The organism is Spiroplasma eriocheiris, assembly GCF_001029265.1.
GTDB lineage: Bacteria > Bacillota_I > Bacilli_A > Mycoplasmatales > Mycoplasmataceae > Spiroplasma > Spiroplasma eriocheiris.
In genome coordinates this window covers 519044-634386 of the sequence record NZ_CP011856.1, presented here as the reverse complement: position 1 = coordinate 634386, position 115343 = coordinate 519044, and the positions used below count along the sequence as shown (strand labels likewise).

The window sequence follows — 115343 nt, the reverse complement described above, 5'->3', positions numbered from 1 at the left end:
GCTTTTGTAACATTTACACTAAATTTAGGTGTTTCACCAATAATCTTAGTACTTTTTGCTTTTACTGAAAATTTCATAGCTGATAATTCAACTGGAGTTTTACCAACAACAATTTGGTTTAACCCTTCAATAGTATAATCTGTGTCAATAGTTAATCCTGACAATGCTGAAGTTCCTTTAACAGCATTAGTAATTGCTATTTGTAAAGCAGTAACATCCCCCGCAACACTCTTATCACCTGGAATTGTTTGAGTGGGAACTGTAATTGTTACTTTGGTTAAATCAACAGCAACCGCTGCTTTTGTAACATTTACACTAAATTTAGGTGTTTCACCAATAATCTTAGTACTTTTTGCTTTTACTGAAAATTTCATAGCTGATAATTCAACTGGAGTTTTACCAACAACAATTTGGTTTAACCCTTCAATAGTATAATCTGTGTCAATAGTTAATCCTGACAATGCTGAAGTTCCTTTAACAGCATTAGTAATTGCTATTTGTAAAGCAGTAACATCCCCCGCAACACTCTTATCACCTGGAATTGTTTGAGTGGGAACTGTAATTGTTACTTTGGTTAAATCAACAGCAACAGCTGCTTTTGTAACATTTACCTTAAATTTAGGTGTTCCGCCTGTTGCTTTAACACTTTTTGCTTTAACACTAAACTCAAATGATGATAATTCAACCGGAGTTTTACCAACAACAATTTGGTTTAACCCTTCAATAGTATAATCTGTGTCAATAGTTAATCCTGACAATGCTGAAGTTCCTTTAACAGCATTAGTAATTGCTATTTGTAAAGCAGTAACATCCCCCGCAACACTCTTATCACCTGGAATTGTTTGAGTGGGAACTGTAATTGTTACTTTGGTTAAATCAACAGCAACCGCTGCTTTTGTAACATTTACACTAAATTTAGGTGTTTCACCAATAATCTTAGTACTTTTTGCTTTTACTGAAAATTTCATAGCTGATAATTCAGTTGGAGTTTTACCAACAACAATTTGGTTTAACCCTTCAATAGTATAATCTGTGTCAATAGTTAATCCTGACAATGCTGAAGTTCCTTTAACAGCATTAGTAATTGCTGTTTGTAAAGCAGTAACATCCCCCGCAACACTCTTATCACCTGGAATTGTTTGAGCGGGAACTGTAATTGTTACTTTGGTTAAATCAACAACTACTTGGTCAGTTACTGTTAAGTTAACTTTTAAACTCCCTTTTAACTCTGAACCACTTAAGGCTTTAACGACAATAATAAGTTGATCACCTTTTTTAAACTCACTATTATGAGTAGTAAATTCAGCATTATTTTTATCTAACACATTAACTTGTAGCTTAGGTCCTGTTAATTTGCTTACTTTTGAAATTGATTTTAAAGTGTCAATTACTGCACTATTAATAGCTTTATAAGCAGCGGTGTTTTCGCCAGCAGCTTTATTAGATGTTTTAGCAATGGCGTTAGTTACTGCTAGGGCAATTTCTTTCTTATGGGCTTCACTATATGAAGATAAATTTTTTACATCTTCTTTTTTGTCTTCCTTGTTACATGCGACGACTGATGAAGCACCAGTGGCTGTCAATCCAATTGCGCCTAAAATCGCTAATAATTTCTTCACTATTTTCTTCCTCACTTTAGTTTAATTAATCAATTAGGAAAATATACAAAATAAACAACTATTTTTGTTTTGACAAATTACTATTTAATAATTGCCTATTTCATATGTCTTTTCCATATTTGTATTCTATTAAAAAAAAAAAAAAAAACAATTTATTTCTTTTGATTCAGAAAAATTATTACTTATTCTTGATAATTATTGACAAAATTACGACAATCTTAATTTTTTACAAAAAATATTGCTATTCAAGATTTATCTAGGATATTCATTAAAAATACTTTCATTTAGGTTATAATAGTTTAAGAGGTGTTTAAGTTAATGAATCTATATGGTTATATTGGCACAATCATTGCATGTATTTTAGCTTATCTAATTGGTTCTTTTAGTTGATCAATTTTTATTGGTAAGTTCTTTTTTAAAGTTGATGTCAGAGAATATCATTCCAAAAACGCCGGAGCGACTAATACTAGTCGGGTGTTAGGAAAAAAATGAGGATTTGTAATTATGTTTTTAGACATGCTAAAAATAACACTTGTCATGTTTATTACCTTGGGTATTAGTTGTATTACCATCGACGATGTTAATTTCGGCTCAACTAGTTATTATGTTCCAACATTTTTTGTTTTATTAGGTCATTGTTATCCAATTTATTATAAATTTAAAGGAGGAAAAACAGTTTCTTCGTTTTTAGGATTATTATGAATGACTAACCCTTATTATTTCTTAATTGCGGCGGTAGTCTGATGAGTAGTCTTTTTCATTTGAAGAAGAGTATCATTATCTTCAATTCTAAGTGCAATTATGGTCGGGGCGTTATGTTGAATTCCCCAACTAAGTGGTATCAATGTAATTAACTTTGATGGCCAGTTATTAAAGGATAGTAACTTAGTTTGGTTTAACCAATTTCACAATCTTAATTATGATAATTATTATGATAGTCTTGCCTTAATTAATATTATGGTTTTACTAGGAGTTATTTTATTAGTCTTTCGACACCATGAAAATATTAAACGATTATGAACAGGGCAAGAAAAAAAATATGATATCCATAAAAAAGCCGATATTAATAAACTAAAAAAACTAGAAATGGCCACAAAAAGTGACAAAATTAATCAACAAATTGAAACTAGTAAGTTAAAACAAGCGGAATTAACCAAAGAAATTAATGATTTAAAAAAATCAAAAAACAAACCGAAAAAAAATTAAAAAAATGTTAATTTTATTAACATTTTTTTAATTCTATAGCATTACTTTGCCCTTTTCATTGAGTTCATAACTTTTTTAATATCAGCTTCTGAAGGTTTTCTTCCCATTTGCATATACATAGCACGAATTTGTTTTTCTGTAATTGGGGGATTATCACGTAATTGTTTTTGAACAATTTTTTTTGTAATAATAAATCCTAATACCCCACCAATGATTAAACAACCAATCCCTATTATTAAGCCTGCTCATCATGGTATCATATGATTAATTTACCTCCTCTAGTCGTAATTTATGTCAATTTATCAATAAAACTAATAATTATTAATAAGAATATTAGTTATCTACAATATTTTAACATAATTAAGAATTTTATTGAAAAAATTTCATAACTTCTCCTAACTTTTTCAGCAAATTAATCCTGCCAGTTATTGTTCAAAAGATTATTTTTTTAATTAATTTGTTTTGCCTTTACACTAATGGTAATCAATGCTTCGCCAAAATAATTTTTAGTATTATTGGCATTAATATCAATTTTCATTGGGTGGTACTGCCCATCATATTGTAATTTATCGGTTGTTGTTAAGTAAATATTGGGGTCTTGTAATGCTGCTTTTAAATCAGGGTTTAAATTAGGAATGGCACTAATAATTGCACTAACTAAGGTTGATGAATTAGTATCACTAATTTCAGCTTTATTGTCTAAAAATTCGCCCCCATCTTGAGAAATATCAATAATACTTGTCGCAATTGACATTGTTACAACTGCTGTACCTTGGTAATTTGTGGTGTCACTAGCATCAATAATAATTTTTAAAGATTGATATTGACCATTATAAATTAAATGGTCATTAGTTTTTATCACCACATGGTTATCATTTAACACTTGCAAAAGATCAGGTTTTAAAGTAGCAATTGTTTTTAAAGCTAATAATAACTGATCTTGGGAAGTATTTACAACTTTAGCTTTGCTACTAGTATAATCACCCCCATCTTGGGAAATATTAATCCGGTGGTCAACATGCTGATGAGTTTTTACTCAATATTCATAGATTTGCCATCCCCCAATGCCGGTTCCCGCTAATAAAACTGTTCCAATAATAGATCAAATAATTATTTTCTTCTTACTTTTTTTGCCCGGCGTTGCTAGCGTGCTTTGGTATTGAATTGCTTTTTTCATGTTATTCCTTCTTTCTAATTTTAATAAGTTTGTTCAAATAAATAACCTTCTTGGTAACCAACCCATAAGTTACCATTAATAAGTGAAATTGTTGTTACGTTAATACTTTCAACTTGTGATTTTCAGTTATTCTGAGAACTATAAATTTTATTTTGGCAACGTAAATAAATGGCATCGTTATTAACTAAAATTTGACTAATTGATGATCCTACTTTAACAATGGGTTGGTTAATTTGTTTAAAGTTATAGAGATTACCATCGTTAGTTCAAATTAAAAAACTATCTTGATAATTAACGAGTAGTGCAGACGTAATCGTTTTTTGAAAATTATAAATTTGGTGATAGTCAAAGTTTGTCGGATTATATTGTAAAAGACTCCCTTGACTCATAAGAACATACCAATGATTATCATTTCCGGCTAAAAAGCCAACTCCCATCTCGCCATCAGTTGGGAACTTTGTTTGGGTATGCTTTGTTGTATTATAAATTCCAAAATTCGTAACAATGACATCATCATTATTAATAATGCCAGCATATAACATTCGCGAACAATATAAATTATTATCAAAAATATCTGTTGTTCAATCCGAAGATAAAAACTCTTGAACCTGGGAAATTGTAAAGCCAGGATTAATTATTACAACATGTAAAATATTATTTTGATCAAAATACATATTACCTAGAATATTATTAGTTGTATGATAATTAGCAAGCGGCTTTGTTCAATCATCAGAGCAATAGATTGTTCCTTGCAGGGTTCCCACATAAATTTTGTTGTTATTAACTAAAATTTTACTAATTGAATTTTTTAAATTGGCAAGTTTTGTTCAGCTTTGATCTTGTTGTTGATAAAGATCACCCGTGGCAGTTCCAACATAAGTAATTTTATTAAAATTAGTAATTGTTTCAACAGCACTGTTAAATTTTGCTCGTTGTTGTCCATTAAAATTAGCCCAAATGGTAACGCTTGTTTTTCCATAAAACTGGGCTGTATTACCCGCATTAATATTAATGGTAATTTTTTTACCAGTAAAATTAGTGGGATTATCGGAAGAAGAAATTTGAATGTGGGGATCTTTAATTGCGGTTAATAGGGTTTGCTTAATTCCAAAGTTTTTTAACTGCTCTAAACCCGCTACTAGTTGTTCTTGACTAGTATCTTGTAAAAAAATAACATTTTGGTATTGTGAATAATCACCACCATCATTGGTAATATCTGTTTTATTGGATTGCATTAAAATTTTAACATGAGCAGTTCCTTCATATTGTTTGGTATATTGGGCATTAATATTAATCTTAATTGGATGTGGTTTGTTATCAACTTGGAATGGGGAATCAGAAGTAACAATCACTTGGGGATCTTTAATGGCCGCTAAGATATCCTTGTTCACAATTGTTGGTCCCAACTGGTTTAAAGCAGCAATTAATGTGTTAGCATTTAAATCATTTCCAATCGTAACATGTTGATTAGTATAATCCTCATCCTTGGTAATATCAATTTTAGTAGACTTCATCATTATTGAAACAACAGCTTGGCCGGTATAATTTGGGATCGCAAGGACAATAATTTTAATATCAATTTTATGGGCAAGACCATCATGGTTAAGCACAGAGTCAGTTGTTACTTTAATTCCAGACTGGTCAAGCAAATAAAGTAAAGTAGGATTAAGACCAGAAACTTGTTTTAATGCTGCAATCAATTCATTTGGTTTGGTATCTGGTTCACTAACTGCTGGTTGAAAAGTTAAATCTTGGTTTAAATTAGAAATATCAATGATTCCGTTTTTTGCTTGTAATTTAACTAGTAATATTCCCATATAATTTTTTGTTGCATTGGCATCGACAGTAATATCAATTTCACTTGACTGATTATTAGGAAGCAACGATGAAGATGTTGAAACAAGAATATTTGGATCATTAACCGCAGTGGCTAAGTTTGGATCAACACCCTCAACATTTTGAATTAAGTAAATTAGATTATGATGGGTTAAATCACCAACTACAACCGGCGGGCTAGTTAAATAATTACCATTAATATTACTAATATTAATTTTTGTAGCGATAAAATAAGCACTAACTAGTAATGTGCCCTGAAATTGTTTTGTTTGATTAGCATCCAGGGTAAAATGAATTAAGTGCGAGCGCCCATCAGAAATTAATGTTGGTGGAGTAATGTCATTAATTTTTAACTGGTCCTCGCTAAGGACACTAACTAGGTTAGGATTTAAATTAGGAATTGTTTGCAGGGCATTAATAATATTCTGATTGGTTAAACTTGCAATTTTTAAGGGTGCTAAATTACTAAAGTTACCATCCAAATTAGTAATATCAAACTTTGCTGCACGAACTGCTAAGGTAACATTCGTAATCCCCTGGAATTGTTTGGTATGGGTGGCATTAGCCGTAATACTTATTAAATGATATCCCCCATCATATAACAAATGATCACTAGTTGTTAACACCGTGGCAGGATCATTAAGAGCAGTTAATAAATCGGGATTCAATTCACTAATTTGTTGCACTGCGGTTGTTAGTTGGTCCGAAGAAGTGTTATTAATAGTTACCCTTACATTGGGAAAATAACCCCCATCTTGGGAAATATCAATACGATTAGTAGCATTAGCTGTTGGACTATTAAGATATTGATATATTTGTCAACCTCCCAGACCGATTCCTGCTAAGATTACTAGTAAAACCACAATTAAAATAATAAATTTATGATGGTAATTTTTTAATAATTCTTGTAACTGACTATGATATTCATCTTCAATTTCTGGATAAAAAACATCTGGGTCACGAAGATCAACATTATTTTTAATGGTTGTAACCAGTTGATGTTGGGAAGGTGGAATAATGGTTGGTAAATGGTTTTCAGTAACAGTGAGAGCAAGGGACGGTTGAGCATTAGGAATATGGAAACTTTTGGAAAAGGTCTGGGCTGATAAATAAACAATTTTATTAATAACATTTGGCTTAATTTTATTGTTACAATATAAATTTTTTTTATTAAATAACCCATAATAAATATCTCGACAGCGAAATACTAAAAATGGTTGAATATCATTATCCATTGTTGAATCAAAATTAGTTTCAGTTTTAATTGGTAATAATTGTAGTTTTTTAATCAACAAGGGATTTTCTTTTTTAATTGTTTTTAATAAATTCTGTAAGCGCTTCTTACAATTATTACAAATAACGATATGAGGTTGTTGATCAGTATTATTCATTGTATATCCTCCTTTCTAGTTTATGTTGATTGCATATTTAATAAGATTTTTGCTACTCCTTCATATTGACTTGTATTAATAGTATTAATTGTAATATTTATTTCATGCGGTTTTTTATCAGCTACAAACTGACTGTCAGTAGTAACCATAATGTTTTTATCTTTAAGGACGGCTAATAAATTAGCATTTAAAGGAGTTAACTTATTTAATTGTTCCAGGGCGCTTATTAAAGTAGCCGTATTGGTATCATTCCCATTAACTGGTCCAAATTGAATAAAACTTCCCCCATCACTGGTAATATCAATTTTGCTAGATTTCATCATAATTCATACTCGAGCTTGTCCAGTGTATTGGGGAACTCCTTCGGCTTGAATATCAATCCCAATTTTATGGGCGATCCCATCATGGGGAAAATCAGATAAGGTTGAAACATTAATTCCTGGTTGGTTTAATAGACCTAATAAAATTGGATTAACATTTCCAACGCGTTGCAAGGCATCAATTAATTCATTTGCTTTGACATCTGGTTCGGTAACAACGGGCTGGGACGTTAAGTCTTGACTTAAAGTACCTAAATCAAGCACACTATTTTTAACTTTTACTTTAATTGTTAAAGTACCAACATAATCAACAGTTTTATTAGCATTAATGTTAATATTAAGGTCATAAGTTTTACCATCACGAGGAATTTTTGCTTGCGATGGGGTTAAAACAACATTTGTTTCTTGAACAACATTTTTTAACTCTTGGGGGGCATCAGGTAATAATAAAATTAACTGAATTAAACTTTGGCGTTCTAAATCGTTAACAGTATTTACGGGATCAGTTGTATAATCATCTTTTAATTTACCAATATCAAATTTTTGGTTAATTAAATTAATTTTGGCATTAATTTTTCCTAAGTAGTTAGTGGTATCATTAGCATTAATTGTAAAAGTTACTAAATGTTTTTCCCCATCTTCGGGAATTTGACCACTAATATTTTCAATTTTAATTTGGGGGTCTTGCAGTGCTGTTAATAAATCTTGATTAAGGTTAGAAATTCCTTCTAAAACTTTAATAATACTAATTTGGTTTAAAGTTGTTATTTTGGGCGGCGTTGTATTTGTAAAATCACCACTTAAAAAGGAAATATCAAATTTTTTTGCTTCAATATTCATAGTTACTTTCGTATGACCCTTAAACATTTTGGCGTTATCCGCATTAATATCAATTGTCATTAAATGAGGTTGATGATCATATTGCAGAACATCGTGAGTTGATAAAACTGTTGCTGAATCAGCAATTGCACTTAGTAAATCCGGACTCAACACCGAAATTTGTTGCACAGCAGTTTTTAACTGGCTATTTGTCGTATCATCAATAATAGCTTGATATTGACTATAAGTTCCCCCATCATTTGTAATATCAGTTTTGACAACACTCGTAGTATGAGGTTTATTTAAATAATTAAAAAGTTGTCATCCCCCAACCCCAATTCCGGTAAGAATTAAAATAATAATGAGAAACAAAAGCACTAATTTCCGGTTAATATTGCGCATTACATATATTAATCCCGCCGCTTGTCGAGCTTCCGCATTCGGATCAAAATTCCGAGCATTTAATGGCGGATCAACAACTTCTCCCACCACCCGCTGACGGTGTTCAACAAGGTCAGTTTGTGGGCGAGTTGTTAATGGTTGTTGACGAGCAGTTACTAACGGTAAGTTTGAAGTTGCAATTTGTTCTTTAATGGTATTTAAATTAGCACTTTGTTTAATAGTAGCTAAGGATAAATAAACCGTATGATTTTTAATGTTTGGTTTAAGCTGACTATTATTGAATAAATTTTTTTTATAAAATAACCCAAAATATTTTTTTTCACAATGAAAAATAACAAAGGGTTTAATTTCATAATCACTTTGCCCACTATTATCTTCCTCAATGTGCACATTTAAAAATTGTAATTGTTTTAATAGCATCGGTTTTTTTTGTTTAATTTTTTGAAATAATTCTTGTAAATTACTTTGACAATTTTTACACAGTTGATTTAAGTTATTATTCGATATCATTTCATTTGATCCCTTCTGGTAAATTAAATAAAATAAAAGTTAGAGAATAAAACAAAAAGTACCCAACAATTTACACTTGTTAGGTACTTTAAGTACTCTGTTAACTATTTATTTACACTTTTAGTATATCATAAAATAATTTTGATATATTTACCGGACGAATGGCATCCTTGCTATTTTTAAACATTTTTTTTGTTAAAAAATAAATAAAATCTGGGCTAAACCCAGATTCTAATCTTATTTTCCTAATTTTTTAATAATTTTATTACTAATATGTTCAACATTAAAGTTAAAGTATTCTAGCACAGAATGGAAGTTTCCAGATTGACCAAAAGTATCAATGCCAATATTAATTCCTGCGTTACCAGTATATCTTTCTCATCCAAAAGTTGTTCCTAATTCTAATGAAACTTTTAAAGCATTTTTTTCTAATAAGGATGTTTGATAATCTGTTGGTTGTTTAGCAAATAATTCTCAACAAGGCATTGAAATAACTTTGGCCGAAATGTTTTTTTCGGCTAATTTTTTTGCTACATTAATTGCTAAACTAACTTCGCTACCCGTAGCCAGGATATTGACATCATTATTATGATCAGCCCCAAAAACCTTGTAGGCTCCCTTGCGAACATCTTGGACAGTAGTTGTTTCTAACTCTGGTAAATCTTGACGAGTAATTAAAATTGCACTTGGTGTGTGTTTTTGTTGTAATGCTTCTAAATAACTTCCTAGGGTTTCTTTAAAATCACAAGGACGGAAAACATTTAAGTTTGGCTGACTGCGAAGCATTGCTAATTGTTCAATTGGTTGGTGGGTTGGTCCATCTTCACCAACCGCAATTGAATCATGGGATAACACATACACCACTGGAATTTCCATTAATGAACTTAACCGAATTGCTGGTTTCATATAATCGGCAAAGACAAAGAAACCACCAGCAAATGGTAAAATCCCTCCATGAGTATAGATTCCATTATTAATAGCTCCCATGGCAAATTCGCGAACCCCATAGGCAATGTTTCTTCCTAACCGATTATCAAATTGGTAATTACCATTAGCACCTTTTGCTTTAGTACTTCCAGTTAAATCTGCACTTCCCCCCATTCAATTTGGTAGTAATTCAGAAATGCGATCAACAATTTTACCACTGCTAACACGAGTTGCTTGGGATTTACTTGGAGCTAAATCTAAAAAGTCTTCTGCTTTAATTGCAAAATTACCGTGGATAGCACGTTCTAATTCTTTTCCGAGATCGGGATACTCTTGCAAGTATTTTTCATAAAGAGCAATTCAACGGTCATATTCTTTAATTCCCCGTTCTTTAACATTGGTTTCAAAGTCTTCATAAACTTCTCCCGGAACAAAAAAATCTTTTTCCGTTCATGCTAATACTTTTTTAACTGTTTCAATATCAGTTCCTAATGGTGAACCATGCACAGCGGGCGTTCCTTGTTTAGTTGCCCCAAAGCCAATCACCGTTTTAACTTCAATTAAAGTTGGCTTATCACTTGTTTTTGCTTGTTCAATGGCCTTATTAATTGCCACTGTGTCATTTCCATCTTTAACTAGTAGATAGTTTCACTGCGCTGCTTTAAAACGATCAGCAATATTCTCGCTTTGAGCAACACTAACCATATTATCTAATTGAACATCATTTGAATCAAATAAGACAATTAATTTATTTAATTTTCAATGACCAGCTAGGGAAATTGCTTCTTGGGCAACCCCTTCTTGTAAATCACCATCGCCACAAATCACATAAGTATAATGGTCAAATAAATTATAATTAGGTTTATTATAGCGCGCACTTAAGTGAGTTTCCGCCACTGCTTGACCAACCGCCATCGCAATCCCTTGCCCTAGTGGTCCAGTTGTAACATCAACCCCGGGGGTTAAGTATGATTCAGGGTGACCAGGAGTAATTGATCCTAACTGGCGGAAATTTTTTAAATCATCAATTGTAATATTAAATCCTGATAAATGTAATAATGAATATAGCAAGGCGCTCCCATGTCCAGCTGACAAAATAAAACGATCACGATTAATTCATTTATCAACTTCGGGGTTAACTCTTAAATGTTTAGTAAATAAAGTATAGGCCATTGGTGCAGCACCTAAAACAATCCCAGGATGACCCGAGTTTGCTTTGTTAACTGCTTCAATCCCTAACATTCTCACAGTATTAATTGATTTGTTCATCTATATTGTTCCTCCTCATCAAATATCTAGCGAACTTTATACTTATATTTTACATTTTTTTCATAATTTACAAGCAAAAATCAAGAAAATCTTAATTTTTCTTTACAATTTTAACTAACCATTAATTATTAATTTTGTAAAAATAACCCAAAAATATTAAAATAAATTACAAGAAAAACTCGTTTTTTTTTTTTTTTGTATAATTAAAAATGGAGGAATATATAATGGAAGAAAATTATGCGAATAACTTATCAATTAAACGGGAACCACTGCAACTAAATCCGCAACCAGCACAAAAATTATGGGTAGCTTTTAGTTTTTTAGTTATTATTTGTATCTTGGGAGGAATTTTCACATGTTTCATTGGCTTTGCATGGTGAATCCCAATAACAGTATCTGTTAAAAGAAAAATCAAAAGTAACCGCCCAACAAATGGTGAAGGAGTTGCAGTATTAATTTTATCAATTTTTACAGTCTTTATTATTTTTATGCCCTTTGGGATTATGAGTGGGGTATGGCTAATGAATAACGACCACTACCAACAAAGAGAAAACAATTGACAATTATCAAACTAAAAAAGATGATAAATTTTATCATCTTTTTTTAATAATTTAATTTTTTGATTTTGATGGTTTAATTTTTTTTAATTTCTCCGGAGTAACATCTTCGCCTTTTTCATTAACTACCTTAATGGTTTTTAATTCATTTAAAAAATTTTTACGAAATTCTTCTAAGTATTGTTGGCGAAGTTGATGTTGTAATTGTTTTTCATCGTCAGTTAAGGTCCCCTCTTTTTGCTTCTTAGCTAGTTCATTAATCTTTTTTAATAAATCATTAATGTTCATCAACTAATTTAATTCCTAATTCAGTTAATTGTTCTGTTGTTACCGTACTTGGTGAACTAGTCATCGGGTCAACCCCTGAAGCATTTTTAGGAAAGGCAATTACATCCCGAATTGATTCACTATTTGTTAATAACATTGCAATGCGATCTAATCCTAAGGCAATTCCCCCGTGAGGAGGAACCCCATAGTTAAATGCATTTAAAAACCAACCAAATTTTCCGGCAATTTCAGTCGGTGTTAATTGCAATGATTTAAACATGCGTTCTTGGACATTATTATCATGAATCCGAATACTCCCCCCCCCAATTTCATAACCATTTAAAACAATATCATAAGCATCAGCGCGGGCGGTTGCTTGTTCTTTATCAAAATTATTAATAAACTCTTTGGTTGGTGAAGTAAATGGATGATGCGCTGCCGTATAAGAGTTTGTTTCATCTGATCATTCATAAAGCGGTCAGTTAACAATTCATAAGAAGTTAAAATGATGTGGGTCCGCTAAATTATACCATTTTGCTAACATTACCCGGACGGCACCTAAAGCCTGACAAGTTGATAGATATTCACCACTAACTAAGAAAAATGTTCCTTGGGAATGGTTCGCCATTTTTAAGAGATCTTCTTGCTCAGTGCTACTTAAAAATTTGGCAAGGGAACCTTCTCATTCTGAATTTAAATTATAACGAACCCATGCTAAGCCCTTCGCTTTATTTTGCTGAGCAATTCTAGTTAATTCTTCAATTTCTTTTTTACTAACTTGATGCGGAATGAAAATTGCTTTAATGGTTCCCTTGTTTTGTAAGACATCTTGGAAAATTTTAAAAGTACTATTTTGAAAAACTTCATTCATAGAATGCAATTTTAAATCATAACGAGTGTCAGGCTTATCACTTCCATATACATCAATCGCCATGTCATATTCCATCCGAATAAATGGTGTTGTAATGTCACATTGAATGGTTTCATGCATTACTTTTTTTAGTAATCCTTCAATTAAAGTAATAATGTCTTCTTTTTCAATAAAACTCATTTCTAAATCTAACTGGGTAAATTCTGGTTGGCGATCACTTCGTAGATCTTCATCCCGAAAACATTTTGCAATTTGAAAATATTTATCAAAACCACTTAACATTAATAATTGTTTGAACAATTGGGGTGACTGGGGTAAGGCATAAAAATTATGTTTATTTTGACGAGAAGGTACTAAAAAATCACGAGCTCCTTCGGGAGTTGATTTATTTAAAATTGGGGTTTCTACATCAATAAACCCATGGTCTTGTAAATAATTACGAATAGTATGCACTAATTTATTGCGTAAGAAGATTTTTTGTTGCATGACTGGTCTTCGTAAATCTAAATAACGGTAAGTCATACGAACATCTTCTAAAGCATCTGTTTCATCCGCGATAATTAGTGGCGTGGTTTGGGCTTTTGAAAAAATTTCTAACTTATTTGCTTTTATTTCAATATCCCCGGTTGGTAGTTGCGGATTTTTGCTTTTACGCTCAACAACTGTTCCCCGCACAGCAATAACATATTCATTACGTAAACTATGGGCTAGTTCATAATCCGCGTGGGCGGGATCAAAAATAATTTGGCTTATCCCGCTGCGATCACGTAAATCAACAAAAATTAGTCCTCCCATCCGGCGGCTTTTTGCAACTCATCCTGATAAAATAACCTCCTGGTTGATATCTTTTAGTCGTAGTTCTCCACAAGTATGTGTTCTTTTCATGCTACTTTTCCTTTCCTAAGACATTAATAATTTTTTCAAACTTAACTTCTTGTTCTTTCCCCGTTTTTTGATTTTTAATCTTAACAACATTTTTTTTCAATTCTTCATCACCAATAATAATAGCATTATGCGCATTTAACCGTTCAATTGATTTAAATTGAGCTTTGACTCCCCGTTCTAAATAATCAGTGTCCACTTTAAAGCCACTTGTTCGCAACATTAACATCAATGAACTGGCAAAATAACGTGCGTGGTCTGATAAACAAATAATGTAAGCATCTAAATAATCTTCTTCACTAATTTTAAGATTATTATTTTTTAATGCTAATAATAATCGCTCTAATCCCATCGCAAAACCAACTGCTGGGTAATCTAAACTATTATCTAACTCATGAATTAAATTATCATAACGCCCGCCACCAATTAAAGTTAAGTCTTTTGCATGATCATCACTAAAATTAATTTCAAATACTAACGCTGTATAGTAATCTAACCCGCGCACTAATTTATGGTCTAATTCAAAACTAACTTCTAATTTAGTTAACACTTTTTGAATATTATCAAAATATTTTGCTTCTTGGTCAGTTAAATACTCGTAAATTTTTGGTGCTTTATCAAACTTAGCATTATCAATTTTGCAATCTAATACCCGTAAAGGATTCTTTTTAATTCGCATTTGACAGTCGGCACATAAATCCTGACCACTTAAAAATTCTTTTAAATCATTAATGTATTTTTCCTTGCTAGCACCTGTTGTTAAACAATTTAATTTTAAAGTTAAGTTATTCAACCCGACTGCTTTTAAAATATTATAAGCTAATAAAATTGTTTCAACATCTAATAAGTATGTTTTTGCCCCGACAACTTCCACTCCAAATTGATTAAATTGGCGAAGTCGTCCGTGTTGGGGGCGCTCATAACGAAACATACTACCAATATAAAATAATTTTAAGGGCATTTCATATTTACCATATAATTTGTTTTCAATAATACTACGAATTGTAGGAACTGTTCCTTCTGGACGTAACACAAATTCCCGTTCTTTTTTATCTAATAACTCAAACATTTCCTTGCTAACAATATCAGTTTCTTCTCCGACTGTGCGGGTAAATAAATCTTTCCCTTCAAAAATAGGTGTTCTAATTTCATGATAATTATACTGGGTCACAATACTTCGTAAAACTAATTCTAAAGCACTCAACTCTTTGGCTGATTCATAATATAAATCTTCAGTTCCCCGTGGTTTTTGAATTAACATTTTTTTCCTTCTTTCTTTTACATTTAAAAAACTAAAAGATGCGTTAGGAACGAATTATTAAACTCGCGGTGCCATCCTAATTCATAACTTTTAGTTTATGCGCTCTTGTTAATATTTTATTGTGGAAAATAAATTTGTCAAATAATAACAATTATTAATAGTTTGCACCAACCACTATCTCTCTAAAAATCAATTAGTTATTACCATTTATTTATTTTTATAAGTAAATTATACCGAAAAAATGTAAAATATTAAGAAAAATAACTTTAAATAATAATAATGTTTAAAAAAGAGTAAGTCCTTAACCCCCGGTTATTTTCTAATCAGAGTAAAATAAAAGTGACCAGACAGGTAACCATTATATAGACCAAAGGAGGCTGATAATTATGCCACGCCAACAAATAGATGAAAGAACACCATTAATTGAAAGTTCGCAAGTATTACCTTTAATTAATTGAAAAGAAATTAAAAAACATTCTAAAAATATTCTCGCGAGTTTTAAATATCCAACTTATAATATGTTTTGTGCATATGTAAAAACTCTCTTATGAATTTCTGCCACTGCTACTGCTAAAAAATTTCATTACCGAATAGTTCCTGAGAACACTCTTAAATTAAGAGGGGCAGAATTATTAAGTAATTTAATTAACCCCGCTGTGAATGATTATTTAATTCGGGATGAAAATCTCCAAGAAACAGCTAATGCCAACACTTCGGAAAAATTAATTTCCGATGCTAGTAAACAATGAATTAATTCAGTCATGACTGTATTATGATTAACAAATATTTTCTTTGATATGTGACAAACATATTATTGTTATGAAGATCCGGACCAATCAACTTATCAAATATTAACCGGTCCCTATTCAATATGATTTACAGCAGCAAGTGTTTGTGATGTTATAAGTTGTTCATTAGAATGATGGCGAGTTAAAGAAAGTAAAATGTTAAATAATACCTGAGCAAAATGATTAATTACACCAATTAAAACTCTTGCCAATTGAGGAGGACCTGGTTTTGCATCATGGGCTTGAGGAAAAGTAACCTATAAATTTTGAATGAAACCAGAAAAAGATTTAAATAATTTAATGGAATTACTATTCTCATCGATTCCCGCGGCAAGTGGAGCTTATCTAGCAGTAGCAAATGATATTATTTGACCAACTATAAAATTCTCAATTAATGCTTATTATTATAATGTAAGTCAACAACCCCAAAGTATTGAAAATTGTGCTATTAATAATTCAGATGATAATACTGATGGGTTAATTACAGTAACTGTTCATACAGAGCCCGAAACTAGTTACGAAGATAATGAAATAAATATTAATATTGAAAGCACTGATTCTCAATTAAATTCGGAAACATCCTCTTATTTATCTCAATTAATTTTTGAATCAATTATGGAATGTTCCGATTCTTCTGATGAGGAAAAAGCAAAAAGTTGTCCTAATATTCCTACGAGTGGGCAACACAAGATTAATAGTAGAAGAGAAGCAACCAAAAGGAAACTACATAAATTGGCAAAAGAAAAAGACAACTTGAAATCTAGATCTCTAGAATCATTATATATGTCAAGCAATTCTTTACCAGCATATCCAGCATATCGAACAAAATCTTTATCAGGAGGAGCCTCACTTGAAATTATTTATTTTTCGGATAATGAAGAATTAAAAAGATAAAACCAGCAATCATTATATTTAAATAATTTAATTAAATAAAAAATATTTAACAATCTTCATCAATGTTAAATATTTTTTTCTTATTTATCAGTTTTATAATACTTATTTCAAGAAGAAGTTGTTTCTTCTTGATTAATGGTTCCTAACGATGGACGTTTAGATTGTTCAAGATCTGCTTCGGGAGTTTCATCATCACTATTAGTTGTTAAGAAATCATTATCTGGTTTTTTCCGATTTTGTAATGATTCAATTTGCATTCTAATTCTTGACATTGATAATTTGCGATCTTTAAACTCAACAATTCATTGGATTGGTAAGGAACTAGTTTTAAATTTATCAGTTTCGCGAATTAACATTAATAACATGTTAATAAATTTTCCAAAGCCTTCTTCCCCTTTTCATTGTCCTAATTCTAATGCATTATAGGTTAAATCACCATCAACAATATCAAAGTTTGAATAATGGGCTTCCGTAATTTTTTCGGCTCATTCATCTTCGGAAATTAAATAAAAATTAGTTGATAAACTACAATTAAAAATGTGTAAATCATTTTTAAAAATTGAAAAGTTAAATTTGTCAACAACAATTGCACTAATACTAATTCTTAAATCTGATAAATCTGCTACAGTTTCCATTCAACGGAAAATCCCTTGAATATAACGTAAAATAAATTTTAATTTCCCTGATGAATAAATAATTGTTTTTCAACTTTCATAGTCAAATTGATATTCCGCATCATTCCGAACTTCTCGAATATTATCATCTGGTACCAAATCAATAAATTCTTGAACTGTTAAAGTAATCATATCTTTTTTCATATCTATAAGCCCCCCATTAGCCGCAATATTTCCATTTTTTGTCATCACATACTGGTCTGCAATATGAATATATTATATCATAAATTAGGCTACTCTCACAATGACTATTGGTTGTTAATTAGGAATATAAAAAATAAGCTATTTAATTAAAAATAACTTAATCGAAAATTTATTTATTTCATTTTTTTGAATGATTAACTAGTTTAGTAAAACCAATTTTATCAAAGATCTTATAAAAGAAATCCCACGCTGTTTTTCGTGAACTACGATATTTATAATTGAAGGTATTAGTAGTTGCTAATGCTAAATTATCTTTGTTATTATTATTTAACTCTTGTAAAAATTTTGTTTTACTAAAGCGCTCTGATGCTGGTGCTGGTTTAGTAGTTTTATTTTCTCTATCAGCAAGAACTAGTTTTGTTTTTAACGTAGGTTGGTCTTTTGCTGGGCGATCATCTGGTGTGGGAATTTCAGCTAAAAAACTTGGTCGTTTCGCCGGATCAACAATAATAGTACTACTATATGTACGTCGAGGCGCATAACGTGATGCGCTTGTTGTTGGACGCGGTTCTTTGGCAACCTTGCTAACTGGTTGCTCATCGTTAGTTTCAAAAGTCGGAGAACTTTCCGGTGGTTTTTTTACTGATTAGGAATCTTGCATTACATAAATTCCCTTTTGAGAATCATAAGTAATCGTTGGTTTTTCCATCTTAGCATTTAAATCATGAATATCAATAACATCTTGCTTATTAAGATTTTTACTCGGTGATTTTTTCAGTGCTAATTTTTCTAAATTTTTGTTGGCAAAGCGATCATAAGTAATCTTTTTCCCCGGATTTAAGCGTGGATTAATTTTTGTAACTTTTTGATTCTCATCTAATTTTCGTTTTGTTTCGGCAAAAATATTATCATATTTTGCTAACCTAAGATTATATATGCCACCTTTTGCGGCTTTTTCTCGTTTTTTGCGAGCTTCCAATGCATTCTGCTCACGGCGCAAATAATATTGCTCAATCATTTTATTGGCTGGTTTCACTTTGCCACCATTATTATGTCTTAATAATTTTTCAACAGTAAAAGAATTAACCCTTTTGTCTAATAATTTAACACGATTTTTAATTGTTGAATCTGTTTTAATGTTATCTTTAACACTAACTGCCATGTTTTTTCACCCCATTTAATTAAATCAAAAATCATAAATAATTAATATTGCTATTCATCATTTATAAACATCAAGGTCGCTGTTTTATCCTCTGGTTGGTAATCCAATTTGATAATTACTTATTGTAATTATAATTATACTATAATTTAATAAATTATTTTAAAAAAATAATTTTTGATTCTAAAAAATAAAATTAAAAGAAACCATTTGGTTTCTTTCTTAATAAAAATTATTTTAATAGTAACGTTTATTATTATAATATCAAGCAAAATCACACATTTTAAAGGCTTTTACATTTATATCATCTTTTTGGATAAGTCTTTCCAACATTCTTGCTTCATCATCAAACTCAACAACATAACTATATTTGACTTGGTCACTATCTTTTAAGTATTCATTTCCCAAGCCATCATAAGCCTCTCAATCAGCTTTATTTCAACTATCATCAGGAGCCATATTTGGTACATCTAAGCGATCTTTAGGATGGTTTTTATCTCAATTAGCAGCTCTTCCTGTCACCGAATTGGTATAACGAAGTGGTTCTTGATGATGATTTAAATCAGTGGAACGATCTTTTGAACCATAGTAATCTAATTGATAGCGAACCCCAACTAATTGTCCGTTTTTAATTACTCTTCCTAAAGTACTACCATCTATTCCTTTTCCTGCGGCAGTAATATTTCAATTTTTATTTAAAAAAATATTATCAAATCAATCATCGCCCATTGCTTGATCGATGTTATTAATTAGTTTTCCTAAATAGCCTCCTTTTGAAGAAATTGTATTATTAATAAATTCATGTAAAGCATCAGCATCTGAATTTGAATTAGTATCAAATGAACCATGGGCCCATGTTGATAATAAATCAAAGAAAGAATTTTTTTTATAAGAGGTATTATTTGATTCTAAACCATATTCTCGTAAAATTAGTTCCCCATATTTGCTAGTAGGGCTAACAAAACTAAGTTTTTTTTGATAACCATCTAACTGATTATCTGCATTATAAACTTTTTCAATATGGCTAACATTGGCCTCATTAGGGATAAAATCTTCACCGGTATCCTGATATATTCAATTTGCTAAACTTCCAAATCCGCGTAATAAGTCATAGATATCAAAATCAGAATATTTTAACATTTCAACAACAGTCCGCAATAAAGTTGTAGCTTCATCTGACATATTATTAATAATTTCTTTATAAAGCGGATCATTTAATAAACTATTCGTTTCTTCCAACATTGCATTAGTAATAATATTATTAAAACTTTTTTTATTAACAGGTTTCCCAGCTAATTCTTCTGCGGCTAATGCTTTTTTAAATCAAGAGTCTAAAATAGCATACCAACGTAAAAATAAATTATCATGTCCCGGGTGAGTAACATCTAAATACTGCTTTGAAGGGTTGGTAAAATATTTCATTACCTTAATTTTTGATAAGATATCATATAAACTAAATTCTCCGCTTGTTGTGCCATCTTTAAATTTTACTTTAGTTTCCATCAAAGTTTTTTCACTAAAAACTTTTAGTAATGGTGAATTCGGTTTTGGTTTTCCAGTTTTATATTCAAACCAATGACTTTTTGCTTGTAACGTCATAATTGCTAACGGAATTGCTAATAAAAATCCGAAAGCCTCTTCATTTTCAAAATCTGTATTTGCAAAAGGCATAATTTGGGTTAAAGCATACAAAGTAGGCATTTCAAAACCTCTACCAAAATTAGTTAACCCATTGATTGCTAAATTAAAATACTTGGTACCAAATAAATTGTATAATGCTGAAGATTGACGAGCAATTTTATTTCCAAATTTAATTGTTTCTTTATGATCTTTATCAACATAACTTAAGTATTGTTCATTAGGTTGTGAAGATAAAGAATTATAAATTAATAAATTTGAAATTCCTGGATTTGTTTTATCACTATAATAGTTATATCAACCCTGGCGAGCTTGAATGTAGTCATTAACTCCTTGTGAATATTGTGATAAAGTATTAGCTAACGCACCTGTATCATATTGTGCTCACGAAGTATTCGGATTTAATTCAAAATCTTCCATACTAATTTGGTGCTTATTTCATTTATCAAAGTTTTGAGTTTCCACCATAGAATTCATAATTGTGTATTTATTATTATTTTTATTAAAATCATAATAATGATCAACATCCGAGTTTGATTTAGCAGTTTGAGGATTAACTTCTAAATTATTTAATTTTTGATAACCCTCAATATAATCTCTAACTTTTACACTTTCACCACTTTTTGTTGCAAAAGTACCTGCCAAATTATTAGCCATGTTATTCAAAAAATATTGCAAAGTTGGATACGCATAAGTATTCATATTTTCATGGCGAGCAGCAATTAAAATTTTAGCAATACTACTTGTATATTTAACTTGGTTTCTAACAACCGGATCAATATTATTAATTTCAGTATCAAAATATTTACTATCAGTTATGGGTTTACTATGACAAGCAACTAAACTAACAGTTGAAGTTGCTATTAAACTTGTTGTTCCTAAAATAGAAAGTAATTTTTTCATTTTTAATATTCTCCCTTTTCTTTAAAAATAATTAATTATTAATGCACATCTTACCAACTAATAATGAAAATTAATTATTTTTAACCTGGCGATAACCATTAATAACAATTGGTTTTTTAAATAAAAAATTAGTTAGTAAAAAAGACCGAAACAAAGTTTTCTCAATAATTATTAAGTGTTTTAATTGGTTAATAATTTGACTATTATTTTTTCATTTATAAATAAACCACAATAAAATATTAATAATTACTTGGTTAATTACTAAAATTGTTAAAATTTCAGTAATCATTTTTTTTAATTGTAATTTTTGATTAAACTGCATAATTAAAAAAATACTACAGGACGCTAAAAAATATCAAACTAATCAATGCAAATAGTTAGTAATTCTTTTTAATAAGATGTTATGTTCAAATTTAAAAGTTAATAAAGTTAGCCCAAAAGTTAGGAACAATAAAGCAGCAATTAATATTAATCATCCGTAATGAATAAGATTATAAAATTTAAAAATAAAAGCGAAAATACTAAGAGAAAAGAATATTAAAAAAAATCGGGAAATTTCATATATGATCTTACTATTAGCATTTATAATTGTAAACATAATGAAAAAAAATAATAAACTAATATTTAAAAATCAAATTAAATGATGTTTTAGGTACGAAATTAAGTCCAGCACTAAAATATTAAAAATTGCAATAATAACAATACTAATTAATAAAAAAATAAAAACAACACTAATTTTATTCTGTTGGCAATGACTAGCATTATATTTAATTTTGGTAAATAAGAGCGCACTGTGAAAGAACAATAAACCTAAAAAAACAATCAAAAAAATGATGATCTCATAATATCAAAAATTAAAACATTATAAAAATTATTTTGTTCTCCGGTCCAATTAATATTAATCATAAAATTTCTCTCTAATCTTATCTATTAACATTTATCATTTTAATAAAAAAAAAAAAAAAAGCAACAATTATTAAAATAATGTTCCAAAATCGTTTAAAGATAAATAACTATCCTTAAAGAGAAAACTTTTAATTTCATAGTATAATATTTAGAAATAATAGATTATGTTATTATTTATAACAAAGCTTTATGGGAGAACATGAAATGCTATTAAAAGATTTAATGAAAATTAACCGGGGTGTTGTGATTAATCGCTTTGAGCATTTTGCTGTAAAATGTCCAAATTGTGATGGTAAAACCCCTCCAACTTCATATCAAATATGACCAAATCATCAGCGTGACTTTTGTCGAAAGATAGATCCAAACTTATTAATAACCCAACCAGGCGATTTATTAATCTATGCCAAATATCCCTTTACGAGTCTAATTATTAAAAAAGAAAGTGAAATTAATAAATTAGTTCCTTCTAATTATTATCTTCTTCGTAAGTTAAATCCCAATAAAAAAATTAGTATTAGTAATTTACAAAATATTTTAAAAGAAAAATTTATTAACCCCTATGTTAACACAGCAAATGATAATGAAGAATTAAAGAAACTAACAATTAAAATTTTAGACTTATCAGAACTTAATATTACAGATCCGGATTATCTTTCTCTTATTACTGGCCTACATTTTAGTCAAAAAGTTCGAAACATTTTCTGATGATTTTTTTCGACTATTATAATATTATTTATTATTCTAGGTTTGTCACCATTAATTAATTCCTTAAATAATAAACCTTTATTATATACTAATTTAGGAATTAGTATCTTCTTAGGATGTTTTGATGGGGTATTGCTAATTATTTTAATTACCTTCTTAGGGATTGAAAATCATTGGGGAGCAAAAACTAAGTTAAAATTAAAAACAGTTAAAGATCAACCCCACGAGCGGAAAATAAAAAAATTAATATATTATAAAGAATTATATGAACAAAATTTAATAACCCTCGATGAGTATAATTTAGTTAAACAAAAAATTTTAAAACTAAAAAAGAAATAACTTCTTGTAAGTTGTCATTCCTTAAGAATAACAAGGAATAACAACTTTTTTATTGCCAGTTTAATAAAATTAATACGAGGAGGTGCTCATTGTATGAGACAAAATATAATTGAAGTCAGCCATCTGACTAAAAAATTTAAAAAATTTATCGCGGTAAATGATATTTCTTTTACTGTAAAAGCTGGTACTATTCATGGTTTTATTGGACCCAATGGGAGCGGAAAAACCACAACAATTAAAAGTATTATTGGAGCAATTAATCCCACCAGCGGAAAAATTATTATTAATGGCTTTTTAAATACTGACCCCCAAGCAAAAAAATTAATTGGATATATCCCTGAATCAGCGCGGTTTCCCAAAGGCGTTTCACTGGGTACTTATTTAACTTCAATGTCATATTTAAATGGCAATAGTAAAATTACAACGAAAAAATTAATTGCAAAAATATTAACCGCACTAGATTTACAAAAATTTCAAAAAAAATCACCATTGCAGTTTTCGTCCGGAATGCAGAAAAAAGTTTTATTAGCACAAGCATTATTAAATGACCCCCAAATTTTAATTCTTGATGAACCAACTGCTAATTTAGACCCAACCGGCCGTTTAGAAGTTTATGAAGATTTAAAAAAACTACAGCAGTTGGGAAAAACAATTGTTATTTGTACCCATATTCTTTCCGAAATTCAACACTTAGTAGATGAAGTAACAATTTTGAACTTTAGTAAAATCGTTTTTTCAGGACCAACAAACGGTAGTGATCTTAATAAAATTTATACTGAAAATGTGTTAAAGAATACTACTAATCACCAACAGCATTCAGTAGTCGGAGGTATCTATGGAAATTAAATATTATCAACCTAGTAAACAAAAATTAACAGAGAAAAAATGCCGAATCCCCTTTTTCTTTTATACATATAACAAATTAATTAAGTCAATTTCAACAATTGTCTATTATAGTTTAGGAGCCACCGCTAGTATTGCAATTAGTTGTAGTATGATGTTAATGCCAAAATTAACAAACGAAGTTAATACCCTGGGTTTTAGTAACTTCTATGGGATTTGATTTATAGTAAGTACGGGATTAACCTTATTATTTAGTGCATTCAAAACTGTTCAGACATTTCGGGATGAAATTGATGATGGTACCATGTTAATCCTGGTTTCCAAGCCATATTCACGATGACGAATTTTTAGCGAAAAAATGCTAGCATTATATTTAATAACTTTTTATTTTATTATCACAATGACAATTTTACCGCTAATTTTTGGTTTTATTAATTATCAGCTTTATGATCTACCAACTAGTAAATTTGCTTTTTTAAAATGGTTAGCAATGTTTTTAACTACAATAATTATTGCTTTTATTCTAATCGCTATCTTCACTTTTGTAAGTTTCTTTTGATCAGCAAAATCAATCTTAGCAATCGTCGGCATCTTAGTGGCCCTTTTCATTCCGCTATCAATGATGGATATGATTTTACAATCAAGTACTACAGTTGCCACCCAGTTGGTCGCGAATCAAAATATGAACTTGCAATTTAATTATGCGATGTATGAAAAATATTATAAAAATAACACATATATGATGAATATTATTCAGCAAGGTGAACAACAAGGAAATTTTGATAGCTACTATCAAACTGAACTACCAAAATTGTTAGCTGTTTGTGGAACAATAGTTTACAAACCCAATAATGAAATTGATTTTGACAATTCATTATTAACATGTCAAGCTGATTTATCTCCGCTGTATAAAACATTACAAAATTCGCCAGCCCAACTAGATTTTGTAAAGCTAAGTTTTGCTTATGGAAATTCATTTACTTATAAAATTAAAGATACTAACCAAAAAAATAATAGTGCTAGTTTATTAGCAAGTATTATTAATTTGTTAAATAATTATCAACAAGCAATGTTCTTACAAAGTCCATTAAATCAAAATATTTTAAGTGATGAGCAACTAAATACGGCGATGAATCAGTATAACCTAGTTTTGACCATAAATAGTTACTTAAATCCGTTCAAACAATGATCATTATGATACCATGAATTTAGTGGTCTTACTGATAATTTAAATCAAATTCAAGGCTTTCCGAGTTTATTATATAAATTTACTTATCAAAAAAATAGCCATGGTATTTATCAAATTGTGTGAAATAAAACACGACCATTAATTAACTTTACTTTTTCCAATGTTGTTTGAATTTTTATCGGAATTAGCTTTACTTGAGGAAGTTATTTAGTTTTTAAAAAACGAGATATTAAATAAATTAACAATATATAATTTTAAAATTAATTCTATCTTAAATTAAAAATAGTAGATTATTAATGATAAAAAGAACTAGGTTTTCCTAGTTCTTTTAGTTACTTAAATTATTTTCTAATGAAGAAAATAACAAAATAGATTATATAATTTATTTTTATTAATTAGTTCATATTAGTGTTCACGACCTGCTGAATTTTCTAAATTATTAATGCGTTGTTGCATGGATGCAATTTTATGTTGTTGTTGTTTAATCTCTTTCAAACGCATTTCATTTTCTACTTTTTTAGTCATAATTTTATCCATTTCATTTTGATATGACTTAAATAATTCAGCTGTTTTACGTAAAATAAATTCACCAATTGTTTCATGTGGAGATTTTTCTTTTAAATCAATTTCCCCAAGTTTTTTTAATTGCTGTTCAGGTTGCAGTTTAATATACAAAGATAAGACCATATTTTGGTTATTATCTTTAAAATGATCGTCTAATTCTTTGACATATTCGGTTTTTAAATTCTTTGTTTCTTGATCGCGGGGTTCTAAATTAGATGAATTACATTTTTGTAAAAACTCGTCTAAGGTTTTGCTATTAAATTTTATGGAAATAACTTTACCAGTCTGATCTTTTTCTAACGTATATAATGTCGGGATATTAATTGTTGATTCACTACTAGGTATAATAATGTTTTCTAAGGGTGGTTCTTCAAAAGTAACTGGATCATTTTCATCTAAATCCTCAAAAAGTCAGTTGAATGATTCGCCATAATCTTCTTCATCAATAATCTCATCATCTAGTAAATTACTATTTAAATCATTTCCCATTCTGTTTCCTCCTTTCTTTCTAGGCAAATAAAGCAAAAAATACCATCAAATAATTAATTATTTAATGGTATTTTAAATACTCTATATACATTCTAATTTTTGCCTAACATATTTATCATATGCTAGACAATAATATTATACCAAGTTTAAGAATAGTTATTTGCAATTGATATTAACATTCTCAAATAGGAAAGATGTTTAAATAATTAAATTTATTAAAATTAAAAAAATTAGTTTAAATCTTTAGCAATTGTCAATAAATTAATGACCTCCTGAGCTTCGGGGATTGTTAATGTTTCATATTCTTTGTGCATTAATAAATTTTGCAAATAAGAGATATCTAAAAATAGATTTTCCTCTAAACTCTGATTACTCACAGGATGTTTTTCACTTTCTTGTAAATATAATAAAATAATAATCATTGTTGTTTTAAATAATTTATCATTATAACTACCAAAAGTTAATTTTTCATAAAAATTAACAATCCCATCTTTAATTCGGGGATCTTCACGCATTTTAACAATCGTCCCGGATAAAATTATTTCATTAATTAATGCTAACATTTTAAAACCTAACATTTCTTTTGTTAGTTCCACATTATTATTTGTTTCCATGGTTAACTCCTCTTATATTATTAATTGTAAATTAAAATTACCACAAAAGAAAATATTTTATTAAAAAAAAATAAAATTTTAATAATTATAAACTAATTAAATGTATTAAAATAAGTTTATCCTTACAAACTTTAATAAAGAAAACTTATTATAATTAAAGTTGATAAGAAATTATTCAACATATAATTAGATATTTTAAGAGTATATATAATACCTGATTTTATTTTTAACTAATTGTTAAAAATATAATAATCAGGTTTTTATTTAGAAAAACTATACTTATAAAGGAACGGGATTTTTATGAATTTAATAGAAATTAATAATTTTTTTAATCAAAAAATTAATACAATAAAAGAAATGCTTAGCTCACCAAATAAAGAACATAAAAAAGAAATTTGACTCTGACTTTTCAGTCAATTTGCTAATATTATCATCGCCTATACTTATAATCTTATTAATAAAGTACAAAGACTAATCAAAGAAGATCCTAAAATCAACCCTAAGCAATTAATCCATCATTATTTACAAATTATGGAAAAATTACAAGTTTGTTTAGCAACAACTATGGAACAGCCTATTAGCATATTAAGTAATAATAATTTAAAAAAAGACATTAAAGCAAAAAGGAATGAAACTTGAAATAAATTGGAAAAAACTATTAAGGTTATTAAAAGTAATCTTAAACAATATCAGAACCAAAATATAGAAAAAACACCAATAATTCAAACAAATAAATTAACTGATTTGCAAAAAGAAATCTTTAATCACTATCAAAATCTTTTTGTTATTTTTGAGAAATTTTATGAATTTAGTCTGCAACTTGATGAAATAATGATAAAAATTATTTCTAGTTCTGCTTCGTTGGAAGTAAAAAATGATTTACTTATTAGTATTCACCTGCAATTTAAAAATTATTTTAAAAATATAAATAATCTTCCTCCTTCCGAATATATAGTATCTAAGTTCATTAACACTATTTTCTGAAAACGTTATGCCAAAACATTGAGTTCTTTTAATTTTAATAACCAGTTTCAAAGAGCATATACAAATAAAGACACTATTAATAAAATATATTTATTTAAAACATATCGCGGCCATTTAATTGACCATGTTGATGATTTTATGAAAACGATCAATTGTAAGCATTTAAAATTTTTTGAAGATTGAACAAATATTTTTATTAATTATGTGAATTTTAATGCCGAAGCGTACTATAATCCTAATTTTTTAATTCCAATTCAAGCATTTATTAATTCAAATGATGAAAAACCAATGCTTTATTACTGGTTTGCAACAAATAATTTTCTTATTGGAATTAATCAAATTTGTGAATTATTAAAAAATAAATTAAACCATGAAATTACAGTTTCCGTTTATACTGATGATTTAATGCAAATTTTTCAAAATAATCAATTAATAACAAAAAATCCTCAAAGTTTTGATATCTTTCTAAAAAATGAAAAATTAAATGCGCTTTTAAAAACACAATTGCCAACCACATATCAAACTTTAAATGATTTAAAAGATATTTTATGTTACCATCCACACTTACGACCTTATGAGCAACTAAATTTTGCTTCTGTTTACAAATATTTAGAAATAAAAATTCTCAAAGAAGTGCTCGCAAATAGTAACATTGACACAAACTTGACTAACGAATTACAACAAGTCCTAGCGATTGATGAAGTGCAAGCAAGAATACAAAATAATAAACGGAATATAAATAGTAAGAAACAAGAAAACTTTAATAAGAAAATTAAACTAGAAAATACAATTGATCAGCCCCAACCTGGTCCATCGAACTCACGTAGTGATTAGCTTATTAATCTTTAATTTTAGTTATTTTTTTCTTCGCCTGTCATGTTTTAATTAAATGTTGCCCATATTTTTTTAAATAATAAAGTGGGTAACCTGCAAACATAATTCCCATTGTAATTAAACAGTTTCATAATTCTCACATATTTTTTGTAGTTTTTCCATAAAAATACATCGCAATAACAGCGCCCACAAATGTTATTAAGCACGCAATTAAGGACAAAACAGTTAAGAGAATAAAGACCGGAGTGGAATAAATGCGTTGATATGTGGGATCACGATAACGTAAATAAATAATAACTACCATGGTTAATGTTTTTAAAACGCTCACTGCTAAGATAAAATAGTTCGTAACTTGAAATAGTGATGATCATAAAATATAAATAATAGTTAAAACAGTTAACAGCAACATTGCTAAATATGGCATGTTAGTTTTAATTGTTGTTTTTTGAAAAAATTTAAACAAGTCCCCTTCTTCACTCATTTTAAAAATTAATCGCGAATGATAAACTAAAAAAGAATTTAGTGATCCAATAAAAATTAAGGTGGCTAATCCGGAAAATAGATAACCAAGAAAGTTTGGAATCTTTGGATTATTAATAATAGCATAGTATCAAACATTAGTAATATTATTATTGGGATCTAACCAATTAAATGGTTTATTAACAGTTAATAGTCCAATCGCTAAGATTACATATAAAATAATAATTGCAATTGTGGACCAAATTAAGGCGCGGGGAATATTTTTGCGCGGTTCAATAACTTCCCCGCTAATATAAGTAATCGCTTCCATCCCCGAATAGGCAAACATTGTCATCGCAGTTGCTGGTAGCAATAAAAAAGACGCTAAATAAATTTGGCTAAGATTTTGGTTAATAGTATCTTTTTGAAAACTATCGGTATTACCATAAATCATAGCAATAATAAGAAGTAACCCAATTGGCAATAATTTTAAAATAGTAAACACAATTTGTGATCAACCCGTACTTTTTTTAATAAAAAGTTGTATTAATAATAGTAATAATAAAATAATAATCCCAAATAATTTGGCATACCATTCATTTTGTAAACCAGTAATACTTACAATAATATTGCCAAATGCTAAACAAGCAGTTGCGACAGCGGTTGCACTAACAAACAATACCATAATTCAACCAAATCAGAACGAACATGCATTTCACTTGGCTCTTTTAATTCAATAATAAGAAGTGCCATTTTCTGGATAAGAAGTTGCTGCTTCTGAAAATAATAGCATTTCGGGAATAACCAATAATCCCCCTAAAATTCAGGCAATAATCATCAGAATTGGATTAAACTGTGCTTGAAACCCAACTTGCCCAAACGAAACTAATATCGAAGTTCCTAAAGTGGCGGAAATTGCTAACATTAAAATTTGTCAGAAATTATATTTCTTTTGTAATTTCATTTTTTAACTATTGCTCACTTTCTAAGAATTTTTTAATTTTTGCTAGGTAAATATCATGACCTTTTGAAATTGCTTCGATATGATCCAAAAACGGAAGTGCCACTAATTCACTAAGCTGCTGAGACTCATATTTTAATTTTTGGTTAATAAATTTTTGACTCATAAAAAACGGAACAAAAACATCTTGTTCACCATGGAATAATAAAAAGGGAATGTTTTTAATTCGCTGATGCTCTTTTAGTAAGTTATATTTTTTAATATCAATTCTTAATTGTTGCTTAAAGATTCTTCGTAAACCCCAACTAATTAATCACCAGGGTTTTTGGTAACGATAAGTCATCACATATCGAAATTGAACTAACAAGTTACTAAATCCACAGTCACTAATTATTCATTTTAGCTTTGGATTCTGATAACCATAATTAAGAGCATACCAACTAGCACAACTAGCTCCCATACTATTACCAATAACCCCAAATTCGTCAACCAAATAATTTTTCATTAGTCATTGGGTGACATCTTCAACATTTTGCGCATTAAAATAACCAATAGCACTATATTGACCATAACTTAGACCATGGGCAACACTATCAAAAGTCACAATATTATAACCTTGTTGATAAAAATAATAAACTTGTCGCAGAGCTAAATACTTATTTTCAGTTCACCCGTGCAAACCAATTACTCATTTGTTAGAAAATGGGTTTTCTAAAATTAACATACTAAGTTCATTACCATTATGATTAAGAATGGTTAAATCTTTGATTTGTTGCTCTTCTTGGGGTGAAAAATTAAAATTAGTTAATTTTTTGACTGCTAAATCAGCAAGGTAATGTTCAAAACTATTAAATTCAACCAGCTTATGATCGATTTGCAGTTTTCCTGTTCGTTGATAATCTTGGGTAAAGTTAAAAAATAACCGACAGTATTTTTTTGATCAGTAATAAACGAGTGGAAATAAAAATATTAAAATTATTAGGTGTCATCAGTGGTAGCAAAATTTGCGATATCCCTGTTTTAAAACTTTCGAAGAGGGATTTTTATTGACAATTAGCATTTGTTCTCCTTTACTAATTTAACTCCTAATTTTACTTTAGCATAGGTGCTTAAAAAGACAATATTAAAAAAACTAGTTTCTTAATTTTCCAATAGATTTCATGATATTTTTTGGTAAAACAAGTTTAATAAAAATAAATGAAAAGAAACTTTTTAATTAATCACTTAAATAATTTTAAATAAAAAATCAACTTTAACATAAAAAATAGTTATTGTAACTATTTTTTATGTTAAAATTAACTTAGTTTTTTAATTATTTAGAATCAGTTTTTATTTTGAATTATTTGAACGTGATTTTTCACTGTTGCTTTGACGGCTTGAGTTTCCAGTATTTGAAGAAGTATGACTTTGTGTACTACTTTTTTGGTTTTCTTTATTGTTGTTCATACTGTTGTTCATAATCAATCCCTTCTTTCTTTTATAGGCGGGTAAATTAATATATGACCTTAATTAAATACAAAAATGTAATCAATATAACATATCCATTACTAGTTTAAATATTTAATTAATCAGTTAAATTTGCGTTTCCATAGTTTTCTTCCAATCACATTTAACATTTACCTATCAATATATTAATCCTATTAAAATCAAAAAGCAATAATTTTAATCATTTTTTTTAAAAAAATTAAAAATATTTTATCAATTACATAAATTAATTATTAATTTAGTGCTAGAATAACAACAAATTAGATTATTTTTTAATTATTTAAAATAGAAAGACTTTTATAAAATGACTAGTAATTTTAATTATCTTCATGAACAGCAAGATGAACAATTAGAAAAATTAATAGAAACCTATGAATATAACTTAATTAATAATAATGCTGATTTTAATTATGGAAATCATGGTAGACAAATTTTAGAATATGTTACTGCTAAATACGTTAGTGAAACTAATAAATCAGTTAGTGGTAGAATCCCCAAATGCTGAGAAGAAAAATATAAAGATGAATTGCCAAAAAGTATACTAAATATTATTAATCTAATTAGAACTTGAGGTAACGAAACCTCTCACTCTAACTTTAGACAAACTTACAAATTGGGATGGGCAGAATATATAACTATTTTAAAACATTTATGGTACTCATTAAATTTTATTTTTAAAAAAGAAAATTTTGAATTTGATGAAAGTTTTTATTTGAAAACAAAAACAGATCTTAATTTAAAAAAAGATCAAATTATTAATCAAAAAATAAATATTAAAATCGCAAAATCATATAATGGTACTTTTACAGAATTTAAGGGGTATCTTAATAAAAACCATTACAAAATTTTACGCTGGAAGGATTATGCTCATAAGTGAGAAGATTTTATTAAAAAATATCAAAATTTTTATTTTGGTGCCAATAGTTATTTTGCCGTTATAACCTGGGGTCATCAAGAAAGTAGATTGAATAATGAACAATTATTTTTTAAAACCTCTGAAATTAAAGAGTTAACCAATGTTTATGATTTGATATCTATTGCTAGTAAAAGTAGAAAACTATTAGCTAGTCAATCAATCATAGCAAAATTACAAATTTTTCATGATAATAATGACATATATTTAACAATATTTATTGATGAATTTTCAACATTTGCTGGAACTTCAGTTACTGTAAACTTTAAAGTAAATAATATTATTTTTAAATAGAGTAATCTTAACAGAAATAATCAAACTATGTTAGTTTTAAATAAACTATAATAACTAAGTAATTAATATAAAAATAGTCATCTTTAAAAAAGATAACTATTTTTATGTTTGAGAACCATCAGAAATATTTTTATTCAATTGTTGAAATTAAAACTTTTTTTTTAATTTACTACTAAAAGTTAAATTTACTATTAATTTATTTTAAAATAAAAGTAAATTCGTCACTTTCTCCTTTTAAAAATGTTGAATTTAAACCAGTGATTACTTTAATTGTGTGCTGCCCTGGCGGTAAAGAAAGTTCATCCATTTTTAGATTAGGATCTCTATAATCAATATCATCAATAATATAATAATAATCAAAGCCATATATTAATTCGTCAAAAGAATAATCTTGATTAAATCTAAATTTATCAAAAATACCATAAATAGCACCTTGAAAAGCATAATAAACTGAACGTCAAAGAAAACTATCCCCACTTTTTAAAAAAAGTTCAAATGTTTCATTAACTCAATAAGTAATACTCAATCTAACATCAGGGATATTTTTTTTAAAACTAAATTTACCCATAAATACTTGTGAATTAGGAGCTCCTTCCAAAGTAATTAATGTTTTACCAACACTGGGATTACGAGCATATAGTGTTGCTAAATTATCATATTTTATTAATTTATCATTTATTGTTAATAGTAAATAGATTTCTAAGGAAGATAAATCTAAAATACTATTAATACTTTGATTATTTAAATGTTATTATTTAAAAAATTAGTTTTACTTGGATTAATTAATTTATTAGCAGTAACGCCACTAGCAACTGGACCTGCTAAAGATATCACTGCCAACAAGCTTAATAATTTTTTTATGATACTTCACCCACTTTTCTATATCTTTAAAAATTGGTAAATTAAGAGGTCGTTTTTATTAAATATTAAAATATAATTATTAATTTTTTATTTTAATTATTATTTAAAATATTGAGTTAATTTTATAAATCTGCCTTTTTACAATATCTTTTCGATCCCATTTAATATTTACCTAATTACATAATAATCCCTTCAATTTTAAATTCAATAAATTTCTTTATTTTTTGTTAAAAAATAAAAAATATTTTATTTATAAATAAAATATTTTATGCATGTTCTTTTTGAAACATTAGTTTTTCATATCCATCATTAATTTTTTTCATAATTTCTTCGCTATTGACACTTTTATTAACATCTGGATGATATTGCTTAGCTAACCGGCGATAAGCTTTCTTAATATCTTCTTCTGATGAATTTGAACTTATTCCAAATAATTTATATAAGTCTTCCAACTCCTCTTGCGACTCAACATTATAATCAAAATTATTATTAAATCCATCAAAAAAATTAGCAAAATTAGTTTCAAGAATTTTAATAAATTTTTGGTAAAGTTTTTGAATTTCGGCAATATACTCATCAAGAGTTTTTTGAAAAAAAATATTTAATTCATTAATAATATTTTTATCGTTTCATCGTAAATAAAATTTGATTCGACTTAAAATTTTGAAACTCCCCGGAACTAAAAATGTTGCGAGCATTTTTCTAGTTATCAAAATGTTAATTGCATTGTAAAAGTTTTATATCCTAACTCATCATTTAAATAATTTATCCATTCATTATAATCAACAATATGTTTATCATTTAACATGTTTGGAACATTTTCTAAAAGCAAATATTTAGGTAACCGATTAATTGATAATTCTTTTAATTCATTTAAAATTCTTTGAATTTCTCATAATAATCCTGACCTAGTATTGTCTCCTTTTTTCATTCCTTTTGCTCGCCCCATATTTGCAATTGATAAATCCTGACATGGAAAAGAGTAAGTTAATAGATCAAAATCAAAATTTAGATCATTTGCCTTTATATTTTTAATACTACCCAAATTTTTTGTTCGGTGATCAGCAACTACTAAACGCTTTAAAAAAATATATTTTTTTTATGAAAATTCTTAATAGGCTCTTTACCATCATTTGAATATACTCTTTTTTGCAAATAATCAAAAATATTTTCTAAATTATTCTTAGCTAAATACCGATCAACTTCATTTGCAGTTAAATTTCCATAATGAATGGCATCATATGAAATTAAGGCATGCACATCTCATTCGGAAATATTAACTATTTCATAATCAAAATTTACTTTTCGTTTCTTAATATTTGTTAATGCTTTGTGTTGAGCACCAATTCCGGCAAATGTTTCTAAAATTTTAAATTTCATCTATAAAATCTCCTCTAAATGTAAGTTTAGATATAAAAAAAAAAAAAAAATGCAATAGCATTTTTACGTTAATTTCTTTTTTTATAAAAATAAAAATTATAAAATTTTAAATTTAAAATTAACAGGGTTTGAACCTTCGCTATCCAAATACTGTGCTTTTCCTAAAAAAACAAAAACTTTTGCTAAAAATCCTTTATATCTATTTTCTAACTGAATATCATTAAAGAAAACATAGATATCTTCATAAGACTTTAATAAAAGATCATCTGGATCATTTGCAGTTGTTTTACGTTGAGACGCTCATAAAAACAGCTTAGTTTCATAATAAAATTTATTATAATAACCATATTCAGTATCAATTGAAGATTCAGAAGCCATGATAACTATCGGTTTATTAAGAGAACCATCTTTATTTTTATTCATTATAATTCCGTACACTGAATTTAAACTTGAACTTAAATTTGGATAAATATTATTTATTATTAAAATTTGTGGACGAGTTAAAATTGTTCCCCTAGGAATATCTATATAGTGTAATTTAAAATCATCTTTGAATAAAATATCTTCATACTCTAGTTTATAATTAATTAATAATTTTATTTCATATAATAAATATTGGTAGTTTTCTTTAATATATTTAATATATAATTTTCAGTTTTGACCAAATTGAGGTTCTATTTTTTTTACTACCGAAGAATTTAAAATTGATCCCACAAATAGCTTATCTAATAAATCAATATGAATGTAGTTTTTATTATTAATTAATGTTTTAAAATAATTTAGTATAGTATAAGAATTTAAATATATAAAACTTTGAAAAATATTTATATCTAAAGGCTCACTCGTTTTTAACAATGATTGTAAGTAACTTCTAATTTCTTGTAACTTTGGATCTTTAATTTGACTATTATCAATGCCTAAAATACTATCAACAAAAGAAAATTTTTTTTCATAAATATGGCCTGGTTCTAAATTAGAATTTATAAAAAACCTTGCATAACCATCTAAGCCATTTCTTAAGAATTGATTTTGTAATTCTTTTTCATATCAATTTCTTTGGCCAATATTTTTAATCATTTTAAAGATTTTCTCTTTAACAAATTTTTCAAATGTTATAGTACAACCAGGAGGTAATTCTTCTTGTTGTAAAATTGCTTGCTCTAAATTATCACTATTAATAAATAAATTAGCAATTCCACTCTTAATAATTTGGTCATTTTCATATTTCGGAATAAAATCTAACACCATTAGTCTCTTATTTTCCAATTTTCGAAGTCCTCGCCCTAATTGCTGTAAAAATAGTACACTCGAATTAGTTGGTCGCAAACGAATAATAGTATTAATTTCAGGAATATCAACACCTTCATTTAACATGTTTACCACACATAAAAAATTAATTGTCCCCGCCCGGAAGTTTTGCAAAATTTGATAACGATTAATAATAACATTAGGGTTAGCAGATACTAAAATATCTGATTTATAACCCACGGATTGTAAAAATTGATTTACTTGTTCACAGTGTTCAGTATTTACACAAAAAATAACACATTTGGTAGTATTAACATCATTAATATATTCTTTAATTTTTTGCAATAAAAGTTGATTACGATCAAACATTTTAATTCTTTTTCAAACATCATTAGTTTTGCTAATATCAACATTAATTAAATTTAAAAAATCATCATTAATACAATAGTAGTCAAATTCCGAAAGCATCCCATTATCAATAGCATCCCAAATTCTTAATTCATAAGCAATATCATCATCAAAATATTTTGCAACACTTACTCCATCAGCTCTTTCGGGAGTTGCTGTAATTCCAATTTTTTGCCCTTGAAAATAGTTAAAAACTTTTTGAAAAGTATTAGCTTCAATATGATGTGCCTCATCAAAAACAATATATTCAAATTCTGAGGGGTCAAATAAATCTAACTGCTTTTCTAAAGTCTGAATGGTTGCAAAAATATGGTTACTATTTTGAAGATCTTTATTCACTCCTGAAAAAATTTGGCCAAAGTTAAGATCACCAAGTACATTTTGAAAAGTTGTCTTTGCTTGTTCAATAATTTCTTTTTGGTGGGCAATAAATAATAAGCTTGGGTATTGGTTACCTTTAATTTGCTTTTTATAATCAAACGCCACCACCATCGTTTTTCCCGTTCCCGTCGCCATAACGATCAAATGCTTATCCTTATTCAAAATTTGACGACGATATTCCAACTTATTTAAAACTGAATCTTGATAAAAATTAGGACGATAAAAAGTTGATAGTTCTTTAATTTTTTGTCTTAAATCTTTATTATCATTAGTAAAAGAATCTTCACATTTTAGTTTTGCTCGGTTTAATCTAATTTTTTCAAATAAATAATCTCGCTCTGTAAGATTTGATAAATCAATTAATCTTTTATTTCAAATTTTGTCAAATGCCATTTTTATTTCATTAAATAATTTTTGATCTTTAAATTCAGAAATTTTAATGTTTCATTCTCCCCCAGTTATTAAACCAGTGATTGTCATATTAGAAGAACCTAAAATTGCTGTTGAAAAACCAGTTTTTCTTTTAAAGATATAGGATTTAATATGAATCCGTTCTTTAGTATTATCAACGTCTTCCACTTTCACTTTAAAATTAGAATATTTATCAACTAATTCACATAATTCTTCTAAATCAACATAATTTCCTGTTCCATCAAAAGTTGTGGTAATAATATTAACCGGTTTATTTCTTTTTTCTAAATCTAAAATAATATTTTCAATTTTCCTTAAAATTGGTTTAGAAATAAAAGGAACAATAATAAAAACTTCATCTGAAGTTACCATTTCCCGTTCAAAATCGGTCAATAATTTTGAAGAATATTCATTAGTATATAAAAAAGATTCAGATAATGGAATTAAAGGGCGGTTTTCATAAAAATTAAATTCACGTTCTCTTTGAATAGATAATAAAAGCTTGTTTGAACTTTTAGAATTAATAGGGATCTCTTTATTAGTTAATGGATAATTATCTAGTAACTTATTAATTTGACTTATTAAATCTATTTTTTCACTAATATTTTTAGTATCTCGTAATTTATTAATTAGTTTATTTTTTGATAAATAAGTTACTAAATAATTATCGATATCAAAAGAATTCCCTAATTCAGTTGGAATTTTATCATTTTTAAGATCTACATATTTATATGATAAAAATTCGTCTTCTTTAATATCCTCTAGTATTAAAAGCTCTTGGAGCCCTTTTTCTTGTTTCATTCTTACTCACCTATTAAACAGTATAACATAGAAAAAATATTTTTTTATTAACTAAATAAAGATCTAAATATTTTTAAAACTACTATTCAATTCTTAAATCATATATTTTCCCATCATCGGTTAAAATATAAAGCCAATTACCAAAAGTTTTGACATCAATAATACTATTTTTCTCAATAATTTTTAACACTTTAATTTCATTATTATCAATTTGATAGATATTCCCCTTATTATCCCCACCATAAATAAAGTTATTATTATCTAATGCAATATTAAAAATTACTCCTTTACGTAATCTATTTATTAAAGTTCAGGTATTATTTTGATAAAAATAAAATTTACTTGCCCCATCATCAGCACTATCTAAAATTGCTAAGATATTATTTTGGTTGACAATATTATAAACTTCACCATTCACATGGTAAAATTTTTGTCATTGTTTCAGAAGCGCATCATAAGTTTCCAGATCACCATTATTAAAACCAAAAATAATATTTTCATTAAGGTGATTAATACTTAGAATACTAGTATCGGCAAAATTATTAATTAAGTGGGCTGGTTCAACCCCAGCCTGACCAGTATAAACATTACCATTGCTAGCCCCCGCATATCATCTTCCTTCATAACAATAAACACTATAGATTTCTACTCCTTTCCCCGCCAGCAACTTTGTAACAGTTGGCTTGTTAAAATTACCAGTATAAACAAAGCCATTAACAGTACCAACATACCAATTATTACTATTTCAATCAACAAATAAACTTAAGATTAAATCAGATAATTCAATTGCTTTTAATATTTGATGTTGATAACCAATAATTAACTTACTATCACTGGCAACATACCAATTATTATGGGTATCAATTTGTAACCGATAACCCTGCTGAGTTGGAACGGTTGTTAATAATTCAAAATTAGTCCGCGCAGAAGGATGACAGGCAAAAAGGTTAGCACCAACTATTGTGCTAAAAACAAAACTAGTTAAAATTTTTAAAATTTTGTGCATAATAAAACTCCCTTTAGGTTATGTAATTATTTTTATTATAATAAAGAATGCTTTTAATAATTATTGTTAAAAATAAATCTTTTAAATGTTTAAAAAGTAAGGTAATTTTTCCTTTTAAGTTGGCATCCGGAGAAATTGATCGTTTACAAAAAATAACGTATAATTATTATAAGGAATGGTGGAAACATATGCGATGATTAATTAAGTTATTATCTTTAACGATTGTAGTTGGTGGTTTAACACCCCTAAGTGCTTGTAAAAATACTAATAGTTCACCAACTAATCACAAACCAACACCACCGCCAATTGATCCGGACGATAATAATAATGATCATAATAATGGTGAAGATGAAAACCCACATAATACGGTAATAATTCATTCGGAGATTAACGGTTATGAGCAAGAAAAAGAAGCCTTAACTAGTTTCCTAAAACAAGTTACTTTTAATAATGCTTTTGAACAAGACTGAAATCGTAGCTCAAAAACAACTGCTGTTAGAAGTTTACCGACCCTGTTATATAATTGAATCTTTTATAATTATGATGTCCAAAATATTAATGTTGGGGGTGAAACAGTTAATTTAACTTCTTTTATTGAGCAAATTAAACCAACCGTTAGCATTACTAGTAACGGAACTGACAAAGAATATAGTTTTACTAATCTAAATGATTGAAAATATAATAGTAAATATCATACTATTGATAATATTCGCTTACAATTTAAATTAGCTAACCACGAAGGTTATGTTTTTGACCGGACAATATCGGTGATGTTTTTAGAAGAAGACTGGGGTTATGTCGCTAATATGATTGATGTTGGTTATCGTAATAATTTAATCCAATATTTTAAAACTAACCCTAATTATTGACAAACATGAATAACCGAATGAAAAACCAATACGCCAACCACCCAACAAATTCAAGTAAAACTTTTTAGTATCTTAAAAAATTTTAGCCGTCCTTCGGTGATGAAAAATAATCCTTATTTTATTGATCCCCTACTGTACCATTATGGTGTTTATAAATATGGGCCTGATGATCACGACCAAGAAGAACCAACTGATGAAGATATTGCTGGGCAATTTGCTCGTTCATATAAAACAACTTATGAATTTTTTAATGACCCGTGAAACTTAGATGATTTCTTTCCAACCATTGAACAAGATTACCAAGCCATTTATTTTTCTTATGAAGCAAATTTTAGTTGTGAAATTAAAAGCTTTGCAAGCACAACTAGTTTATTTTTTAATATTCAATTTTCAGCAATTATCAATAAAAAATAATTATAATCTTGTATCTTCATCAGCAGAATCAAAACTATCTAAAGTAGTTAATTATTGATCTTTTGCTTCTTCTTCCTTAATTTGTTGCGCAATATTTTGTTGTTTTTCCTGATTTTTTTTCTTAACTTCTTCACATAATTCTTTTAATGCCGCCGTGGCAAGCTCTACTTTTTCAACTTCCTCTTTTGGAAGTTCTACACAAGGGGGATTGTCAAGTGGTGGCGGTTCTTCTGATGGGATGTCTAAATTAAAATTATAAAATCACCTAAAGTCTTCCTCACCAAAATGTTGGTCATCAAATTGCCTTGATAATTCATCATTTGAAATGTCAAAGGATGCGCTTCGAATATGATTTAGCACATTAGAATTTAATTTATTACGGTCATAAGCCATAACTTCCATATAGTTGTCCCTAATAAGAGTCGGCCTCATAATATCAGAATTTCATCCGGGAACAAAATTTAACATTTCAGGACATTGTTCTTTGAACTTCAACAGCATTCCATGATAACTCCCAGTTCAGCGATTAAAAAGGCAATCACTTAAATGTAATGTTAGTCTTCAAGTTAGTTTTTCATTTATCCGAAAATTATGGGTTGATCTGGGAACTAATCCATGTAATATTAGATTAGTTGTGCAAATATCTTTGGCGTCATTACAAAGTTTTAAAAAAGTTTCTCAATCCTCAGGCGCTAATTTTGATTTTACATATTCTTCATAAAAATTAGCCCTATTAATTTCCACCATTTCGCTAGTTATATCCCGAATTGAAGTGTCCTTTTTTCATAAAAGTTTTAATCATTCAAACATAATTACTTAACCTCCTGATTAATTAAAAAGTACCTAAAATAAGTAAATATTTTAGGTACTTTGCGCACTCTTTTAAGTTGCTAATTTAATTTTAACGAAAATATTAAAAATAACACACGAAAATAATTATTACTTTTAGAATATTAAAATGACTAATTTTTCATAAAGGTGGTAAATATGATAGAATAAAAGCAACAATAAAAGACTAATAAGGAGAATTTTATATGAATTTAAGTATGTATAAAAAAGCAGAAATGCATCCAATGATTGAAAAAACAATGGAGTTAATTTTACATATTGGATTACCAATTATTGTCACTGAAGTTGCCGGTTATTATTTAGAAAGGTTAGAATTAGCAAGTGGTTATATTTTAATAATTAAACTAGCATTAGTGATTGTCTCATTAATCCTTTCTGCTTTCTTAATTGTGCCGTTAATTTACTTAGCAGTAAACTATCGGCTATTTCGTTTCATTAAAAAATTTAAAACCCATACTTTATTCAATTATAATAATAAAATTGCTAATGAAGATTTTAATGAATTACTAAAAACCTTATCAATTGATAATTATCACCATATTGTCCAAAAAATTAAAGATGAGCGAAAATTTAAAGAGTTATTGCCAATCACTGATTTAGAAATTAAATACAACTGGTTTAATGGCAAAATCAAAAGCTTTGTGCTTGTGATTCCTGGTTATGGACGCATTAGTATGTATAACCAAGAAATTTATTTAGATCATAAAAACCATTTAATGTTATTACACATTAACCATTATATTAAAACTAACTTTTTATTAGATACTATTAAAACTAATGATTTTCATGGGACAAGTTTAATTACCTTTAGTTGTTTTACAGGGAAGTTAAACTCATGATATTATTTCACCGATGCCACTCGTCAAGAATACGGAGTAGTTGTTAACCAAGCCGAATTTTTAGGCGTACACTCGGATTTAAAAAAAGATCATTAATTAAGAAGAATGAAAAAAGGTTTAATTATGTTAACATAATTAAACCTTTTTAAAAACTAAAATTTGTAATTTTAAGCAACTAGTGAAAACTCACGAACACTATAATCAGTTTTTTCAGTAAATTTATTTAAACGTTTTTTGTAAGTAATGATAATGTTTTTAAAGTTATCAAAATCAAATTCTGATTTTAATTTATTAGCCACATCATCTCATGCAATACAGTGCACTTCATTACCATTATCTTCAACTCAGAATTCGAATAAGTCGTGTGACCCACCATCTTTTGAGTTAACTGTTTTAAAGTTAGTTCCTTTATCACCAAGAATTGGAAATTGAACATTTGAGATTATATCATCGTTTCTTCTTTGAAAGTTGTTATTACTTCTGTTGTTGTTGTACATCTTTTCCTCCTAAAAAATCATTCATAATGAGTATATTTAAAAAGTATTTTTTAAATCGTTCTGGAAATTTTAAGATTATTATGTAAAAATAATTGTAAAATTAAGCCTAATATCAAAATGAACTCTTTTTAGTATATCGTGGATTTTAATAAAAAGCAACTAATTTAAGAAAATTAGTAATTTTTATTGATAAATTATTAGGAAGAGACAATAGCATCATCTCTATCTTAAAAGGTTAATTTTCAATAATTGCTGTTGGATGATTACGATCTAAAATTTTAATTTCACAGTTTTCTTGCAAATTATTTATAATTAATGCTTGTAATTCTTGTAAAGCATTCATAAAATCTTTTTCCCGAGGAAATTCTAAAAATTCAAGGCATAATACCGCCGAAGTTGTTTGTTCGGTTAACATGGTACGGGTTGCTTCCCGTCAGTTTAGACAGCGACAAATTGCCCCTGCTTGATCCTTATAAACAATTTCCCCTTCATAAGGTGGTTCTTGTTATTCAGAACCTAAAGTAGTAAACTCCTCATTTCCGGTTGCTGTTGTCAATAACATATCCCCAACAATTTTAGCAATATCTTCACCCCCACAAGGCATTCCATATTTTAACGAAACCGAATTATAAATATCAACTAGCGGATTAATGGTTCTAATTGCATTATTATTTTTAACTCGTTTTAATAAAGCTTCAATGGAAGAACGAGCTCCCTTCTTAGTTTTAAATTGTTGATAGGCATCCCGTCAAGTTTTAATTACTGGGTTAGCCGTAAATTCTTCGGCACTAATATATTGTTGAGCGCTTTGTTGAGCAGCCTTTAACAACGCTTGGTACTGAGCGGTGTCATGAATATAATTATCAATGTTATGGGCAATTACTACCCCAATTTTAGCGGCTGGAAATATTGCTCAAAAATCATCTTTAATAATTATTTTCTTCATATATGATTCTCCTTTGGAATTTGTAAATATTTATTAATATAACTTTTAATTCTAGCTCTAAAAAGCTATCCTTATTATTTTACTAATAAAATATTACAAATTAAAGAAATCTTTCTTAAATTAACGATTATAATAAATTTTTTTTATTTTTTAGACCTTTTAAAAGTTTATAACTAATAAGAAAAAATCTAACATTCTAAAAATCACAAGCATATAATGAGAGTGAGGGTAAATAAATTATTTACTTTCACTTAATAATAGAAAAAACTATTAAAAAGCATATTTTAACTTAAAGGAGGTTTTTATCATGAAAATCTTATTATCATTAATTAGTTCTGCGGCAATTGTGGGGGGAACAAGTGGGGTTTTAGCTCCTATTAACCATCACAATATTGTCAATAAAAACTTAGGAGAAATTCCAGCATTTAACCAAACTGTTATTAATGCTGTTAAAAACGAAGTCACTGCCGATTTTATGATGTATCAACCAAAACCAGATGTTAGTCATGCTAAAATTGTTGTAATTACTCCCCAAAACTTTACATCTAATTTTGTAAAATCATTTGTTGATTTTGCTGGCACAACCCACACTGGAACATTATGACAAGTTCAAATGGTAATCCAAGTAACATATGTGATCCATGAAGAATCACCAGTAACAATTACTATTAATGGTGAATTTGCTTACTATGACGCAATTGCGCAACATGCCTACACTAATATTCCATGATCAAATTACATTTTATAATTTTAATAATAAATCCCTAAATACGCGAAAATAAAAAAATCTATCAAAATGATAGATTTTTTTATTGCAGAGGCCTAATCTTTTTTTAAGATTGTTTTAACTGTTCCGTTAATCCGGTCTTTAATTGTTAACTCATACATTGTGGTATTATTAAGCGTTGTTTTCTTAACATCAATAATTTTATGTTCAATCCCATTGTCAAAAATAAAATCACCAACTGCATAATGAGTAACCATCTGAGTAGCATTAGAATCCTCATCATTATTAAAATCAAAACGATTAACATTTAACCCTACACTAGTTTCTTCACGGTCATTGTCATCAAAGGTTAATTCGACAGTCGGACTATTGTCAAAGGCAACTGATGGTTTTTCTTCTAACTCTGCTTTAATTTTTTTCCGATCAAAAATTGAAGATAATGATAAGGTATTTTCTGGTTCTAAAAATTGGTTAGTTGGAAATGATTCAACATATTTTTCATCCCGTTTTGGCATAATATATTCCTGCGGTTGAACCAAACTAGTTGGCCGTTGGAGCGGCTGATCATTTTCAACAGGACGATGATTTACTGCGGGACTTACTTCTTTGTGCTGTAATTTTGTTTTTAGCTCATCTAATTGTTGAAGATTATTTTCTAATTCCAACTTATCATTTCCCGGTTCACTATGCGTGGTCGGGATCCGTTTTGGTGTTTTTAAACCAGTATATTTTTTTAATGCTTTAATATCGCTATGTAATTTAATTAAATAATCTTGGATCTGGTTCATATTATCTTTTAAAGCACTTAGGACCTGGTCATGTTCTGCGATAAGTTCATCATGTTTATTATCAGGAGTTGGCACTGATGTTATTTTTTCAACCAGCGTTCCTTGCGGCAATGGTTTTTGAGCGAGTACTCTGCTTAATAATAGAATAGCAAAGATTCCCCCACAACATGGCCCAATAATTAACATAAAAATTGTTCCAATTTGGTATTCCAAAATTGCTTGATTGGTATAAGGAGGTAAAACAATGCCGCCATTCACAGTTTCACTGATTTGTAAATGAAAAATTGCCTGGAAACCAGTTGCTAATAAGGCAAAGGGGTCCGAAAACTTTACTTCATAAATAATATTATGATGTCATTGTTGTAAAACATAATTGGGATCAGCGGTTAACGATAATAATTGACTTCCCCCAATTCCTAGTAAAATTAATGCAATAATAAAACTAGCAATTGTTAAAAAGAAAGTTGTTAATAAAAAGGCTTTACTAAGAAAGAACTTTTTCATTTTTAAACTAAAACTAATTCTCTCTGCGCTTCTGTTAAAAGCTGATGACCATCTTCGGTAACTAGAATATCATCTTCAATCCGCACCCCACCCAGGTCAGGAATGTAAATCCCTGGTTCCACGGTAATTACCATCCCTGGCTTTAAGGGAACATTACAAAATGGTGATACCCGTGGAAACTCATGAACTTCAATTCCTAACCCATGACCAGTTGAATGGGTAAAATATTCCCCATAACCTTTTTCTATAATATAATTACGACAAATATCATCAATTTCTTTGGTAGTTACCCCCGGCTTAATAGCGGCAATTCCTAATTTTTGGACTTGATAAACAACATCATAAATTTCTAACATTTTTGCACTAGGTTGTCCTAAGCCAATTGTTCTAGTGGTATCTGAACAATATCCTTGGTAAATACAACCAAAATCAATCGTTACTAATTCATTATTATTAATAACTTTGTCCGAAGCTTTCCCATGGGGGAGCGCCCCGCGAATTCCTGAAGCAACAATTGTTTCAAAACTAGGTTGTTCAGCACCCATTTCAATAAAGGTGTTTAAAATAATTTGTTCAACTTCCCGTTCAGTCATCCCAACCGTAATTTTTTTAATAACATTTGCAATGGCACTATCACCAATTGCACAAGCTTTTTTGATTAAGTTAACTTCCTCATTATCTTTAATTGCTCGTAATTCGGTAAAATCAACTGGTTTTAAAGTAACATCTCCTAACGCTTTATCAATCATTTGGTAGTGACTATAAACTAAAAAATCACTTTCAAAAGCAAGGCTTTTAACCTGGTGTTTTGTAAGGGCTTTACTTAGGGTTCCAAAAAAACCATTGGCATTATTGGTTGCCATTAGTTCAACTCGAGTCACATTTTTGGCGTGTTCTTTTCCCGCTGTGATGTAGCGACCATCTAAAAATAAAATTGACTCATCTTTAGTATATAATAAGTACCCTTCCGATGAAGCAAATTTAGAAAACCACAGACGGTTAACGGGAGAATGAAATAAAATTCCTTCAACATTGTGCTGCGTTAAATAGTTATTTAAAATTGCATTGCAATCTAATTTAATATTGATAAATTTTTGCATTGTTCCTACTCCTTTATTCTTATTTATATTACCTTAATTAAACCTTAATTATAAAATAAAGCAACCAGATAATTAAAGATTTCCGAAATTTTCTTTGATAACATCATCGGGATTGAGCGGATTTTTAGTTAATAAACCATGCTCATAAGCATAATGTTTGATATTTCTTAAGTCAAGATTAGGAAAGGTATTAATAATATTACTAAATAGCCCTCCTTGTTTAACAACCTCTTCATAAATAATAATTTGATGATATTGATGGGCAATAATTTCTTGCATCATCTTTTCATCAATTGGATTAATAAAACGGGCATTAACTAAATTAACTTTTGCTGCTAATTGTTTATTCATAATTAATTTTTTAAAATGCTCAACATTATTCCCATAAGTGATAATAATGTATTGCGCATTTGGAGAAGACAAGTAATATTCTCATTCCCCAATCTTAAACGAAGTCGGGGTAGTATTATAAGTAATCCCCATTTTAGGATAACGAATAAAAAACGGATCATAGTCATTAGCTAGTGCTAGCTGCAACATTTGGTTAAAATCTGCCCCATTAGCCGGTTGCGCAATAATGGCAAATCCCCCCATACTATTTAAAAAACTAATATCATACACCCCGTGGTGACTCACCCCATCCGCTAAACTTAAACTAGCCCGGTCAATTAAAAAGATTACCGGTAAGTGATTGCGAACAACATCATGTAAAATTTCATCATAAGCTCGTTGTAAAAAAGTTGAATACATACTAACAATAACTTTGTGATGGTCAAGCGCAAACCCACTGGCTAAAGTGACCCCGTGTTCTTCAGCAATCCCCACATCAATAAAATAATCTTTATTTTCATTCATAAACTCTTCTAAATATAAAGAAGATTGCATTGCGGCGGAAATTAAATAAAATTTTTGATCTTGAAAAACTTTTTGGAGATGTTGCGCCACATAATAGCTTCATTCGCTTTCTGGTTTGGTGGCTAAACTATAAGAATGACAACTTTCTGAACCAGTCGGATTTTCTTCTTGATAGCCCTTTCCTTTTTTGGTATTAACATGAACAAGGACACTGCCCTTTGCTTTTTTAGCATTTTTTAAAGCCCGGGTTAATTTACGAAAGTTATGACCATCAATTTTTCCAATATAGTCTAAATTAAAACCAGCAAATAGCCCCGGAATCGCAAACCGGTGAATTAGTTTTTCAACTAATAAATGACATAAATATAGTAAGGTAAAGGGTGGAATATAACGAGTCACTTTTGAAATTTTTGCCATCATTTTATAAAATCAACTAGCGCGAAATTTACTAATTGTGGTATGTAAAATACTAATGTTTTTTGAAATACTCATTTCGTTATCATTTAAAATGATAATAACTTTGTTAGCAATTGTCCCTAAATGGTTTAATGCTTCAAAAGTTAACCCATTGGTAAATGCAGCATCCCCAATAATACAAACAATATTTTGATACTGAGGATTATAACTATATGCAATTGCAGTTGAAAGTGCCGTTCCCGCATGGCCATTGGCCAGATAATCATATTTACTTTCCTGGGGCGATTGAAAAGCACTTAGCCCATGCGGTAAGCGAATTGTACTAAACTGTTCCTTTCGATCAGTTAAAATTTTATAAGGATATGTTTGGTGACCAGTATCAAATAAAATTAAATCATTATTATCAATATCAAAAGATTTTAATAAACTAATTGTTAATTCAACGGTTCCTAAGTTACTTGCTAAGTGGCCACCATTTTTCTTGACAGTTGTAATAATGGTGGTTCGTAAATCTTCAGCAAGTTCGGATAGTTCTTTGGCGCTCAAGGTTTTCAAATCATAATGATTATGATAATCTTTTAATTTCATTTCCTTCTTATCCTTTCTAATTAGTATTTTTGTAAAAAATAGTTATTATATTGAATAAAATAATTAAAATAAACCGGGGTAATATCAGCAATGGCATAATGACACTGGGAAGTTACTAATAATTTAACCTTATAAACTTCAACATTTTTAGTATCATTTAACATTTTTTTAATAACATTTAAATTAATTAGCATTACTAATAAATACCCATATTCATAATAAAGTTCCCCCTGGGGATGATCTAAAAAAGGTTGGTAAAAAACATTCGCAATTTCAGCATATAAAAGATGATATGGATAATATGGTTTTACCCGGTGGTGATGATGATCAATTGTGCCAAACAATTCTGTTTCATAATTAATATTTAAGCGGTGGAGAATAATCTGCTCTGCTAATTTATTAATTGCTTGTAAAATTTCTTTCCCCTGTTTTTGAACTTTCTGACGTTTAATATAATGCATATGATAGTAGATTAAAATTAGTTTAATCAGAATAATACTATCAAAATAATCTTTCTCAACTCGATTATTTAACCGCAATAAATAAACATAATTCTTAATGATAATATCTTTCCTATCAAAAGTTGTAAAATATTTAAAAACTGCACGATTTAAATTTAATTCTAATAGTTTTTTAATAATTTTACGATTGTTTCTTTTAACTCACCCTTGGTGTTCAAAAATTTGCCCCATTATTCGTCGTCAACTTTAAAATCTGTCGTTTTATTATCATTAACAATTTTAGTCACCTTATCTTTGATATCTTGGAGTTTAATTTCTGCTTGTTTTGTCAATTGAATTCCCGTTTCAAAGGCATTAATTGCCTGGTCGATTGGTAATTCATTTTTTTCTAATTCATTAACAATATTTTTTAATTCAGTTAGAATGTCTTCAAATGATTTTTTAGGTTCCATTATTTCCCCTCCTCTTTAATATTAGTAACTTGTGAATAAACAAGCCCATCACTTAACCTTGTTATTATTTTATCACCATTCTTAACTTGCGATGTTGATAATAAAATCTGTTGTTTGCTATCATAAGTCACACTATAACCCCGCGTTAAAGTTTTTAAAGGACTTAATAAATCTAATTTAGCAATTAAATTATTTTTATGGTGAGTTAAGGTTAGTAAATAATTTTGGATAATTGTTAATAGTTTCTGGTGATAATAACTAACTTGGTTAAGGTTATAATTAATAAAATTATCGGTGATTTGGTTAAACTTATGCCTTAAAACTTGGTAGTTATGAAATCGTTTTTCGTATAAAGCTTGGGGGGTTGTTAACCAGTAGTTATTTTTTAAATTATTTAAAGTAACTTGGTAATTATCAACTTTATTTTTAATTAAAGTAATTAAAGTTTTATATTGCTGGTGAAGATAAGTTAGTAATTCCTTTTGATCAGGAGTTGCTAACTCAGCAGCGGCCGTGGGGGTTGGTGCACGTAAATCTGCGACAAAATCCGCAATCGTAAAATCAATTTCATGGCCAACAGAAGAAATTATCGGAATTGGACATTGGTAAATTGCCTGGGCCACTTCGAATTCATTAAAAGCTCACAAGTCTTCGATACTTCCCCCACCACGACCAACAATTAAAGTATCTAATGGCACGGTAAAGTTTTGCGCCGCTATAATCTTTGCTTTAATATCATATTTAGCCTCTTTTCCTTGTACTAAACAAGGAAACAAATAAATATTAGTTTGGGGAAAGCGTCGATGAATAGTAGTAATAATATCGCGAATGGCGGCCCCAGTTGGGGCGGTAATAACCCCAATATTACGGGGAAATTTAGGGATTGGTTTTTTAATTGCTTGAGCAAACCATCCTTTTTGTTCTAAGGTTTGTTTTAATTGTTCATATTGTAAAAATAAATCACCAATGCCATCTAAACTAATATTCACAACTTGCAAACTATATGTTCCTTGCGGTTCGTATAGTTTGACTGTTCCTACCGCAATGATTTTTAACCCTTCTTTTAACTTAAATTTTAAATTTTTTGCATTAAAAGAAAACATAATTGCGCGCAGTTGGGACTTTTCATCCTTAATCGTAAAATAAATATGTCCCGAAGAATGATTAGTAATGTTGGAAATCTCGCCTTGCACAGAAATATTAACTAAATTATGATCTTGCTCAATAATACTTTTGATATAAGTATTAATTTCAGAAACTTTAAAAATATTACTTCCCATGATTCTCACCTTACATTTTCTCTTAATCATTATATAGTTTTTTTCTTTAAATTATTACTATTTTTATGATTTTAACATAATAAAAAAACCTGCCAGAGGTTTTATACTTGATCAAGAACTTTATTAAGATAACTATAATCTTCATCTTCACCATATTTTTTAACAATTTCCAGAGCTTCATTAATTACAATTGCCCGGGAAGTGTGTAATTTTTTAATTTCATACACGCTATACACTAAGACGGCTTTATGATAATTACTTAACCGGTCAAATACCCACCCTGGTTTTAAGTTTTGGTTAATATTCGCGATAATTTGTTCTAAATGATCAAGAATTTCAATAACTTTGTTAATTTCCGCTTCGGTGCGCACACTTTGGGAAAAATCAAATGCTTCCTGCTTTGTTTGACTAATTGAATTATTTAAAACAAAGTGTCGATATAATAAATTGATAATATCAATTCGAATTTCACGTTGAGTCATTACTAGCTCCTTCTATATAAAATGATACAAACTATATCAAAAATGACGATCATATTTTTTATTAACAGCATTGGCACGGGCGGTCAACTGGTGATGTAAATATAAGATACTCTCATCTGATATTTTATCATAAGTTTGCTCATCGATTTGTTCAATTTGCTGAATCACATCAAATCAAGAATGGTTAGTTAAATTTAAATATCGAATGTTATGATTATTTCCCCAATTATTAAAAGTTAATTCATAACGAGTATCAATAATTAAAAAGTTAATGGTGCAAACAGCCAAAAATTGTTTTGCGTTTAATAATTTTAAAACCCGGTTAATCATAAATTGTTGGGTAACAATTGGTGAGGTGATTGTTTTATTATTAAAATTTCAATATGGCTGGTGAATATCAACTGTTAACGGCGATGATAACTTTTTATACTTCAGAAAGTATAAATTTTTGCGGGTTAAAACAATCCGGTCAAAAAAATAAGTTAAATGGTATTTTTCATCATAAAACGCCACATTTTTAAAATACCATAAATAATTAACTTGTTGTAAATATTTTTTCATAACACGATCTAGTGGTGAATAGTTTTGCTTACAAAACTCTTCTTTTCATGTGAGCGGAGGTAATGATAATTTTGCCCGAATCTTAGTTAATTTTTTTGTTGTTTTCAAAGACCATCATTGCTCCTGTTCGTTTAAAATATTTTCTTATGGTAATTATATCAAAAAAGACCCCTAACTTAAATGACCGTAGTGCAGGAATTAACAAAGAAAAAAGGTTCTGTGAACCTATTATTTATTATTTTTACGAATAATTTTAAAAAGTGGTTTTTTCTTTTGAGAAAATTCAGCTTCCTCTTCATCTAATAAGCGTTGAAGTAAATCGTCATTATACTCACGGGTTAATTCTTCTTGGACCGGAAAATTTTGATCAACTACTCTAATATGGGTATTATTAACAATTAAAGGGTGATCAATATCACTGGCCGGAATAATATTAACATCGGTTGAATGTAAGTATAATAATTTACCTTCTAACTTAACATTTGATAATAACAAACATTCATTTTTTTTGACCAAAAATTCCCCTAGTTGATCTTCTGTATAAATTGGATATGCTAAATAATTATGATTATCTTCTTGGTTATTAAATAATAATTTGCTTTTACTTCCCCGATGAATTGAAATAATTTGACCATTTTTTAAAACATATAAGTAACCATTTTTAATTTCACTCTGTTCCAATGTCAGCCCCCCAAATTCACTTTAATTATACCTAATTTTTTAAAAAAGTATAAAAAAATATCATAATTTTTCTTGAAAATTCCTGAAAATTTATCTTAAATCTACTAAAATTTTGCACTAAAATTAAAAAAGCACTGCTTGGCAATAACTTTTTGTTATTTTTTAGCACGTGCTTCTTGGGTTAATTTTGCTTGTGTTCGTAAGGATGCGATTAATAAATCACGATTTTCCTTAATCTCTTCGCGGATTCGTAATAAATCCTGAAATTCTTTTTGTTTTTTAATAAAATCTTCAATATTAGCTTTCGTTGTTTTATTTTTTAATAATTGCTTATTTAATAAACGAATTTCAATGTGTTGTTTCTGATTTAATAACATTACATGGCGCCGTAAGATTGCTGTTGATTCATCCCGGTTTGCTAAAATTCGTTCTTGTAATTCCGCATCAGTTGTTTTAATTGCTTTTGATAAATTGATTGCCCGGTTAAAATCCGCGAGTTCTTGGGATAGTTGGCGGTTATAACCTTGTTCATATTGCATTTTAACATTCATTAAATACTGTGTCATCCGTTGTTCATAAGCTAAGCGTTGATCAAGATTTGGTTTTTTAGTTTCATCAAACTGATGATTATAATTAGCTTTTTTTATAACGGTCTTTCGCAATTTGCGCTTGTTCATGTTCTCATTCTTCATCCACTGAGGGTGACAAGATTTGATCATCACTAGTAATTTCTGCAAATTGTTTTTTCGAACGGTTATTTTTACCCGCCAATTGTTGACGTAAAGAATTTAACTGCTCTTGTTCCTCGGGAGTAAGTTTTTGGAATTTCCCTTTTGTTTCTAAACGTAAAATAACACGTTCTTCAATTGATAAATCATCGGTTTCGCTACGAATAATTTTAACCGGCGTTGGTTTGGGTGGAGCTGGTGCTTTGGGCAAGAATTCCCCAGGTGTCAACTCTGATTTCTTTTGCATAATTAACCGAACCAGAATTTCTTCATCATTTTTTTCAATTTCAATTTTTTCTTCTGGATTAATAACAAAATCAACCACAGATAATCCGTTTCGCTTAATTTGGGTAATTTGTTCAGAAAAAACTGGTCGTAATTCTCTTTTAATTTCCGTTGTTTCTTCTAACTCATGGCGGCGAATAATTGGTTTTTTAACTGGATCATTTGATAAAATAACATTAGAATTTAACTTGTTTTTAACACTGCTAGTATCAAGACTACTTCATGATGAGTATACATCACCTGGTTTCAAAATTTCATTATCATCAACCGGTGGTTTAATTAGGTTAACTGGTTTTTTATTTGCAATTGGTTTGGCAGTAGTTTTTTCAAGGGCAGTCGGTTTAACTGCTTTTGATGTTTTAAGTTTCGGTTGTGGTGTACTTGCTTTTTTTACCGTTGCTTTTTTGGGCGCGGCAGTTTTTGCTGTTGAAACTTTAGAAACAGGTGATTTAGTTTTTGGTGCTGATTTTGGTTTGGCAGCTTTTTGCACAACTGCCTTTGCAACTACTGGTTCAACAACTGGCGTTGCGGCAGGTGGTTCTGATTTTTCAGTTAGTTCCCGATAATCGCGGTTAATGAACTGACTTTTATTACGCGCCTTTTCCCAATGACTTTTATCATTTAAGCGAATCACCCCTGGTTTTTTAACACTACCCACTTCTTGTTGATATTGTTTTAATAATGCTTTATACTCTTCACTATCCTTGTCCATCTGTCCTAATAAAACTTTAATTGTTGCTGGTGTAATTTTCTTTTCTACTAATTCATCAGTGTTTCGATCTGGATTAATAATGTTTCCATAACTAACTCTTGATGTTACAATTGATTCTTCATTCATCTTGTCTTTTGCCATTTGTTTTACCCCTATCTTGAATATCTGCCTATTCTGTATGTCTCCATATAATTATATAAAATTTTCAAAACTTTTTAAATACTTTTTAATAAAAACTTGATTTTTAAGATATTTTATTTATAATATTATTTTATAAATTTTTAATTCATAATTGTGAAAATAAAAGGATGATAAATTATCCTGATTACCATTTTGATTTTGGACCTTTGCGATTGCGAACCCGAATTTTTTTTGTTTTCGGTGGTTTATTAACAACTACTGGTACTGGTGGAACTGGTGGGCGATTATACATTTGATGCTCGTCATATAAGGAACGCGCAATTTCACGCATTAAGACTGTTCCATAGTTATCATCATTATCATGTTCATCATCAATTTTTGCTAAATCAATTTGTGGTGTGGTTTTTAATTCATCATCAATCTTTACATCAGCATTTAACATTTTTTTGTTTACTTTTGGTAATTTCCCTGCTGTTTTCTTTAACTGTTCTAAATATTCAGCACGCTTAGCTAATTCTTGTAAGCGAAATTGTTGAATTTGGTGTAATTTTGCTTGCTGAGATAATTTGGAAGAATGCAGTTTTTTATCTTCTGATTTTTTTAACGCCAGTAATAACTCCCGTTGGGTTTGTTCATCCATTTGCTTTGCTCATAATTCTTTTTCTTTTGCTCATTCTAAAGCAACTCCGGGGCGTTTTGTAGGATCAATATCACTAGAAGTAATTACTTCGTCAAAATATTTACTAATTAATGTTTGTGTATCTTCGTCATGTGGATGTTTCATCCTAGTCAACTCCTTTGCTGACCAAGGCAATGTTAATAAAAGTTTATTTTAGTCTTGGTTTTTATTTTCATATTTTGCTACTAAAATTTGTGGCAATGGTTGGTCAACAGGTGGTTTTTTGTGTTTTCGACTTAATTTTTTTTGTAACTTTTGTTCTTTTTTAATATTTTTACTAATTAATTTTTCTTTATATTGTTTTTCTGCTAAAATTGATGCTCTGCGTCGTTCGATTGCTTTTAACTCATTAGGATGATAACCAGCCGTTGTATATTTAATGGCGGTTAAGTCAAACTCTAAATTTGGACGTTTAGATTCATCATAATAATTAATACCATAATCTTTTAATTTTTTATTGGATTGTAAAACTAATTTTTCCTCGGCAACGGTTTGTTTTTTATTTTGGAGTTTGGTATCAATTTTAGCGCTGGCCTTTTTTTCATTTTCCTCGCTAAGGTTAAAAAAATTTTCACCATATTTTAGTTTTTTAAGATTTGGTCGTTTCTTAGGATCAATATCAGAAATATAAATTTCTTCTTTTAAAACTTTTTTCCGTTTTGGTTTCGTTTTTTTAACAGGTTCTGCTTGACCTTCATTTGCAGGTGGCGTTGGTTTTACCACGACCGGTCGTAGGGACGGCTTTGGTTGCGGTGGTGTTTTTGGTTCAATAATCTTTGCCGACTGCGCTAGTGGATTAATCTGACTAGTAATATCATTTGGTAAAAAGAATTCTGTGGATAATAATTTAACAATTGGTTGGTCATCAGGAATATAATTTTTAATAACTTTATCCCCGACATTAACTTTACGACCTAAACCTCATTCTTGCACAGTATCTTTTAAACGTTTGCGGTGTTCCAAAATATGATCAGGATTTTTACGTGGTTTTGGCTTATTAGTTGCTTGTTTTTTGGCCACTGAGTCCATATATTTTTTTCATTCTTCAGCATTTGAGTTTCGTTTTGATAATAAATTTAATTGTGATTTACTTAAATTTAACTGGTCCCTAATTTCTTCAATTGATTTAGGTTTGGTATTTTGCACTTTTGTTAAATCATTTTCCGGGCGATAACCTTCCCGCGGGGCATTATTATATAAATTAGCTCTTGGCTCTTTATTATTGCGACGCTTTAGTAATTCTAATTGGGTTTTATTTAACCCTCATGTTCGTGAATTTTCTTTTACTTTTTCATTAAATAACTGTAACTTATTTTCTTCGTTAGGTTCAATAATTTCATCTGCTAAGATTAGATCGTCATTATTAGGTCCGCGTTGAACATCACGTTGACTTAGTAATTTTTTTTGTGTGGCATTTAGTCCTAATTCCGAAGGACTATTAATAACAACTGATTCTTCTTTTTCAACATTATTAATTGTTTTATTTTTTCAAAGCTCAGCTGGTGAAGTATTTCGCTTATCCAAGAGTGTTTTTTGGGTTGCGGATAGTCCTAAGATATCACTGTTAAAAGGATTATTTTTTGCTTTCGCAACAACTTTCTGCGCCGAATCTTGTTCTTCAACACGATAACCCTTAATTTCCCGGTTTGGAAATAATTCTTTGGGATCTGTTAATTTCCGTTTTTTTAATAATTCTAGTTGTGTACGGTTAAGTCCTAAATTATTAGGTCCTTTTTTCCCCTTTGTCTTTGAATTACTCATCTGTGCTGCCCCCATTGACCATTTTAATTCATTCTCTTAAATTATATCATTTTTTGATTGATTTTAGTATAAAAACTTGTATAATATACTGTTATTATTTATTAATTAATAGCCTTACTTAAATGATTAATATAAGTATACTCCTATTTTTAGCAAATTATCATCATTTATCAAGATAAAAATAAAAAAGTAAATTTACATTTACTTTAATCGTATTCTTCCTAATTATTCAATAACTTTTTGGGTTTTGTGGGACCTGCTTCATGCGGACCAGAGTTTCGTAAATTACTTAAATAATTTAGACCTGTGGCAAGAACGATAATTCCCACAAATAATGCACTTACTCCTAAAATTACTAGTGGGTAACCAACCACGCGGGGATCTAATTGTTCATATGGGAACGGGGTAAATACTGCCTGATTTTGTGGGGGGAATGATATTAACATTATGGCTCTTAACAAAACATAAAATAAATAAATTGCTAAGTGGATCGTGTTATATCAACTATATTTTTTAAAATAATCCTTACTATTAATTATTGGTGTAGTAAAAATAAAATAAAACCCAATAATTAATAACGGGGTTACCATGTGTTCAAAAACAGATTTGATAATCTTATACCAAGTATTAAAACCAACAACATTGGTTGAAACTAATAAAGTTACATTATATAAAATAAAAGCTAAAACATTTAAAGCAGTAATTCGCGTTAAATTATTTTTTCCTGTAATTCAACTTGGCATATTGTTAGTGTGAATATTAATTCAATTAAACAATCCATATGCAAATGTTGCTAACGAAATTCACACGGATAAGTAAATAGACTGGTTAATAATTGAAAAATCAAAATTAGTTGTATAATCACCATATTGCGGATTAGGTTGGATGGTCGAAAAAATTAAATCTAAGAAAACACATAGCAATGGAACAATTGTAAATCAAACATAGAAACCATATTTAAGATAACTTTTTTTCATTAGCATACTCCTAAACTTTTGTAATACCATTACTGATATTAATTTTATTTTAAATATTAGTGCACAATATTATCTTAATTTTCCGCGGAATAATTTTTGCATCGCTATTTTTTCATAGTCTTATCAATAACATTATCAACAGACTAAGTTAATTATACAAAAAAAAAAAAAAAAGAAATTCAATAAATTATTTTAAATTAAAATAACATCTTCGATAAGATGTTATTTTTGATTACTTAAATAAGTTTCTAAAATTAATTGGGCAGCTAAACTATCTTTTTTTTGCTTACGCTTAGCACGCGATAAATTAGCTTCTAGCATAATTTGGTGAGATTGGTGGGTTGTTAAGCGTTCATCTACTAAAATAATCGGAATTATCAAATCACCTAATTTTGTTTTTAAAATTTTAATAAATTCTTCAACCATTTCAGCGCGAGGACCAATGGTATTATTCATATTTTTAGGATAGCCAACAATCAAATGACTAAAGTTTTCTGTTGTAATTAAATTAACAACTTGAATAGCTGCTTGCAAAAAATCACCTTCAGGAAAACGAAGCACTCCCCGGGGAGTTGCAATAACTCCGCGCGAACTTGCTAATCCAATTGTTTTACTACCAACATCAAGGGCTAAATAATAATTATTCATCAAGATAAGTAAATAAGTTTTCCATAATGGTTAGCATCATCGTTTTATTTTTAAATCCAGATTGGGCGACACTAGGGTTACCCCCACCATTTCCTTCAATCAGTGGATTTAATTTTTTGACAATATTCCCCGCTTGGTATTGGGTTTGCAGATCTTTAGAAACTCCAACGACTAGTTTGTAATCATCCTGGTGATGAAAATCCACAAAAAATACTAGAAGGTTGTCATATTTTGCTTTATAGTTATCAACCAATGCTTTTAAAGTTGCTAAATCAATTTCAACATTAAAACGATGATAAAGCACATTAATATTATTTATTGTTGTAACTGATAAATCTTGATATTGGGTTAGGTGTTCTTGCATGCGGAAATTAGCATATTTTTTATTTCATTGTTTATATTGTTCTTTAAATACTAAAATTAAATCTTTTAGCTGTTTTAAGTGTTCTTTTGAAACGGCTAAATCATTAATTTGATTTCATAAGCTTTCTAAGTTTTCATCTGGTAAGTTTTCTTTGCCTTGATTATACTTATCAATTAATACCATTACCTCATTTTTTATTTTTAAAAATTCATCATTTAAATAAGCTGCAATTGTTTTATGACTAGTAATGGCATGAACACGATAAGTCCCAGCTCCTTTTGATTCAACCCCGGTTACCATTAAATCTTCCACTTCTTGGGAGTTAGCAACATGCGTTCCCCCACATAATTCACAAGAATAAGTTCCAAAACGAACAATCCGTACAATTTCATCATATTTTTCGGTAAAGAAGGCCAACGCATGATATTTATTAAGCGCTTCATCCATATTAGTATAAATAACCTCACAAGGAATTGCTGCTTTAATTGCTTGACTAACCGAAGCTTCAACTTTGCTAATTTCTTCACTGGTAATATTTTGATTATGGGTAATATCAATTCTTAACCGTTCTTCATCATTATAAGAACCAGTTTGCATGGCGTGGGTTCCTAATACTTCTCTTAACGCGGCATGCAATAAATGGGTTCCCGAGTGATTTTTACGGGTGTAAAAACGTTTGTCCTTATCAATTAAGGCATTCACTTCCGCCCCTAATTTAATTGTGCCATTAACAATAACATGGTGAATATTTTGTTTATTAGGACCTTGCTGTACATCAACAACTTGGATTGTCGCATTGGCACTAGTAATAATTCCGTGGTCTGCTGCTTGCCCTCCTTTTTCAGCATAAAATGGAGTACGATTTAAAATTAAATAACCTTCCTGATCACTTAACACTTTTACTTCTTGGTTATGAGCAAACATAAAGACAACTTTAGCATCTTTAACTTCTTCAACTTCATAGCCAACAAACTCACTAGCAACATCTAACTTAGTAAATAATTCATTTTGCAAATGCATTGCTTTAATATTTTTTCGATTAGTGCGTGATAAGTCTTTTGCCTGTTCTAACAGTTGGTAGAATCCAGCACTATCAACCTTAATATTATTATCTGCAGCTTCTTCTTCAATTAATTCAATTGGAAAACCATAACTTTCAAATAATTTAAAGGCATTTTCCTTGCTAATTTCCCCATATTTTTCCTTTAACTCATTAAATAACTTACTTCCTTGTTCTAAAGTATTTAAAAACTTAACTTCTTCATCTTTAATAGCTTGGGTAATAATTTCTTGTTTAGCAATTAAATAATCATAAAACGGAACCATGGCGTTAATAACTTCTATTACTAGTAAATATAAAAATGGTTGGTTAATCCCTAGTTTTTTACCATATAAACTAGCACGGCGGATTAAACGACGAATAACATAACCACGATCCTTGTTACTAGGAAAGACCCCATCAGCAATGGCAAAAGTTGCGGCACGAATATGATCAGCAATTACTTTAAAAGCGGTATTAATTTTTGTTTGTTCACTTGGTTCTTTTCAAAAATCACTAGGATCATATTGATATTTATTACTAATAATTTTTTCTGTGGCCTTAATGATTGGTAAAAATAAGTCAGTTTCAAAATTAGTTGGGGTTTCTTGAATAATAGAAGTAATTCGTTCTAAACCAGCACCAGTATCAATATTTTTACGGGGTAATTCACTATAAGTACCATCCCCATTATTATTAAATTGTGAAAAGACAATATTTCACACTTCTAAATAGCGATCATTTTCAATATCTTCTTTTAATAAGCGTAGCCCAACATGTTGGGGGTCATATTTTTCTCCGCGGTCATAAAAAATTTCAGTATTTGGTCCACAGGGCCCTTCACCAATTTCCCAAAAATTAGTATCTTTGCCTCCCTTAATAATTCTGTCATCACTTAAACCAATAATATCTTTTCAAATATGATAAGCTTCTTCATCTTCTTCATAAATTGTAATATACAATTTCGCAGGATCAAAACCAATTCATTGGGGAGAAGTTAAAAACTCTCAAGCAAATTCAATTGCTTCTTTTTTAAAATAATCGCCAATTGAAAAATTGCCCAACATTTCAAATAAGGTATGATGACGAGCAGTATGTCCAACATTTTCAATATCATTAGTACGAATTGATTTTTGGGAGTTAGTTAATCTTTTTGCCGGGGGAGTTTTGCGCCCATCAAAATAAGGTTTTAATGTGGCTACTCCTGAATTAATCCATAATAATGAGGGATCATCAACAGGAATTAAAGAAGCAGGTTTTAATTCATAGTGGTCTTTTGATTTAAAAAAATCCAACCATAATTGTCTAATTTCAGTTGAAGTAAGTTTTCGCATTAATGTTATCCTTCCTAATTAATATCATTTCTTAAAGTCAATTGAATTATAGCATATCAAAAAATAAAATACTGTTTAAATCAATTAAACAGTATCGTTTTTAACGACTATTTTGATAGTCATCTGACAAATCTTTAATATTTAAAATAATTGCTCTTTTCTTTGCTAAGTTTTCAGCTGATTTTTTTGCTGCTTTTAACTGATGAAATTCACTAGAAAATACTTCATAAAATTTTTCTAAATCATTATTTTCAATATTAATTTTATAAGTATCTTGGTAAATTTTTATTTTTCTTCAGTTAGTTTCCATTGCATCACTAAGTGATTGCATTTTTTTAAAATATTCATCAGATTGAAATAGTGGGAGCTCATTTACTAATCCTTCATAAATAAATTCCATAAAATTTAAAGCTTTTTGCATTAATTCAATTTTATTTTTTCAAACATTTTTTGTAAAATTTTCAGACATTTCATCATTAAAATTAAGATCTGAATTATTTTTATACATTTTGATTAAACTAGATGATAAATCATCATAAATCTTAAAATAATTATCTAAAAAGACCTCTAAAGTTTGAGTTAGTTTAAGATTACAAACTTGCTGATATTTTTGCAATCCCAATTGGGAATTATATTTATTTTCAATAGCGATAATTTTTTGATAAAATTCTTTTTGAAAATCATTTTTTCAATTATTTGTTTTGTCTGAATTCTCTACACCTAATGCTGCTGCCATTTTATTTTTTCCCTGAACTCAAGCTTCAGGCATCGTAGTATTAAAATCTTTGTCTTCACGATTAGTAAAATTATTAATTAATTTGGTATAGCTATCAAACTTATATTTTAATTGTAAAAATGTCATTAATGGTGTCATCGATGGGTTTGCCATATTTTTTTTCCTTTCTAATAAAATAATAATTAAATAGAAAAAACCTAACAAAAAAATGTTAGGCACTTTAAGTACTCAATTATTATTCCTTTAATTATACTTAAAAAATTATTTTTCAACAACATTATGTCAAATTTTATTAGTATTTTTACTATACACATAAATATTATTATTTTGATCAAGAAATATTTGGGGATCCGGATAGTTTAAACTAGCAATTTTAGTAACTGTTCCACTTAAATCACCCATTCAAATATTCCCCTGGGCCGATGCTCCATACCAATGGTTTTGATGATCAATTACAATTAAATTAATATTTTCACTTAACTTGGCTAGCGGTTTGAAATTTGCATTGGTATCTCCAACATATAATTCTTTACTATTAGTAGCAACATATAAATGGTTATTAGTATCAATATTCAAAGCACTAATTCCTTTTAAAGTCCCTAAGGGTTGAGGTTGGACCCCAACACCTTTTTTAAATAAACTTCCTTCTCCAGAAGCAATATATACATTGGCATCATCATCGGCAACAATATAATTAATCCCAAACGCATCACTAAATTGAGTTACTAAGTTTAGCGAAGAATTATTGGCATTAATTGTTCAAACTTTATGATTAAGATCACTTAAATAAATATTTTTATTTTTTGTTAAGACAAAATTAATAACTTTATCAGTAAAATTAGAAACTTTTGTTTCATGAGTTAAGTCTTGTAAATCATAATTTCAAATTTCATCAATATTATTGTTGGTAGTATGCTTAACAACAAATAATTTATTATCTTGATTAATTCCCAACGCCCCAATATTATCAACATCTAGAAAGGAATTAAATTTATTTGTTGTATTATTTTTTCAAATTTTACTATCTTTGGTCAGTACATATAAATTATTTTGGCGATCACTTGTAATTCCCCAGACCTCTTGTTGAAAACTACTATATTCTTGTAAAGTAATAACCGGGTTATTTCTAATTCCGACCTGATCAGGTCGGAAGAAAAATCACCATACTAGACCCCCACTGGCGGCTAAGATTAAAATTATCACTAAAATTCAAATTACAACTCATTTTTTATATTGTTTTTTAGGAACAATTGTATTAGGATCAAAATCTATCTTATTAAATTTCGAAGGCACTGTTAATGATGGGATTTTTAAAACCGGATCGCGATGAGGCTCTTTGGAGTTATTAATCGAATGGTGACGAACATTTAACGGTTGGGAAATATTATTCTTAATATGCTGCGTATGGTTCTTAATAAGAAATAATCCACAAATGGTTTTATCACAATAAAAAATAGCTAATGGTTCTCCAAAATTCTTTGATTGTTGTTTCAAAATCGGATCATTAAAATTAATTAATTTTAAATTTTGCAAATTAAAATTTGGATTGTTTAGTCTCAGATTAATAAGTACTTTTTTAACATTATTACAACAGCGTGGACATAAACCTTGATAACCATCAACAAATAAATTTCCCATATTGCCTCCAAAAATAATTATTTCTATTTTATAAAGTCATTGGTAGTAATTTAATATTATGTTACTATGGTAATATTGTAATAAAGTCTTAAATAAATTAATTTTATTGTATTAATTATATAAAAAGATTACTTATTTAGCAAGATAGTTGCTTAAAATCGTCAAAAAATATTATGATATTATATTATTTAACCCTTTACTAATTGTCACTAAATCTGCATTAATTGTAAAACAAAATCTTTGATAAGAATACTAGCATATTTTAGATTTTCTTTAAATTGGCTAGTTGATGCTGTTGGATTATGAAGGTAATCACTAATAACTTTGATTGATAACATCGGGATATTAAATTTATAAGCTGTTTGAAAAAAAGCAGTACCTTCCATATCAACAATATCAATTAAATTATTAAAATTTGTTTGGAAATATTCAAAATGATGTTGTTGATCAATAAAAATATCGCTTGTTCCTAAGACTACTTTTCGCAGATTTTCATCATCTTTGGTAATTTGGTTAATTAATTGATGGTCACTGGTAAAAAATGGCGGTTCCTGGGGAATCTGACCTTTTTGATAACCAAATTCACTGGCATCAGCATAAGTATATAACGCTTTTTCAACAATTAATAATTCAAAAATTTTATACTCAGGTTTTAAACTACCCACAGTTCCAATATTATATATATTTTTAATGGCATAGTCATTAATTAAGGTTGTTAGAGCAATGGCTGCATTTACTTGACCAATTTGTGAAATGGCAAATAATCATGTTCCCTTTTGAAATAATTTAATATGGTCATATTTAATAATTTCACTTGGTTTAATAGTATCTAACAGCACTTGCATTTCTTCTTGCATTGCACCAATTACTAAATTCATTCTCTTTTTCTCCTCTATTGCTCAGTAATTCAAGCTTTGTATGTTTTTAAAATATTAGTCCCTAAATTATCAACGCCATGTTTTTGGCTCGCAATCTCATATTGACGTTTTAACATCTCTTTAAAAGTTAAGGTTAAATCCTTATTAGCTAACTTTCGTAGCTCTTCCACCCCAGGATAATTACGTTCAGCACTAATTTTATCCGCAATAAAAATTAACATTTCAAAGGGGGTCATTTTGGGATGGCCAACCGTATGCCATTTCACAGCATTTAAAATTTCTTCATCTGTAAATAACAAATCATATTTTAAATGTAAAAACCCGGTATAAGAATGCCAAGTAGGCACTGGTTCGCTTAAACCTTCTGGTCAATATTTTATTAGCATATCACGTTGGCGCTCTTCACTTCAACGTTTGGTAACATCATGAAAAGTTCCTGCAATTAAAGCTTTATGGTCATCTAAATGATGAATGATTGCTAATTCTTGGGCTTTTTTACCAACATTTAAACAATGAAGATAACGTTTTTCATCCATTTGGTCCCGAATTCGTTCTTCTAAATATAATAAGTGATCATTAATGTAATTATTAATAGCTGGTAATTGTAAATCTAAATTTTTTCCTTCCCGAACCAGGGTACTTGATAAATGCGTATTATTTTTAAAAGGGACACTAATGGCCTCGTATTTAGTTAAAATGTCAGGAGTAACATCTTGGTGATTACGTTCAAAAATAATAAAAGTTTGTAGTTTTACTAATTCATTAATATTATTTCATTTATCTAAACTAGCTAATTGGTCAGAACCAATCATAAAATAAAATTGGTTAGTTGGATCTTGTTCATGCAAAGTCTTTACAGTTTGGTAAGTAATGCTAGGAGCATTATTTTTTAATTCTAAATCATTAATTTTAACATAGTCTAAACCTTGAATAGCAAGTTTAATCATATTTAAGCGATCAGTAATTGGTGATAATTTTCGTGTTTTAAAAGGGTTTTGATTAGTAGGGATAATTCAAACTTCTTGAATATCACAATGTTCCTTAACTAATTTTATCATTTTTAAATGATCACTATGAAATGGATCAAAACTTCCACCAAATAATGCTATTTTCATTATGTTTTTTTCTCCCTTGTTATTATCATTACTAATTTATTTTATCTTAATAATAAAAAAACACTACCAAAATGTAATGTTTTTTTCAATATTTTTAATTATTCATTATTATTTTTAATCCCTAATTCTTTTAAAACATCTTCAACGGTATCTTTTAAAATTTTGCGAAATTGGGCAATTGATAACGTAATTGTAATATTATCATTTTCATTTTTTAACAAATCTTCCTGGTTAGAATCAGCAATTGGTGTCGTTTTATTATGAGAAGGATTTTTTTTCTTTTGGAACACCTTTTCTCCCGATGGTAAAATTACTACTTCTTCCCCTAATTCATCATCTACCGTATTAACCACAATTTCTTCACCATCCGCATCTAAGGTTAACTTATCATCATCACGGCGTGAGGTTTTAATCCGATTCATAATATAATCCATCCGGTCATTAAAATTACGTTCTTTAATCCGGTTTAGTAATTGTTGAAATTCATTGGGCTGGGTTTGGGAGCTATCGCGCAGTTTTTTTAAGTTTTCCAACCGTTCTATCAAATTATCATGTTCATTTAAACCGGGTTCATTTTTTAACTCATTAATTTTTGAACGAGCATTTTGCAAAATTGCATAGATATTACCTTCTGGAGGGCTGTTTGGAGATAAAACTTCACTATCTTGGAGGTTATCTGCAACAACTAGTGGTTCTTGTAGGGGTTCATCTTGCACTAATTCATCAGTTAATTGAATGCCACTTACTGATTCAATATCATCATCATAACTCAGATGATTTTCTAAATTAATTGCTAAATCTTCGCTTGGTGGTGTTTTCTTTTTTCGTGCCATATTCTAATCCTCATTTTCATTAACTCTTTTAAATTATATAATAATTTTAAAATTTTAGGAAATGTTATCTTTCAAAGGCTTTAGTTAGGTAGTTTTATACTTTGGCGGAAGAAGCATAACGCACAAACTACTAGAAAACAAGAAATTGTATCAAAACATACCGAGGTAATGGTTCCCCACCAAGAAACATATTCATTAAAAGTTAACGGAAATAATGTGATTAAACTAACTGCCCCAAAGATTAATCCACCAATCCCAAAGATAAAACTTAATAAGTCGCACCGAAAGGCTCAACGTTCATACTGATGACCAAGACTTTGTGTATTTTGCATTGTTGTTTTTTGTAAATTATATAATTTGGTTCCTGACCGGTAAGCACCAAAAGCGCTTAAAACACTTAAACTATCAAAAAAGATTGATAACAAGGTAAAAATAAAGGAGTGTGTATCTCTAACTTTTTCGTTTGGATTTCAAAATGGCTCTAATGAAATTGCGCTTAGACTCCCAAACATAATTCCAAAAAAACCAAAAATAAAACTTAAAATATCAGATCAGATAATTTTGTCTTTGAGTTTTTTCATAGTAAATAGCCTCTGCTTTGTAAATGTTAACATAACCAAGATTATATTATTTTAAATTTAAAAGTAAATCACCAATATTTTGCCGAAAAACTATTAATTAAAAGCGGTCACGAAATAATTGTTTAATTTTTTTATTAAATGTTAACCAAAAATCAATTAAATAATCTTTAGAATCTAATTTTCCTTCCGCAATTTGGTCTAATACCTTTTCCATATTAGCAGTATAGTATTCATCAATAATACTTTGATATGCTTTTTCTAAATAATCAATGGTTTTAATCCCTTGTGCAGTTGGTTCATAAGCTTTTTTGTTTAAGGTAACATATTCACGAGTTCGCAAAATTTTAAAAATGGTTGCATAGGTAGCCGGACGGCCAATCCCAAGTTCCTCTAAAACTTTAATTAAACTTGCTTCAGTAAATAATGGTTCTGGTTTCGTAAATGATTGTTTTGGCAAAATTTCATCAAATTTAATTTCACTCCCAATTTGATAAGTATTATTACTAGTTAATAATTCTTCTTCATCTTCTGCTTTATCATCTATTAATTTTTTAACTCCCATAAAAGAAATAATTCCGGTTGCTAAAGTAAATTCATACTTATCTTTATTAAGAATAGTAACTATTGTACGATCGATTAGTGCCGGCGCCATTAATGATCCTAAGGTATATTCTCAAATTAATTTATAAATATTATATTGTTCTTTTGGCAAATGTTCTTTGGCTCAAATTAAATCATGCTTTAAATTAGTTGGTCGGATTGCTTCATGGGCATCCTGGACATTTAACTTACTTTTTTGTTTTTTAGTTGTTGTTAATAAATATTCTGGTCCAAATTTATTTGTTAAATAAGTTTGGGCTATTCTAATAAAATCATCATTTAACCGGGTTGAATCCGTTCGGGGGTAAGAAATTATTCCTTGTTCATATAAAGTCTGTAAGATTTTAGTTACCGTTTCAGTAGGATAGTCATATTTACTATTTGCTTTCTGTAAAACTGTCGAAGTGATTAAGGGACTAACTCCCTTACTTTTTGATGGCTTCCGAATAATATTAATAATTTTACTAGTGGGAGCGAGATCAGTAATAATATTATTCACCATTTGTTGAGAAGAAATTGTTTTTTCTACTTTATTATTATTAATCTTTGTTAGTTCAAATTGATCTTGGCGATGAAGTCCATAAAGATTTCAATATTCGACTGGTTTAAAATTCTGATGTTCAAAATAACGCTTGACAATTAATTTTAAAGCCACTGATTGTACCCGACCAGCTGATTTGGAATCAATTTTTACTTTTAATAAATTAGACAACCGAAAACCTAATAATCGATCTAAGATCCTTCGTGTTTCTTGGGCTTTAACAAGATTCATATCAACTTTTGTTTTATTAGCAATCGCATTGATAACTGCCGGCTCGGTAATTTCATTAAAAATTAACCGATAACTCTTTGATTTGCACCGTAAAAGTTCTTGCAAACTATAGGCAATAGCTTCTCCTTCCCGGTCGGGGTCAGTTGCTAAATAAACTTGTTCGGCAGTGTTTGCAAACTCTTTTAACTTGTTGATAATCTCAACCCGGTCTGAAATTGGTTGATATCTTGGCTTCATAGTTTCTAAATCAATTCCCAAATAATAGTCACCATCAGTTTTTAATTCTCGTAAATGTCCTCCGGTTGCTCAAACAATATAATCTTTTCCTAAAAAACTTTGGACTTTTTTAGCTTTGGCGGGAGCCTCCATAATTACTAATATTTTAGCCATTATTGCATCCTCCTATCTTAAATTTTGTGATTGCTGCTTGGATTGTAATATGCTAAATATTTTAACACAATTAAGTACTAATAAAAATTAAAATCATTTTCAAGATTTGATATAAATTGTCAAAATTTAAAATAGAAAAAATAAAAAACTGGAAATCCAGTCTTTAATTTAACATTCTTTTTGTTATTTCAATTATTTTTGCAACATCTTCTGGTCTTGTTAATCCAGATGATTTATCAATAATTGCGGAATAAATGTGCGGAATAATTTTTTTAACCTTAGCATCTAAGGCAATTTGCAGAATTTCTTGATAATTTTCAAAATCAATTCCCCCAGTTGGTTCCAATCATAAATCTGCCTGGGCACAAGCCTCAGCCACAATTTTATATTCCGCACGGTGTTGTAAACCATTCATTGGAAAAAATTTAATTGATGATGCTTGCATTTCTTTAGCCATAGCTATTGCAGTCAAAACTGGCACAATCGCTGGTTCTACATGACTACTTAACGGTCCAGTTGATATCTTAACATAGCCTGGTTTCTCAGTTGGTGAAATTAGACAATTAATAATTGTATTCTCGCGGGCAACACTTCCTCTCGTATAACCAACAACAGGAAACACTTGGTTAATATGGCGCGGTAAGACTTGTCTAGCAATGTCAACTACCCGATAACATTGAGTAGGATCACCACTGCCTAATCCAATACTAGCAACATCGCCAATTATTTGATGAAAACTATTCACATAATTAATAGCATCTTCTGGATTTAAAAAATCTTTTGCTAAAATACCAATTAACACATGACCTTGTCCTGCTATTTTAATGTCGTTGGCATTATCAATATCTTTTGCTAAAACATTAATACAAACCCGATCTTTAATAAATAACATCTACTGTCCCTCCTTTTTAACATAATCTTGAATTAATGTCCCAATAACTTTGATATCCTCTGGTGCCAATGCGCGGGGGTCAATATAGATAATATTTTTATTAGCATAATTATTTCTGGTAATTAAAATAGGATCATTATTTTCAAAATAGTTAATTAAATCATTTGCCTTAAAATTGAGAATGTTTGGATCAATAATAATTTTAAGACGATACAATTCGCGGCCTGCTTCATCTTGTTCAACAACACTCTTGATTCCTGGTAAATTACTAATCATTACTTGTAATTGTTCTAATAGTTTAATTTGTCCTGGCACATCTAGTTTCCGGACTAAATATTCTTCAACAGCTTGTACTAAGCCCGCAATATTTTCTTTACCAATTTTCATTGCGCGAGCAATACCACCACTTTGGGCACGAATATAATCCAAGTATTTTTGCTTCCCAATAATTAATCCCGCGGTTGGGCCAGATAATGCTTTGGTCCCACTATAAATAACAACATCTGCCCCCTGATGATAATATTTAATTAAATCTTCTTCCGCGGCACAATCAATAATAATGGGCAAATTATGTTGATGAGCAGTGGTGATTGCTTCTTGTGAGGATAAGATTGATTTTTGAACGCAATGATGGGATTTAATATATAAAATTGCTGCACTGCGTGAATTAATTAAACTTGTTAAATGTTGCGAATCACACATGTTAGCATAACCAGCTTCCTTAACAACTCCGCCACCTAAATTTATCATCGTTTCAATTGCTCCCCCAAAATTAATATTATGACCTTTGGGTAAAATAATTTCATTGGGAAGTTCGTGATTTTGCAAGACATTTAGTTGTAAAGCATAATTATCTTGTGCAATCATTCCCGCCACACTAATAGCAATTCCACCCGCGGCACAATTAACAATGTGGACATCTTCCACTTGTAATAGTTTTGCTAAATAGCGACTTGCTTGAGCAACCAAATCTTTCATAACCACATAGTCTTGGCCAGCAGTAAGCATTGTTTGACCAACCCCATCGGAAATGGTCGAAACTCCAATAATAGACATTTTCCCTGCGGCATTAATCACTTTTTTTAAATTTAATTTTTGATAAAAACTATTTATTTTTTCCATATTTTCTCTCCCCTAATTCGATAATGCTATTTTTAACAACACACATCACCGGCTTAATTTCTTTTGTTAATTTAATTGTTTGTTCTTGTTGCATTCCCTCAGCAGCTAGTATTTCAACTTCTTTAATTTCAAAAAATGTAAGATCAGCCTGGTAATTAACGGCTAACTTTCCACAATGAGAAAATCCTAAAAAGATTGCTGGTTCAATTGTAACTTTGGCAATGATTTCTTTTAAAGATAATCCAAAGTATAACATTTTACTTAAAACATTTGCTAATGAATATACTGGTCCATAACAACGATTTTTTTGGTAAATATCACTACTAATAAAATCAGGACCATAATTATGAGCAAGGGCTCATTTAAAAGAAGCAAAACTAAAACTTTCGCTGCCATGACCAATATCTAATTTTAGTCCCCGCTGTAAAGCAGCATTTAAAAATTCAATTGTTAATGTATCTTTTTGAAAAATTCGATTTGACTTGCCATTATAAGCATGGGTGATAATGACATTTTTACCTGTTAATGCCAAAATATCATTAATATTTGGTGGTCCATTCCCAATATGAATCATTACCGGCACTAAATTATTATTATTCTGAATATTAATTGTTTTAACAAGCGGTAGAAGTTTATTAGTCCCAACAACACTCTTTGACATTCTTACTTTCAACCCCACAATAAAATCAGGATATTGCTGCAGCTTTTGAGAAATTAACTTTTCATCAATATTATTAAGATCAAGTAATTCCCCTTGGAAAGGAATTCCAATCTTCGCAACATTTAATCAACAATAAACTTTAGTTTGATACTTATCCTTACAATGATAAAATTCATCAACATCATTAGCTCCAACACTACCAGCATCAATAACGGTTGTTACTCCTTGGCGAACTCCAATCTCATCAGGGTCATCTGTATATAAAGATTGCTTTTCATAACAATGAGTATGAATATCAATTCAACCCGGGCTAACATACGCTTTATTAAAGAAATTATACTGTTCAAAATTAGCATATTGTTTTATATCAAAACTTGTCATCTTGCCAATGGCGATAATGGTGTTGTCGTTCGTACTAACATAAATGGACTGGTCATCAAGATCCAGAACATTATAAAATACTCGTTTAATGCTGTTCACCTCCTATGAAAATGCGGGAATCATTCCTAAAATCATTGCGCCTAAAATTGCACCACCAACTAGTGGTTTTTTAATTCACATAAAAATTCCCGCTCCAATGCCAGCGCCAATCCCAGCTAAAGGATTAAAAGTGGCAGCTGAAAAAATTACTAACGGTCCTAAGAATTTTCCAGTAGCATTCCCCGCTCCAATCATAATATCTGTTCCGAGTCCTTTGGCTTCTTTTGGTTTTAAGATGCGAATTAAAATGATGACAACACCAATAATCATTCCAATTACTGCTCCTAATAATAAAGCCAAGAATGGATTGTGCATTACAAATGCTAACTTATTTGAGGCAAGGAAAACTGCGGGAACCCCAATTCCAACTCCAGTTAAAATTGAACCACCAACATCTAAAATTCCAACTAATGGTCCTTCTAAAATCCGGGCAATTAAAAATCCAACAGCAAAACCCATAGCGGCAGTATAGTCTCCGGTTACTAACCCATTTTTTAACATAGCAACCACAAAAATTTCATTTAACGCACCAATTCCTTTTTGTACGAATAAATATGTTGATAATACTACTCCAGCGCTTAACATCATTGTAATGATAATAAAGAACCAGTCTTTCAATAAGATTCTTTCAATACGATTAAATCCGCGTAAAAAATTTGATTCTTTACTATTAATACTTTCTAGATTTTGACCAGCAACATTTGCTAATAAATTAATTTTTTGTGCTAACCATTCTAACTTATCATTTGCTTTTTGAAACTGATGTTCTACTTTATGATAATAAACCTTAGTTTTTTTAAACTCTCATTTTAATTTAACATTATTAAGTAAAACTTTTTTACTCTCAGCATATTGGGAAAGTTTTTGACCAACAATAGTGTTTTCACTTTCCAAAGTAGTGATGATTGTTAAATTATGATCAAGAGTAAGTTGTAAATTAACTTTACGGTTGGTAATTTTTTCAATTTGACTTTGATATTTTTTTATTATTGTATTATACTGCACAATTTTTTTATTATTAATCTTATCAATTTCTTGTAACTTAGTTACTAATAATTCTTTGCTAACTTCAGAGTTTAAAACTTCGGGATTATTTAATAACTCATCATATTCATTTTTAATAACATTGACATGTTCTGTTAAAAATGTCTCTTGCTCAAATATAACTTCAGCCTGTTTTTCAGTTAAGATTGTTTCTTTAGCTGTCAAATTATTGATTAATAATTTTAGTTTTTCATTTTTTCGACACAAAATTTTATATTGATGGATAATTTTCTTTTTTGATTTAATTTCTGAATAATTTTGCTTGTAATCTTTAATATATCCTTTTGCATCCTTAACTAAAGTTTCTGCTTGTGATCACTTAGCATTAATTTTTTGGTAATGCTTAGTCACCTTTTCCAAGTTTTTTTGAGCATTAAGAACATTCTCTTGTTGAAATTCATATTCTGTTTTTAAAATTTCAGCTTCCGATAAAGTTTTTGCTTTTAACTGGCGAATATTTTTTTTCAAACTTTTAATCGCATTGCGGATAACTAACCGCTTATTAAAATCTTTCTCATCTTGCAATTTATTTTGATGAGCAGTGATTTGTGCTTCATAAATTAATAATTGTTTTTTTATTTTATCTGTTTTTTTGATTATTGGTTGTAATTTGTTTGAATTATTTAAATCTCTCATCATTATTGTACCTCATCTATAATGCCAGGGTGAGATGTTAAATTATATTCAATATTAACATGCCCCAGTTGGGCCAAGTCTCCTAGCATTTTTAATCCAGAAGCTTTAACAGGTTTTAAATGAATAATATCATTTCACGTAATATTACGAAAATAAGCAATTAAAATAAATAACACAATAGTTAATACAAACAAAACTCAAAATTGGACTGATAAAATTCCTTTTTGATCTCACGATGAACCTACTAAGATTCCTAACACAATTCCGGGAATAGCATTTCCGGAAATAAATTGTGACAATACTCCAAAAATGATTGCTGGTAGTCCAATTTTCTTCCCCGCATCTAATGCCGCAATTAAAAATAACACAGGCATAATATAATTAAATAAATAATTTGCCGCTGGGGATAAAATTCCACTAGCAATGGAAGATAATTGTCGAGGAATATAACTATAAATTGTAATCATAATTGGCATCACAACAATCCCAATGATCATTGAACCAACGCCAACCATTAATGGTGAACGCATTACTTGAAAGGTATCTTTTTTACGCGTACATAGTTTTGCTAAGGCAATTCCTCAGTTAGTAATAATTCGATGAATAACATCTTGGGTCAAAGCACCAGTTCCAATTGCCGAAGCAGTTGAGTTAAAAAAGAAACCTAAACCAAATGCAAAGTGCGAAACTGGATCACCATTACAAGCATTAATTTCTCCTAATGTTCGGAAAGTTCCTAGCGCCTGTTTTTCTGGAGCATGAAACATTCGTGCGGTTCCAATTCCAATTGATAAACCAACCAGTGCCCCAATAATAATTGCAATAATAACAGCAATACCTAAACTCATCTTGGCAACTTCCTAAAATATTTCAAGATATTTTGCTCGCACAATAATTTTCAATTTAATTTCATACTTAAGTTTTTTGTGGGGAAAAAAAGTTCCTAAAAACCGTTGTGATTTTAATCCACTATTATCAGATAACTCGACAACATCTAATGGTTCTAAATGAATAATAAAATTATTAAATTTCTTATATGCTAATTTTTTCATTTCTTCAAAAGCATTATTATATGCTTCACGAATTTTAAGACCCTTCCCCGTTACAATTAAATCAGTTTCTTCAACTTTTAAAATTGATTTCTGGTCTTGTTGATAAGTATTTATTAAAGAGGACTGTGATGATTGGCTTTTATCTTCGGGACTAATCATTTTGATGAACCTCTAATCAAGCAGAGGTTAATTTTTCGCCTAACTCTTCAGTGTCCATAAATCCAAATCCTAATACTTGGATACCTTGTTTAATTGCAGTAACTCCTTCGTCAACTGACCGTAAATGATCAACTGCTTCGTAATCAAATTCATTAGCGGCGGTAATAGCCCCAGCTCCGCCAGAACCACAAAAACTAATTCCTAAATCAGCTTGAACTTCGTTCATTACTTGCCCTAACTTCATATCAGCTAGCATCCCCTCAATAACAATTGCAGTTCCTCCCGCAGTTTCAACACCCGCTTTAACATTAAATCCTTGACCCATTCGGTGGCCAATAACTACTAGTGGTTTTGTCATTTTTAAACCTCCTCACAATTTGCAAAATGTGTTGCTACTAAAAAAATTTCTTTCTCACTAATTTTAAAATCTTTTTCACCTAATAACTTTAATAAATCATTTAAGAACTGCGTTGCTAATTTGATAAATTCTGGTTTAATTTGCGCTCTAATTTCTGATGTCAAATCAAATCCCAAATCTTGGTGGTGGTAAAAACGATCAATAAACGTTAAAATATGATTTTCAAAAATATCATATCTATTAGCCACTATTTTGTATTGATCCGCTGTTACTAAGTTTTTAATCACCATTTGTGCAGTACTTTTATCCACACCCATTAAAATCTATCACCTCTTTTCCCTATAATAAGTTTAAAACTAAACAAAACAAAAAAAGTTTCATTATTTATTTTTAAAGTTGAAACTTTTTTTATTTTTTTAAAAAGGTATTTTTTAAAATATTAGTATAGTATTTTTCTTTTGAGGCAATAATTTGTTCATAAATTAAATCTAACACATATAGCATTGCATAACGTGTTGACTTTGTAATTAAATAATTATCATTCGGATTATAACTAAGATTTAAATTATAATCTCCTAGTTTTTTTAAGTGATTCTGCAAATATTTGCTAATTGTAAAAATAACAGCATGGTTCTTTTTGGCCTGCTTAACTAAATTTAAAACACTTTTGGTTTCTCCCGATAAGGATAATGCTAAGACAACAAAATTCTGGTCAATAATTTGACTAAAAATTAAATTGTTTTCATGGTCTTTATTAAAATAAGTTTTAATACCTAGTCGCAATAAACGTGAATAAAAACTTTCCATTCATAAGGCTGATTCACCATAAGCAAATAATAAAATTGTCTTATTACTATTCACATAGTCAACAAATTTTTGAATAATTTCAAAATTTAATAAGGTATTAGTCGCATCTAAATTAGTTTTAATTTTAGTTAAAGTATTATCTAGCTTATTATGATTATTTGGGTGCTTATTAGTATTAAAAGATGTTAAAATAATGATTAATTCTTTATAACCTTGTAGACCAATTTCTTTGCACATTCGAATAATTGTGACCGGAGAAGAAAAAGTTGCTTTTGCTAATTGGTTAATATTATAATTATTAATTTTATTCAAATGATTAATAATAAATTCACTGATAAAAGAAAATTTATTTTCATTATTTTTTAAATTTTCTAATTTATTAATTAAGTTATCATAATTCATAAATCCCATTGTCTCCTCATTATTTAATTGTTTACCCTTTACTTATAAAATTATCATAAATTATCCTAATTATTGTTTTTTTTAACTACTAATATTATTTATTATTTTTAAAGGTTATGTTAAGATATTTTAGTAATTGACAGAGGTAGTTTATTAAATAATAAACTTGAGAAATACTCTTCGAACCTGATCTAGTTAATACTAGCGTAGGGAGTTCAAATTATGATGAATTAATTTTATATTCTATTATTTTGTTCTCTTTCTCATGTTAATTACTATGTAATTATTGTGTAAGGAGTTTTTTTATGGAGCAAACCGTTGAAAATTTTTATGATGCCAAACAACAAAAAATAATTTTATGGACCGCTAAGATCTTTTGCATAGTTCCCATTGTTTTGTATTTAGTTTTTCTAGTTTTATCAGCTAGTTTAAATGCAACGCTACTTAGCGATTTATTGCATATTAACAACGATGAAAACTTACAAAATATGCAATTATTTTTAATTTGTTTTTGTAGTTTTGGATTAATTTTTGCAATTTTATACGCTGTGAGTTCTTGAATTTGTAAATACGATGAATATTTAAACTATAAAATGCAGTTTATTTTACTAAGTATCTTTAGTTTAAATATTTTAAATTTAGTTTTAAATATTACAATTTACAGTCAAGAATTAAAACCACAAGATACCATTTTTAAAGATAAAACTAAACAAAAAAAATTTTGACAATTATTTGGAATTAGAAAATGGTACACCTTTGATTATGTTATCATTGCATTATTTGTAGGAATTACTTTAGCATTAAATTATATTGAAAGTTATCTCTTACCCCAATTACCAAATGGTGGTGGGGTTGCTTTAAAATATATTCCATTAATTATATTAGCTTTTATTCATTCAAGTTTAGCAGGATGAATTTGTGGAGCAGTTAGTTCACTATTAGCAATTTTATTTATTCAATCAGGATTTATAATTTCACCATGATCATTTATCCTAGATTATTTTTTGCCAATGACAACTCCCTGCTTAGCAGGATGAATGCGATTTAAAGTTACGAATGATAAAAAATATATTACTTATATTAACTATTTAATTATGTGTATCACAATTATGCTAATTATTTACTTTTGACAAATTTTAGCTGCAGTAGCAGTCTGAAACGTGTTATACCCAGATGCAATTTGAAAAGGTTATGCCGGATGATTATATGCGTTTGTTTATAACTTTATTCATGTCTTCTTATTTACTTATCCGCTGACCCAAATCGTGGTGCCAATTGCTCTACGTGGGCTAGCTCCTGTATATATAAATCGCTTTCAACAGCATTATGGTTATTAGTAAAATATTATTAATAACTAAGAAAAGTCTAAAAAGGTTATTAATTAATAACCTTTTTTATCTTATAATGAAAATGAAGAAAGACTTTTCTTCAGAAAGGATGCGGAAAACATAATGAAAAAATTAATTAATTTATTAATATCCTTAAGTATCAGTGGGGTCATGACTATAAGTCCATCTTTTAAAAACCAACTTCATAGTCATGTTCATGACTCTTTGAAGGCATTTAACCAACATTGAACAAATCTCGGAAAATTTACTTTTAACAAAACAAAAATTAGTAATGGTAAAGTAGTTACTTACAAAATTGGAAATAACAAGGATTTATATTACTTGGACTTAACAAATCCAACTAATCCTATTAGTAAGTTACTCTTTAAAAATCTTGGAATGTATAAATTTGTTTCACCAAATGATAACATTTTAATTGGTTATCAAATTGGAGTGTTCCCAAGTACCTTACAATATTTTGATTTAACCGATATTAACCATCCCATCATAAAAAATTTAAATTTTAAAAATAATATTTATAACCTTGGAGTATTATCATCAACACAACTTATCGTCAATGCTGACATAAATAATAAAACTCAATTATTGACTGTTGATATTCAAAATCCCCAACAACCAGTTTATAGTCCTGTTAAAGTAGGACTCCCTAATATTTCTGCTATTAAAGCAATTAGTAATCATGAAATTTGACTAACAACTCACGACCAGGAATTATACTATTTAAATTTTAGTAATCCTCAGCAACCAATTTTAGTACCATTAAAAATTAAAGTCAATAATATTAATGAAATAAATAATATTTTACCATTAACTAATAATACTTTTATTATTAGTGATCTCAATAATAATATGTGATATTTAAAAATTAATAATTCGCAACCCGAATTAACTCCTTTGCATCTAAAAGGATTAAGCTTATTAAGTAATTCTTTTATTGCAATTAATGATCATCAGATGTTTTTTGTGGCACCAAATAATTTGACCTTAACATATGTTGATTTTACCGATTTAAATTATCCCCTCTTAATCCCTTATCAACAATATCAAAATGTTTCTCAAATTGTTAAAGTTGATCAAAATGGAATTTTAATTAACCAAATGACAGGTAATCTTACTTATCTTGATATTAGTAATTTACAAGATTTAAAACCAACAAATTTAACAAAGCAAACCTTAAATATTCCAATTCTTTCGTTAACAAATAACAACTGACTAATTGTTGATGAAACAGGAACTAATTGGTTAATCTATAATAATTAATAAAATAAAAACTCTTAATAAATTAAGAGTTTTTATTTTTAGCTCAAATTGCTGATACTTCTTTGATTTTCATATCTTTAGCTTTAATAATTTTATTACTTTTAACATTCAGTGGCTGTTGAAATTCTTTTTTATTACCTGATTTAATTTCACCATGCACTGCTGCTTTTCAATCATTTAATGTTCCCTTACGTGCTTTTGCATTTTTTCAATGCATTGCTAAACAATTATTAACCTCAACTTCGCCACCTTTTTCGACAGGAACTAATAAATCAATTACTCACCCAAATTCTGTTTCCTTATTAAATTCAGTGATTTTAATAAAAGCTCCGGCAATATCTTTACGAAATAAAGTATTATTTCGTCCCCCGGCTGGATGAGTGTTATCTCATATCTTTCTTATTTCTGGCTCTGTTAATTTATAATTTTTTGCCATAAAAATCTCCTCTTTATATTTAAAACTATTATGTTAATTATATAATATTTTTTGCATAAAGTATAGCGACCCGCCTGGTTTTCCGAAGGTTATTCATTCAAAATTAGGGTCTAACATCATGGTTAACATTTTTTTGCTTAACATTTAACCAATAAATAAAAAAATATTTATTAAAATTTTATTTTTGGGCATTTAGGTCACTTGTTTTACGGACCAGAAAAAATACTTTTAAAGCAATCACCGCTAATAAACCACTACTAATATCAAAGATGACTGCTAAAATAGTAGCAAAATAAGAGAAACGAACATTTTTTCATAAAACAGTTAAGGATACTAAACTAAGAATTTCAAAAATTAAGCCAATTAAACCAATAAAAAAACTAAAAAAATCTAGTTGGAGTGAAGTTTTTTCTAACTTCAAAATCTTAACTGTTGCATGGTTATTTTGTTTAACTTGTAAATGCTTAGTTCCAACAATAAAAGCAATTAAAACAAATAACATACTAGCAATGTCAAAAAAGATCGCCCCAAGCGTAATATCATAGGATAAAATTGTATTATTTCAAAAAGGCTCGAGGGATAGCAAACTAATCATTCCACATACTGAACCCACAAATCCTAAGACAAAACTAGCAGTATCAGTTAAAATAATAACATTCCCAAGATTTCTAAAGATTTTTTTCATGTCTTCTGGTATCCTTATGTTCCTTGCTATTAATGTAAATAAACCTATTTTATGATTATAAATATTTTTAACAAAAAAACAAGCACAGTTTTTACACCCAAAAGAATAAAAATTATTTAATTAAAGTATTAAAAAAACGTCCATATTTTAATAAACGTTTTATAAATTAAAAATATTTATTTTTTGATCATTTATTCTTAATTAAATTAGAAAAGTAATTGGGAAAATTATAAAAAGTCCTGAGAAGAAAAATCTTTCTTGCAAAATTAAAACTTTGTTAAGAGTCACGTTAATAAAATGTAATATTTTAATAAGCTTGTCGTGTTATTAAATTAATATTTTTTATCAATTATATTTGCATAATGCTTAAAAATATTATTTTATAAATTAGAAAAATTAATAGCCAAGGATATTTTTAACTTAAACAATATTATTTAACAATATTAATTCTAACTCTAACAGGGTCATCTTTAAACTAACTATGTTGCATTGGTGTTACAATAAGAATGGATTTGATTCTAAATAATATTTATGACAAATTAATTTTGATTATAATTTACGTTTGGCAAATAAAGAATTAGCAGAATTAAGGTGGAATCGTTTTTACTTGCTTGAATAAAATTACAAATAATAAATCGTATTATTTTTAAAAATATGGTCTTGGTTACTATTTTTCATTTGTAAATAGGTAAAAATGATTTAGTTAACTTAAATAACCAAATCGATAAAAATTATTAACTTTAATGTGTTACCTATTTACATTTTTATTTTAACTCTTTTATATTTAAAAAACTTACTTTTTTAGAAAAATTTCTACTAATTTTAGACATTTTTTCTATATTAAAAATCATATTTTATGTGCTAAACATTTGTAACTTTTTTAACAAACACAACATCCTGCAAATTAAAATTATCCGGGGTATCAATTAACTGATGATGGTATTTTTTTCAATAAAACCATAAAATGGGAATTAAAATTCCTGCACAAATAAAATCTGTTAAACCAATTAAAATAAAAAATCAAATTGGATTACCAGTTGCAATACTTATTCCATAACCAATTGCTAAACATGGTAAAGCAATTACCACTGAGCGTAAACTATTAGTAAAAGTAGCCATCATTGATTTATTAATTCCTTGAAATAAAGTTAAACATATAAAAGTTAATGAACATGTTGGATAAGCCATAAAATATATGCCAACTCATCAATGGTATTGCGCCGCATCTTGGCCGGGAAAAGCAAACAACTTAATCATATCACTGGCAAAAATCATAATTAAAATAAAAATTAAACAAAACCAAATTATTAAAACTAAACTAACTCTTTTTAGAACTTGTCAAATCCGGTTATATTTTTCAGCCCCATAGTTATATGCAATAATTGAACGGGCCCCTTGGGTTAACCCAAAACCAACAGAAATTATAAAAGTTATCCAAGGATTAATAGCTGCTATTAATTGTTGAAGAATAGCAATATTATTTTCATACTTTTGATTAGGGAGTAGCACTGCTAAACTAGTTGCAACATAAGAAGTTAACATAAATGATAAACTAATAATAAAATTAGGTAGTCCCGCCTTCATAAAGTTAACAACATTATTTCATTTTATAAAAAATAAATCATATTTACTAAAGCGAGCATTACTATGTTTAAAACAAAAAATTAGAATTACTCCCCACACAAATTGAACAAAATACGAAAGCACAGTTCCTAACATTGAACCAACCATTTTTAAATGACAAACTTTCATAAAGAAAATGCTGCCTGCACAATTTATTAAAACAGAGGTTACAATTGACATAATAACTCAGTTCATTTTTCCTTCACTACGCAGCATTGATAAAAACCAATAACTTAAAAACATTAAAGGTGTTGATAATAAGAGCGGATATAAATAACTCCAACATAGTTGTTCTGTGATTGGATTGTAATATGATCCCATCTGACTAGTAATTAAAATAGCATGCCATTGGGGAAAAATTATACAAAAAATTATAAATGCAACCATAATTGAAAAAATAGTTGTGGTGGCAAAACCATTCCCAGCAATTTCCTTCATTTTTTGACTATTACGTTGTCCATAGGCAATAGAAAAATTCATTGCACATCCTAACCCAATCATAATACTAAACGCTAGAATTAAATTATTTACTTGCATTGAATATTGGGTTGCAACATTAATAAAAGAGCGCATTTCATTATAAGGAATTATTGTCACAACATCTGGCCCGTAAAAATGATTAATAATATTATATTGGTTAACATATCACGAATCATGCATTAAGTCAGGAGTGGCATATACTAGCGCTAATTCTTTATCAAGAATATTATATGCACCTTGAATTACCATAATTAAAACAGTTGGTAAGCAAAAATATAAAATAGTAATCCATGGTTTTGCATAGCGAAACTTTTGCTCATTTTTAGTCATCATTAAGCTCATTAGCCATACCTCCTTACGCGTTAAATATAAAAAGAACACTAAAAAATAGCTGTTTCATAGTTTGGTGTCCTTATCTATATTATAAACCTCGCAAGGCGGTTTTTTAATTTTATTTATAAAATTTATAAAATAACTTTATACCACCGTAACAAACCTACAATAGCATTAATTAAATTAATTGTTCATAAAATAATCATATTAATATTAATAAAACCAGTAATTCCACTATACATAATAATTTGGGTAAGATTAACGAAAATTCAAAATATTCACTGTTCTCGTAAACCACCAATCATTAAGAGCATAGCTATAATACTTAAACCAGTATTTAAAGTATCTAATAAATGGGGTCCTATTTGATTATCATAGTCATACTGTCCAGTAATTAACTTTGACAGCCAGGGAATTTCAAAATAAAAAATAACAGAAATTATGATCCCGATAATAATCGCCCCCATGAAAACATAGTATCATCGTCATTCTCGTATTTTTACTTCGGATTCTCCATCTCCTATTCGTTTTTGTCAATGATACCAACCAATAATTTGAAAAGGTAAAAAGAAAAAGATGTTTAATTGTGCCGCCCCAATATAACCTCAGGCAAATGCAAATAACCCATAAATAATCACATTAATTGTTCCCCAGAAAAAATTTGATAAGCGTCCAAAGGCTATTAAAAAAATACAAATAATCCCCGTAAAACTAGCAATCCCACTTAGTGATAATAAGACAATTTTTCACACCGGTGTATGATTAGCAAGCGCGCCACTAATTACAAACCATGAGGAAGAATTATTGAAAAAATAATTAAAATCAATAAATGATAGTACTAATGTTACAAAAGCAATAATGATAATTGCAATTTTAAACTTCAGATTTAGTTCTTTTAAATCTGATTTAATACTTTTATAACCTAAAAAATTATTAATAGTAAAAGCCTCCTTTAATAAAAAATGATATTTTAGTAATTTAAAATATAATTTCAGTTTTTATAAATTGTCTAAGAATGTATAAACCTCTTGGTAATTTGGTTCTGAACTAACAGGGTTTACAATTTGTAGATAAATAACCTCATTATTTTCATTTAAAACAATAACACTACGAGCTAATAAGTTATTAAAATCAAAATATAAATTAGTTTTATTACCAAAATCTCGATAGTTAGTATCAGACAATAAAATATGATTTGGATTTAAAAAAGATTCACAACCTCTGGTTAAGGCAAACGGAAGATCGCGTGATATTGTAATTAATTGTACATCAGGATATTTACTAACTAGTTTATTATTGAATTCTCTGGTTTGTAACATACAAACGCTAGTATCAATGCTAGGAATTGCAGAAATAACTTTGTATTTTTTCTTAACATCAGCCAAATTAAAATCTTCAAATTTTGTGGTGTCTGCTTTAAAAATTAATTTATCCCCAACTTTTATATGGTTTTTAGGAAGTAATGTATAAACATCACCTTGCATAGTTTTCATAGCCATTTTTTTCACTTTCCTTTTCTATAATTGTATTATAACTTGTTTTTAATATTTTATCAGAATTTAAATTCTAATATTTTTATTTTATAAATTATTTCATGCAGTTGCAATAACCTCCTGTACTTTTTGATCAGTTATGTTATTAATTGGTGTTGAAGTTTGTTGTAATAAACAAATAAATTCAATGTTTGCTTTTTTATTTCCGGTGATTGGTGAATAATCAAGATTTAAAAAACTAAAATTATTTTGTAAACTTAATGCCATAATTTTTTTGATAACTTCATAATGAATTTCCTGACGGCTTATTTTTCCCTTATTAACATTTTCACGGGTAGTTTCAAACTGTGGTTTAATTAATAACACCGCATAATGATTTGGTAATAAAATATCTTTTAAAACCGGGATAATTTTATCTAATGAAATAAAAGAAACATCACAACAAGCAAATTCAATGTTATCTGCAAACAGTTCTTTGCTTGCATAGCGAAAATTAGTTTTTTCCAAACTAACAACCCGCTGATCACTGCGCAATTTTCAAACTAATTGGTTGGTTCCAACATCAACAGCATATACTTTTTTGGCATTATTTTGTAACAAACAATCAGTAAATCCCCCGGTAGAAGCACCAATATCCAAACAAACTAATCCCCGTGCGGGGATTTGAAATGTGAGTAGCGCTTTTTCTAATTTATAACCAGCGCGCGAAACATATTTTAATTCATTGCCACGAATCTTAATATCATCATTTTCATCAACTAATGTGCCAGCCTTTAGAATTGGTTCGTTATTAACTAACACATTATTGCTTAAAATTAGCGCCTTGGCTTTTTCTCGCGAAGGAGCTAATTTTTTATCAACTAGTAACTGATCAATTCTTATTTTCATTTTTTACCTTCATATCTCTTTTCTAACGTTGTCATGGTCACAAAAATGTTTTATTACTTTTTTTTAAGTGTAGTTTACGTAATAATATCACTAATGCAATAATAATTATAGTAATAATCAATAAAAAAATTAAAAAACAAATTCAATTAGTTTTTCGTTTTAAATAACGCATTTCTTCAAAAGGCATAATATCATAACCATAATAGCTAATAATTTGACCGCGTGTTCTTTTAGCTAATAGTAAAGATAAAACGTGGAGTCCAAGAGTGATTAATAAAACAATACTAGTAACAGTAATTTCAGTTTTTAAATTTTTAACATTGCCAAGTTTTCAAAAACCTAAAATAAATTCTTTCTTACCAATATCATAAGCATGCTGTAGAGCAATTAAAATCCCTAAGGAAATTAACCCTAATAAGTAAATTAATGTTGCTAATCAATTGATAACAATTTTACGCACAATACTTTTTTTATAAATACTAAAAACAAAATTAGGAATAGTTTCATGACCGGTTTGAAGTTGTTGATAATATCTTTTAACTTCCCCACGAATAGTTGATAGTTCAAAACAACCATAAAAGAAAATCCCAACCGCTAAAATTAACAAAGCAATTAGTAAATATGGATATGGTATTAATTGGACTTTAATATTGGCAAAAGATGCCTCCGCAAATTTAATCCCCTCAGGCATTAAATCAGATAATTTTTGCTGTGAATTAGGGAAATAACCTTTACTTTTTGCAACATAATAAATTGTAATAAAGAATGCTAAAATAATAATTCCTCCCAAACCAAATAAAAGATAACAACTAGCACGAAATTTTTCTCAAATTATTTTTTGTTTAATAAAACCCGGAATTTTATCTTTTATTTCATTATTATTCGTAAATCCTAATGGGGGTTGTGCTAAGTTCGGGTTATTAATTTGATTAAGGGGCTGCGAATAATTTTGCCCTATTGCTGGGGAATTATTTACTTGGGGTTGATGTGGTGGTAAATGTGGTTGATAATCATCATTAATAAATTCATTACCTTTATCTTTTTTCATTTTTTGTCTCCTCATTATTCTTTTTGCACTATAAGTTTTTAGCACCTACAAAAATATCAAAAGGTTATTATTAATAAATGATACATAACAAAATTTTAACATTTAAACTGTTTAAAGATAAAATAATATTTTTCTAAAAAATGAAAAAATCCTAAAGGTTCTGTTTAGGATTAGTAATCAAATAATTAATTTTTTGCACCCGTTTTTTAGTATCCCGATAAAATTCTAGCGCCCGGTCTTCTTTCAAAATATAATTGGTAATTTTTTTAAAAAAATAAGCCCCATACGTTTGTGATCATTTTAAGGAAACAAAATCATCTGTTAACTTAGCCTCAATCATTTTTGAATAGTTGCTAATAATATAATTACTTTCTAACAATAAATTAGCGATATTATGGTATTTAAATAAATAATAGTTGGTTTTTGGCAACTGGTATTTATGTACCAGATTAGCAAGGTTAGTTGGGATAACTAAATGGTGAGTGTTTAAATCAACAATAACTTCTTCTGGATATCATAAGGGGACATAATGAACCTGAGCTTTTAACTTTAGCATTTTCTGATACTCTGGTTCAATCATTCATCTACGTGCTCACTTATTATTTGCTCAATTATAATAAGAAAACTTATCAAACATTATCGAAGCCCTCCTGGTCAACAACTACCGCTACTATTTATTAACTATGAGCGGTATCCTCTAACTAACATTGCAAAAGAAATAATTAAAATATTAACAAAAAAGAAAATTGTAATAATTGGGACATAGGCTGGAAATTTGAAGAACGCTTTAAATTCTGTTCACATTAAGATTTGTCAAATTAATCCAATAACTAATCAAATTAGCATTTGCAAAAACATCAATAAATTATAAGAAAATTGTTGTAATTGCGATAAGCGGTACCACATAAAGTAGATTGGAATTAAACTAATTGCCATTAGTAAAATTGAAATAACTAATAAAATGTAATTTGTCGCGACATATTTTTTCGTAGATATAAAGGCGGGAAAGATCATAATAACAGCAAATCCAATTCCTAACACAATCATTCCAATGTTTGAGCGCATACGCGCACGCAGTTCTTTTTTAGTTGAAATGTTAATAAATCGTAGCCATGCTAAGAATTGATTATTTCCCCGGTATGATGAAGAAGATGGCATTAAAATGCTAATGGCCATTCGCAAGGCAAGACCAATAACTAATAGCATTAAACTAATTGGTGTTAAAAACACTAAGAAAATTGTTCCCGCTTTAATAGCACCATTTGTTAAGTTGAATATTCCATCAAGACCATCTTGGTTCATAATAATTCCAAAAACTGAAAAAACATTTGGTTGATAAGGTTGCCCATTCGTTCAATGGATCACCCCATCAACAATATTTGTTCCATATCAAATTTCTTTATAACCATTAACTGTGTGGGAATTATCTGTAATTGATATTAAAAATAATCCTAAAAATAAAGCAATATAACAAGAAACAGCGCCGATTCATAAACAAAGTTTTCCAACTTTTAAACGGATATTTCATTTTCAGTGGGGAGACTTAACATTTAATAATAATATTAAAACAAATAACCCCGTTCCTGCCGAAATAATTCCAAAGATTGGTAAGAAAATATATAAATCTAAAGCTCAAAACTTAAATAAACTAAATCCATCTAGCGCAAAAAAACCTTGAAATGAAGCGTACGACAATAAAAAGTTTAAAAGATTATAAGCACTATTAGCTTTAATATTTGGTAAAGGGTTGTTTGTCATCCCTTCAATACTTAAATTAGTAATGATATTGTTTTTAATTGCACCCACTTGATTATTTAAACTTGGTGTAACTGCAATTCCTATAATGGCAAAAATCACAAAAATTGCTCAAATTGCCCCAAATTTTAATCAAGATGTTAACGCCATTAAAAGTCCTCCTATTGTGTTCTATATAAAATAATTTTTGATAAGCAAAAGTTTTCCATTGCATTAATTATACCAAAAATACTTAATGAAATTAAGACTAACTTTAAAAGTTCTGTAATTTACATCATAATTCTTTCCACTGCTTTGATATCAGGTATCGATAATAAGGAAGACTTCACCTGGTTTAGTTTATCAACATTCGCAACTTTAATAATTAATTTAATGGTAGTTGTCATTAAAGATGACGCACTATGAGCGTTAATCATTTGAATTGCGGCGTTTAAATGGCTTAAAATTTTTGTCACATCTACTAATAATGCCGGGCGATCAATGGCTTCAATTTTGATTGCACAATCATATTGTTTATTTTTAGAAACACTTTCGTTTCAACTAACTTCCACTTGCCGTTCTTGTTTTTCGGCAGTCTGAATATTTTTGCAGGTGCGCAAGTGAACTTTAATTCCCTCTGCTTTTGAAACATAACCAACAATATCTTCATACGGGATTGGTAAACAACATTGGGAAATTACAACTTTAATACTGGTAATTCCTTGCAAAATAATATCATCTTTTAACTGGGCTTTTTTATATTGCTTATCTTGCAATTTTTTTAAAATTTTTTCATTTTGACTTGTTTCATTATCTAAATAAATTAAGTTAACGGCTTCTTCAATTGAATATTCATCATTAGCAACATCTAACAAGAAATCTTCAATGTTGTGATAATTAATATCTTCTAAGCGTTCTTGCTGTCCTTCTGAATCAAGGAGTTTTCATTTGAAATCTTTTTTTGCAATGTAGTCTTCAATGTTAGCTTTGACTTGCTTAATCTTTTCTAAATTAGCGGATTTAGCATCCCCAGTTGTTTCAGCAATTTCACGTTTTAAATATTTTTTAATTTTCTGGCGTGCTGATGAAGTTTTAGCAATTACTAACCATGAGTGGTTTGGTTTCTGGGATGGTGATGTTTTAATATCCACAACATCTCCCGATTTTAAGACTGTTGCTATTGGTGAAAAGAACCCATTGATTTTAGCGCCAATCGTTTTTTCCCCAATTTCCGAGTGAATCTTGTAGGCAAAATCTAACACTGTTGATCCAAACGGCAGAGTCACAACCTTTCCATTCGGAGTTAACACATAAACTAACGAAGAAAAAATATCATTCTGAATAATTTCTTCCATTAGTTGGTCCGAACGGTAGGCCTCTTGTTGAATTTCATCCCGCTCTTGAGCCGTAATATTTTCTAAATCTAAAATCCGTTTAAAGATATCTAGTCGTTCATCAATATCTTTTTGTTTTTTGGCAACATCATAATTTTCGCCTTCTTTATATCGCCAGTGGGCCGCCACTCCTTGTTCAGCAATTTCATCCATTTCTTCTGTCCGAATTTGCACCTCAAAAATTGTCCCATCACTAGCAACAATTGTGGTGTGTAATGATTGGTATAAATTATTTTTCGGTGGTGCAATATAATCCTTAAAACGGTTGTTAAGGGGAGTAAAGTGTTGGTGGATATAACCTAACACCTTATAACAATCATCAACAGAATGGGTAATAATTCGCACCGCTAAAATATCATGAATATCATCAAAGTCTTTTCCAAACTGGTTCATTTTCCGATAAATTGAATAAATTGATTTGCTCCGCCCAAAAATACGAACGTCCATCCCCTTTTCATTAATTAAAATATTTTTAATTTCGGTTATTTTCTGGGCCATGTTAGATTCGCGTTCTTTATTACTTCATTCTAACAAGTGGACAATTTTGGTATACTGAGCGGGATTCATAATTTTAAAGGATAAATCTTCAATTTGTGATTTAACTGCCTTCATCCCAATCCGGTGTGCAATTGCTGAATAAATTTCTAAACTTTCCTTGGCAATAATTTGTTGTTTTTCAGGAGATAAATAACTAATTGTTTTTAAATTATGTAAGCGGTCTGCTAATTTGATAATAATAACACGAATATCTTTGGCCATTGATAAGTATAATTTCCGTAAATACTGGGCCTTAATCTGGGTACGGTTTTCTTTAGCAAAATAACTAACTTTCGTAACGGCTTCTACTAAATCTGCAATTTCTTTCCCAAATAATTTTTCAACTTCTTCAAAAGTAGCAGGCGTGTCTTCTAAAACATCATGCAACAACCCAGCAATTAATGTTTTAGGTCCCATTCTTCACTGCGCTAAAAAAAAGGTGGTTCATAAGGGATGAATAATATAAGGCGCCCCACTTTTGCGGGTTTGACCTTCATGTTTCTCCGCCGCATAGTGGTATGCTTTTTCAATTTCTGCTAAGGTGTTCTGATCCTTAATGTATAATTTAATTTGATCTAACACTGTGGCAAATTTTATTTGTTCATCCATTATAAACACATCCTTTTCTATCTTTGCGTCTATAATTATATAATTTAATTAATTAATATTCAATAATAGCACGGTGGGGATAATCTTTTAATTGGTCACTACCATTTAAAAAAGTTAACTCAATTAAAAACATCATTCCAACCACTTGCGCTTGTTGGTCAGTTACTAACTCACAAATTGCTTTGGCCGTTCCCCCCGTCGCTAAGACATCATCAATGATTAATACTTTATCATTGGGTTGTAAATCCCCAGCATGAATTTCTAAAATATTAGTTCCGTATTCTAAAGCATATTTAGCTTTCACTGTCGCGCGGGGTAATTTATCGGGTTTACGAACAGGAATAAATCGTAAATTGGCTGCATAACTAACAGCCGGTCCAAATAAGAACCCGCGCGCTTCGGGCGCTAAAATAACAGTTGCGCCTACTTCATGAGCATATGCAACCATCTCATCAATTACTGATTTAAAAGCAGCTGCATTATTTAATAATGGCGTAATATCTTTGAAAATAATTCCTTGCTGTGGAAAATCAGGGATATCAATAATATATTTTTTTAAATCCATTGTTCTGCTCTCCTTTTGCTAGTCATTAACACCAGCAACAATCTGTTCATCAATTTCAACTCGCTGTGAATCCAAATAATTTTTAACCCGAATTTTATTTAATGCCCGGTATTTTTCTAACGCTACTCAAATAGGAATCGCCAAGAATAACACACTAAACATTCCAATTGCTAAACCAATGAAGACAGTAATGTTAAAGCCAAAGACACTTCCTGAAAAGGCTGCTAAGATAATTAAAATAATTGCAAAGATGGCCCCTAGGGTTAAACAATGGCGTAGCATTTGTTTAATTGTTAAATTAGCAATTTTTTGTAAAAAGTTATGCGTATAATTATACTTACGAAATTCTTTGTTAATTAATTTAATTTCTTTTTTATTTTTAGCTGCTAAATCTTTTGCAATTTTTCATTGGGTTTTTAAATGTTCAGCAAATTCTTTCTTCACTTCTTTTTGTTTTAAATTTGGGTTGGCAATCATTAATTTTTTAATTTCTTCTTGCATATAAACTTTTTTTGCACGGCGTAAACGACGAACTTGAGCACGGTGTTCACTCATATATGTAAAGAAAGTTTCATATTCTTTAATATTAACCAGTTTTTTATTTTGTTTTGCCCGAGCCATTACAATCGCTCCCATTGCTCACGCAAAACCAAAGATTGCAATAAAGGCAATACTCATTTCAAAGGTTAAAAGAATATGAGCAATGACCACAATTGAAACACTAACTGCTAAGGTAAAGACAGCCGCACATAAAATTCCAATAAATTGTGCTCAGTCTAATCGGAATAATGTATAAACAAAGATGCAGGCAATTCCAATTGCTAAACTAATTCCCGCTGTTTTTAAGATGTAGGTTTCCATTACCGGTGATGTTTTTTCTAAGTTAAAGACTGGATCCTCGGGGGTTAGGCCATAATATCCTGCAATTGATGATAACAATTCACGGGCAAAATTACTTCCAGAAATATTAGTACTAATAACTAATAATTGTTGACCCATTGACATATCATCGGCTTTAATAACATATAAATTAAAACTAAAATTATAACCACGCGTTGCTTGTAAATGTTTTAATTCTTGGGTCATCTCTTGAATTTCCGCGGTGGCATCATCGCGATGACGTCAAATATCACTAGCCACGGTAATATTAGTTCCTGGTTTAATCGTACTATCAATATTTGCTTTGCCAGCAAAACCAATAATTAAAGCAATGATAATTAAGATGATTCCCACAATTGGTGAATATTTAGTAATATTATATAATGAAAATTTTGGTTTGAACCGTAACTTGTGCGGTTTTTTTGATTGGTCTGGTACATTTGGGGCTGCTTCGTTAGCATCCGTTGTTGGTAAGGCAAAAAAGCGATCACTTAGTAACTGGGCTTCCCCATTTACAACTTGGTGGGGATGTTTTTTTTGTTGGAAATAAGTCAACAATGAAAAGCGGGGAATATCTAACCATGTTACTTTTTCTTGTCAACGAAGTTTAATAATAATCCAGTACATAATACGAGCCACAGCAAAGACCATTACTAACGATATTATTAAAGCAACTAGCAAGATTGTGGCAAATGATTTAATATTGTTAGTCCCTGCTCAGAATAATGATAATCCTAATACTAATAAGACAACTAAGGCATCCACAAAAACAGCAACCGTTTGTTTATTGGCAATTTTCATCGCTGGTTCATAAGGTAAACCATTTTGATAACGCTCACGCTTATAACGCGAAAATAACAAAAGATTTCCTTCTAAGGCGATGCCAAAGGCGATAATAACAGCGGCGATACTTTCCGGAGAAATTTGGACTCCTAATAAAGATGAGAAGTATAAAGTTAAAATAATAGTAAAGGCTAAGGTTAGAATTGCGACAAACCCAAACAAGCGATAGTAAATTAATAAATAAACACAAATCGCCGCGGCAATAATTCCTAATACAATCATTGAAACATTTAAAATGTTACGTGAAACAACTGGCGGAATTGTAGTATGACCACGAACAACAAATTTTAACCCACTTAAGCCCCCATTCACCAAGTTACTAATTGTTCGTGCTTCAGTATCAGTCGAAGTCGCAATTTGGTTGGAATTTAAGCCTGGTGTTGTTCCTTTATTAATAGCATTATAGTTAATAATGTATTTTTTATATTTATCTTTTAATTGTGGGGTATAGTTAATAATTCCAGTTAAATATTTTCGTAACGGGTCAATGTATTGATTTTTAATTGCTTTTTTATCATTGGGATCAATTACTAGTTTGTCTAAGGAAACAGTGGTAAAACGGAAACTATCTTCTTGCATTACTTTAACTAATTCAGGATGACTCATTCCACTAGTTGCTAAATCTAGTAAGTTTCGATAGACAATAATTCCCCCTTGTCCAGCATCTTTATAACTAACATCAAAAATACTACGAACATTGATATTATCAGTTCCACTTAGGTTGGGTAAAATATTAACATTAAAATTAGTGGCTATCGCTTGAATATTATCCGTATCATGGCGTAATTCATCAATAAATTGGCCAATATCCGTTCAAATATATAATGGTTCGGGTGAACCTTGACTTGGAGTTAAACTTTTAATAATAGCATCTCATTTAGCCTGGTCTTTAATATTTAAATTAATAATTGGGTGGCGAGTTTTATCAATCCCAGCTTCCGCTCCCGAGATAACATCGCTTAACGGTGTACGTTCTTTATCACTAACCAGTAAGTCAGTGCCATCCCCTTTCATTAAATAAATGGCTCCTAACCGTTGAATATCGGTTTTTAAATCAGCATAAGACTTAAATAAATCCTTCCCGGCAATTAATTCTAACCCATTATGCCCTAATGTTTGCAAATATAAGTTAGAATTATTTAACGGGTCAAGTTTGTTACGTAATAAGTCTAGGCCTTTTTTATTATCTCCGTTGGGGGTTCCATCGGGGTTTTCAACAGTAGTATCAAAAACATTAATTTGAACTTGATAACCTCCCGAATAAGCAATTCCTAATTTATAAGAATAAGAAAAAATTTCACCTGAAAAAACGGCGCCTACGATCATCGCACACGTTAAAATTAATAAGACAAAAATTCTAACAATTAATTTTGTTAAAACCTTTCTATTAACTGGTTTTTTTATTGTCTTTACTTGTTGTTTTTCTTTCACAATAACACCACTCTATATTCTTATCATTATCCATATGTTTCTTGTTTTAACCTTTTTTACTAGTAAACATATCTTTAAAATCATCTAACTTCACATCTTGATTAATGATCTTTTCATTATTCATAAATTCAATAATGCGGTTCATTTTAATATTAAAGATATAATAAGCACTGTCGCTAACATCAATCACTTTTTTATAAGCTAAAATAACTTTTAAAAAGTAATTAGCAACATCAGCTTCGCTAATATTAGGATTAGCTAACTTAAAATCAATGGTTTTTAATCTGATAATTTTAATGATATAATCGGCTGTTTGCCGACGGAATTTTTCTGTATTTTCCATTAAGCATCCACCTTATTTCAAATCAATTACTATTATATATTAGTTCTTTTGAAAAATTAAGTAAAATCTGAAAAATATTTAAAAAATTATCAGGTTTTTTTGCGTAATTGGGCAATAATTGCTAAACCACTGCTAGTTAAAACACGGCCCCGGGGCGTTTTCAACAAAAAGCCCTGTTGTAATAAATAAGGTTCAATTACATTGGTAATTGTTAATAATGGTTCATTAATAACTTGACTTAGGGAAACCAAGCCGACCGGCTGGGTGCCAAAAAGCTCGTTAATTGTTAATAAATAATTAATTTCTAAGCGGTTTAACCCGGCGGGCGCATAATTTAAATTAGTTAAAATGTCTTGCACTTCTGGTAAAGTAAGGTTGGTTTTATTGACAACTAAACTATAGTCATAGACATGTTTTAACAAGTTTACCGCCTGTCGAGGGTTATTGCGTGTAAAAGTAGCAAGATAAGCAATCACATCAGCTGCTAAAATAAGGTGGTACTTTTCCATCGTTGTGGCAAGAATTTGACAAATTTCTGCTGGTTGGTAAGGACTAAGATAAAAATGGTGGAGAAAGCGGTTTAATAACGGACCCGGCAATTGATGTACTAGGGTGGTCGCCCCAATGAGGGTAAACTTTGGCAAGTCGAGATTAATAACACGAGTATTATAATCTTTCCCAATCACTAAGTTTAGTTTATTATCTTCTAATACCGGGTATAAAATTTCCCCAACTTCTTTGGCGATTGAATGAATTTCATCAATAAAAACAATTTCATAGTCGTGCAACTGGGTTAAACAACTAATTAAATCACTTGGTTTTTGTAAATTTGGACCGTGCAGAATATGCAATTCACTATTAGTCATCTTAGCAATTAAATAGGCCAAACTTGTTTTTCCTAACCCGCTAGCTCCCGCAATAATGATGTGGTCAAGGGGTTCTTGTTTTAACTTGCTCGCCGCAATGGCAAGGGTTAGATTCTTTTTAATTTGTTCTTGACCGATATATTGGGCAAAAGTTTGCGGGCGAAAATTATAAGTAGACATAGGAACTCGCTTTTTGCAGAACTTGCTTTAAATATTGGTCAAGATTATCACAATGATGGTTACTTTCATTAATTGCTTTATAAATAATTGGGAGTGAATAACCAAGTGTTTTTAAACAATCAATCACACTATTTTGTAGATTGTTATATTCCTTGCGAAAATAAATTTTTTGCAAGTGCATAATTAAAATCCGAGCGGTATGAGACTTGATTCCTTTTAACTTACTCAAAGTTTCAATGTTATTTTCCTTAACATAACTTAATAACTGGTCCACTCCTACCTGGGTCAACACATTATAAGCTGTTTTTAAACCAATTGTTGGTATTGTTAATAAATCTAAAAACAGTTTTTTAGTTTCTAAATTATAAAAACCAAATCACTGGTAAGCAGCAAATTCGTTATTAATCAAACAAGTGTAGACTTGTAAAAGGTCCTGTTCATGCAGGCTAATTTCTTTGGGAGTAATTAACGTAATTTCATACCCATAATTATTAATTTCTAATAAAATTTGGTGGTCTTTAATTTGGCGAACAATGCCTTTTAAATAACTATACATTTTGATCATCCCTTCTCCTTTGTTATTTCACGCTTTGAGAACGGATTTCCTTGCGAAAAGTTAAAAAGTTACTAAAATTTTTAATAAGTTAACCATCTTGACTAAATCATCATGGTTTTTCTGTAAAATTTCGGAAAGGTGGGTTTTTTGAAAAATATGAAGATTATGGTTTAAGTGCTTATGATCATAGGTATATAAAGCATCTAAGGTGCGTCATAATTTATCCCAATAGTCTTTGTCATGGTTATCATTTTTTAATAAAATTTGGTACAACTCATCATTTTGTAAAACATAATCTGGTTGTTTTACGGTGATAACTTCACCAGTTGGATGGGTAAACCGTAAAATATTTTGGTTATGGTACAAATCATAAATATCAATAATTTTGATATTTTGCAAATTAAAGCGAAACATCTGTTTTTTGGCCATATAATTTAAAATTGTCATTTCTAAATCTTTTCCCAATACTAAAAAAGTTTTAATTTTTTTACGTAACACAAGGCGGTTTAAAAAATGGACAAACGATTTTAAACTATGCTGCTTTTTATTATTAATTGTTCAGTTTAAATGATATTGGTAGTTAATTAACTCATCGAGAGGCTTGGTTTGTAAATCATCCAAACTGTTAAGAACACTTGTTCCAATTAAAAATGGTTTTGAATGACTGTCTTGCAAATGGTCATATAACTGGTAATCCTTGCGAAAGTGGTAGGCTTCAAAATCAAAAGCGAGCATTGGAAACGCAAGGTTCTCAATAATTTCTTGTAACACCTGCGGATCATATGTAATTGTAATTCCGTTTACGACATGCTGTGCCATTTAACTGCTCTTTTCTATATTATTATTTAATTATGATAAAAAAGGATAATTACCTATCCTTTGCATTGTGTTAATCCCATTGGGCATTATGATAGACTTGTTGAACATCATCATCTTCTTCTAATAAATTAATTAATCCTTCAACTTTTTCTTTGGTACTACTATCCACTTCAACAAATTGAGTCGGATTCATGGTAATTTCCACCACATCAAAGTCATTAATCTTTTTTACTTCGGCTAGGAACTTTTTCACATGCATTAATTTATCCGGGGCGGTTGTAATAATAAAATTATTATTTTCCACTTGTAAATCTTCGGCTTCCGTTTCTAATAATCATTCTAGCACTTCATCTTCACGAAGTTGGTCATTGCTAAAGGCAATAATCCCTTTGCGTTCAAATAAATAAGCCACCGAATTTGTTTGTCCGAGACTCCCACCTTTTTTAGTAAAATAACTACGAACATTCGCCGCTGTTCGGTTGCGATTATCCGTTAAACAATCAACAATCACTGCCACTCCGTTTGGACCATAACCTTCATAACGAACTTCTTCATAATTATCGGTCGCTGTTTCTCCGGCCGCTTTTTTGATTACCTTTTCATAATTATCCTTAGGCATATTATTTGCACGAGCTTTTTCTAATACTAACCGTAACGAAGGGTTAGATTCAATATTTGGTCCTCCTTTTTTAACTGCCACACTAATTTCCTTGGCAATTTTAATAAAAATTTTAGCGCGTTTAGCATCTTGGGCATCTTTTCGGTGCTTAATATTAGCAAATTGTGAATGTCCTGCCATGTTGTCCCTCCTTAATATTTTAACATTTGACATCTATACTATATTATATTTTAAAGGGTTTTTAATAATTTGAAAAGCAAAAAATAAAAAAATAGCAAAGATTAAGAATTTAATCTTTGCTAATGTTATTCTTCATAATCTTTTTCATTTTCCTGTTCTTCTAATTGCTGGTGCTGGTCAAGATCACAACGTAATTTATGTCTTAATTGCAAAAGAACGCGCCGGTGACTCTGACAATCCCTGTTGATATTTTCATGACGGTTTAAATAATCACTCAGGATTTTACAAATTTTAGTTTGTACGAAGTTTCAATCATCAATTAACATAAATTCTTGATTTAACCAAGTTTGATACGCCGGATTAGTTTGCAAACGATGATGATATTGGCGATGATAATAAGTAAAATACCAAATTATAATAAATAAGCTAACACCACTAATAAAAAATAATTCAACCACAACGCCAATTAGTTTACTATTAAATTGAGCCCCCTGGAGAATTACTAAATCATGAATTAATGAATAATAATGTCAAAATAATGTAACACCCAAAATAACACTAATAACAGGAAAAATAATTCATTCTCACATTCGCATTTTTAGTTTTTGTTGGAGACCTAATTTTAAGACCACAAAAATAACCATCAAATAAATAAAAATTGTAATTGCTGATGAAGAAGCAGTTAAACTTGAAACATTTAATGGCTGGGGATAACGAAGATTATCTTGGAGAGTGCACATAAAACCATCCTGACAAGTTAAGGTAATTCCTTTAATCAGATCCGGAATAATTAACCAAATAAAAATAATTCCTAACGTTAGCACAATATTTAACCGAATTGCCCGTGTTGGTAAGCCATCACGATTTAATTTTTTTAAAGAAGTCGGTAAAAAACCTTCGCGGGCTAAAGGTTGCAAACTCGTTCCCCCATACAAATTATCCTGAACAACAAGGTTTATTTTCAAGGCGATGGTACTAATAATCATCATCACAGCACCCCCAATCAGAATAATGGGATTGTGAAAACCATTTCAAGTTCCCATGTTCATATTTTGATAAAATGAGCGAAAAGCTGCAAAAAAAATCAGCGCAATGACAACATGGGTTAGAATATTGAGCAATAACACAATAATAATCCCTCAGCTAATATTTCGTTTTGCATAAGCAATATTCCGCCCGGTCGTAGCAAAAATTTCAAACCCGGTAAAGAAATAAAAACAAGAATTAAAAGCTTTGATATAACCATTTAGCGTTCCGTGACTATTAGTAGTTCAATAATGTAAGTTAGCATTTCCATGCTGACACGCTAATACTAACCCTGCTAAAATTAATAACCCCGCTGTCACATAGCGAATAATGCCCATACTATTGGTAATTTTTTTATATAATTTTAAACCTCCAAAAATAACAAAGGAAAAAATTAGATAAATAATAATCCCAATTAAGTCTAGTCATAAATCCCCAAATGATCCCCAGTTAGCAGCATACCAAGGAACTACAATATTGGTAATGTGTCCTGCACTATCTCGGGAAATGGTGGAAACCCATTCCGCCCCAAAACTAGTACGAATTAAATTTAAGATTTGAAAAGTAATCAAAAATGGTAAGGAAACATACTGCATAAAAGCAACAAAGATCCCTCAGAACCGCCCACAGCTAGTTCGCACATAAATATAGGCTCCCCCATTATTATGGGAATGATGAACACGAGCCAATTTCGCACATGCATAAGCACACATTCCCACCACAAAACCGAGTAGTGGAATTAATCATAGCACATGAATCCCAATTGCATCCCGGCGATCAAGGTTTGATAAGACCGCAAAATTACCTAAAAAGCCAATACTAATAACATAATTACATCCCATTCAAATAAAATAGCCTAAACTAAATTTTTTTGTTGTTTTTGGTTTTTGCATAATAAAACTTTAATGCCCTCCTCTTCTGTAATATTTTGACAAGTTTCTCATATTATTAATTCATTATGTAACTAATGCATCTTGTTTTTATTTATAAAAATTATAAATAAAAACAAGAAAAAGTCAACCAAAATAAAAACAAGTTTAAAAAACTTGTTTTAAAAAATCCTGATAATAACCAGGTAATTCTTAATCGCGAATTACTAATTCATTTTGTAAAGCCAAAACTTTTTCCGCTCCTAATATTTTGTCGGCAATTGCTAAGGCAAAATTCATTGTTGATCCGACTGAAGCACCGGTAATAATATGCCCATCGGTAATGGCGGTCATTTCATCATTGTAAATTGCTTTTTCCATTCCACTTGTGCACCCTGGATAACTTGTTGCTTCGCGGTTATCTAAAATTCCTAGATGTCCTAAAATTTGGGGCGCGGCACAAACAGCAGCAATGGTTTTTTCTTCCTGGTTAGCGCGAATTAACCAGTCCTTAACCATTTCACTTTTCATTAAATTTTCAACCCCAACACGACCCCCGGGAAGAATATAACCAATATATTGTTCATATTTAACATCCGCTAACAATTTATCAGCTTTAATAATAACATCATGAGCTGATTTTACTTCTAAATCATTAGTAATACTAATTAACTCCACCTGTAACCCTCCACGTCGTAAAACATCAGTTGTAATAATTGCTTCGCCTTCTTCAAAACCAGGCGCTAAAAATAATGCAAATTTCATCCAGAAACACCTCTTTCTATTTGTTAATTATATTATATTTTTATATAATTGTTAAGTAAAGGATTATGATAGAAAAGAGTGAAAAAATGGGATTAATTGGAAATTTCTTATACCGGTTACGGAAAAAAGAACAAAAGCATAAAAAACATTATCGTCAGTTTCATGAAGAAAATTTATTAATTGTTAATGGCATTATTAAAAATGTGAATATTAAAACAATTCGTACTTTTCGTGATAAGTTTGAAAATCTTATTCAACCAAAAGCCATTAATGTTAAAAATGGTTATCTAATTCGCAAAGCCCATGCTTTTAATAGTTTTGGGATCTTTTATAAATTAGATGTTGTTTTTTGTAATAAAAACTTTCAAGTTATTAATTTAATCCCTAATTTTACTAGCCAAAAAGTTAGTCATTACTTTTCTGAGTGCTACTTTATATATTGTTTCGCCCCGGGAATGATTAACTTCTTAGAAATTAAACAAAATGATATTGTACGAATTAGTTAAAAATATCAAGGAAAATTAATTATTAGGATATAATAAAAGTATTGAAAGATTATTAAATAAAAAGGAGAAAAATATATGGCAAAACTAAAATATGCTAGTGTCTCAGTTAGTATTACCTTCCCAAAAGTAATGGTCTGAGTGGCAGGTGTGTGACTATTCCTATTAGCAATTTTAAATGCTTGTGGAGTTCCGAATACTAATACCGCAATGTATCAAAAAAATAGTACCACTGATCACGGAGCCATTGTCTTAATTAGTGCATTTCTATTTACTTATGTGACAACTTTTGTTAAACATAAAATTGGAAAATTAATTGCGGGAGTTGTCTTCTTAGGCTTAGCGGTTGTGGGAATTATTGGCGTGTTAGTTACTTCAACTTCAAGCACTTCAACATGAGTAATTTTCGTTGCTGAATTAATTGCAATTATTGGATGTATTATCTGAATTCTTGAGGGTGTTGGTGTTTTAAAAGTAACAAGTACTAAATAACAAGAAAAACTTTGCTAAATGCAAAGTTTTTTTATTTAAGTAATTAATATTATCTGATGCTTTCTTCAACCGGGCGTGAAGTGCTTGATTTACTTGCTTTTTGTTGGGTTCACATTGTAGTTTTTTCCTTAATAATATTTTTTGCTAAAATTTCGTATTGGGCGCGGTCACTTGTTAAATCATAAACCATATTTAATGCTAATAGCGCACGTTTATACAATAATTGGTTTACTTTACTATTTTTAACTTTTAAATATTCACTCCATGTTGCTAAAACTTTTGTTTTTAAAACTCGATTTTGTTTGTGGAGATTTTCTATTTGTTTAGCTAAATTTTCTTGCTTAATATCATTAGCCAATGGTGTTCGTAAAACACCCGTAGTATGTAATTTTGTAATTTCTGCTTGATTTGCTTTAATTTGGACTTGGTAATTTACTAAATCACTTAAAAGTTGCCCAATTTTAGGATGTTTTATTCACTTTAAAATATCTTGGTAAAAGGGATAACGTTCAATTTCAGCGTGAGTACGGTCCTGAAATAAATCCATTCGAATAAATAATTGACATTCTCACCAGATTTTGGCAGCCAATGGATAAGTTAAATCAATTTTTTGTTCCCCGTCGCGTTTACATAGTTGTTGATATTGACTTTTCTGATACTCATCAGAAAAGTCAATTAGTTCTCCTTGATAAGAACGGTCAATTTTTCAAGTTTTTGCTGCTTCTAATAAGAAATCATCTTCATTACTAGTTAACAGTGTTGTTGTACTAGCACGGAAACTTAACACATTATATTCAGATTTTAAAGCCGCCAATAATTTAAGATATTGTGGTTGCTGATATTCGGCAGGGGTTAAATTTGCTACTTTTTTAAATTGTTGAGAAAAACGTTTGAAGATTTTAGTTAGATTTTCTTTACTAGCAGTAGATGACAATTCATTATCCGAAGCACTTGGCAAGAAACTATTTTTTAGATCTTTACATGCATTAACTAAATCTTCAACTGCAATTCGTTTTGCTAAAATTTGCATTTTAGCAGTTAATAATTCTTGGAAAGTCTCAAAATCGGTAGTATTTTGCCGAATTAATGCTTGTTCAGTAGCAGTAAAATAATCCCTAGTTTGTTTAGCAGCGATGTTATCAAAAAGTTTAGTAAAATTAGTTTGGAACGAATCATTAATAGTAGTTAGTTCAGCATACGAAGCCCGTAAGTCAACATACTCACTGTCTAAATTAATGCTCATTTCTTGAACTTTTTTGCTAGCTGCTTGAAGATCATCCCCAAACTTATGGATTAAAGCAATGTCCCTACTAATTTCAGGGAGAATTTCATATTTAGGAACAATAATTTTTTTAACTTCCAAAAAATTATTTTTAACAGTGTGATAATGTTTAATTAATTTTTCATATGCTTGTTCAGCTTCTTTATCATAAAAGCGGGCTTTGATTTTTAATAATTGTAATTTTTGCTGTTCAAATTCCATTATGATATTTTCAAAATTGGTTCAAATTCTATTATATTCAGTTTGATCAAAAACCGAATTATTTTCAACTAAAATTAATAATTTTTTAAATTCTTCATTTTCAATTTTAGTTAATAGCGCGGTACTTTTAGCAATTAACTGTTGAAAAGCCAGATAATATTTTTCTAAATATTTTGTTTTTACTTTCGGGTCTAATCCGGCGATTGGTCAATTACTATGCTCTTCAAACAAATCGGCATAATTAACTTCTGGGGTTTTTTGTTCAATATTAATGTTATTAATCGCAAGGATCTGTTTTAAGAAATTATCTAAATATTGGTTTTGCCCCGGACTAATTTTAAAATAATCATAATATTTTTTAGTCAAAACAGTTGTTAAGTTAGTTGCTTCTAAGTCGGGATTTTTTAACATTTCTTGGATAATGTCATCTAAAAAATTATTCGTATTTTTAACATAGAGTAAACCATAACTTTTTTGGTCAGCCGTTGGGACCATCTGAAAATCAAATGGCGCCCCACTAAGTGGTTGTCTACTTTCAGCAATTACTTCAAGATATGTTTTAATAAAATCTTGGTAGTTGTAATTTTTAATGGTATCAAACCATAACCCTAATTTTGGATTGCTTGTTATTTTTAATAAAAAATTATAAATTTCTTTAATCATTGCTTGTAATTTTTCAAAAAAACGCGGGTCAGATTGGTTATATTTATAAATTTCATTATGAGCCAATTTTTCAAAAGGATAAGTGGGGACTGCCAATTCCCGGCAAACTTTTTGTTGCAAAAGTCCGGCCGGGGTCATTATTGGATCAATAATATTGGTTCGCAAACGAGCAAAGGCTTCTTGCAAAGTTGCGGTTGGAATCGGAGTTGGGGTCATTCCGTGCTCTTGAATTTTTTTGATCCCCGCCTCATATTGTTCTTGTAATTCCGTTAGTTTTGCAGAATCAAAAAACATTTCATCGGTGCCTAAATTTTTAAAACTAGGATGATTAGCTAAGAAATTTTGGAGATGATTAATTAATTCTGGTTCAGATAATGTTGATGGTGATTTCGCAATAATTGCTAAGAAACTCTGTTTTAATTTTTCTACTTCAAATGTAATTCCAAATTTAATATCTCTAAAATAATGGTTAATTCCTTGTAAATATACATCATGATGAACAAAATTTGCTTTAAATCTAGCGATACTTGTTTTAATACGTGCTGTCAAATCAGCAAGTTCTTCGGAATGTATTTCCGAATTCCCAGATGTCCTATTGCGTAATAGATAAAATTCTAATTCCTTAGCTAATGTTGGGTCCAATATAGCAAGATATTGATTAGTTACCTGATATAACTCTGAATCTACTGTCATATTTTCTCAATTATCAAAAATTGCATATTTTGTGACTAAAGTATTAGTTAACCATTTTTCTAATTCAACATATTTATTAACAAAATTTGAAAATTGTTCGTATGACACAAAACTATTCGGAAGTGAACTAAAAGGATGGTTTGCAATTCGTGCTTGGTATTTTTCAAAAGTTTTTGTTACAATTACTTGTTCAAAATAAAGGTATAATTGGAGAGCAAAATGATTATAAATATTAACTTGCTTAATTGAATGTTTTGCCTTAAAGTCAGCAATTTGAGTAATATTATCATTACTAAAGTTTGTACAATTAACTAAATTAAGCGTATCGTGGTCTTGATCTAAATATTGCTGATAGTCAACAGGAATTTGTTGTCAGTACCAACGATATTTTTGAATATTTTGAACCAAACTACTAACATCAACTGTTGATAATAAGTGAGCATCTAAATTATGATAAAAACCATGATATTTTTTTAAAACAACATATTTTAAAATATCAAATGCTTCATTCGGCGATGTTTTAAGCGTTTGACGGAGATGCTCATTAATTTGAGGAGTTAAAATATCTGTCTCCTCATCTAAAAATTTAACATTGGCTTTAATATCTGAGGTTTGTAACTTTGCTTGTACCCTCGCTTTTAAAATATCCTCATCTTTTTTTAATTCTGTCCATGTTTTAATTTCTTTTGCCACCAAAAATCTATAAGCATTTTCACGAAGTGAATGCTGATGATCCACAGTATCAAGTTGAGTTTTAAATTCATCTCATAACTGACGGCACTTTGTAGTTACTACTTCGGAAAATTCCCAATAATTAGTAGTTTCATCATTATTTAATAATGTTGTAATAACATAGTCTTGAATAAGATCACGAAAATGATCAAAATCAAAATTTATTCAAACATTAACCTGGTAGTCTGGTAATTTAACAGTGGCTAGTTTAATTTGTTGGACTTCTTCTTCATTAGGTTCTTTACTAATTATATAGTTAATATTTTTATCATTAATAGTTGTCTCCTGATTATATTTTAGATATGAAGATAAATAAGTTTCAATTCTTTCGATATTCAACTCATCTGCTAACGCAGGATTAGTTACTAAAATATTTTCTTTTAAAAATGTTAAATAAAGTTGTAATGTTTGACAATATAATCGATGTTGGGGTGCTTGGGTTCATTTCTTTTTTTCTAACTCTTGTTGCATAATTAAAAATGAGCGTTTTTGCTTAGTAATTGTTGTTTTTAAATTTTTTAACTGCGTAATAGTAGTTAAAAAAGTATTATTTTGACTCGTTGAAAAATCAGCATTTACTGTTCTATCACTAGCTGTTGCTGGAGAACTTACCGTAGTTGCTACAGTAGCCGTTGTGAATTCGTCAATTGCATCCTTTTGTACGGCGGCTGGGGTGATAATTCGCTGCATAATTTGATTTAATGAATCTTCAATAGTAAGATATTCTGCTGCTAAAAATTGATGGTCCAAAAAGTCACTCAAAACAGCAGTATCTTTATATCTTAATAATAAGCGATTATTTTCATACGCTGTTTTCATTAAATTATCCATTTTTGTTAATAATATTGTTCTATTTGCTTCATTAAAAGTTGCGGGGGGATTATCAAAAACTGCTTGTAATTCTGCAATCGCAGTTAAATTAGCCAGTAGTTTGGTTAATAAATTATTATATTTATTAATTTTGATGGTTGCTTCGGAAAACCGGTTAAATTCTTGTTGAAAACTAACAAGTTCATCAATATGTCCGTTAAAATTAGTTAATTTTTGAGCTAAAATAGTTAATCCTTCATTAGCGTGCAGATTTGTTTTCATAATTTTTTTCTTATTTAAGAAATTGCTATTTTGTCTAATGATGTCTTGCATTTCTTTAATATTTTTATTTATATGGTCCATCGGGATTGCCTTCTTTCTTAAAATAAAAAAAATTAAAAAATGCCTAATAAAAAATTACTTTTTATTAGGCATTATCTATGCTCAATTAAATTATTTCTATATAAATAAATATCTTTATTTATATGGTTTAATTATAGCATTGATAATTTAATGAATAAAATTATTCTAGTTTATTTTTTTTGAATAAATTAAATGTTAAAAAAATCAAATAAAATTAATCATCATCGATTTCAATAAAATCATTGTCTTCTTCTTCAATCGCATGAGCAAAGGACTCAACTTTTTTCCCATTCCCATGATAAGTTTTGTCTTTAATGCGACGAATTTGATCTTCCATTTTTTTGGATGCTTGTTCAACACCTTTATAAAAGTCATCGGTAGTTACTTCTGCTTTTAAGAAGTTATTTTTTCCTTTTATATCAATTGAACAATTAATGTGGACTTGATTTTCTTTATAAAATTCAATATCCATTTGAACTATATCATTAGGAGATACTTGACTATATTTTTCTAATTTATCAAATACTGTTTTAATATGATCTTGCATTGCTTGAGTTACTTCAAGATTTTTGCCTCTAATAGTATATTTCATATGACATCCTCTTTTCTATGTCTTAATTATATGCTATTCCTTATTAATTTGACAAGCAAAATTCTTAAGATAATTATTTTTATTTAACAAGGTTTTCCTTATCATTGTTACTTATTACTATAGATTCTGAGTTCTTACTGCTTTTAACTTGCCATTTTTCTTTTCTTAGTTGCAAATAATAATTTTGATAAAGATCTTCAAAACTACCAATAGAATTTAAAATTAAAGAAACTTTTTCAAACAATTCTTTATTTTTGTTTTGTATTTGAAAATATTTATCTCATTTTTCATTAGATGAATTATTCATACATGTTTCGACAACTTTGTATCATTTGGCAATGGGGTCATAAATATTAGCAAAAAATTTAGCTCGTTTCTCACCTCAGCACATAATTCTTGATCCTTCATAATACATTTTTTTGCTTTTCAAATTTTTATTACACTTAATTTAGGATATTTTTCGAATATTTTCTGATCTAAAGGATCATTTTTTATAAAAGTATGCTCAATTAAATTATTATTTTCTTTAAGATTATTCACTCAGATTTCATTTGTCTCTTCAGATAAAATATATAATTGTTCATTATAATATTTTGCAAAATTAGATTCTTTACTTATCTTATCATTCATTTTATTTAAAAATTCTTTGAATTTATCATTAAAAATTACTAAATTTTTATAATTTTTATTAATCAAATTCTGGATTGTTTTTTCAGAAAACTGATAAATTAGTTCTTCAAAGTTATTCATACAACGATGAATTTTTAAATGCATCTCTTGATATGTTATTTTAAAGTTAGGGTCTTTTTCATCTCAAGAATTTAATGTTCTCTTCATAGTATCAAAAAAATATCCTAATTTGTCATAAGTTTTAAAGACATCCGTAAGTTTATAAAGCATTTCTTTATATCTCATAAGTTCTGGCAATTTATCTTTTCATTTTTTTATAAATTCTTGTTCAGTTTCTGTTAAATAACTATCCACTGTTAAAAAATTAATTAACTTATTATAAATGTTTATTGCTTGTTCTAAATCTTCAATTTCTATTTCGTCAAGGTTATCTTCAGTTAAATTAAGAAATTTTTCTTTTTGTTTTAAAAAATTCAATAACTGATGAACTTGCTTTTCATTCTCTTTTCATTCTTCAATTTTTTTAATTTTTTGGTTAATTGCCAGTATATTTTCTTTAACTTCTGATTCTATTTTAGAAAATTCAGCAATTCTTTTTTGAATGCTTTGGAAAAGTTGCTCAGTATTAGTTGAAGAACTTAAATACTGGTAAAAATCTTTTTCGTTAAAAATATGTTTTAGGTTATTCATATTATTATTTCAATCATTATAATTATTTTCAATTTTTGTTAGATTCTCTTTTAGTAAATCAATATTAAATAATTTATCTTGCGGAAAAAGTTCGACATAATTAAAAATCTCATTAATTTCATCATTTATTTTTAAATTTAGTGATTTATCAGTTGCTAAATAATTATTAATAAGTTTAAATTGAGTTAAAAAACCTTTTTTGCTGTTTAATTGGGCAATTATTTCATCCATTTTTGCCATAGAATTAGTTACATAATTTTTGTACCAAGTTGAAAAAATAACAGTGTCTGCAATTAGTTTTTCTTTTCCTCATTCTATTAAATTAAAAATTTTAGCAGTTAATTCTTTTTTTCCAATTTCATATTGTTGAATTATTTTATCATACTCAGCCTCCTCAAAAATAAAATTATTAGTTAAATAATAATTAAGATTTAAATTTTGATCATTTATAAATTTATTTAACTCTCCTTGAATTAGTTTTAATTTTTTCTCAAATTTATTTTTATTATATAAAGTTATTTTTGCTATTAGTTCTTCTTGTTCAAGGGCATTAAATCATTCTAGAGGTTGTTGAACATCTATCATGATATTACTATCAGTTTTAATAATTTTGCTGCTAAAAGTAACCAATGGTTTTAAGATTTCCGCATTTGCTTGGCGATCAAATAAAATTGCAAACTGCTGATGAAACATTTTGTTGATAACTGCTTTTATAAGATGATTTTCAGTTTGGGAAGGATTATTTAGCATTTCTTGAATAATTTCTTTTATTAACTTGTGATTATTTTTAGCAAATAATAGTGCAAAGTGGTCATTATCATTACTATCATTTGAACTTAAATAATAAAATTCAAAGGGAGAAATTTCTCCGTGCAAAATTTTATTAGAATATAAATCTTCAAAAGAATTAATAAATAGTTTAGGGTCAGAAATTATGTTTTTTCAAAAACTGTTAGTTGTTTGAGCATTAAAAAGGCTTAGAATAAAATTAAATAGCTCTTTTATTATTGTCGTAAAAACTGTTAAGAATTTATCACTCGTTTGGTTAAATTTATAAATTTCCTCAGGATTACTTACCTTATATAATACTTCTGAAGAATTAGTTTGCAATTCTGCTTCATATAAAGGCAAAGCATTATCTGAATTCTCAATAAATTTAGGTAATTCTCATTCTATAAATTTATTAATTTTATTCGAGTCAATTTCACTAACATTAACTCCTAGTCTTTTTAGATTATCAACAAAATTATTATATTCTAATAATTTTGTTGATACTTCTGTATCAAGAATTGCATTAGCTTCTACTAATTCCTTAATTATTTCATTAATATTATATTGACTATTTTTTCATTTAATTACTGTATCTTGGACATATTTTTGGATAGCCTTTAACGCACCCATAATTTTGCTGTGCTTGTTAGATAAAATTCCAATTAGTAAGGGAAATTCAAGAATAAATGAACTAATTTCATTATTAATATTAGAATTAATTATGCTATGAGGACTTTTTTTATAATTAATAAAGTTGTCATATAAATCCTTATTAATAATTTTTATAACTTTTTCCAGAAAATTATTTAAATCTGGATCATCCTTTACTATTTTTTCTTGCCAATTAGAAAATATATCGTTTATTTTATTTTGTCCTACATAAGAATTAATATCACTAATTAATATTTTTAATTTTTGGTTAAGGTAACTTAAATCATCATAATTTTCAATTACTAAATCTTCATCAGTAATTTTTGCATGAGGATTAGTATATAATCGTTTTTCTTGAAGAATATTTTTTATATAATTATCTATAACAATATGGATATTTTTAGCACAAAAAGTTTTTAATTCTTCTGTGATATATATCATTAATTTTGGTAAGTAATGAGTATCAAAATTAATTTTTAATGCTGGCTGGGCAAGTTTTAAATGTTTAATTTTTTCAATCTGATTTGAACTAAAATCATCTAAACTTATAAAATTTATGACCCTTAAATCGTTATCAAATATTTGTCTTTGTTCAAGGGGAATGTTTTTAAAATAACGAGGGTTATCATTAATAGTTTTTATTATTTTTTTAACATCCACTAACGTTAAAAGCTGAGTGTTTAAATCATGCACAAACCCGGGATATTGATCTAAAATAACATATTTTAAAATTTGAAATGTAGAAAATGGAACGCCGTTTAAAATGTTTCTATTAAGATATTTCTTAATTTCCAATCTCATAATTTGTTGATTATCATTGAGATTACATAAATTTGCGGTAATTCCCATTTTTTTAAGTAATTCTTGATTTTCTTGGAAAAGATCATTTTTTAGTTGAGTAATTGCTTCCGAGGTTAAAATATTTTTATTAACTAAAAATTGGGTAAGATTTTCACTAAGAGATAAATTATCGTGGGTTTGCAAAGTACTTCTAAACTCTTCCATTAATGAATCATAATATTTCTGAGCTAGTTCAGAATATGAATCTTTTTGAAAGATATTTTTATTGATAATTTCTTCTTTAGTTGTAGCTTTAATATGGTGATTTAAAACTTCGTTAAATTTATAAAATAATATTTCATCAAAATTAATTCAAATATTAAATGTATAATTATTTTCTGCTAAAAGTTCTTGTTGTCATTTAATTTGAGCCAATTGGTTAGGTGTTAATTTTGCAGAAATTAAATAATTAATATTTTTTTCTTCCGATTTTAAGGGATGGTGATATATTTGATAATCGTTTAAATTATTTTTTAATTTTTCAAGATTTAATTTTTGTGATAATTCTGAATTATTATTAATATATTTATCTAAAAATAAAATATATAATTGTAAATTTTGAAAGAATAAATTATAATTATTATCATTTATTTCGTCTTGGATAATTCCAATATTATTTTCCACTTTAATATTTGGCGACTCATTGGCAATTCAACTATTTTTTAAATTTTTTAAAAAACTAATAATTTTTGGAGAGGTCACAAGAGGTATCCCATGTTCTTTAATAACATTATTGACTTGCTCTGCTTCTTTTGAATTAAATTTTATACTATCAAACCGTAAATTAGAAGAAGAATTTGTGGTATTCTCTTGAAGGTCATTTTTTAATTTTGAGAAAATAAGTTCGTCAGTTACTCGTGGACTATCCATCCCACATGCTCATTGGGAAGTAATTAAATCAAAAGAATTATTTTTTGGTTTTAACTTTCCTTGCTTAATTTTAAGTTTGTCAATGTCATTATTATTTTTTGCAATTTTTTCATTTAGTTGGTCATACTTTTTTTCTAAAGAAAATTCTAATATTTTTTCTTTTTTAATACGAATAAGTTCATTAGCAATTCGCTTTTGTATGACTTGATATTTACAAGATTCAATTTGATTAATAATTAAAAGATCATCAATTTTTTCTATAATTTGTGGAGAATTTTTAATGTTTTCGTTATTTTTTGACTTTCTTAAGATATTACCGTTTTTTTCTATTCTTTCTAATCTTTCTTCACACCAAGAATGATATTTTTTATACATCATTTCAATTTCTAAAATTTTTTGTATTTTTTGTTCAAACATTTGAGTTATGATTTCTGGCTTTTTTTCTTGTGATGCTTTTATTTTATTATTCTCAATCTCATTATTAATCTTTTTAACTTGTTTGTATAATTCAGAAATAAGCATTTGATAATTTTGGGATTGGTCATTTTCGTGGCTAAATTCTAAATTGATTAAAATATCCTCAATTTCAAAGGAATCTTCTCCAAATAATTCCACCATATTGTGATTTTTTTTGGCGTGGCCAAGACTTGTTAAGAATTTTTCTATTATTAAGTAAAGTTCATTACTAAAATCATTCGTTTCTTTACGTAATATTTCTAAATATTCAAAGCAATTATTAATGAGCGCTCTTGATAAATTTTGATTAGTTTCTCAGTATCTTTGAATTTGTTCTAATTCTTTAATTAGTTTTGTTAGGGCATTTTTTGATATATAGTATTTATTTTGTTCCTCACTCAATGGTTTTGAAAAATTGGGTTGGGAAGTAATAACATTATCATTATTTGCTTTAATTAAATTAAATAAATCAAGTTCTTTATTATATAATGCCTCTAATGGCTCTCGTGCTAAAGAATTATTTTGACTATGATTTATTTCATTAGTTAATATTTGTCTATTATTATTTAAGATGTTTCAAGTATTTGTAATTAAAAAAGTTTTTTTGCTTGGCATAAAATCATCCTTCCGTTCAAAAATTAAAATGCCTAAATAAAAATTGCTTTTTTATTTAGGCATTATTTATGCTCAATTAAAGATAATGTAAATAATTTTATTTACACTTTTATTTTATAATATATAACACTTTTAAAATTTAGAAATAAATCTTTTTTTAAATAAATAATATGTATTAAAATTTATATTAAAAATAAAATAAGACTATAATTAGTTTTCTTTAGGATATTTTAATTTACTAAATGGTTGCGCAGGCGCCTGTGCTAATTTTCTTTTATGCTCCGAAATGGCATGTAATTTTTGAATTTTTTCACTAATGGTTGGGCTTATTTCAAAACCTTGTAAATAATCATCAAGTTCTTGATAACTAAAACCTAATTCATCTTCATCGGTTTGGTTTTCTCATAATCCCGCTGTTGGTTTCCGAGTAATAATTTCTGAACAAACACCTAATAATTCAGCTGTCTGACGGACTTCCCCTTTTAGTAAATGAATAATCGGTACCAAATCAACTCCCCCATCACCATACTTAGTAAAATAACCAATATGTCATTCATCAGCATTATCTGTTCCTAACACTAAATATTGATGAGTTTGTCCCAAAGCATATAATGTTGTCATTCGTAAGCGGGGTTTAATATTGGCTAAGGCTAATTTATTAGGTGAGGATAATGATAAATTTTTTACTAGTTCATCGTAAGTAGTTGTTAAATCAACAACTTGGGATGTTAACTGGTGATGATTAACTAGTTTCATACTATATTCCTGGTCAACCGGATTAGAATGACAAGGCATTATTACGGTTAAGTGGTTGTTGGGAAAGGCTTTTTGCCCTAATAATGCTACGAGCGCAGAATCAATTCCTCCTGACAAACCAATAATAACACCCCGACAATTAGCGGCGGCGACTTCTTGGCGAATTCAAGTAACTAAATAATCTAAATAATCTTGTAATTTTTTCATTTTAACCATCCCATTCTAATTCATAATCAAAAATTTTAACTGTATCACCGGGTTGGGCTCCTTTGACACGTAACATTTCAAATACTTTAAGATCTTGCAGCTTTTTATTAAATAATAATAAGTTATCATAAGTTGAAATTGGTGTTTTATGGTAAGCTTTAAAAACACTTTCCCCCTCAACTTTTCAAAGGCCATTTCCCAAATTAATAACTTGAACATCTGGCTGCTTTTCTTCATAAGTATAGTGTTTATAACTAGCATCATTTGTTGGTTCTATTTCTCCAAGTTGCCATAACGCTTTGTTTTCTTTAATTTCGGCTAAAAAATCCCCAATCCGGTTTAATAAAACATCCAAATTTTGGTTTAATAGTCCACTTGTTTCAATAATATCAGCATTTTTAATTTGTTTTTTAAATTCTTGTAAGTTTTCGCGGGCATTATCAATATCCATTTTATTAGCAACAATTAATTCTTTGCGGAGTTCTAACTTATAATTGTATGATTTTAATTCATTTTGAATTTTATGATAATTATCAACAACATTTTCAGTTCCATAGTTCCCAGACATGTCAATTACATGCACAATAATTTTACACCGTTCAATATGGCGGAGAAAATCATGACCAAGTCCTTTTCCTAAACTAGCCCCTTCAATTAACCCGGGTAAATCAGCCACCACAAAACTGCGTTTTTTGCTATCCTTAGCGACCCCTAACTGGGGAGTTAAGGTTGTAAAGGGATAATCAGCAATTTGCGGTTTTGCCTTTGATATTTTTGATAATAAAGTTGATTTACCAGCATTAGGGAGTCCAACTAACCCGACATCGGCTAAAACTTTTAATTCGCAGCGAACCTCAAGGCTTTCGCCAAGATCCCCAGCTTCAAAAATGGTAGGAGCTTTATTCCGTGAGTTTGCAAAACGGGCATTACCACGGCCACCTTTACCACCCTTTGCGACAATGCATTCTTGATTATGTTCCAAAATATCACAAATAATTTGATTTGTCGTATTATTAATAACTAAGGTTCCTAACGGAACTTTAACATATTTATGGGGAGCATTCTTACCATGCATATCTTTAATATCACCTTTTTCACCATCTTGGGCTTTAATTTCACGTTGGTATTTGAGATCTAATAGGGTGTTCATTCCTTCATCGCCAACAAAAATAATGTCACCGCCATTACCACCATCGCCACCGGCTGGCCCACCTTTGGGAACATATAACTCACGACGAAAAGCGACCGCTCCATCGCCACCTTTTCCAGCTTGTAATTTAATTGTTGCAACATCAATAAATTTCATTTATCTACTCTTTTCTTTCTATACTATATCTATCTTACCCTAAAATTATTAAAAAGTGCTAAGATTATCATTTAAAATAACCATTAATTTTAATAAGAACCCCCCGTCAGCAAGAATTCCAAAATTAATTTTATTACAATTTTTAAATTTTATAATATAATTATATTCTAAACTACTTTGAAAACTATCAATTATGAAAGGAAAGGATGTGATTAGTTAGTGGGTAGGAATAGAAAACATCTAAAACTTTTTGAGTTTTTAACTGTGTTTGCGACAATGATTGGGATTGTTGTGGGGGTTGGAATTTATTCGAAAAATGACCTCGGGGAAGGTCATGTGTTAGGAATTACTCAAAACCCAGTTATGGCAATTATCTTATGAGTCATTGTTGGAATTTTAGGAATTGCGATGATTGTTGCTTTTATGGAAATTGCTTCATCCACTAAAAAAGGCAAAAGTGGAACCTTAGCTAACTGATTTGGTCATTTTGTTAATCGAAAAACCGGATCGTTAGTAGCAATTTTTAATATCTTAGGTTATATACCTATTATTTACTCAATTTTATCGTACTTAATTATTGATTTTATATTAATTGCGTTAAAAGTAACTCTGAATACTGAAGTTAAATTAATTATTTTCTTAGTTGGGGGTGTGGGAGTAATGAGTTTATTTGGAATTGCCAATGCT

The 115343-nt window shown here is 29.0% G+C and carries 98 protein-coding genes, 1 pseudogene and 1 riboswitch (2 of these 100 running past the window's edge); of the genes and pseudogenes, 16 read left to right on the top strand and 83 right to left on the bottom strand.

What is annotated here, in order from left to right:
- On the bottom strand, positions 1–1619 hold the 5' portion of the coding sequence (locus SERIO_RS02890; protein WP_047791397.1) for a lipoprotein. Its footprint begins 301 nt before the window's first position; 1619 of the gene's 1920 nt are visible here — the first part of the coding sequence; it begins with the start codon at positions 1617–1619; its stop codon lies beyond the left edge, outside the window.
- A gap of 318 nt (positions 1620–1937) precedes the next feature.
- Between SERIO_RS02890 and plsY the strand changes: the two genes are divergently transcribed.
- Positions 1938–2825, top strand: a complete 888-nt coding sequence (gene plsY, locus SERIO_RS02885; protein ID WP_047791396.1) for a glycerol-3-phosphate 1-O-acyltransferase PlsY — start codon at positions 1938–1940, stop codon at positions 2823–2825.
- A gap of 41 nt (positions 2826–2866) precedes the next feature.
- Here the strand turns inward: plsY and SERIO_RS02880 are convergent, their stop codons facing one another.
- The 5 genes from SERIO_RS02880 to tkt form a co-directional block, all read right to left on the bottom strand.
- The gene (locus SERIO_RS02880; protein WP_179945757.1) at positions 2867–3085 is read right to left on the bottom strand and encodes a YneF family protein; all 219 of its coding nucleotides are present in this window, start codon (positions 3083–3085) and stop codon (positions 2867–2869) included.
- A gap of 188 nt (positions 3086–3273) precedes the next feature.
- Positions 3274–4002 (bottom strand): hypothetical protein, encoded by a 729-nt coding sequence (locus SERIO_RS02875; protein WP_047791395.1) that lies wholly within the window; start codon positions 4000–4002, stop codon positions 3274–3276.
- Between the two features lie 20 nt (positions 4003–4022).
- Complete coding sequence (locus tag SERIO_RS02870; protein WP_047791394.1) at positions 4023–7229, bottom strand: PQQ-binding-like beta-propeller repeat protein; 3207 nt, start codon at positions 7227–7229, stop codon at positions 4023–4025.
- A 20-nt stretch (positions 7230–7249) separates the two neighbouring features.
- Positions 7250–9280 (bottom strand): hypothetical protein, encoded by a 2031-nt coding sequence (locus SERIO_RS02865; RefSeq protein ID WP_047791393.1) that lies wholly within the window; start codon positions 9278–9280, stop codon positions 7250–7252.
- Between the two features lie 237 nt (positions 9281–9517).
- The gene (tkt, locus tag SERIO_RS02860; protein WP_047791392.1) at positions 9518–11476 is read right to left on the bottom strand and encodes a transketolase; all 1959 of its coding nucleotides are present in this window, start codon (positions 11474–11476) and stop codon (positions 9518–9520) included.
- A 224-nt stretch (positions 11477–11700) separates the two neighbouring features.
- On the opposite strand from tkt, the gene SERIO_RS02855 reads away from it, so the two are divergent.
- Positions 11701–12051, top strand: coding sequence for a hypothetical protein (locus SERIO_RS02855; protein ID WP_047791391.1), 351 nt, complete (start codon positions 11701–11703; stop codon positions 12049–12051).
- A 36-nt stretch (positions 12052–12087) separates the two neighbouring features.
- Here the strand turns inward: SERIO_RS02855 and SERIO_RS02850 are convergent, their stop codons facing one another.
- The 3 genes from SERIO_RS02850 to hisS are packed head-to-tail and all read right to left on the bottom strand — an operon-like array spanning position 12088 to position 15314.
- Positions 12088–12321: a DUF896 domain-containing protein gene (locus tag SERIO_RS02850; protein ID WP_047791390.1), complete on the bottom strand. Its 234-nt coding sequence runs from the start codon at positions 12319–12321 to the stop codon at positions 12088–12090.
- Positions 12311–14056 (bottom strand): aspartate--tRNA ligase, encoded by a 1746-nt coding sequence (aspS, locus tag SERIO_RS02845; protein WP_047791389.1) that lies wholly within the window; start codon positions 14054–14056, stop codon positions 12311–12313. The genes SERIO_RS02850 and aspS overlap by 11 nt, the downstream gene beginning before the upstream one ends.
- A 1-nt stretch (position 14057) precedes the next feature.
- Complete coding sequence (hisS, locus tag SERIO_RS02840; RefSeq protein ID WP_047791388.1) at positions 14058–15314, bottom strand: histidine--tRNA ligase; 1257 nt, start codon at positions 15312–15314, stop codon at positions 14058–14060.
- 386 nt (positions 15315–15700) lie between these two features.
- Between hisS and SERIO_RS02835 the strand changes: the two genes are divergently transcribed.
- Positions 15701–16996 (top strand): hypothetical protein, encoded by a 1296-nt coding sequence (locus SERIO_RS02835; RefSeq protein ID WP_047791387.1) that lies wholly within the window; start codon positions 15701–15703, stop codon positions 16994–16996.
- Between the two features lie 80 nt (positions 16997–17076).
- Here the strand turns inward: SERIO_RS02835 and SERIO_RS02830 are convergent, their stop codons facing one another.
- The 4 genes from SERIO_RS02830 to SERIO_RS02815 all read right to left on the bottom strand — a co-directional run bounded on the left by SERIO_RS02830 (position 17077) and on the right by SERIO_RS02815 (position 22340).
- Complete coding sequence (locus SERIO_RS02830; protein ID WP_047792007.1) at positions 17077–17814, bottom strand: hypothetical protein; 738 nt, start codon at positions 17812–17814, stop codon at positions 17077–17079.
- 646 nt (positions 17815–18460) lie between these two features.
- Positions 18461–18976: a hypothetical protein gene (locus SERIO_RS02825; protein ID WP_047791386.1), complete on the bottom strand. Its 516-nt coding sequence runs from the start codon at positions 18974–18976 to the stop codon at positions 18461–18463.
- A 234-nt stretch (positions 18977–19210) separates the two neighbouring features.
- Positions 19211–21514, bottom strand: a complete 2304-nt coding sequence (locus SERIO_RS02820; RefSeq protein WP_047791385.1) for a lipoprotein — start codon at positions 21512–21514, stop codon at positions 19211–19213.
- Between the two features lie 70 nt (positions 21515–21584).
- Positions 21585–22340, bottom strand: a complete 756-nt coding sequence (locus SERIO_RS02815; RefSeq protein ID WP_047791384.1) for a hypothetical protein — start codon at positions 22338–22340, stop codon at positions 21585–21587.
- Positions 22341–22624: 284 nt separating this feature from the next.
- Here SERIO_RS02815 and SERIO_RS02810 point away from each other — a divergent pair, with 284 nt between their 5' ends.
- From SERIO_RS02810 to SERIO_RS02800, 3 genes are all read left to right on the top strand, one after another.
- Complete coding sequence (locus SERIO_RS02810) at positions 22625–23464, top strand: hypothetical protein (protein ID WP_047791383.1); 840 nt, start codon at positions 22625–22627, stop codon at positions 23462–23464.
- Positions 23465–23557: 93 nt separating this feature from the next.
- The gene (locus tag SERIO_RS02805) at positions 23558–24310 is read left to right on the top strand and encodes an ABC transporter ATP-binding protein (RefSeq protein ID WP_047791382.1); all 753 of its coding nucleotides are present in this window, start codon (positions 23558–23560) and stop codon (positions 24308–24310) included.
- The gene (locus SERIO_RS02800; RefSeq protein ID WP_047791381.1) at positions 24300–25733 is read left to right on the top strand and encodes an ABC transporter permease subunit; all 1434 of its coding nucleotides are present in this window, start codon (positions 24300–24302) and stop codon (positions 25731–25733) included. The genes SERIO_RS02805 and SERIO_RS02800 overlap by 11 nt, the downstream gene beginning before the upstream one ends.
- 168 nt (positions 25734–25901) lie before the next feature.
- Here SERIO_RS02800 and SERIO_RS02795 read toward each other — a convergent pair whose 3' ends face one another.
- Together SERIO_RS02795 and SERIO_RS02790 are read right to left on the bottom strand one after the other, a co-directional pair.
- A complete protein-coding gene (locus tag SERIO_RS02795) occupies positions 25902–26549 on the bottom strand; it encodes a hypothetical protein (RefSeq protein WP_047791380.1) in 648 nt (215 codons plus the stop codon).
- A 230-nt stretch (positions 26550–26779) separates the two neighbouring features.
- Positions 26780–27163: a hypothetical protein gene (locus SERIO_RS02790; RefSeq protein WP_047791379.1), complete on the bottom strand. Its 384-nt coding sequence runs from the start codon at positions 27161–27163 to the stop codon at positions 26780–26782.
- Positions 27164–27463: 300 nt separating this feature from the next.
- On the opposite strand from SERIO_RS02790, the gene SERIO_RS02785 reads away from it, so the two are divergent.
- Entirely contained in the window at positions 27464–28981 is a 1518-nt protein-coding gene (locus SERIO_RS02785) for a hypothetical protein (protein WP_047791378.1), read from the top strand.
- Between the two features lie 4 nt (positions 28982–28985).
- Here the strand turns inward: SERIO_RS02785 and SERIO_RS02780 are convergent, their stop codons facing one another.
- The 3 genes from SERIO_RS02780 to SERIO_RS06830 form a co-directional block, all read right to left on the bottom strand.
- Complete coding sequence (locus tag SERIO_RS02780; RefSeq protein WP_047791377.1) at positions 28986–30404, bottom strand: amino acid permease; 1419 nt, start codon at positions 30402–30404, stop codon at positions 28986–28988.
- 7 nt (positions 30405–30411) lie between these two features.
- On the bottom strand, positions 30412–31461 hold the full coding sequence (locus SERIO_RS02775) for an alpha/beta hydrolase (protein WP_047791376.1): 1050 nt from the start codon (positions 31459–31461) through the stop codon (positions 30412–30414).
- A 269-nt stretch (positions 31462–31730) separates the two neighbouring features.
- Positions 31731–31859 (bottom strand): hypothetical protein, encoded by a 129-nt coding sequence (locus SERIO_RS06830; protein ID WP_257787438.1) that lies wholly within the window; start codon positions 31857–31859, stop codon positions 31731–31733.
- Positions 31860–32190: 331 nt separating this feature from the next.
- On the opposite strand from SERIO_RS06830, the gene SERIO_RS02770 reads away from it, so the two are divergent.
- Positions 32191–33093: a hypothetical protein gene (locus SERIO_RS02770; RefSeq protein WP_047791375.1), complete on the top strand. Its 903-nt coding sequence runs from the start codon at positions 32191–32193 to the stop codon at positions 33091–33093.
- Positions 33094–33289: 196 nt separating this feature from the next.
- Here the strand turns inward: SERIO_RS02770 and SERIO_RS02765 are convergent, their stop codons facing one another.
- The 6 genes from SERIO_RS02765 to SERIO_RS02745 all read right to left on the bottom strand — a co-directional run bounded on the left by SERIO_RS02765 (position 33290) and on the right by SERIO_RS02745 (position 39589).
- Entirely contained in the window at positions 33290–33661 is a 372-nt protein-coding gene (locus SERIO_RS02765) for a hypothetical protein (RefSeq protein WP_047791374.1), read from the bottom strand.
- Between the two features lie 559 nt (positions 33662–34220).
- Positions 34221–34652 carry a DnaJ domain-containing protein gene (locus SERIO_RS02760; RefSeq protein ID WP_047791373.1) on the bottom strand — a complete coding sequence of 144 codons (432 nt, stop codon included), beginning with the start codon at positions 34650–34652 and terminating at the stop codon, positions 34221–34223.
- A gap of 8 nt (positions 34653–34660) precedes the next feature.
- The gene (locus SERIO_RS06275; RefSeq protein WP_257787441.1) at positions 34661–35029 is read right to left on the bottom strand and encodes a DNA cytosine methyltransferase; all 369 of its coding nucleotides are present in this window, start codon (positions 35027–35029) and stop codon (positions 34661–34663) included.
- A gap of 5 nt (positions 35030–35034) precedes the next feature.
- Positions 35035–35334 (bottom strand): DNA cytosine methyltransferase, encoded by a 300-nt coding sequence (locus SERIO_RS06270; RefSeq protein WP_053040820.1) that lies wholly within the window; start codon positions 35332–35334, stop codon positions 35035–35037.
- A 96-nt stretch (positions 35335–35430) separates the two neighbouring features.
- Positions 35431–38583 (bottom strand): DEAD/DEAH box helicase family protein, encoded by a 3153-nt coding sequence (locus tag SERIO_RS02750; RefSeq protein WP_047791372.1) that lies wholly within the window; start codon positions 38581–38583, stop codon positions 35431–35433.
- A gap of 82 nt (positions 38584–38665) precedes the next feature.
- On the bottom strand, positions 38666–39589 hold the full coding sequence (locus tag SERIO_RS02745; protein ID WP_047791371.1) for a hypothetical protein: 924 nt from the start codon (positions 39587–39589) through the stop codon (positions 38666–38668).
- Between the two features lie 188 nt (positions 39590–39777).
- Here SERIO_RS02745 and SERIO_RS02740 point away from each other — a divergent pair, with 188 nt between their 5' ends.
- The gene (locus SERIO_RS02740) at positions 39778–40872 is read left to right on the top strand and encodes a hypothetical protein (RefSeq protein ID WP_047791370.1); all 1095 of its coding nucleotides are present in this window, start codon (positions 39778–39780) and stop codon (positions 40870–40872) included.
- A 51-nt stretch (positions 40873–40923) separates the two neighbouring features.
- On the opposite strand, the gene SERIO_RS02735 is transcribed toward SERIO_RS02740, so the two are convergent.
- The gene (locus SERIO_RS02735; RefSeq protein WP_047791369.1) at positions 40924–41682 is read right to left on the bottom strand and encodes a hypothetical protein; all 759 of its coding nucleotides are present in this window, start codon (positions 41680–41682) and stop codon (positions 40924–40926) included.
- A 224-nt stretch (positions 41683–41906) separates the two neighbouring features.
- On the opposite strand from SERIO_RS02735, the gene SERIO_RS02730 reads away from it, so the two are divergent.
- Positions 41907–42656, top strand: coding sequence for a hypothetical protein (locus SERIO_RS02730; protein WP_047791368.1), 750 nt, complete (start codon positions 41907–41909; stop codon positions 42654–42656).
- 71 nt (positions 42657–42727) lie between these two features.
- Here SERIO_RS02730 and SERIO_RS02725 read toward each other — a convergent pair whose 3' ends face one another.
- Positions 42728–43057 carry a hypothetical protein gene (locus tag SERIO_RS02725; RefSeq protein ID WP_047791367.1) on the bottom strand — a complete coding sequence of 110 codons (330 nt, stop codon included), beginning with the start codon at positions 43055–43057 and terminating at the stop codon, positions 42728–42730.
- 235 nt (positions 43058–43292) lie between these two features.
- Positions 43293–44003 (bottom strand): annotated as a pseudogene (locus SERIO_RS06885) (B3/B4 domain-containing protein).
- A gap of 307 nt (positions 44004–44310) precedes the next feature.
- Between SERIO_RS06885 and SERIO_RS02715 the strand changes: the two are divergent.
- Entirely contained in the window at positions 44311–44751 is a 441-nt protein-coding gene (locus SERIO_RS02715) for a hypothetical protein (RefSeq protein ID WP_047791366.1), read from the top strand.
- Between the two features lie 74 nt (positions 44752–44825).
- Here the strand turns inward: SERIO_RS02715 and SERIO_RS02710 are convergent, their stop codons facing one another.
- The 32 genes from SERIO_RS02710 to SERIO_RS02560 form a co-directional block, all read right to left on the bottom strand.
- Positions 44826–46022 (bottom strand): hypothetical protein, encoded by a 1197-nt coding sequence (locus tag SERIO_RS02710; RefSeq protein WP_047791365.1) that lies wholly within the window; start codon positions 46020–46022, stop codon positions 44826–44828.
- Positions 46023–46024: 2 nt separating this feature from the next.
- Complete coding sequence (locus SERIO_RS02705; protein ID WP_047791364.1) at positions 46025–47122, bottom strand: aminopeptidase P family protein; 1098 nt, start codon at positions 47120–47122, stop codon at positions 46025–46027.
- 72 nt (positions 47123–47194) lie between these two features.
- Positions 47195–48982 carry a 1-deoxy-D-xylulose-5-phosphate synthase gene (locus tag SERIO_RS02700; RefSeq protein WP_047791363.1) on the bottom strand — a complete coding sequence of 596 codons (1788 nt, stop codon included), beginning with the start codon at positions 48980–48982 and terminating at the stop codon, positions 47195–47197.
- Between the two features lie 20 nt (positions 48983–49002).
- Positions 49003–49674, bottom strand: a complete 672-nt coding sequence (locus SERIO_RS02695; RefSeq protein ID WP_047791362.1) for a hypothetical protein — start codon at positions 49672–49674, stop codon at positions 49003–49005.
- Positions 49674–49895, bottom strand: coding sequence for an exodeoxyribonuclease VII small subunit (gene xseB / locus SERIO_RS02690; RefSeq protein ID WP_047791361.1), 222 nt, complete (start codon positions 49893–49895; stop codon positions 49674–49676). The genes SERIO_RS02695 and xseB overlap by 1 nt, the downstream gene beginning before the upstream one ends.
- Entirely contained in the window at positions 49895–51175 is a 1281-nt protein-coding gene (gene xseA, locus SERIO_RS02685) for an exodeoxyribonuclease VII large subunit (protein WP_047791360.1), read from the bottom strand. The genes xseB and xseA overlap by 1 nt, the downstream gene beginning before the upstream one ends.
- 101 nt (positions 51176–51276) lie before the next feature.
- A complete protein-coding gene (locus SERIO_RS02680) occupies positions 51277–51657 on the bottom strand; it encodes a transcription antitermination factor NusB (protein WP_047791359.1) in 381 nt (126 codons plus the stop codon).
- A 12-nt stretch (positions 51658–51669) separates the two neighbouring features.
- On the bottom strand, positions 51670–52326 hold the full coding sequence (locus SERIO_RS02675) for a hypothetical protein (RefSeq protein ID WP_047791358.1): 657 nt from the start codon (positions 52324–52326) through the stop codon (positions 51670–51672).
- 120 nt (positions 52327–52446) lie between these two features.
- Positions 52447–52899, bottom strand: coding sequence for a hypothetical protein (locus tag SERIO_RS02670; RefSeq protein WP_047791357.1), 453 nt, complete (start codon positions 52897–52899; stop codon positions 52447–52449).
- Positions 52900–53054: 155 nt separating this feature from the next.
- On the bottom strand, positions 53055–53576 hold the full coding sequence (locus SERIO_RS06455) for a hypothetical protein (RefSeq protein WP_053040819.1): 522 nt from the start codon (positions 53574–53576) through the stop codon (positions 53055–53057).
- Positions 53533–54765: a hypothetical protein gene (locus SERIO_RS02665; protein ID WP_053040818.1), complete on the bottom strand. Its 1233-nt coding sequence runs from the start codon at positions 54763–54765 to the stop codon at positions 53533–53535. Before SERIO_RS02665 ends, SERIO_RS06455 begins: the two co-directional genes overlap by 44 nt.
- A 184-nt stretch (positions 54766–54949) precedes the next feature.
- The gene (locus tag SERIO_RS02660; RefSeq protein WP_047791356.1) at positions 54950–55549 is read right to left on the bottom strand and encodes a hypothetical protein; all 600 of its coding nucleotides are present in this window, start codon (positions 55547–55549) and stop codon (positions 54950–54952) included.
- 48 nt (positions 55550–55597) lie between these two features.
- Positions 55598–57205 (bottom strand): hypothetical protein, encoded by a 1608-nt coding sequence (locus tag SERIO_RS02655; RefSeq protein WP_079450784.1) that lies wholly within the window; start codon positions 57203–57205, stop codon positions 55598–55600.
- Between the two features lie 221 nt (positions 57206–57426).
- Positions 57427–58182 (bottom strand): hypothetical protein, encoded by a 756-nt coding sequence (locus SERIO_RS02650; RefSeq protein ID WP_236682176.1) that lies wholly within the window; start codon positions 58180–58182, stop codon positions 57427–57429.
- A 222-nt stretch (positions 58183–58404) separates the two neighbouring features.
- Positions 58405–58830, bottom strand: a complete 426-nt coding sequence (gene ruvX / locus SERIO_RS02645; RefSeq protein WP_047791353.1) for a Holliday junction resolvase RuvX — start codon at positions 58828–58830, stop codon at positions 58405–58407.
- Positions 58823–61567 carry an alanine--tRNA ligase gene (alaS, locus tag SERIO_RS02640; protein ID WP_047791352.1) on the bottom strand — a complete coding sequence of 915 codons (2745 nt, stop codon included), beginning with the start codon at positions 61565–61567 and terminating at the stop codon, positions 58823–58825. Before alaS ends, ruvX begins: the two co-directional genes overlap by 8 nt.
- A 100-nt stretch (positions 61568–61667) precedes the next feature.
- Positions 61668–62456 (bottom strand): hypothetical protein, encoded by a 789-nt coding sequence (locus tag SERIO_RS02635; protein ID WP_047791351.1) that lies wholly within the window; start codon positions 62454–62456, stop codon positions 61668–61670.
- 108 nt (positions 62457–62564) lie between these two features.
- Positions 62565–63941, bottom strand: a complete 1377-nt coding sequence (locus SERIO_RS02630; RefSeq protein WP_047791350.1) for an NHL repeat-containing protein — start codon at positions 63939–63941, stop codon at positions 62565–62567.
- A gap of 209 nt (positions 63942–64150) precedes the next feature.
- The gene (gene mtnN, locus SERIO_RS02625) at positions 64151–64819 is read right to left on the bottom strand and encodes a 5'-methylthioadenosine/S-adenosylhomocysteine nucleosidase (protein ID WP_047791349.1); all 669 of its coding nucleotides are present in this window, start codon (positions 64817–64819) and stop codon (positions 64151–64153) included.
- 14 nt (positions 64820–64833) lie between these two features.
- A complete protein-coding gene (locus SERIO_RS02620; RefSeq protein WP_047791348.1) occupies positions 64834–65934 on the bottom strand; it encodes a nicotinate-nucleotide adenylyltransferase in 1101 nt (366 codons plus the stop codon).
- 98 nt (positions 65935–66032) lie between these two features.
- Positions 66033–66767, bottom strand: coding sequence for a hypothetical protein (locus SERIO_RS02615; RefSeq protein WP_047791347.1), 735 nt, complete (start codon positions 66765–66767; stop codon positions 66033–66035).
- 80 nt (positions 66768–66847) lie between these two features.
- Positions 66848–67348: a hypothetical protein gene (locus SERIO_RS02610; RefSeq protein ID WP_047791346.1), complete on the bottom strand. Its 501-nt coding sequence runs from the start codon at positions 67346–67348 to the stop codon at positions 66848–66850.
- A 97-nt stretch (positions 67349–67445) separates the two neighbouring features.
- Positions 67446–69110, bottom strand: a complete 1665-nt coding sequence (gene topA / locus SERIO_RS02605; RefSeq protein ID WP_073797401.1) for a type I DNA topoisomerase — start codon at positions 69108–69110, stop codon at positions 67446–67448.
- Positions 69111–69273: 163 nt separating this feature from the next.
- Entirely contained in the window at positions 69274–70002 is a 729-nt protein-coding gene (dagF, locus tag SERIO_RS02600; RefSeq protein WP_047791345.1) for a 2-dehydro-3-deoxy-phosphogluconate aldolase, read from the bottom strand.
- Positions 70003–71124, bottom strand: coding sequence for a DgaE family pyridoxal phosphate-dependent ammonia lyase (locus SERIO_RS02595; protein ID WP_053040817.1), 1122 nt, complete (start codon positions 71122–71124; stop codon positions 70003–70005).
- Complete coding sequence (locus SERIO_RS02590) at positions 71108–72265, bottom strand: amidohydrolase family protein (RefSeq protein WP_148553419.1); 1158 nt, start codon at positions 72263–72265, stop codon at positions 71108–71110. The genes SERIO_RS02595 and SERIO_RS02590 overlap by 17 nt, the downstream gene beginning before the upstream one ends.
- Positions 72266–72268: 3 nt before the next feature.
- Positions 72269–73948 carry a DUF4310 family protein gene (locus SERIO_RS06450; protein WP_201773601.1) on the bottom strand — a complete coding sequence of 560 codons (1680 nt, stop codon included), beginning with the start codon at positions 73946–73948 and terminating at the stop codon, positions 72269–72271.
- The gene (locus tag SERIO_RS02580) at positions 73948–74793 is read right to left on the bottom strand and encodes a DUF4311 domain-containing protein (protein ID WP_073797398.1); all 846 of its coding nucleotides are present in this window, start codon (positions 74791–74793) and stop codon (positions 73948–73950) included. Before SERIO_RS02580 ends, SERIO_RS06450 begins: the two co-directional genes overlap by 1 nt.
- 12 nt (positions 74794–74805) lie before the next feature.
- Positions 74806–75156, bottom strand: a complete 351-nt coding sequence (locus SERIO_RS02575) for a DUF4312 family protein (protein WP_047791344.1) — start codon at positions 75154–75156, stop codon at positions 74806–74808.
- Entirely contained in the window at positions 75149–75514 is a 366-nt protein-coding gene (locus SERIO_RS02570) for an SFCGS family glycine-rich protein (protein ID WP_047791343.1), read from the bottom strand. The genes SERIO_RS02575 and SERIO_RS02570 overlap by 8 nt, the downstream gene beginning before the upstream one ends.
- Before the next feature lie 2 nt (positions 75515–75516).
- Positions 75517–75831 (bottom strand): PRD domain-containing protein, encoded by a 315-nt coding sequence (locus SERIO_RS02565; RefSeq protein WP_047791342.1) that lies wholly within the window; start codon positions 75829–75831, stop codon positions 75517–75519.
- A gap of 91 nt (positions 75832–75922) precedes the next feature.
- Positions 75923–76732, bottom strand: coding sequence for a MurR/RpiR family transcriptional regulator (locus SERIO_RS02560; RefSeq protein ID WP_079450783.1), 810 nt, complete (start codon positions 76730–76732; stop codon positions 75923–75925).
- Between the two features lie 122 nt (positions 76733–76854).
- A riboswitch (TPP riboswitch) is annotated at positions 76855–76954 on the top strand.
- A 74-nt stretch (positions 76955–77028) separates the two neighbouring features.
- Here SERIO_RS02560 and SERIO_RS02555 point away from each other — a divergent pair.
- Complete coding sequence (locus SERIO_RS02555) at positions 77029–78060, top strand: energy-coupled thiamine transporter ThiT (RefSeq protein WP_047791340.1); 1032 nt, start codon at positions 77029–77031, stop codon at positions 78058–78060.
- Between the two features lie 114 nt (positions 78061–78174).
- Positions 78175–79332, top strand: a complete 1158-nt coding sequence (locus SERIO_RS02550; protein WP_047791339.1) for an LVIVD repeat-containing protein — start codon at positions 78175–78177, stop codon at positions 79330–79332.
- 22 nt (positions 79333–79354) lie between these two features.
- On the opposite strand, the gene SERIO_RS02545 is transcribed toward SERIO_RS02550, so the two are convergent.
- From SERIO_RS02545 to SERIO_RS02455, 19 genes are all read right to left on the bottom strand, one after another.
- Positions 79355–79768 carry a hypothetical protein gene (locus tag SERIO_RS02545; protein ID WP_047791338.1) on the bottom strand — a complete coding sequence of 138 codons (414 nt, stop codon included), beginning with the start codon at positions 79766–79768 and terminating at the stop codon, positions 79355–79357.
- A 178-nt stretch (positions 79769–79946) separates the two neighbouring features.
- On the bottom strand, positions 79947–80453 hold the full coding sequence (locus tag SERIO_RS02540) for a hypothetical protein (RefSeq protein WP_047791337.1): 507 nt from the start codon (positions 80451–80453) through the stop codon (positions 79947–79949).
- Positions 80454–81314: 861 nt separating this feature from the next.
- The gene (locus SERIO_RS02535) at positions 81315–82898 is read right to left on the bottom strand and encodes an MATE family efflux transporter (protein WP_047791336.1); all 1584 of its coding nucleotides are present in this window, start codon (positions 82896–82898) and stop codon (positions 81315–81317) included.
- 122 nt (positions 82899–83020) lie between these two features.
- Positions 83021–83641 carry a nicotinamide riboside transporter PnuC gene (pnuC, locus tag SERIO_RS02530; RefSeq protein ID WP_053040815.1) on the bottom strand — a complete coding sequence of 207 codons (621 nt, stop codon included), beginning with the start codon at positions 83639–83641 and terminating at the stop codon, positions 83021–83023.
- A gap of 246 nt (positions 83642–83887) precedes the next feature.
- Complete coding sequence (locus SERIO_RS02525) at positions 83888–84388, bottom strand: thiol peroxidase (RefSeq protein ID WP_047791334.1); 501 nt, start codon at positions 84386–84388, stop codon at positions 83888–83890.
- An 81-nt stretch (positions 84389–84469) separates the two neighbouring features.
- Positions 84470–85270: a TlyA family RNA methyltransferase gene (locus tag SERIO_RS02520; RefSeq protein WP_047791333.1), complete on the bottom strand. Its 801-nt coding sequence runs from the start codon at positions 85268–85270 to the stop codon at positions 84470–84472.
- 22 nt (positions 85271–85292) lie between these two features.
- The gene (locus tag SERIO_RS06260; protein WP_053040814.1) at positions 85293–86318 is read right to left on the bottom strand and encodes an MSC_0882 family membrane protein; all 1026 of its coding nucleotides are present in this window, start codon (positions 86316–86318) and stop codon (positions 85293–85295) included.
- Between the two features lie 151 nt (positions 86319–86469).
- Positions 86470–86955 carry a hypothetical protein gene (locus SERIO_RS02510; RefSeq protein ID WP_047791332.1) on the bottom strand — a complete coding sequence of 162 codons (486 nt, stop codon included), beginning with the start codon at positions 86953–86955 and terminating at the stop codon, positions 86470–86472.
- A 44-nt stretch (positions 86956–86999) separates the two neighbouring features.
- Positions 87000–88223 (bottom strand): motility-associated protein Scm1, encoded by a 1224-nt coding sequence (gene scm1, locus SERIO_RS02505; RefSeq protein WP_047791331.1) that lies wholly within the window; start codon positions 88221–88223, stop codon positions 87000–87002.
- A gap of 119 nt (positions 88224–88342) precedes the next feature.
- Positions 88343–90592: a RelA/SpoT family protein gene (locus SERIO_RS02500; protein WP_047791330.1), complete on the bottom strand. Its 2250-nt coding sequence runs from the start codon at positions 90590–90592 to the stop codon at positions 88343–88345.
- 52 nt (positions 90593–90644) lie between these two features.
- Positions 90645–91157, bottom strand: a complete 513-nt coding sequence (locus tag SERIO_RS02495; protein WP_047791329.1) for an adenine phosphoribosyltransferase — start codon at positions 91155–91157, stop codon at positions 90645–90647.
- Positions 91158–91175: 18 nt separating this feature from the next.
- Positions 91176–94310: a protein translocase SecDF, variant type gene (locus SERIO_RS02490; RefSeq protein WP_236682175.1), complete on the bottom strand. Its 3135-nt coding sequence runs from the start codon at positions 94308–94310 to the stop codon at positions 91176–91178.
- 46 nt (positions 94311–94356) lie between these two features.
- On the bottom strand, positions 94357–94653 hold the full coding sequence (locus SERIO_RS02485; RefSeq protein WP_148553417.1) for a hypothetical protein: 297 nt from the start codon (positions 94651–94653) through the stop codon (positions 94357–94359).
- Positions 94654–94739: 86 nt separating this feature from the next.
- Entirely contained in the window at positions 94740–95699 is a 960-nt protein-coding gene (ruvB, locus tag SERIO_RS02480) for a Holliday junction branch migration DNA helicase RuvB (protein WP_047791326.1), read from the bottom strand.
- Positions 95686–96264 carry a Holliday junction branch migration protein RuvA gene (gene ruvA, locus SERIO_RS02475; protein WP_236682174.1) on the bottom strand — a complete coding sequence of 193 codons (579 nt, stop codon included), beginning with the start codon at positions 96262–96264 and terminating at the stop codon, positions 95686–95688. Before ruvA ends, ruvB begins: the two co-directional genes overlap by 14 nt.
- Positions 96265–96315: 51 nt before the next feature.
- Entirely contained in the window at positions 96316–97074 is a 759-nt protein-coding gene (locus SERIO_RS02470) for a hypothetical protein (protein WP_047791324.1), read from the bottom strand.
- A gap of 70 nt (positions 97075–97144) precedes the next feature.
- On the bottom strand, positions 97145–97873 hold the full coding sequence (locus tag SERIO_RS02465; protein ID WP_047791323.1) for a YebC/PmpR family DNA-binding transcriptional regulator: 729 nt from the start codon (positions 97871–97873) through the stop codon (positions 97145–97147).
- A 125-nt stretch (positions 97874–97998) separates the two neighbouring features.
- Positions 97999–99792, bottom strand: a complete 1794-nt coding sequence (locus SERIO_RS02460; RefSeq protein ID WP_047791322.1) for an APC family permease — start codon at positions 99790–99792, stop codon at positions 97999–98001.
- Between the two features lie 189 nt (positions 99793–99981).
- Positions 99982–100533 carry a DJ-1 family glyoxalase III gene (locus SERIO_RS02455; protein WP_047791321.1) on the bottom strand — a complete coding sequence of 184 codons (552 nt, stop codon included), beginning with the start codon at positions 100531–100533 and terminating at the stop codon, positions 99982–99984.
- Between the two features lie 86 nt (positions 100534–100619).
- Between SERIO_RS02455 and SERIO_RS02450 the strand changes: the two genes are divergently transcribed.
- Both SERIO_RS02450 and SERIO_RS02445 read left to right on the top strand, forming a co-directional pair.
- Positions 100620–101039, top strand: coding sequence for a hypothetical protein (locus tag SERIO_RS02450; protein WP_047791320.1), 420 nt, complete (start codon positions 100620–100622; stop codon positions 101037–101039).
- A 75-nt stretch (positions 101040–101114) separates the two neighbouring features.
- The gene (locus tag SERIO_RS02445; protein WP_047791319.1) at positions 101115–101528 is read left to right on the top strand and encodes a hypothetical protein; all 414 of its coding nucleotides are present in this window, start codon (positions 101115–101117) and stop codon (positions 101526–101528) included.
- A 49-nt stretch (positions 101529–101577) separates the two neighbouring features.
- Here the strand turns inward: SERIO_RS02445 and SERIO_RS02440 are convergent, their stop codons facing one another.
- The 5 genes from SERIO_RS02440 to obgE form a co-directional block, all read right to left on the bottom strand.
- Positions 101578–106272 (bottom strand): hypothetical protein, encoded by a 4695-nt coding sequence (locus SERIO_RS02440; RefSeq protein WP_047791318.1) that lies wholly within the window; start codon positions 106270–106272, stop codon positions 101578–101580.
- Between the two features lie 214 nt (positions 106273–106486).
- Positions 106487–106864, bottom strand: a complete 378-nt coding sequence (gene hpf, locus SERIO_RS02435) for a ribosome hibernation-promoting factor, HPF/YfiA family (RefSeq protein ID WP_047791317.1) — start codon at positions 106862–106864, stop codon at positions 106487–106489.
- A gap of 222 nt (positions 106865–107086) precedes the next feature.
- Positions 107087–112387: a hypothetical protein gene (locus SERIO_RS02425; protein ID WP_047791315.1), complete on the bottom strand. Its 5301-nt coding sequence runs from the start codon at positions 112385–112387 to the stop codon at positions 107087–107089.
- A gap of 210 nt (positions 112388–112597) precedes the next feature.
- The gene (nadE, locus tag SERIO_RS02420; protein ID WP_047791314.1) at positions 112598–113350 is read right to left on the bottom strand and encodes an NAD(+) synthase; all 753 of its coding nucleotides are present in this window, start codon (positions 113348–113350) and stop codon (positions 112598–112600) included.
- Between the two features lies 1 nt (position 113351).
- Positions 113352–114656 (bottom strand): GTPase ObgE, encoded by a 1305-nt coding sequence (gene obgE, locus SERIO_RS02415; protein WP_047791313.1) that lies wholly within the window; start codon positions 114654–114656, stop codon positions 113352–113354.
- Between the two features lie 219 nt (positions 114657–114875).
- On the opposite strand from obgE, the gene SERIO_RS02410 reads away from it, so the two are divergent.
- Positions 114876–115343, top strand: partial view of an APC family permease gene (locus SERIO_RS02410; RefSeq protein ID WP_047791312.1) — the 5' portion only. 978 nt of this gene lie beyond the right edge of the window; the window shows 468 of its 1446 coding nt (coding positions 1–468); its start codon is at positions 114876–114878; its stop codon lies off the right edge, out of view.